The organism is Mesorhizobium sp. ORM8.1, from assembly GCF_053005525.2.
In genome coordinates this window covers 6939709-7053089 of the sequence record NZ_CM132600.1, presented here as the reverse complement: position 1 = coordinate 7053089, position 113381 = coordinate 6939709, and the positions used below count along the sequence as shown (strand labels likewise).

The window sequence follows — 113381 nt, the reverse complement described above, 5'->3', positions numbered from 1 at the left end:
GCGGCATCGGCCCCACGCATGACGACATCACCGCCGATTCCATCGCCAAGGCCTTTGGCGTGCCTTGCGAATATGACGCCAAGGCCTATGCCTTGCTGGAAGCGAGCTATGCCGGGCGCGGCATCGAATTCACCGAGGCGCGCAAGCGCATGTCGCGCATGCCGCGTGGCGCCGACCACATCGACAACCCGGTCTCCGTCGCGCCGGGTTTCCGCATCGGCAACGTCCATGTCATGGCCGGCGTGCCGTCGATCTTCCAGGCCATGCTCGACAATGTCGTGCCGACACTGAGGGCCGGCACGAAAATGCTGTCGGCGACGGTGCATTGCCCGTTCGGCGAGGGACTGATCGGCGGACCGCTGGCCGATATCCAGAAGGCGCATCCCGACACCATCATCGGCTCCTACCCCAAATATGGCGACGGCAAGTTCTGGACCGAGCTCGTCGTGCGCGCCCGCTCGCAAGAGGCGCTCGAGGCCGCGCGCAAGGATGTCGAGGCAATGGTTGCGGGCTTGGCCACGGCAAGCTGATCCGACCGCGAAGCCTTGATCGGAGCCGGAACCAAGCACGGCGTTTTGACGTTCCTGCAGCGGTGCGAGATGCGCCGGCAATTTGAGGAACGTCATGCGCTTCAAGACCATGGTTGCCATTCTGCAGAACGAACAGGACGCCGAGCGCGTGCTCGATTGCGCCCTTCCGCTAGCCGACAGGTTCGAGAGCCATCTGATCGGCATTCACGCCGAGGCGCTGCCTGTTCCCTACACCTCGGCCACCGGCTTCCCGGATACCGAGTTCCTGCAGGTCTCGGCCGAGATGAATAAGGAGCGCGCCCACAAGCTGCAGGCGTATTTCCTGAAGCGCATCGAGGAATCGGGCCTGTCCTTCGAGTGGCGAAGCCTGGAAAGCTTCTCCGGCGACAGCGCGCTGAGCGGCATATCGAGCGTGCGCGCCGCCGACCTGATCATCGCCGCGCAGCGCGATGCCGGCGGTGATCCAAGCGCCGATGTCGACACGCTGGTCTACGATGCCGGCCGGCCGGTGCTGGTGGTGCCGCATGCCGGGCCGTTGGTGACGACCTTCAGGCGGGTGCTGCTGGCCTGGAACGGCTCCAAGGAAGCGGCGCGCGCGGCTTTCGATGCCTTGCCCTTCATCATCGAGGCCGACAAAACGGACATTCTGGTCATCGATCCGCCGGAGACGCTGGACGACGCGCCGGAGGCGGCCGGCTCCGAGATCGCGGCGGCGCTGTCGCGCCATGGCGCCAATGTCAGCGTCTCGGTGCAGAAGTCCGATGGCGTCGCCATAGACGACATGATCCAGGCGCGGATCACAGAATCCGGCACCGATCTGGTTGTGCTCGGCGCCTACAGCCACTCCTGGCTGCGCCAGCTCCTGTTCGGCGGCGTCACCCGCACGGTGCTGCGCACGACAAACGTGGCGGCTTTCCTGTCGCGCTGACGCGGGTCGAGGCCGCCTCACCTGCCGTGGTCGAAGATCAGCCGGGGATGTCCGTCTGCTGTCCCTTGCCAACAGCAAGGCTTTCCGGCTAATTCCGCCTGCATTCTAGTGTTTTTGCGCGCCGACGGCGCGCGCTTGCGGAGTGCGCGAACAATGTCCCTTCCCGAAAAAGCCTTTCCCGTCTCGTGGGACCAGTTCCACCGCGACGCCCGCGCGCTTTCCTGGCGGCTGTCCGGCGCCAATAAGGGACAGTGGAAGGCAATCGTCTGCATCACCCGCGGTGGCCTGGTGCCGGCTGCCATCATCGCGCGCGAACTCGGCATCCGTGTCATCGAGACGGTGTGCGTCGCCTCCTATCATGACTACACCAGCCAGGGTCAGTTGCAGGTGCTGAAGGAAATCTCGCCGCCGCTGCTCGCCGATGACGGGTCTGGCGTGCTCATCGTCGACGACCTGACCGACACCGGCAAGACCGCAGGCATCGTGCGCGCGATGATGCCGAAGGCGCATTTCGCCACCGTCTATGCCAAGCCCAAGGGCCGGCCGCTCGTCGACACTTTCGTCACCGAGGTCAGCCAGGACACCTGGATCTATTTTCCATGGGACATGGGCTTCACCTACCAGAAGCCGATCGCTGACGACCACGCGGGTTGATCGCCGCCTTTTTCAAATAATGCAACCCAACTGCATGTCGCCGCAAAATGGGCAGCGGTTTGCGCAAACGACATGCAAAAATAAACGCCAAAAAACACGTCGCTCGAATCCGTCTGGGCGCGGTGTGCTCAGGCAATGTCTTGCCTTGAAATCAAGCAAGCCGAAAACTAGCGATTTGTCTCACTGACTTTTTTGGTGGAGTTTCCTCCGGCATGTGAATTTTTTTACTTCTAAAGCAGATAATTCGCCGTAAGATTTGTAAGGTGGCAAATGATTCTGGAGGCTGGGGCAGCTTTCTTCAATGTTGACGAGGCCGACAACGCACAACCATATCGCCGAAAGGGTCCAACGGCTCTTCGGCACGGCGCCTTGTCGCCTGCAGGTTGCCGCCTTGCCCTGGCAGGAAGGCAAAGACGGCGTCGAGATCATGCTGATCACCAGTCGCGATACCGGCCGCTGGGTCCTGCCGAAGGGCTGGCCGGAAGCCAGGGAGGCGCTTTGCGAGGCGGCAGCCCGCGAGGCCGGGGAAGAAGCCGGGTTGCGCGGCACCGTCTCGCACCGTGAAGCCGGCCGCTATTTCTACGCCAAAGTGCTTGCTTCCGGGGAGGAAGTGCCTTGCGAGGTTCTGGTCTTTCCGCTGCATGTCGATCGCGTCGCCGATCGCTGGAAAGAGAAGCGCGCGCGCACGCGCAAATGGGTGAGCTGCGCGGAAGCCATCCGCATGGTCAACGAGCCCGATCTTTGTCAGGTCATCGCCGGCTTTTGCGCCGCCCCCAAAAATTCGCCTGATCCAGAGCAGCAGGCCCTGACTGCGCTTACTATTGAGCAATTCCAGGAAAAGTGTGAGCGGTTAAGTTCGGCGACTTCGCCGCAACCATCCGCCCGGAATTGCGTCAAAACAAAGAGTTAGAGCGCTTCGCCGTTTCCGTGAATGGTGAAACGGTCTAGGCAAGACTGTCAGCTACGGCCGAAGTCGTCGGAACTAAGGCGGGTCCACCGGTCGCCCATCAACCCGCCAATGAAGATGTCGCCGGAGCGGACCGCTTCCGTGACCTCGGGGATGCGCGAGCGCACCATCGTCCCGCCGGTATAACGGAAGAAGACATTCTTGTAGCTGAAGAGTTGCGGCATGAACCGGGTCTGCGTCTGCCCGATGACGCCTGCGCAGCCCATAGTCCACGCATCCGCGATCAGGCCATCGAGCGTAGCGCCCCAGTGCGGTCCGGAGGCCTGGATCTGCAACAGGTTGGCGATGCCGCCGGCTTGACCATAGAAAGCGTAGCAACCGAGCATTTTACCGGCTTCGTCGTATGTCCCACCGAAATGCAGGGGGCCGTCGGCCCGCCTCTTGGCCGCCAGTGCGAGCAGTCGTGGCAGCTCGCCATCCTGCCAACGCGGCCGAAGCGCGTAATCAGATATGACGGTCGGCAACCGCTCGGCAAATTGATCGGCATCCATCGGCTCGCGATGGACCCGGTGCGACGACGAATGCTGTACGGGGGCTCGAACCTTTTTCTCGTAAAAGCGTCGAATGCTCTGGCGCAGGGATCGAGAGCGAAGCGAGGCAGGCCCGGCCATTTGCCGCGCAACATGCCGGCCGCCACCGCGGCCGGGCGGAAAATGCGGGTCCATCCCAGACAATGCGCCGGCAGGAGCTGGTATTTCATCGGGCGCGCGAAAGCCAGGGACACACGGTTGGCCGAATCGGTCAGTTGCAGATCGAATTCGCCTTGATGCAACGCACGCAGCAATTGCGGTCCGGCCGAGCCATGATCGACGCCGGGATCAGCCATGAGCGGACCGATGATCGCCGCATTCAATGTCGCTCCCTTGAGCTCGTAGCGGGCCTTCAAGACACCGAGGAAGCCGCCGAGACGGCCTTCAGGGGTAATCTGCACAAGGGCGTTGCTTTCACCGCCGTCGAGATAGATCTCCTTCATATACGCGGCCGTTTCGGCGATCGCGCGATCGAGGAGGTGACGGCGGCGGCGGCGAAACTTCGTCAGGAAGAGGGCCGCAACATGCTCGAGATCTTCATGGGCAAGCGGCCGAACCGAGCTGCGGTGAGAGTCCAGTACCGCCCGCGCCGCTGGCTTTTCTGGATCGGCATTTGCCGAAACAAGATGCAATGCGGGCGTGGCCATATTTCCCAAGGATCACCTATGTGCGTCGGCCATCCCCGGCTTGTTCGACGGGACAATACACGAATAGGGTTTGCGAACAATTTCCCTCAACTAACATCATGAACAAATAACCTTAAGACGCAAGATTTGGAGAGGCCGGGGCAATCCGAACCGGCGAAGGCGCGCGCTCGCGGAGTTCCCAGCCTGACGGGCTGACAGCTTTCCTGTGGGATGGAAGGCACCCGACCGAAGCCGGATGCCTTTTTCGTCAGTTGACAAGTCCCTTGGTCAGTTCGAGCGCCTGGCGCTCGAACAGCTGCCGGTAGATGCCGCCACTCAGCCGGATCAGCGCGTCATGCGAACCTTCCTCGACGATGCGGCCGCGGTCGAAGACCAGCAGCCGGTCGAGCGCCCGCACCGTCGACAGCCGGTGCGCAATGACGAGCGTCGTGCGTCCGACCATCAGCCGCTCCATCGCCTTCTGGATCAGCACCTCCGATTCCGAATCGAGGCTCGATGTCGCCTCGTCGAGGATCAGGATGCGCGCATCGGCAAGGAAGGCGCGCGCGATCGCCACGCGCTGACGCTCGCCGCCCGACAATTTCACCCGCGCTCGCCGACAAGGGTTCCGTAGCCCTTGGGCAGAGCGGCGATGAAATCATGCGCGCTTGCAAGCCTCGCCGCATGCTCGATCTCGGCCTGCGTGGCGCCGGGCCTGGCATAGGCGATGTTCTCGGCAAGCGACCGGTGGAACAGGATCGGCTCCTGCTGGACGATGGCGATCTGGCCGCGCAGCGAGGCCTGCGCCACCTGCGCGATATCCTGCCCGTCGATCAGGATCTGACCTGCATTCACATCATAGAGACGCTGGATCAGCTTGACGAAGGTCGTCTTGCCCGATCCCGAATGCCCGACCAGCCCGACGCGTTCGCCCGCCGCGATATCGACGGAGAAATCGCGATAGAGCGGCAGTCGATGGTTGCCGTAGTGGAACGTCACCTTGTCGAACGCAATGTGGCCGTCGGTGATGCGGATCGTCGCAGCGTTGGGCCGGTCCTCGATGCCGAGCGGCTCGGACTGGAAGTCGACCAGTTCCTCCATGTCGTTGATCGAACGCTGCAGGTTGCGGATATGCGTGCCGATATCACGCAGATAACCCTGCAGGACGAAGAACGCGGTCAAGACGAATGCGACGTCGCCGGCGCTCGCCTGGCCCCAGGCCCACAGCATCAGCGCAAGCCCGATCACCGCCGCCCGCATGCCAAGCAGCATCGCACCTTGCGTGGTGCCGTTGATGGTGCCGCGCACCCAGGTGCGCGCGGTGCGCAGGCGCCATTTGGCAACCACCTTGGCAAGGCGTGCTTCCTCGCGCGCCTCCGCGCCAAAGCCCTTGACCACGGCGTTGCAGCTCACCGCGTCGGCGAGCGAGCCGCCAAGCCGTGTATCCCAGCTGTTGGCCAGCCGCGCGGCGGGTGCGACATAGCCGAGCGAAAGCATCGCCGTGACGCTGATGAACAGCACCGAACCGGCAGCAACCACCGCGCCCATCAACGGCCAGAACCAGCCGAGCAGCAGCGTCGAGCCGACAAGCATGACGACCGACGGCAGCAACGCGATCAGGATGGTGTCGTTGAGCAGGTCGAGCGCCCACATGCCGCGCGTCACCTTGCGCACGGTCGATCCGGCAAAGCTGTTGGCGTGCCAGTCGGTCGAGAAGCGCTGCACGCGGTGGAAGGCATCGGCCGCGATGTCCGACATCATCTTCAGTGTCAGTTCGACGATCCACATGAAGGCGGCATTGCGCAGCACCACACCGCCCAGGGCGAGCGCCATCAGGATGGAGAATGCCGTCATTGCAGCATTCCAGGCGACAGCGTCGGCGCCGGCGCTGCTGGCGACGGCATCGACCAGCCGGCCGGAATAGAGTGGCGTCAGCACGTCGGCCAGCGTCGAAAGCAGGAAGGCGCCCATGATGAACGACAGCCGCCACGGCTGATGCCGCCAGTGGCCGAGCGTGAAGCCAAGCACGCTGCGAAAGGCGCTGGCGCGCAGATCGAGTTTGAATCGAGCCATGATGTCATCCGGGCGCAAAGGAGCCCGGTCCCGGTAAAATCGAAAATTGGAAAACCCGCATTGACGCCCAAGCGGCGCCTCGAAAACGGGAGGTTCAGTATGGTAGGCCGCGCGCCTTGAGGCGGCGACCGGCAGCGGCGAATGCCTGTTCGGCGTCTGGCGTTCCGAAGACACTTCGGAGCACCGGCGCAGACCTAGGCTTCGCGGCCTCGCATAACGATGTTGGTACCTGCCATACGTTCCTCCCAAAAGGAATCGCGGAGAAGCCCTTATAGGGACGACTCATCGCCGCGCCAAGGCAGGGCGCGAGCAAAAGCAAATCTGGTCCAACCACCGAGACGATTTTGCAACAATGGCCCGTCCGATACCGGAAAATTCCGCAGCAAAACGACCGTTACCCGCGGTCGCGGAACCGATTGGTGATCGGATAGCGGCGGTCGCGGCCGAAATTCTTCCGGGTGATCTTCACGCCGGGCGCCGCCTGCCGGCGCTTGTACTCGGCGATATAGAGCAGGTGCTCGATGCGCGTCACCGTCGCCCGCTCATGGCCGCGCGCGACGATGTCGTCGACGCTCATTTCGTGCTCCACCAGGCATTCCAGGATGTCGTCCAGCACCGGATAGGGCGGCAGCGAATCCTGGTCGGTCTGGTTCTCGCGCAGCTCCGCCGACGGCGCCTTGTCGATGATGTTCTTCGGGATCACTTCGCCGGAGGGTCCCAGCGCGCCCGGCGGCACATGCGCATTGCGCCAGCGCGACAGGCCATAGACCTGCATCTTGTAGAGGTCCTTGATCGGGTTGAAGCCGCCGTTCATGTCGCCGTAAAGCGTGGCGTAGCCGACCGACATCTCGCTCTTGTTGCCGGTGGTGACGACCATCGAGCCGAACTTGTTGGAGATCGCCATCAGGATCGTGCCGCGCGCGCGGCTCTGCAGGTTTTCCTCGGTGATGCCTTCCTTGGTACCCTCGAACAACTGGGTCAGCGCGTGCATGAAGCCTTCGACCGGTTCCGAGATCGGAACGATGTCGTAGCGGCAGCCGAGCGCGCGGGCGCAATCCTCGGCATCCTTCAGCGAATCCCTCGATGTATAGCGATAGGGCATCATCACGGTGCGCAGCCGCTCCTCGCCGAGCGCATCGACGGCAAGAGCCGCGCAGATCGCCGAGTCGATGCCGCCGGAGAGGCCGAGCACGACATTCTTGAAGCCGTTCTTGTTGACGTAGTCGCGAAGCCCAAGCATGCAGGCGCGATAGTCGGCCTCCTCCCGCTCGGGGATTTTCGACATCGGGCCTTCCGAGCAGACCCAAATGTCATCCTTTCGCTTCCAGGTGGTGACGTCGACGGCTTCCTCGAACTGGCTCATCTGGAAGGCGAGCGTCTTGTCCGCGCCGATGGCAAACGAGGCGCCGTCGAAGATCAGCTCGTCCTGGCCGCCAAGCTGGTTGGCATAGATCATCGGCAGGCCGGTTTCGATGACCTGTCGGATGACGATCTGATGGCGAACGTCCATCTTGGCGCGGTAATAGGGCGAGCCGTTCGGCACCAGGAGTATCTCGGCGCCGGTCTCTGCCAAAGTCTCGCAGACGGCGATGTCGCCCCATATGTCCTCGCAGATCGGGATGCCGATGCGCACGCCGCGGAAATTGACCGGACCCTGCAGCTCCGGTCCGGGCTGGAAGACACGCTTCTCATCGAACTCGCCATAGTTCGGCAGGTCGAGCTTGTAGCGCTCGGCGATGATCTTGCCGCCGTCGGCGAAGACGATGGAATTATGCGTGCCCGTAGGGCGCTTCAACGGCGTGCCGATGATGACGCCCGGCCCGCCATCGGCCGTATCCTTGGCGAAATCCTGCGCGGCTTTCTCGCAGGCCTTCAGGAAGGCCGGCTTCAGCACCAGGTCTTCCGGCGGATAACCGGCGAGGAAAAGCTCGGTGTAGAGCACCAGGTCGGCGCCCTGGCGCGCCGCATCCGCCCTCGCCTCGCGCGCCTTGGCAAGGTTGCCGGCGACATCGCCAACGGTCGGATTGAGCTGAGCGACAGCGATGCGCAGGATATCGGGAGCGGTCTTGGTCATGGAGTGGATGTAGCGTGGCCGAAATCGCCGGGCAATGGCGTTTGCTTATGCCAAATAGGACTGATCGGTGAAACCGATCATGTCCCTGATCGATCGAAGATCGTATCCTCATGATCGCTGAAGCCGATCATATCCTGATCGATCTCGATCCCGATCCGGCTTAGTCGCCCGCGTACGCGCTCAGCGTTTCAACAGAATGGTTCTCGCCGATCGACATCGCCAGGATGCGCGAGATGTGGCGGCGCGGCAGGCCGGTTTTTGCCGACCATTGGTTGATCTGCGCCTGGATCTTGTCGAGGTCGCGTTTCGAGGTCGGGCTTTCGGCGATGTCGAGGCCGGCATCGCGAAGCGCGGCTGCCATGTCGGCCGAAATGACGAAGGCGTCCCATTCCAGCCAGCGCAGGAAATACTGGCCGGTATTGCCGCCGAGCCGGCTGCCGTGCTTGCCGAGCCAGGCCATCGGTCCGACCTGATCGTCGGCCGGCCATTGCGCCAGGAACTTGCCGAAGCCGCCATGCTCCTTCGACACGCGCTCGACCAAGGCGGCGTTGTCGCGCACCGATTTGATCTTCTGCGGGTTGCGCACGATGCGCTTGTCGGCGGTCAGCTCGTGCCAGAAATCGTCGGGCTGGAACAAAAGCCGCTTCGGCTCGAAATGGAGGAACGCCTCTTCGAAACCCGGCCATTTCTGCTCGATGACGCGCCAGACGAAGCCGGCGGCAAAGACGCGCTCGGCCATGGTCGACAGGATGCGGTCGTCCGGGATCTTGGCCACCGCGGCATTATCGGGCATCGGCCCCAGCAGAGACGCCAGCACGGCATCTCCGCCCTTGCGCTTTGCCGCTCGGGCCCGGATTTTCTCGAAATCAAGCATTCGTGTCCTCGCCTGTTGCCATCAATCTATCACTTCCCGTTCGGCCCGGCAGCCTCTACCTCTATCCGGGCTCTGGCGAAGGAGGGACAGGATGAACAAGATCGTCGAAGACATGGCGAACCGACTGCTGAAGCGAAAGCCGGACGGTTTTGGTCCGCTCGAAAGCCGCGTGCTGCAGTCGACGCTTGAACGCACCACCATCACGCGCGACACCAACAAGGCCGTCGCGTTTCATCAGACCTATGGCGACCGCGTCGCCGACACGATCGCCAGGATCGGCGGCTCGTGGTCCTTCATCCTCGGCTTCCTCGCCTTTCTCGCCGTTTGGACCGCGGGCAACGCCTGGCTGCTGACGCGTGATGCCTTCGACCCCTACCCCTTCATCTTCCTGAACCTGATCTTGTCGATGATTGCCGCAATCCAAGCGCCGGTGATCATGATGTCGCAGAACCGCCAGACCGAGCGCGACCGCATCGACGCCGCCCATGACTACGAGGTCAATCTGAAGGCGGAGATCGAAATCATGGCGCTGCACGAGAAACTCGACGAATTGCGCCACAGCGAGATCATCGGCATGCGCGACGAGATCCTGCGCATGGCCGAGCAGCTCAGGCGGATCGACGAGAAGCTGTCGGCGCGGCCGGCAACCCAATGAGCGAGATCGTCCACCATCTCATCGAGCAGTACGGACTGATCGCCGTCTTCCTCGGCTGCGTCGCCGAGGGGGAAAGTGCTGCAATCCTCGGCGGCTTCTTCGCGCATCAGCATGTCTTCGTGCTCTGGCATACTTTCCTGGCCGCTTTCCTCGGCGCCTTCGCCGGCGACACCGGCTTCTTCACCCTCGGCCGCAGCTTTGCCGACCATCCCTATGTGAGAAGGCTGCGCCGGCGGCCGGGCTTCAGCCGCGCCTATCGCCTGCTCAACACCCACCCCAACATTTTCGTGCTGACCAACCGCTACATCTACGGCATGCGCCTCGTCGGCGGCATCGCCGCCGGCCTGTCGGCCGTATCCGTGCCGCGCTTCGTCATCCTCAACGCCATCTCTTCGGCGGCCTGGGCTGTCCTGTTCAGCGGCATCGGCTATGTCTTCGGGCTGGGCGCCGAACACTTGGTGGGTCAGGCCTTTGCCCGGCATGAGCGGTTGCTCATCGCGCTTGCCGTCGGCATCGTTGTCGCCATTGTCGCCTGGCTGGTTGGTCATCACGTTGCAGGGCGCGAACGCGCCAAGGAAGAGACGGGCTCGTGACGCCGGAGCGACCCCGTCGGATCAAATTCGACTTTTTGTCGGATCAGATCGGCGCGCCGAGAAGGCGCTCGATGATGGCGATGCCCCAGACGCCGCCGGCGATCACGATCGAGATCAGGACCGCCAGCGAGCCGCAGTCCTTGGCGAGCTGGATATCGATGTGGAACTCGCGCGAAATCGCGTCGCAGGCTGCCTCGATGCCGGTGTTGAGCACTTCGACCATGATCAGCAGCAGGACAGCGCCGACCAGCAAGGCGTAGCTGCGCCAGGACACTGATATGAACCAGCCGGCCGGCAGCGCAAGTGCCAGCAGCAGCAACTCCTGCTGGAACGCTTTTTCATGCGCGGCGAGCTTGCGGAACGCCCGCACCGAATTGACGAAAGCATCGATCAGCCGCTGCATGCCAAGCCCCTTTGCGAGTCACCGGCAGGGGATATCGCAATGGCGGGATCAAGGGAATAAGGCAGCCGCCCCAAAATTCAGTCGCCTGCGACCTTTATCGATGATGTCGACAACTCGAACTGCGGCAACCCGTCGTCGATCGAGTAATAGTCTCCCTTGTCGCCGACGAAGATGTGACTCTCGCCGGAGAGGCCGCTCGGTTTCTCGAACGAGCCGGCCATGATCGAGATCGTGTCCAATTCATTGTGCTTCCAGAACAGCAGCGAGCCGCAAATGCGGCAGAAGCCGCGTTTGGCCACGTCGGAGGCGCCGTACCAGGCGAGCGCATCGGCCCCTTCTATCTCGATATCGGCATCCTTGGAGGCGGTTGCGGCAACGAAATGGCCGGTTTGCCGCCGGCATTGCGAGCAGTGGCAATAGACCACGCCGCGCAGCGGGCCTCGTGTACGGAAGCGCACTGCTCCGCACAGGCATGATCCACTGTGGCTGTCGTCCATCCCGGCCTCCTTCGACGCTTTTAGCAATTGTGGCTGCCGGGAAGAATTCCATTTTTGCGCCCGCAAGGTACGGGCAAATGCGACATCGAGGGGGCGTCTTTCGAAAACCGTCGCGTACACCGCGCTGCAGCCTGGGGTAGCGGAAACAGTGAGGAAATGCAGGCCGTTAAGGAAACTTTAGCGCTACTGCATTTATGTTTCGAACAAGCGAAGGTGGTGATTGGGGAGCCGCCTTTGCATGGTGCGATTCAGGGCAATCCCCGCATGAGCGACATCCGGCGATCGCAGGGTCGGCGCGAAGGGATTGTATTCTGAACATGCAGCCGGCCCCCATCCCCACCGACAGGAACACCGATATCGTCAGTTCGGTCGTGGCCACGATGCGCCAGCTCGGCGTGCTCGGCCTGCCGCGCAACTACGAAATCTTTTACGAAGCGCTGACCGGCAGCAACCGGGAACTCAGCCTTGCCGTCGTGTCGCTGAGCAACCGGCCGACACAGGACGAGCTTGACCGCATCGGCCGCACCTTCTTTCCGCAACACCATGGCCCGGCCATCGTCGAGCTTGCTCGTGACGCAATCGCCAGGGAGTTGGAGGATGTCGCGGCACTGCTGCGCAGCGAGCGCACACATGTCGAAAAATACGGCCGCATTCTCGACGAAACATCCAGCGGCTTGAACAATCGCAGCCTGCTTTCGCAGGAATTGCTGCACAAGATCGCCTCCGCCATGTCGGCCGCGACCCATTCGACGCTGGATCATAACCGCCAGGTTGCCAGCACGCTCAGCGAAAAGACCGCCGAGCTCGAAAGCGTCAAGTCGAAGCTCGAGGAATACAAGCGGCTTGCCGATACCGATCCGCTGACGCAGCTGTGGAACCGCCGCGCCTTCGACAAGGAAATCACCCGCATCTACAACAGCAATCGCGGCATCCTGTTCAACGCCTTGATCCTTGCCGATATCGACCACTTCAAGGACATCAACGATCGCTACGGCCATCCGGTTGGCGACAAGATCCTGCAGATCATCGCCGAGATCTTCCAGACCAACGTGCGCTCCGACATGTTCGTCGCGCGCACCGGCGGCGAGGAATTCGCGCTGATCATCGAAGGCGCCAGCGAGGACGCCACCTACGAGATCGCCGAGCGCATCCGCGCGCTGATCGAACAGACACCGTTCACCAGCAGCCAGACCGGCACTAACTATGGCACCGTGACCGTGTCCTTGGGCATCTGCATGGCTTCGGAAGCCGAAAACCCCGAGGATCTGTACAGCAAGGCCGACCGGGCGCTGTATCGCGCCAAGGTCGGTGGCCGCAACCGGGTGGCGAGGCACTCGGCGATGGCCAACCGCCCCAGCAAGGGCTGGCTGCTCTACAAGAAAGACTGAAATCCGGCTCAGCCCTTTCCAAATGAATTTTTGTGGCCTATATTTTCCACAGAAATGAAAGGGTGCGCTTATGCAACGTCCAGTCGCGGCCGCGGCGGCGGCCGAAAATGCCGTCATCACCAAGGCCACGCTGCGCGCGGCCGACCTGCTCGACATCACCGCCAGGACACTCGCTCTGGTCATCGGCGTTTCGGAAGCAACGGTCTCGCGCATGCGCAAGCAGGAATTCCAGCTTGAACGCGGCACCAAGCCGTTCGAGCTTGCGGTGCTGTTCGTGCGCCTGTTCCGCTCGCTCGACGCCATCGTCGGCGGCGACGAGAGTGTCGCGCGGGCATGGCTGAAGAACCCCAATACGGTGTTCGACGGCTCCCCGCTCGAAAAGATCCTGACCATTGCCGGACTTGTCGATGTCATTGCCTATCTGGACTCCCGACGCGCTCTCGTCTGAGGCTGTAAGGCTCGAAGGCAAGTACTGGCGCATGGTCGAGGCGCAGCATCGCGTGTCGACGCTGAAGCTCGTCGACACGCTCGACGAGCAGGCGCTGCTGGAGGACCTTGTCGAAGACACCAAGCCTCAGATCCCAATGGAATGCCGCCACCTCCATTATCTGCTGGCGACGCCGTTTCGCTACGGTTCGGTCTATCCGTATGGTTCGCGTTTCCGTCGCGCCGGCAAGACCAGAGGTGTTTATTACGCCGCCGAGACCGTGCTGACCGCGGTGGCGGAAATGGCCTTCTACCGCCTGCTGTTCTTCGCCGAATCGCCCCAGACGCAATGGCCGAACGACGCCGCCGAATACACCGCCTTCGCCGCGGCCATCAAATGCGAGACGGCCGTCGACCTGACGCGCCCGCCGCTCGATCGCGATGAACAGGCCTGGACGCATCCGACCGACTACAACGCCTGCCAGGCAATCGCCGACGTGGCGCGCGACGCCGGGATGCAGGCGATCCGCTACCGATCGGTGCGCGATCCCAAGGGCGCCAACATCGCGCTTTTGACATGCCAGGGCTTCGCCAAGGCAAAGCCGATCGAGCCGCAGACATGGCGCATCCGCATCGGCTCGTTCGGCATCCAGGCGATCTGCGAATTCCCCGACAAGCGGCTCGAATTCCCGCGCGCCGCCTTTGCCGATCCGAGGCTGGCCGACATGCGCTGGGAGCGCGGCCACTGAGGTCGGCTTAAGCCAGTATGTTCACCGCCCGCGCGGCAACCAGCGCGATCGTCAGCAGCGAGATCATCGCTTCGGCCATCATCAAAAGCTTCGGCGCGCTGCGTGAGCGGCAAAGTGTCGGTCGGCGAGAACGCCGTCGCATTGGTGAAGGCCAGGAAGACATAGTCGACGAAGCCGGGCAGCCAGTCACCGGTCTCGCGGTCGGGCAATGTCATCTGCGGAAACAGGAAATCCGCCTGCGCTCGCTTGACCAGGCCGCAGGTCGGCGGGCCGCCCCGATCCGTGCTCCAGAACCACAGCGCAAAGACAATCACGTTGGTGACCCAGATGTTGAGCGCATCGACGAGCAGCGTCGTGCCGGCGCCGGCATGGCCTTCGAGCAGTGCCCGCACCAGGAAAACCAGCGCCCCGCAATTCATGACGCTGATAACGCCGGTCATCACCAGCGCGGCGCGGCGGATATAGAGGCGGAATTGGCCGATCGTGTACCAATGCTCGTGACCGACGGCCTTTTGCGTCGCCATCTGCGTCCAGGCCGTGGCAATCGACAGCGGCACGAGCAGCGCCGCCTCGATCGTCGGGGCCAGCCAGCGCGGGCCGAAGGACAGATTGTTGATGACCAGAAGCTGCAGGCAGATGATGACGAGAACCGCGGCGCGGGCCGACCAGAAGTCGAGCCCGCGATGATGAATGACGGCATGCTGGTGACGCATTATCGTTCCTTCACTGAGAAGTGGCCGTGGAGGGGCGTTGTTTCCCCGGATCGTCAGACATAGGCGAAACCGGCCGCGATGATGCCCATGGCGCCCAATGCCAATGACGCCACCCAGGGCCAGCGCTTGCCGCGGGTAATGATCGACAGCGTCGCGACCGCGATGGAAATGTGCAGCAGTGTGACGCCGAATGTCAGCACGTGGTGCCGATGTTCGCGAACTTCGCTGTCGCGCAGCTTTTCATCGACCTGCTTTTCGAAGTCGGTCGCCTTGGCTTGTATTTCTTCGCCATCGGCTTCGTTGCGCTTCGCGTTGGCCCGGAACTGCTCTGCGGCCGGCCCACCCATGGCGGCCGCGATCTCATAGCTGTTCTTCTTTATGCTCTTGGCTTGGAAGAAACTCCACTGGTCACTCGCCTTGTTCTGCAGATAGGCGGCCTCGCTCTTATCGTTGATCGACTCGGCGGTTTCGAGCGACTCGAAGCTGCCGACGGTAGCGGCCAATACGGCCAGCACCGCTATGGTCACCGAGACCGTGGTCAGAAAGGGATTGCCCTCATGCGCGGCATGTTCGGCATGCTCGGCATGCTCAAGATGCTCTTGTGTCGCGTCTTCCATTGACGTCTCCGCCGGTATACTTGCCGGACAAGATAATCGGGCAGCGACACCTTCATCGTAATCTTGGTCTTGCGATGGTCGCGAAAACATACATTTTCGTAAGGTTTGCTATCGGGGCTATTCGAAAATCCGATCGATGTGATTTAAGCGCGCAGTCAAGCGGTTCAATAAGGCGCGCATGTCAGAAACGAGCGAGATCCGCAAGCTTTTGGCCGACGGCCAATCCGGCAAAGGGTGCAGGCGGGGGATTCATGCGCTGGGACGACCTTTTGCGCCGGCCGTCTCATTTCCTGGCGCTCCTCTGCCTTGCCCAGATTTTCTGCTGGACCATCTCGCCGGCGATCACCGATGTCGGGCCGCCAGCCGATGTCGTCGAAGGGTTCATGTGGGGCCGTGAGTGGGTCCTTTTGACCTACAAGCACCCGCAACTTCCCTGTTGGCTGCTGGAGATCAGTCACCTTCTGACCGGGTCATTCCGCTGGCCGCAATATCTGATGTCGCAGCTGACCGTTTCGGCGACCTTCGTCCTGGTTTACCTGCTGGCACGCGATATCATGGGGCCAACCCGTGCCCTGGCTGCCGTCTTGCTGATGCCGTCGATTTACTTTTTCGGCTGGCCGACGCCGCAATTCAACCATGACTACGCGCAGATGCCGTTCTGGGCGGGCATCTGCCTGCTGCTGTGGCGCGCTGCCCGTGACGGAAAGCCGGTCTGGTGGCTTGCCCTCGGCCTTGTCTCCGGCGTGGGTCTCTATGCCAAGCTTTCCACTGGTCTGCTGCTGACGTTCGGCGCCTTGTGGCTTTTGTACGATCACCGCGCACGAAGCCGGCTTGCCACGCCCTGGCCTTGGCTGGGGCTGGCGGTTTTCCTCGCGCTCGCCGCGCCGCTGGCCATTGCCCTTTATCGCATCGATTTCCTCCCGCTGACCTACGCCGCGCGTCGCGACGACTGGGTGCTGACCCACCGCGCGCGCCTTTACTACATCGGGGTTCAGCTTGCTGGCCTTTCGGGCCTCTCCGCCGTTCTTGGCCTTTCTGGCCTTTTGCGCCGCCAAGCCGGGTCCGAGCCGATGCCGTCGCCGGAGCAGCCTGCTCCCGAGCCACGCGCGGTGATCTATCTTTTGTGGATGGGCCTAGGGCCGGCGCTGTTGGTGATGGCTGCTTCGCTGTTTACCGGCGCGGGCGAGTCTTGGGGCGCGCCCATGTACAATCTCGTCGGTGCCATCGCCATCGCGCTGCTGGGCCAGCGGCTCGGGCCGACAGAGCTTCGCCGGTTGGCGATCCTCGCATTGGTCTGCATCGTCGGCGTCTCGGGCACCTACGCGACTGGGCGCTGGGCAGGCTGCAAGGTGCTTGGCCGTCTACAGCCGGTCTGCTGGCCCGCGCGGTCTATCGCGGAAGCCGCCGAAACCGCATGGCACGAAACCGTTCCCGGTCGCCTTGGCATCGTCGGCGGCGATGACGGCGTGGCGATGCTGGCCGGACTCAGCGCCGAGGACAAGCCTTCAATCTTCACCGGACTCGACAAACGGCTTGCGCCCTGGATCACAAAGCAGCGCCTGCGGGAACAAGGCATGCTGTTGGTTTGGCGGCGCGACTGGCCCGTTTCTGCGCACCTCCAAGCCTGGATTGCCGGCTTGCCGGTCAAGACCGTGGCCTTCGACTGGTCGTTCAACGCGGCCCCGATCGCGTTGAACTTTGCGGTCGTCCCACCAGGGAAAAGCAATTTCCCGGACGATCCGCCCGGACCACCAAATCCGGACTGACGGGAGTTCCATCGCCTTGTGAGAGCGAACGGAAGCGCCGGGGCTTTCTCTGACGCCTCACTCGTCAGCCGACCGATGGATCACGCGTTCGCGGCCTGCTTGTGCGGGACCGGGTGGCTCTTCTTCAACAGATCAGAGACCAGGAAGGCAAGCTCGATCGCCTGGTCGGCGTTGAGGCGCGGATCGCAATGGGTGTGATAGCGGTCCTGCAAATCCTCGGCCGTGATGGCGCGGGCGCCGCCGGTGCACTCGGTGACGTTCTTGCCGGTCATCTCGACATGGATGCCGCCAGGATGCGTGCCCTCGGCGCGATGCACCTCGAAGAAGGTCTGCACTTCCTTCAGGATGCGGTCGAACGGACGCGTCTTGTAGCCGGCGGCCTCGATCGTGTTGCCGTGCATCGGATCGGACGACCACACGACGCTGCGGCCTTCCTTCTTCACCGCCCGCACCAGCTTCGGCAGGTGCTCGGCAACCTTGTCGGAGCCGAAACGCGCGATCAGCGTCAATCGGCCCGGCTCGTTCTCGGGATTGAGCAGGTCGATCAGCTCGAGCAGCCCGTCCGGCGTCAGCGACGGTCCGCATTTCAGGCCCAGAGGGTTCTTGATGCCGCGGCAATATTCGACATGCGCATGGTCGGGCTGGCGGGTGCGGTCGCCGATCCAGATCATGTGGCCAGAGGTCGCGTACCAGTCGCCGGAGGTGGAGTCGACGCGGGTCAGCGCCTCCTCATAGCCGAGCAGCAGCGCCTCATGGCTGGTGTAGAAATCGGTCTCGCGCAGCGCGAAATTGGTTTCGGACGTAATGCCGACCGCGCGCATGAAATCCATCGTCTCGGTAATGCGGTTGGCGAGCGCACCGTATTTCTCGCCCTGCGGGCTGTCGGCAACGAAGCCGAGCATCCAGCGATGCACGTTCTCCAAGCTGGCATAGCCGCCCTGCGCGAAGGCGCGCAGCAGGTTCAGCGTCGCCGCCGACTGGCGATAGGCCATTTCCTGGCGCGCCGGATCGGGGATGCGCGACTTGGCGTCGAATTCGATGCCGTTGATGATGTCGCCGCGATAGCTTGGCAGCGTCACGCCGCTCTTGGTCTCGTTGTCGGACGAACGCGGCTTGGCGAACTGGCCGGCGACGCGGCCGACCTTCACCACCGGCTGCGCGCCGGCGAAGGTCAGCACCACCGACATCTGCAGGAAGACACGGAAGAAGTCGCGGATGTTGTCGGCGCCATGCTCGGCAAAGCTTTCGGCGCAATCGCCGCCCTGCAGCAGGAAGGCCTCGCCGGCCGCGACCGCCGCCAGCTGCTTCTTCAGCTTGCGCGCCTCACCGGCAAAAACCAGCGGCGGAAAGGTGGCAAGCTGGGCTTCCGTTGCCTTCAGCACCGCAAGGTCCGGATAGGCCGGAACCTGCTTGATCGGCATCGATCTCCACGAATTCGGCGACCATTTCGTCATCGCTGCACCCAACGCCCTTTCGGAGCAATCCCAGGAAAAATGTGAACGGTTTCCGTCCGGAACTGCATCAAACAAACAAGCGGGCGGCCTCGCCCACTACCCTCTATCAGGGTCGCGGCTCCTTACACGAAGCCGACTGCCTATTCTAGCCGGGTTTTTCAGCAGTGGCGAATGGTCTGCGCCCAAGGTATGTCGAGATTCAGGTCAGGCCGAGTCGAGAACGGTGGATTCCGAGAACCGGAGCGGAGCATACTTTTCGTACGCGAGCACCGGAAGCGCAGGAAGCCCCCGTTCGCAGGCCGGCATCACCTGAATATCGGCATACCTTAAGCTGCCTTATCGACCAGTCGCGCCAATTGCGTCATCACGACAGCCGAGCCCGCAAGGCGTTTTTCCGCATTCGGCCAGTCGCGCATGAAGACGACGCTGTGGTCGGCCCTGATCTTGGCCAGCGAGCCTTGCTCGCCGATGTATTTGACCAACCCGACCGGATTGGGGAACTCGCGCTTGCGGAAGTGAATGACGACGCCCTTGGGGCCGGCGTCGAGCTTCTCGACATTGGCCTTGCGGCAGAGGGCCTTGATGAAGACGATCTTCAACAGATGCGTGACTTCTTCCGGCAGTGGGCCGAAGCGGTCGATCATCTCAGCGCCGAAGGCGTCGATCTCCTCGGTGTTTTCCAGATCGCCAAGGCGCCGGTAAAGCGCCAGCCGGAGCTGCAAATCCGGCACATAGCTTTCCGGGATCATCACCGCCGTGCCGACCGCGATCTGCGGCGACCAGCCGCCATCCTGGACCTCGCCCGAATCCTTCACTTCGGCCACGGCCTCCTCCAGCATCTGCTGGTAAAGTTCGAAGCCGACCTCCTTGATATGGCCGGACTGTTCCTCGCCGAGCAGATTGCCGGCGCCCCTTATGTCGAGGTCGTGGCTGGCCAGCTGGAAGCCGGCGCCCAGCGTGTCCAGCGATTGCAGCACCTTCAGCCGGCGCTCGGCAGTGTCGGTCAGCTTGCGGTTTGCCGGCAGCGTGAACAGCGCATAGGCGCGCACCTTGGAGCGGCCGACGCGGCCGCGCAGCTGATAGAGCTGCGACAGGCCGAACATGTCGGCACGATGGATGATCAGCGTGTTGGCGGTTGGGATGTCGAGCCCGGATTCGACGATGGTGGTCGACAACAGCACGTCGTACTGGCCGTCATAGAAGGCGTTCATGATGTCGTCGAGTTCGCCGGGCGGCATTTGGCCGTGGGCCACCGCGACTTTCAGTTCCGGCACGGATTCCCTCAGAAAATCGTGGATTTCGGCGAGATCGCTGATGCGCGGCACGACATAGAAGGAATGGCCGCCGCGATAGCGCTCTCTGAGCAGCGTTTCGCGAATGACCAGCGAATCGAAGGGCGAGATGAAAGTGCGCACCGCCATGCGGTCGACCGGCGGCGTGGCGATCAGCGACAGTTCACGCACGCCGGTCAACGCCAACTGCAGCGTGCGTGGGATCGGCGTTGCCGACAGCGTCAGCACATGGACGTCGGTCTTGAGGTCCTTCAGCCGTTCCTTGTGCTTGACGCCGAAGTGCTGCTCCTCATCGATGATCAACAAGCCGAGATTCTTGAACGAAATCGCGGAACCGAGCAGCGCATGGGTGCCGATGACGATGTCGACCTGGCCCTCGGCGATGCCTTTCTTGGTTTCCGCCAGTTCCTTGGCGCCGACCAGCCGCGAGGCCTGGGCAACGCGGATCGGCAGGCCTGAGAAGCGCTGCGAGAAAGTCTTGAAATGCTGGCGCGACAACAAGGTTGTCGGCACGACGACCGCGACCTGGAATCCTTCCATGGCGGCGATGAAGGCGGCGCGCAGCGCCACTTCCGTCTTGCCGAAGCCGACATCGCCGCAGACCAGCCGGTCCATCGGCTTGCCGGCGCCGAGATCGTCCATGACGGAATCGATCGCCGTCTGCTGGTCGTCGGTTTCCTCGTAAGGGAAACGCGCGGAAAACTCGCCATAAAGGCCCTCGGCGGGGATCATGGCGGGCGCGGAGCGCATCTGCCGCTCGGCGGCGATGCGGATCAACTGCCCGGCCATGTCGAGCAGGCGTTTCTTCAGCCGCGCCTTGCGCGACTGCCAAGCGCCGCCGCCGAGCTTGTCCAGCGTCGCCTCGGCCGAATCCGAACCGTAGCGCGACAAAAGCTCGATATTTTCCACCGGCAGGAACAGCCGGTCGTCGCCTGCATAATGAATTTCGAGGCAGTCATGCGGCGCGCCCACGGCCTCGATGGTGCGCAGGCCGATGAAACGGCCAATGCCATGATCGGCATGCACGACGATGTCGCCGGCCGACAACGACGAGGCCTCGGCGATGAAATCCGAAGCCTTCTTCTTGCGCTTCGAGCGCCGGATCAGCCGGTCGCCGAGAATATCCTGCTCGGCGACGACAACCATGTCGTCGGTCTCGAAGCCGGATTCCAGCGGCAACACGGCAAGACCCGCCTGCCCCGGTTCCAGTTTTTCGACCTCGGTGAGCGTCGCCACCGGCTTCAGATTGCCGAGATGGTGTTCAGCAAGGATCTGGCCGAGCCGGTCGAGCGAACCTTCCGTCCAGCCGGCGACGACAACGCGACGACGCGCCGCGCGTTCATCCGCAATGTGCTTTACGACCACGTCGAAGACATTGATATTGGGGTCGGCGCGCTCTTCGGCGAAACTGCGGCCTTGCCGCGAGCCGGCGTGAAAAACTTTCTTGGCCCCGACATCGGGCGCGTCGAAGACGGTGAAATCGATATCTTCGCGCGGTCCGAGCGAGGCTTTCAGATTATCAGGCGACAGATAGAGCAGGTCCGGCGCCACGGGCTTATACGGCACCGCGTCCTTCAGCGCGCTGTCGGCCAGTTTGCGGCGCGCCTCGTAGTGATCGAGGATCAGCGTGTGACGCTCGGCCAGCGCCTCATGCGCCAGATGATCGAAAACGACAGGCGCGTCCGGCAGATAGTCGAACACCGTCTCCAGCCGTTCGTAGAAGAACGGCAGCCAATGCTCCATGCCGGCAAAACGCCGGCCTTCGCTGACCGCCGCATAGAGCGCGTCGTCGCGCGACGGCGCGCCGAACGCTTCGATGTAGGAGCGGCGGAAACGGCTGATCGTCTCCGGCGTCAGCGCCACCTCGCTCATCGCCTGCAGCGACATCGATTTCCGCTGCCCGGTGGTGCGCTGGGTCGCGGCGTCGAAGACGCGGATCGATTCCAGCGTGTCGCCGAAGAAATCAAGACGCAGTGCCTCGCTCCAGCCCGGCGCGAACAGGTCGAGAATGCCGCCGCGCACCGCGAATTCACCGAGGCCGCGCACTGTCGGCACGCGTTCGAAGCCGGAGATTTCAAGCCGCGCGATCAGCGCGTTCATATCGATCTGGTTGCCGGGCCTGGCATGAAAGGTCTGCGCTTCGATGAGCTCGGCCGGCGGAATGCGCTGCAGCAGCGCATTGGCGGTGGTCAGGACCACGGCGCGATGCGGCTTCTTGGCCAGCGCGATCATGGCCGAAAGCGCGTCGAGCCGGCGCGCCGCGGCGTCGGCGCCGGGCGAGACGCGGTCGTAGGGCAGGCAATCCCAAGCCGGCAGTTCCAGCACCGGCAGGCCGGGCGCGGCGAAGGCCAAGGCCTCGATGATCGCCGGCAGCCGCTGGCCGTCGCGCGCAACGAACAGCACCGGCTTGTCCGGCGCGATCTCCAGCGCTGTCTGCACCAGCGCGAAGGCTTCGTAGCCATCGGCGACGCCGTCGACGATGAACTGGCCGGCGCGGCCCTTCGGCAGGCCGATAGAGGGGATAAGGCTCATGGATATGCTTGTTTTCAAAATGTCATGGTCCGGCGCGACGCCAGGATCTTTTGCAGCACCGCGCAATCGATATCGGGCGGAACCGAGCGCTCGCCGGTGACCATCGGGAAAAATTCGGTGTCGGGAATTTCGAGGAGCATCTCATATTGGTCGATTTCGTCCCCGGTCAAGGCGGCGATCTCGGCATCGGCGAAGGTGCCAAGGATGAGATCCATCTCACGCATGCCGCGGTGCCAGGAGCGGAACAAGAGCTTGCGGCGTCGGGCATCGAGCCCCTCGCTTGATCGCTGTGTTCCGGTCATGGCGCCGCATCCCTGTTCGAAGCGGCGATATAGCGTGGATAGAGGGCGGTGTCAGCCTTTGCGCTGCCGCCGTCGCGACATAAGCTGACACAATGCGTCCTTCCATCCTCGATCCATTGTTCGTGCCCATCACATCGCTTGCCGGCGTTGGCCCGAAAGTCGGCACGCTGATCGAGAAGGTCGTGCCGGCGGATCTCGGTGACCGCCCGGCCCGCGCGGCCGACCTTCTGTTCGTGCTGCCCAACACGGTGATCGACCGCCGCAACCGGCCAGGCATCGCGCTCGCGCCAGCGGGCGCAATCGTCACGCTCGAGCTGCGCATCGACCGCCACCAGCCGCCGCCGCGCGGCAACCGGTCGGTGCCTTACCGCGTCTACGCCCATGACGACACCGGTGAGATCGGCCTGACCTTCTTCCATGCCCATGCCCCCTATCTCGAAAAGGCGATGCCGGTGGGCGAGCATGTCATCGTCTCGGGCCGCATGGAGTGGTTCAACGGCCGCCCGAGCATGGTCCATCCCGATCATATCGCTCTGGCCAGCGAGGCCGATAGCCTGCCTTTGGTCGAGCCGGTCTATCCGCTGACCGCCGGACTGTCGACCAAGATGCTGCGCCGCGCCATCGGCCAGGCGCTTGGCCGCTTGCCGGAACTGCCGGAATGGCAGGACGACGCCTTCATGCGCCGGCACACATTTGCGCCGTTCGGCGATGCACTGGCCCGGGTCCATCATCCGGCCGACCCGATTGACGTCGCCGTCGAGGGCCCGGCCTGGCGCCGCCTTGCCTATGACGAGTTGCTGGCCGGCCAGGTGTCGCTCGCTTTGGTGCGGGCGAAAGTGCGCCGCCTGTCGGGCCGGCCGCTCACCGGCGATGGCCGCATCGTCGAGAAGCTGCGCGACGCCCTGCCCTACAGGCTGACGCCGAGCCAGGAGTTCGCGCTCGGCGAGATCAACGCCGATCTTGCCGACCCCGAACGCATGCTACGGCTGCTGCAAGGCGATGTCGGCTCCGGCAAGACCGTGGTGGCGCTGCTTGCCATGGCGCGCGCTGTCGAGGCCGGCGGCCAGGCGGCGCTGATGGCGCCGACCGAAATCCTGGCGCGTCAGCATCTGGCGACGATCACGCCGCTGGCACAAAAGGTCGGACTTCGGATTGCCATCCTGACCGGCCGCGAAAAAGGCCGCGAGCGGGCCGACACGCTTGCCGGCCTTGCCAGCGGTGCAATCGACATTGTCGTCGGCACCCATGCGCTGTTCCAGGAAAGTGTTGCGTTCCACGACCTCGTCTTCGCGGTCGTCGACGAACAGCATCGCTTCGGCGTCCACCAGCGGCTCGCCATCACCGCCAAGGGCGACGCGCCCGACATGCTGGTGATGACGGCGACCCCCATCCCGCGCACGCTGGTGCTCACCGCTTTCGGCGACATGGATGTCTCCAAGCTTACCGAGAAGCCAGCCGGCCGCCAGCCGATCCGCACCGTCACACTGCCGCTGGAGCGGTTGGACGAACTGGTCGGGCGCATGCTCGATGCCGTCGCCGATGGCCAGAAAATCTACTGGATTTGCCCGCTGGTCGAGGAATCCGAAGAGATCAAGCTGATGTCGGCGGAGGACCGTTTCGCCTCGCTGAAGCCGCTGTTCGGCGACCGGATCGGCCTCGTGCACGGCCGCATGAAGGGCGCGGAGAAAGACGAGGCAATGCGCGCCTTCAAGGAGGGCGAGACGCGCATCCTGATCGCCACCACCGTCATCGAGGTCGGTGTCGACGTACCGGACGCCACCATCATGGTCATCGAGCATGCCGAACGCTTCGGCCTTGCCCAGTTGCACCAGTTGCGCGGCCGGATCGGTCGCGGCGACAAGCCATCCTCCTGCGTGCTGCTCTACAAGGACCCGCTCGGCGAGACAGCAAAGCGTCGGCTGTCGGTGATGCGCGAGACGGAGGATGGCTTCCGCATCGCCGAGGAAGATCTGAAATTGCGCGGCGAAGGCGAGTTGCTCGGCACCAGGCAGTCCGGCACGCCCGGCTTCCAGGTCGCGCGCCTGGAATTCCATGCCGACCTGCTCGAAGCCGCGCGCGACGACGCCAGGCTGATCCTGTCGCGCGATCCGGAGCTGCAATCCGAGCGCGGCGAAGCGCTGCGGCTCCTGCTCTACCTGTTCGGGCGCGACGAGGCGGTGCGGCTGCTAAGAGCCGGCTGAGCAGCGCCGACCGCCGGATTGGCGAGCGCGCCTTCGATAGGCTCGCCGTTCAGCGTCACCAGCTTGGTCTTGACCTCCGGCGCCACCAGGCCGGCCGACACGATCAGCTTGGCGCCGTCCTCGATCGACATGTCGAGCGGCACGATCTCGGATCTCGGCACATACATCAGGAAACCGGTGGTCGGGTTCGGTGTGCACGGCATGAACACCGCGATCAGCGGATCGCCGCCCTGATCGAGCTTCTGGTTGATCTCGGTTTCCTTCTCGCTGGCGACGAAGACCAGCGACCAGACGCCTTTGCGCGGATATTCGACCAGCCCGACCTGGCGGAACATGTCGCCCTTGTTGGACAGCACCGTCTCGAAGATCTGCTTCAGCGAGCCGTAAATGCCGCGCACCAGCGGCATGCGGCCAAGCAGGCGCTCGCCGAAATTGACGATGGCGCGGCCGACGATGTTGGCCGTCAGGAAGCCGATCAGCGTGATCAGCACCAGCGCCACGATCAACCCGAACCCCGGTACCGGGAACGGCAGATAGGTATCGGGGTTGTAACGGGCCGGAATATAGGGCTTTACCCAGGAATCGACCCAGCCGATCAACGACCAGGCGATATAGGCGGTGATCGCCAGCGGCGCGCAGACGACGAAGCCGGTCAGGAAATAGTTTCTGAGCCGGGTCATGCCGGAGGTCTTCGGGGCGTCGGACATGGCTCACCGCGGCGGAGGTTGCGCCGCAACATTAGTGAACCGCACGACGCTTTGGAACTGCGAAGTTTTTAAAAGAGCGCGGCTATGCGGCTGCGTCCAAAGGCACGATCTTCTCGAGCTCCGCTGCAATTTTCCGTGCCTCGGTCTCAAGTTCATAGGCCTTTTGGAAATTCATCCAGAACTCGGCGGTGGTGTTGAAGAACCTGGCGAGGCGAAGAGCTGTGTCCGGAGTGAGGCCAACCTCTTCCTTTACGATACGCTCAATCCGGGTGCGCGGAAGATTGAGTTTCTTCGCAACCGCCCCGGCGCTCATGTTCAGCGGGACGAGATATTCCTCCCGCAGGAACTCCCCGGGGTGGATCGGGCGCGCGAACTTGGGCATGGCTCAGTATCCTCAAAGGGGTCAGGGCAAGTGCTCTTCCTTACGACATGTATCATGCTATGATACAAGGCCAGCTGCAAGACCAGGGCTCTCCGCGTTCCAAACGGAAGCTGCTTGCGCTTGGAATTAGCCGAAACATCCTTCCCTTCGTCATCCACGGGCGGAGCAGGAGCGTAGCTCCTGCGCAGACCCGAGGATCCATTCCGTGACGCCAGCCGAAAAATGCAACCCATCAGAATGGTCGTTCGATCATCCATCCCTTATCCTTCGTGCATGACGGGCTATGTCTATATGACTGCGAGCAAGAAGCGCGGCACCATCTACATTGGCGTCACAAACGATCTCGCCCGTCGGATGCCGGATCACAGGTCCAGCGGAGGCTCGCGCTTTACCGGACGCTACGGCGTGCAACGCCTGGTCTGGTACGAAAAGTATTTCGACATCCGCGATGCCATCCAGCGCGAGAAGTCGCTGAAACGCTGGCCGCGCAAATGGAAGATCGAACTTGATCGAGAAGACGAATCCGGAGTGGTTCGAGCTTTTTCGGGGACCGGCTGGTAGCGCCTAATTCTGCACTGCTTTGACCTGCCCAAACGTCACGGAATGGATCCTCGGGTCTGCGCAGGAGCTTTGCTCCTGCTCCGCCCGTGGATGACGAAAGAAGGGCCATCGGCAGCTGAACTTCGAGTTACAGTGCGCGAGGCAAGCAGTGACCCGCTACTCCACCGTCACAGACTTCGCCAGATTGCGCGGCTGGTCGACGTCGGTGCCCATGAACACGGCGGTGAAATAGGCCAGCATCTGGATCGGCAGCGCGTAGATGATGGGCGAAATGATCTCCGGCACTTCGGGGAGGATGATCGTTTCCATCGTCTTGACGCTGGCCTGGGCCGCGCCCTTGGCGTCGGTGATCAGGATGATCTTGCCGCCGCGCGCCGCCACTTCCTGCATGTTCGACACGGTCTTTTCGAAGATGCGGTCATGCGGCGCGATGACGATCACCGGCATGTTCTCGTCGATCAGCGCGATCGGCCCGTGCTTCAGCTCGCCCGCGGCATAGCCCTCGGCGTGGATATAGGAGATTTCCTTGAGCTTCAGCGCCCCTTCCATCGCCAGCGGGAAGTTGGTGTCGCGGCCGAGATAGAGCACGTCCTTGTAGCGCGACAGCTCGCGCGCGATGCGCTCGATCTGCTCGTCGAGCTTCAGCACCTGGGTGGCGAAGCGCGGCGCTTCGGAAAGCTCGCGCACCAGCTGCTTTTCCTGCTCGCGCGAGAGCGCGCCGCGCGCGACGCCCGCCCGCACCGCAAGTGCCGCCAGCACCGACAGCTGGCACGTAAAAGCCTTGGTCGAGGCGACGCCGATCTCAGGCCCGGCCAGCGTCGGCAGCACGACGTCGGATTCGCGCGCCATGGTCGATTCACGCACATTGACGACGGCGCCGATCTTCATGCCGGCCTTGCGGCAATAACGCAGCGAGGCCAGCGTATCGGCGGTCTCGCCCGACTGCGAGATGAAGAAGGCGGCGTCATTGGCCGACAGCGGCATCTCGCGGTAGCGGAATTCCGAGGCGACATCGATGTCGACGGGCAGCCGCGCATAGCGCTCGAACCAGTATTTTGAGATCAGCCCGGCGAGATAGGCCGTGCCGCAGGCCGAGAGCGCCAACCGGCCGATCTTGGCGAAGTCGAAGGGCAGATCGAGCGGCTTCGACGCGCCCGAGACGAAATCGACATAATGCGCCAGCGTGTGCGAGATCACTTCGGGCTGTTCATGGATTTCCTTTTCCATGAAATGCCGGCGGTTGCCCTTGTCGACCATGAAGCTTGTCGACAGCGACTGCTGGCGCTTGCGGGCGACCTTGTTGCCGTCGATGTCGTAGATCGTCACGCTGTTGCGGCGCACCACAGCCCAGTCGCCGTCTTCGAGATAGGTGATCGAGTTGGTGAAAGGCGCCAGCGCGATCGCGTCGGAACCCAGGAACATCTCGCCTTCGCCATGTCCAACCGCCAGCGGCGGACCGTTGCGGGCGCCGACGATCAGGTCCTCGTCGCCCTGGAACATGATCGCCAGCGCGAACGCGCCCGACAGGCGCTTCAGCGCCGCATGCGCGGCCTCGACCGGCTTCAGCCCCTTGGCGAGCTCGCGCGCCACCAGATGCGCCACGACCTCGGTGTCGGTCTGCGACGAGAAAGAATAGCCATCGCGGGTGAGCTCATCGCGCAACTCGGCGAAATTCTCGATGATGCCGTTGTGGACGATGGCGACGCCGTTGGAAAAATGCGGATGCGCGTTGGTCTCGTTCGGTACGCCATGCGTCGCCCAGCGCGTATGGCCGATGCCGATCGTGCCGTCGAGCGGCTCTTCCTTCAGCCGGCGTTCGAGATTGATCAGCTTGCCTTCGGCGCGGCGGCGGCCAAGCTCGCCCTTCTCGACGGTGGCGACGCCGGCCGAGTCGTAGCCGCGGTATTCAAGCCGCTTCAGCGCATCGACGATGAGCGGCGCGACTTGGCTTTGGCCGACGATTCCAACGATACCGCACATGCAGACAGCCCCCGATTGCCCATGGAAAACCCGGCGTTATCTAGGGATTGCCGGCCTGCCGCGAAAGTCACTTTGCGTTTCGTTCCGTGTCAGCTGGAACGGTTTTAACACATGCAATATGCCAAGCCGCTCTTGTAATCCAGTTACGTGAACCGCTCGGCTTTTCAGGGCCTCGGTTCTGACTCGTTTATATTTGCTCGAGCTGCTTTCCGCGAACAAGATTATTCCGCGGCTTTCTTCCTTGCCGCCGCGGCCGAGGCAAAGCGCTCGCGCAATTCCTTGCCCTTGCCTGGGATCGTCTTCTGGCGGGCGCGGCCGAAGGCCAGCGCGTCGTCCGGCACGCTTTCGGTGATCACGCTGCCCGAGGCGATGTAGCCGCCCTTGCCGATGGTGACGGGCGCCACCAGTGAGGAGTTCGAGCCGACAAAGGCGCCCTCGCCGATGTCGGTGAAGAATTTCGAATAGCCGTCATAGTTGCAGGTAATGGTGCCGGCGCCGATATTGGCCCCGGCCCCGACGCGCGCGTCGCCGATATAGGTCAGGTGGTTGACCTTGGCGCCTTCCTCGATCGTCGCCTGCTTAACCTCGCAGAAATTGCCGACCTTGGCCTTCTGCTTGAGATCCGCGCCCGGTCGCAGCCGCGCGAACGGCCCGACATCGCAGTTCGCGGCAATCGTCGCGCCCTCGATATGGCTGAAGGCATGGATCTTGGCGCCCGAGGCGATCTTCACGCCCGGCCCGAACCAGACATTCGGCTCGACGATCGTATCGGCGCCGATCTCGGTGTCATACGAAAAATAGACGGTTTCGGGCGCGATCAGCGTCACGCCGGCAAGCATGGCCTCGCGCCGCCGGCGGCCTTGCCAGATGGCTTCCGCCTCGGCGAGCTCGGCCCGGTTGTTGATGCCGAGCGCGCTTTCGAAGCTCGCCTCGGTCGCCACCACATCGAGCCCTTCCGCGCCGGCGATCTCGACGATGTCGGTGAGATAGTATTCGCCCTTGGCGTTCTTGTTGCCGACCTTGTCGAGCAGCCGCAGCGCATGCTTGCCCGCCACCGCCATCATCCCGGCATTGCAGAAGCCGATCTTTTTCTCCGCATCGGAGCAATCCTTCTCCTCGCGGATGGCGATGAGCTTGCCGCCCTTTTCGATCAGCCGGCCATAGCCGTTGGGGCTCGGCGGACGAAAGCCGATGACCGCGACGGCGGCACCCTCGGCGAGCTTCTGCCGCGCCGCCGCCAGCGCGCCGGCATCGATCAGCGGCGTGTCGCCGAACATGACGAGAACATCGTCGTAACCCTTGAAATCGCTTCGCGCGCGGCAAGTACCGCGTGCCCGGTCCCGAGCCGCTTCTCCTGCACGAACATCTCGACTTTGGGCGCGAATTTCTGCGCCGCCTTGCGCATCTCCTCCGCGCCATGGCCGATCACCAGCGCCACCCCCGTCGCGCCCGCCGCCTCGGCCGCCTTCACCACATGCGCCACCATCGGCAGGCCGGCAATGGCATGCAGCACCTTCGGCATCGCGCTTTTCATGCGCGTTCCCTCGCCGGCGGCAAGGATGACGGACAGGCAGGATCTATGGCTCATGGAGGGTCAACCGTATGGGAAGGGTTCGGATTCGCAGCATATCTAGCATCGGTGCCATACTGTACCAATGCGTTTAAATTCCGGTGGGAAGCAGAGCAGCTGACTTTCAATCAGAGCGCCCCAGACCTGATCGAGCCAAGATCAATCAAGCACGGGAGGAAGAAATGAACCCTTGGCCGCAAATACCTGATGATGTGGTAGCGTGGTTTCGCGGTGTATTTGCTAACGCCAACAAGCAGGTGTGCGAGCGGCTGGTCAACCTTCCTAACGTGCGCGAGACTTCACTGGATGACGGCCTAATAGAGGCTCTAATTCCGGATAGCGCACCGACCTTGCTGCCTTCCGGTGCAATCGTGCGTATGGATACACACAATATCGGCGGACTGCGTCGTCTTGGCGGTCCTGGGGAGGAATGGGACCGCCCATTCCGGCGCAGATGGGAGACGGCAGACATTGCCGTCCTCGTGTTCGTCTATCGCGGGGACAAGTTGATGGCAAAGAAGATTGGCCTTTTGCAATCAAAGCGCCTCTATCCAGACAACAATGATGTCGACGACGAAGACGAGATTGCGTTTCTGCAAGGCATGAACGCCTTCTTAGGTCGTAATGGTCCGCAAGCAGCGGACGTACTGAACCGGGATTTTGAATTCAATGACACATGCATTTATGGTGCGATCGGTGCTGGGAATCGGCAGATTCAACTCATCGACGACCTGAATCGAGATTTTGGCAAGGTAGTCTACTACCTGCTCTACAATCCTCACCAAATGCCATGTTCGGTCAGCTATCCCCTGAGCGAGCGTATTCGCGTGAACAAGCCAACGATTGGTTGCCGCGTAGTCGATACCGACCACGTGCACAGGGTGCTACGAGAATTCGCCGAAGGGGTATCACCAACTTACGCAGCACTTAAGCTGGCGACAAAAGGCAGCGATTGGCCGTTAGAGACTTGGGCCGCGGATATGCTGCTCACATGCAAGGTAGGTGAGCAGTTCGATGACGATCGAGACGACAGGGTAAGTTATTTTCTTCGGCGTAGATCAGGTCCAATCGGCGCGGCTTTGGCAGCATCGATTACGCTACCAGAATCTGGATGATCGAATCGGTGTTAATACCAATCCAAGCTTGACTTTGGTTACCCCAACCGCCCGAGCACGGGGAAAGTCTCCAGCAGCCAATACGACACGCTCTGCACGCCGCCGGTCAGGAAGAACACGCCGGCGACCACCAGCAGCGCGCCGATCGCCTTTTCGACGCGGCCGAGATGGACGCGGAACCTGCCGAGGAAGCGCATGAAGGCGCCCGAAAACAGCGCCGCGATCAGGAACGGAATGCCAAGCCCGAGCGAATAGGCTGCAAGCAGCAATGCACCCTCGCCGACCGTCTCGCGACCCCCGGCCAAAGTCAGGATCGGCCCCAGCACCGGGCCGATGCAGGGCGTCCAGCCGAAGGCGAAGGCCAGTCCCATGACATAGGCGGCGATCATGCTTGCCGGCTTGCCCTGCGACTGGAAGCGCGCCTCGCGCGACAGCAGCGGAATGCGCAATATGCCGAGGAAATTCAGGCCCATCAGGATGATCAGCACGCCGGCGGCCATCGCCAGCGGCTCCTGCCAGACGCGCAGCAGGCGGCCGATGGTCGAGGCGCCGGCGCCGAGCGCAACGAAGACGGTGGAGAAGCCGAGCACGAAAGCCAGAGACGCATAGAGCAGCGCGCCGCGCGCGCCTTGCTTTGCCGTCACACTTTCATTGCCGCGGAAATCGTCGACCGAAACGCCGGCCATGTAGCAGAGATAAGGCGGCACCAGCGGCAACACGCAGGGCGACAGGAACGAAATGGCCCCGGCCCCGACCGCGCTGACATAGCCAATGTCCAATGCCATTCCAGAACTCCAAATCCGCTGCGCCGATATAGCGACGCAAAACCATGTTCGCCAATCACCATCGTGTGGCATTTGGCTACAGGTACGGCCCGTCCAGGCGAATTGTTACGGGCGGCGGCATCGTCAGTTGACCAGGCGGGAAGAAGCTCCCCTCGCCGAGCGTTCTCAGAGCGAAGCCGCGATTTCTGCGCGCTTCACCCAGGGAGGTTCTCATGAAAACGATCACTGTCGGGCTCGCGGCACTTCTGTTCAGTTCCGCCGCATCCTTCGCCGCCGAGGCCTGGAAGGAAGCCGAAGTCGGTGGCGCCAAGATCTATACCGACGCCAAGGGCATGACGCTTTACACCTTCGACAAGGACGAAAAGGGCAAATCCAACTGCTACGACAAATGCGCTGCCAACTGGCCGCCGCTGAAGGCCGAGGCCGGCTCCAAGGCCGACCACGAATGGAGCGTCGTCGACCGCACCGACGGCACCAAGATGTGGGCCTATGACGGCAAGCCGGTCTACACCTTCATCAAGGACAAGAAGGCCGGCGACATGACCGGCGAAGGCGTCGCTGGCGCCTGGCACGTCGTCAAGGCCGACTGAGACCTGCCCTCGCCTCCGCCATACAGGAGCGTGGCTGCCGGGTCCTTCGATCTGGCAGCCACGGTCTTTACCGGACTCAAAGCCAGCAGTGTTTGCGATCTGACACGGCCGGGCGACCAGGTTGCCCGCCGCCCCCGGGACCGGACCCGCTTCCCCAAAAATGTGATGTTTGCCATACACTCTTAGAGTGTATTGCCGCCAAGGGCTCGGCAATTTGGCTGCTTCCCCTTGACCGATCGCAAAAGCGCGGCCATGTGAGCGACGAAAAGAGTGGGATTTCGTCGTGTCGCGGAGTTCTTCCGCCGCCTCCAATGATTAAGAGACCTCATGGACGTCGTCGTCGTCGAATCGCCGGCCAAGGCGAAGACAATCAACAAATATCTTGGCAAGAACTATAAGGTCCTGGCCTCGTTCGGCCATGTCCGCGATTTGCCGGCCAAGGATGGCTCGGTGCGTCCGGACGAGGACTTCGCCATGTCCTGGTCGGTCGACACCGCGTCCGGCAAGCGTCTCGCCGACATCGCCAAGGCGGTCAAGGACGCCGACGGCCTGATCCTCGCCACCGACCCGGATCGCGAAGGCGAAGCGATTTCCTGGCATGTGCTCGAAGTCTTGAAGCAGAAGCGCGCGCTTAAGGACAAGCCAGTCAGCCGCGTCGTCTTCAACGCCATCACCAAGGCCTCGGTGCTGGAAGCGATGGCCAATCCGCGCCAGATCGACGCGCCGCTTGTCGATGCCTATCTCGCCCGCCGCGCGCTCGACTACCTCGTCGGCTTCACGCTGTCGCCGGTGCTGTGGCGCAAGCTGCCGGGCGCCCGTTCGGCCGGCCGCGTGCAGTCGGTGGCGCTGCGCCTTGTCAGCGACCGCGAATCCGAGATCGAGCGCTTCATCCGTGAGGAATACTGGCAGATCGCCGCCATCCTCAACACGCCGCGTAGCGACAGCTTTGAAGCACGGCTGACCGCCTTTGCCGGCAAGAAGCTGCAGAAGCTCGATATCGGCAACAAGGCGCAGGCCGACGACATCAAGGCGATGCTGGAAGGCGCCGTCTTCAAGGCGCTTTCGGTCGAGGCCAAGCCGACCAAGCGCAATCCCGGTCCGCCCTTCACCACCTCGACGCTGCAGCAGGCCGCCTCGTCCGGGCTCGGCTTCTCGGCCACCCGCACCATGCAGGTGGCGCAAAAGCTCTATGAAGGCATGGATGTCGGCGGCGAAACCGCTGGTCTGATCACCTATATGCGAACCGACGGCGTGCAGATGGCGCCCGAGGCCATCGAGGCCGCGCGCAGCACCATCGTCAGCGAGTTCGGCGCGAAATATCTGCCCGAAAAGCCGCGCCAGTATACGGCCAAGGCCAAGAATGCCCAGGAAGCGCACGAAGCGATCCGCCCGACCGATTTCGCGCGCACGCCGCAATCGGTCAGGCAGTATCTCGACGCCGACCAGGCGCGCCTCTACGAGCTAATCTGGAAGCGCGCCATCGCCAGCCAGATGCAGCCGGCCGAGATCGAGCGCACCACGGTCGAGATCGAGGCGGTCAACGGCGCCCGCACCGCCGAGCTGCGCGCCATCGGCTCGGTCGTTCGCTTCGACGGCTTCATCGCCGCCTACACCGACCAGAAGGACGACGACGCGGAGGACGAGGAAAACCGCCGCCTGCCCGAGATCCGTTCCGGCGAGCAGCTTGCCCGCCAGGCAATCAACGCCACGCAGCACAGCACCGAACCGCCGCCGCGCTATTCCGAAGCTTCGCTGATCAAGAAGCTGGAAGAGCTCGGTATCGGCCGGCCGTCGACCTACACGGCGATCCTGAAGACATTGGAAGACCGCGATTACGTCACCATCGACAAGCGCCGGCTGGTGCCGCAAGCCAAGGGCCGGCTGCTCTCGGCCTTCCTCGAAAGCTTCTTCGAGCGCTACGTCGAATATGATTTCACCGCTTCGCTCGAGGAAAAGCTCGACGAGATTTCCGACGGCAAGCTCGCCTGGAAGGACGTGCTGCGCGACTTCTGGAAGGATTTTTCCGGCGCCGTCGACGACATCAAGGAGCTGCGCGTCACCGACGTGCTCGACGCGCTCAACGAGGAACTGGCGCCGCTGGTATTTCCCGCGCGCGAGGATGGCTCGAACCCGCGCATCTGCCCGAAATGCGGCACTGGCAATCTGTCGCTGAAGCTCGGCAAGTTCGGCGCCTTCGTCGGCTGCTCCAACTATCCGGAATGCTCCTTCACCCGCCAGCTCGGCGACGCCGCCAACCCCAATGGCGAGAATGGCGGCGGCGACGATGGCACCAAGGTGCTCGGCAAGGACCCCTACACGGCCGAGGAAATCACGCTGCGCTCCGGCCGTTTCGGACCTTACATACAGCGCGGCGACGGCAAGGAAGCCAAGCGCTCCAGCCTGCCCAAGGGCTGGACGCCGGAGTCGATCGACCACGAGAAGGCGCTGGCGCTGCTGTCGCTGCCGCGCGATATCGGCAAGCACCCCGAATCCGGCAAGATGATCTCCGCCGGTCTCGGGCGTTATGGTCCGTTCGTGCTGCATGACGGCACCTACGCCAATGTCGACAGCATCGAGGACGTGTTCTCGATCGGCTTGAACCGCGCCGTCACGGTGATCGCCGAGAAGCAGCAGAAGGGCAAGGGCGGCCGCAACGGCGCCACGCCGGCGGCGCTGAAGGAGCTTGGCGACCATCCCGATGGCGGCGGCAAGATCATCGTGCGCGACGGCAAATACGGCCCGTATGTCAATTACGGCAAGGTCAATGCGACGCTGCCCAAGGGCAAGGATCCGCAATCGGTGACGATGGAAGAGGCACTCGCCCTGATCGCCGAGAAGGAAGCCAAGGGCGGGAGCGGCAAGAAGCCCTTCCGCAAGGCAGCTAAAAAGGGATAGCAGAGTGGCGCGCAGGATCTCCGGAAGAACCCACGGCGATCCGCGCAACGCCGACACGAGGGCCAAGGTGGTCAAGCACGACTACCGGCCCTCGCGCGAAGAAATCCTGCGCTACATCGCCGAAAACCCCGACCGCTCCGGCAAGCGTGAGATCGCCAAGGCCTTCGCGCTGCGCGGCGAGGACCGCGTCTGGCTGAAGGATCTGTTGCGCGATCTGCAGGACGAAGGCTTGCTGACCAAGGAGCGCAAGCGGCTCGCCCGCGCCGGCGCCGTACCGCATGTCGCCGTGCTCGACATTTTCGGCCGCGACGCCGACGGCGTGCTGCTGGCGCATCCGACCGAGAACAAAGGCACCGGCGCGCCGCCGGTCGTTGCCATCCGCATCTCGCGTGGCGCCAGCGGCCCCGTGCCCGGCATCGGCGACCGCGTGCTTGCCAAAACGTTCCCGGCCGATGACCCGGCAGGCCCGGCCTATACCGGTCGGGTGATGAAGATCTTCGAGAAGCGGACCGATACCGTGCTCGGCGTCTTCCGCGTGCTCAAGGACGGTACCTTCCGCATCGAACCTGTCGAGCGGCGCCAGCCCGAACTCATCGTCGACAAGGAATTCCAGAACGGCGCCAAGAACGGCGACCTGGTCGAGGTCGAGCCGGCGCGGGCTTCGCGCTACGGCCTGCCGCGCGCCAAGGTGCTTGCCGTCCTGGGCTCGCTGACCAGCGAAAAGGCGGTCTCGATGATCGCCATCCATGCGCATGACATCCCGCATATCTTCCCAGCGGATGTCATCGCCGAGGCCGATGCGGTCAAGCCGGCGACGATGCAGCATCGCGAGGACTGGCGTGACCTGCCGCTGGTCACCATCGATCCGGCCGACGCCAAGGATCATGACGACGCCGTCTTTGCCACACCCGACACCGATGAGAAGAACCCCGGCGGCGTCATCGCCACGGTGGCGATCGCCGATGTCGCGGCCTATATCCGTTATGGCACCCCGCTCGACCGTGAAGCGCTGAAGCGCGGCAATTCGGTCTACTTCCCCGATCGGGTCGTGCCGATGCTGCCCGAACGCATCTCCAACGATCTCTGCTCGCTGCGCGAAGGCGAGGACCGGCCGGCGATTGCCGTGCGCATGACCTTCTCCTCGGAAGGCCGCAAGCTGCGCCATTCCTTCCATCGCGTCATGATGAAGTCGAAAGCCAAGCTCGCCTATCCGCAGGCGCAGGCCGCGATCGATGGCGCGCCGGACGACAAGACCAGGCCGATCCTCCACAGTGTGCTGAAGCCGCTTTGGGATGCCTATGCGGTGCTGAAGCGCGGCCGCGATGCCCGCCAGCCGCTGGAGCTCGACCTGCCGGAGCGTAAGATTCTGCTCAAACCCGACGGCACGGTCGACCGCGTCATCGTGCCCGAGCGCCTCGATGCGCATAAGCTCATCGAAGAATTCATGATCCAGGCCAATGTCGCGGCCGCCGAGACATTGGAGGCCAAGAAGGAACCGCTGGTCTATCGCGTCCACGACGCGCCTTCGCTGGCCAAGCAGGAATCACTGCGCGAATTCCTGCAGACCCTCAGCCTGTCATTGGCGCGTGGCGCGCAGATGCGGCCGAACCAGTTCAACGGTATCCTCGAGCGCGTGCGCGGCGCCGACAACGAAGCGCTGGTCAACGAAGTGGTGCTGCGCTCGCAGAGCCAGGCCGAATATTCGCCTGGCAATATCGGCCATTTCGGACTCAACCTGAAACGCTACGCGCATTTCACCTCGCCGATCCGCCGCTATGCCGACCTGATCGTGCATCGCGGCCTGGTTGCGGCGCTCGGCTTCGGCTCCGGCGGCCTGACCCAGCAGGAGGCCGACCGGCTGGAGGAGATATCCGTTTTGATCTCGGCGACGGAACGCCGCGCCATGGCGGCCGAACGCGACACGGTCGACCGATTGGTCGCCGCCTATCTCGCCGAGCGCGTCAACGACACGTTCGATGCACGTATTTCCGGTGTCACCAAGGCTGGACTCTTTGTCCAATTGCCGCAGTTCGGCGCGGATGGTTTCATCCCGGTGTCAACTTTGGGCGCCGATTACTATATCTATGACGAAACCGCCCGATCGCTATTCGGAGAGCGCACCGGCAAGGGCTATCAGCTTGCCGATCGCGTCGAGGTCCGGCTTATCGAAGTTGCGCCAATGGCGGGCGCGATGCGTTTTGAGATGTTGACCGACCCGAAGCCGCTGCCCGGCTCGAGCCGGTCGTTCCACAAGGCCAAAGGCCGCGCCCGTGCCTCGCAATCGCGCTCGGGGTCGCGCGGCAGGAGACGGTAATGCCAGAAGAACTTAGGATGGAAGAACAGGTTTTCGGCGGTGAGAACCATTCCGGCCGCGTCGCGCGCCTGCTGTGGCCGGCAATCAAGCGCGGCATGCTTGGCCGCTGCCCGCGTTGCGGCGAAGGCAAGCTGTTTCGCGCCTTCACCAAGACGGTCGAAACCTGCAGCGTCTGCGGCGAAGAAATCCACCACCATCGCGCCGACGATCTGCCCGCTTATCTGGTGATCGTCATCGTCGGCCATGTCGTGCTCGGCGCCTTCATGGGTGTCGAGGCGGTCTACACGCTCTCGAACTGGCAGCATGCGCTGATCTGGGTGCCGCTGACCATTATCCTGTCGCTCGGCCTGCTGCAGCCTGTCAAAGGCGCCGTCATCGGACTGCAATGGGCGCTCTATATGCACGGCTTCGGTGAAGAGAAGAACGAGTTCGAGTCGCATCCGGGGAGCTGGGGCATCCACCCCGGTTTGGGGCTGGTGCAAAGGCCGGAATGCGCAAGCCACTTTCGCATTCAGGAAGTTTCCGCTAGGTCGAGCGCATGAACGGAATGACCAAGGCGGATGTCGACAAGCTCGATAAAGGCTTGGCCGTGCGCAGCGGCCGGCCACTGCGTCCGCGCGACGCCGCCACGCTTATCCTGCTCGACCGCAGGGACGGCGACGTCGTCGTGCTGATGGGCAGGCGCCATGCCGGCCATGCCTTCATGCCTGGGAAATTCGTCTTCCCCGGCGGCCGCACCGATCCCGCCGACAGCCGCATCCCGATCGCCGCTCCGCTGCATGGCGAGATCGAGGCCAAGCTCGCCGCTGGCCCCGGCCGCACGAATCCCGCCCGGGCGCGCGCCATTGCGCTCTCGGCAATCCGCGAGACCTATGAGGAAGCCGGCCTGCTCATCGGCCGCAAAGGCGCTTTGGCGACGACGAAGCGCGACTGGCAGGGCTTTGTCGAGCACGGTGTGACGCCATCGCTGGATGTGTTGCGCTTCATCGCGCGCGCCATCACCCCGCCGAATCGCGTGCGCCGCTTCGACACCCGCTTCTTTGCCGCATGGCGCAGCGACGTCGCCGTGGAACTGCCGGGCGGCGGCCCGACCAACGAGTTGGAAGAACTTGTCTGGCTGCCGCTTGCCGAGGCGCGCAAGGCTGATATTCCCGACATCACCCGCATGATTCTGGAAGAGCTGGAAAATCGGCTCGCCGACGACCCTTTGCTGCGTCCAGGGGGCGCCGTGCCGTTCTTCCGGCTTGTCCGCAACCGCTTCGCCCGCGAAGTCCTTTAGAAACAGAGCATTTATCCCATGACGGTCGATACCCAACAACAGGGCGACGAACGCGTACACTGGCTGCCGATGATCGCGGCGATCTCCTCTATCAGTGTTGTCGGCATCGCCATCGGCCTTGGCATGCCGCTGCTCAGCGTCATCCTGGAAACACGAGGTCATTCGGCTTCGATGATTGGCCTCAACACCGCTGTCGCCGGTCTCGCCTCGATCGCCGGTGCGCCGCTGGCCACGCCGCTCGCCATGCGCTTTGGCGTCGCCCGGACCATGATCGCCATGATCGCCACCGGCGCGCTGGCCTTCGTCGGCTTCCATTTCGCGCCCGATTTCTGGATGTGGTTTCCGCTGCGCATCGTGCTGCATATAGCGCTGACGGTGCTGTTCATCCTGTCCGAGTTCTGGATCAGCACGTCGGCGCCGCCGCGGCGCCGCGGCCTTGTTCTCGGCATCTACGCCACCGTTCTGTCGCTTGGTTTTGCCGCGGGCCCGTGGCTGTTCGCCCATCTCGGCAGTTCCGGCTTCAGGCCGTTCGGCGTGATCATCGCTTTGGTGACGCTGGCCGCCATACCGGTGCTTGCCGCCCGCAACGAAAGCCCGACCATCGTCGCCGACAGCGAGACCAGCCATTTCCTGCGCTATATCTGGCTGGTGCCGACCGCGACCTTCGCCGTGCTGGTGTTCGGCGCCGTCGAGACCGGCGGTTTTGCGCTGTTTCCGATCTACGGCAACCGGATCGGCTATTCCGAGGCTGACGCGGCGCTCCTGCTCACCATGATCGGCCTCGGCAACGTGCTGCTGCAGATCCCGATCGGCATGATCAGCGACCGCGTCTCCGACCGGCGCTATCTGCTCTTGGCCTGCGCCACCGTCGGGTTGATCGGAACGGCTTTCATGCCTTATTTCGCCCAGAACTGGCACCTCATGGCCGCTCTTCTGTTCGTCTGGGGCGGCGTCGTCGCGGCCATGTACACGATCGGCCTCGCCCATCTCGGCTCGCAGCTCTCCGGCCACGAACTCGCCTCCGCCAATGCCGCCTTCGTGCTTTGCTACGGCGTCGGCATGGTGCTCGGCCCGCAGGCAATCGGCATCGGCATGGACGCCTTCGGCCCTTCCGGCTTCGGCTGGTCGCTGGCGCTGTTCTTCGCCGCCTATATGATCCTGGTCAGCGTCAGGTTGGTGCGCAAGATCCTCCTGTAAGGACACCGTCGCTTCAGGTGCCGACAGCACGGCTGCCGGCTTCCATATCGACTGGATCAGGCGGCGTTTCGCCGGCGGCCGGCAATTGCTCCGCCGACCCCTGACAATGGAACGCCGCGGCCGGCGAGGCTGCTGACATCACCGTGTCAGCAGCACCTCTGCTATACCCTGGCCTCCAACTGGAGCAATTCCAGGAAAAGTGTGAGCGGTTTTCCGTCCGGAATTGCGAAAAAACAAAGAGTTAGAGCAAGGAGAATTGCCATGGTCGACAGCGGGTTCGAAACCAAATCCCTGAGGATGGAATTGCTTTTGCTCGTCAGCTTCCAGGCGCCGGCCGCCGATGTCGAGCGCATCATGCAGGCGGTGGTGGCGATCACGCCGCTGCGCATGGGCAAGTACGACAGCAACGCCTACCAGTCGGCACAAGGCATCGAGCGCTACCGGCCGCTCGAAGGCGCGGCTGCGGGCGCCGAAACGGAGTTGCGCCGGCGGCCGGGTACGGTCGAGGTGTCGTTCGAACTCCCCGACGACCAGCCGCTCGCCGCCCGTGTCGTCGAAGCGATATTCCAGGCCCATTCCTACCAGGAGCCGGTGATCCGCATCCAGCCGCTGCTGGCCAGCCGCTCCAAGGGTCTCGACGACCGCGCCAACCCCAACCGCTGGTGGAACACCACAGGCGACTGGAAAAAGGCAAATGTGCTGATCATCGAGAACGCATGACGCGGCGAAAGCCTGCCATGCCGCAATGGGTAAGGAGGCGCCTGGGCTTGACTTTCCAGGCGCGTTCTTTATGTGTCGCGCCAAGTTTCCCGCGTCCGGGTGTTTTCCCCGTGCACCAGCGGCCAAAACTCCACGAACATTAACGGACGAAAATCATGGCCAAAGCCGCAAACATCAAGATCAAGCTTCTGTCGACCGCCGACACCGGGTTCTTCTACGTGACGAGCAAGAACAGCCGCACCAAGACCGACAAGCTGTCGTTCCGCAAGTACGACCCGGTCGCCAAGAAGCACGTTGAGTTCAAGGAAACCAAGATCAAGTAATCTGGTCATTCCGAGATATCAAAGCGCCGCCCTCCGGGGCGGCGTTTTTTTGTTTGCGGACAGGCCTGCGCCAATAAAGGCGCCAAGCGCCCTACTGGGCGCAAGGTTCCGATGGCAGCTTTTTCAAAAAGGGGCCGGTCGGCGTTTGGCAGCGGTACGAGGAGGCCACTATGTGCCAGCGCCGGCCGGCCGACCCCACGGACCCAGGAGATGCGGCGGACCTGAGCATCATGGGGTATTTTTAGGATCGGGCCGGCTTAGTCTACCCTCGTGCCGGCCTCGTCTTCGGTCTATGCGCCGCAGATTTGCGCAAGAACTTAGGAAAATCAACCATTTCTTAACCACCGCTCGCGAATCGCTTCGATTAAGGTAAATTCGCAAAGCTTTCGAGGCGGGCGCGGGATCGCCGTTTGTCGTCAGGCAGCCTTGGCGACAACCCGGTTGCGGCCGCCGCTTTTTGCCTCGTAAAGCGCAAGGTCGGCCCGCTTCATAAGCGCCGCCACGGTATCGGTCCCTTTCAGCACCGAGGACACCCCGACGCTGACCGTGACCTCGATCATCTTGCCATCGTTTCCGATCGCGAACGGCGCCTGCGCGATTTCCGCGCGGATGCGCTCGGCCACCTTTTCGGCGACCGCGCCATCGGTATCCGGCATCACCACGACGAACTCCTCGCCGCCGAAGCGGCAGGCGAGATCGATACCGCGCACATTCTTGCGCAGCCGCTTGGCGAATTCGCGCAGCACGTCATCGCCGCCGTCATGGCCATGCGCATCGTTGATCGACTTGAAACGGTCGAGATCGGTGATCATCACCGACAGCGGCCGCCGCCGCGCCACGGCGCGGTCGAACAATGTCTGCAGGTGGCTGTCGAGGTAGCGGCGGTTGTGCAGGCCGGTCAGTCCGTCGATGACGGCCATCTCGATGGTTTGCGCAACACTGGCGCGCAACTGGTCGTTGTAGCGCTTGCGGCGCACCTGCGTGCGCAGCCGCGCCGTCAGTTCGTGCTGGTCGATCGGCCGAATAAGATAGTCGTTGATGCCGAGTTCCAGCCCACGCAGGATCCGGCCTTCCTCGCCTTCTTCGGCAAGCAGCATGATCGGCAGGAAACGCGTGCGATCGAGCGAACGCAGCTGCGAACAGAGCCTCAGCGCATCGAAGTTGCTGAAAGCCGTCGAGACCAGCACGCATTCATATTGTGTCTCGGCTGCCTGGAAGAAACCGGCATTCGGGTCTGTCGCGACGTCGATATCCGCGCTGTTGCGCAGCATCTTCTGGATGCGCTCCACCGAGGATTTGCGCTCGTCGATCAAGAGCACCCGTGGCCTGACATCGTCGGTCGCGAAATCGCGGCTCAGGAGCTCCTCGATGCCGATGTTGCGGGTGGTCGAGGCGCGCAGCCTGAGCTCATCGGTCAGCGACTTCAGCCTGACCAGGCTCTTCACCCGCGTCATCAGTTGCAGATCGTTGACCGGCTTGGTGAGAAAATCGTCGGCGCCGGCCTCAAGGCCGCGCACGCGATCCGAGACCTGGTCGAGCGCGGTGATCATGACCACGGGGATATGCGAGGTGGCCGGGTCGCTCTTCAGGCGCCGGCAGACCTCGAACCCGTCCATGTCGGGCATCATCACGTCGAGCAGGACGACGTCGACCTTGCCGTTCTCGCAGGTTTCGACGGCATCGAGGCCATTGTTGGCCGTCAGCACCTCGAAATACTCGGCCAACAGCCGAACCTCCAGCAGCCGCACATTGGCGGGGATATCGTCGACGACGAGGATCCGCGCGGTCATTTCAGCAGGCTCCAGTTCGGTAAGAGGTATGCATCAGGCATCGCCCAGGTAGGATTTGATCGTCTCGATAAAGCGCGGCACCGAGATCGGCTTGGAAATATAGGCTTCGCAACCACCCTGGCGAATGCGCTCCTCATCCCCCTTCATGGCGAAAGCGGTGACGGCGATGACCGGAATGGTGTGCAATTCATCGTCTTCCTTCAGCCATTTGGTGACCTCCAGGCCGGACACCTCCGGCAGCTGGATGTCCATCAGGATGAGATCAGGCCGGTGCTGGCGCGCCAGGTCGAGCGCCTCCAGGCCATTGCGCGTGCGAACCGTGTCGTAACCGCTGGCTTCGATGAGGTCCCGAAAGAGCTTCATGTTGAGCTCATTGTCCTCGACGATCATGACCTTCTTAGCCATCAACTTCCCATCCCGACCACCTTCGACGCGAAGACAATCGTCATGCGCCCTTTCCCGGACCGCATCCAACCCGTCTCCACCCTACGTCAATATGATTGACGAAACGGAAACCGGAGGGTGGAAAAGCTGTTCCATTTCCACCTTCGGACGTTGCACCAATGCATGTCGCCCAGAAGTGTTCAGCGGTTCTCGGGCAACGCATGCATCAAAACAAAGAGCTAAAGCGTGTCGCCTGAATCCGTTTCAGCGCGACGCGCTTTAGCGAGCGGAGACTTGCCGCAAGCGGCACTTGCCGTTACTGCGGAGAGAGACTCAAAAAATCCACCATCCAAAGGTAATGATGGCGAACGCAGCGTCAATGCGCGAAGAAGCGGAAACCATTGCGGTCAGGGCCTTGGGCTTCGTCGCGGCCGACCCCGAACTTCTGCCGCGCTTCCTGGCGATCACCGGCATAGAGGCGACTTCGATCCGCCAGGCGGCGGCCGAGCCGGGCTTTCTCGCCGGCGTGCTGCAATTCATCCTGGCCCACGAGCCGACGCTTTTGCGATTTGCCGAGGAAACCGGCACGCCGCCTGCAGCGGTCGGCAAAGCCTTGCGGGCGCTGCCGCTCGGCAATGACGATCATGAGCGTTCGACATGAGTGACGATCCCGAGACGGCGCGCCAGATCGAGGAGCTGGCGGCCGACGACCGTCCGCTTTTGGTGCTCGATGTCGACGATGTGGTGCTCGAATTCATCCGCCCCTTCCCGCATTTCCTGAAGTCGCGCGGCTTCGGCCTGACGCTGGCTTCTTTCCGCCTCACCGGCAATATCGCCGAAACGGCAACCGGCCGGCTGATCGAACAGCCGGAAGTGACAGCACTTCTGGGCGATTTCTTCGATGCCCAGGCCGACTGGCAGACCATCACCGAAGGTGCAGCGGAAACGCTGGCGGCGCTCGGCGGGCAGGCCGAGATCATCCTTTTGACCGCCATGCCGCACAGGCATCGCGCGGCGCGCCGGGCCCATCTCGACGCGCTCGGCCTTACCTATCCGCTGCTGACGACGGAAATGGCCAAAGGCCCGGCCATCGCCAAACTGCGTGGCGGCAAGGGACGGGCGATCGTCTTCATCGACGACCAGCCCGCCAATCTGGTGTCGGCGCGCGGGTCCGTCGCCGACGCGCACTTGTTCCACCTGATGGCCGACAACTCGCTGCGCGCCTTCCTGCCGCCGACGCCCGAAGGCGTCATCTCGGTCGATGACTGGCGGGAAGCTGCACCGAAAATCGCGGCAGCGCTTGGGCTTCAGAGCTAGAGCGGTTCGCCGTTTCACGGAACCGGCTGGCCGCTCTATGTCATCGTTTTAAAATAACTTTTAGGGCTGCAGCTTCGCTCCGGCACCGCCGCTGTCGCCATCGTTCGAGCCGTCTCCGCCGGTTGAGTCGTCGGTTCCGTTCGAGCCGTCGTCACCGTTCGAACCTTGGCCAGCGCTGTCATCCTGTCCGGCACCGCCATCTTGGCCGGCATTGTCATCCTGGACCGCATCGGGACCTTTCAGCATCGCGCCATTCACCTTGACCGAGCCGTCGGCCTTCGTATCGATCACCCATTCCAGGCGGCCGTCCGGCAGCGTCTTGCCAAAACCTTTGACAGCGAGCGCAAAAGGAAACGCCTGCGCCATCTGCTGGTCGCTCTTCGCAGCCTCTTTCAGGGCGTCAACGATCTTGTCATAGCCGGCGACGTCGACGGTCACGGTCGCATCGGGTTTCTCGCCGCCCGGGAACGTCATCTCGCCTTCCATGGCGACTTCGATATCGCCGTTCTTCACCGTCGAATGACCGAGCACGACCTTCGGCTTCTTGGCCAGGAATTCAGCAACCAGCCCATTGCCGAATTCGTCCGTCAGCGGCGGATTCTTGTTCAGATCAAAGGCCTCGATCGCCTTCTTCGCCATGCTATCGAGATCGATATCGGCGCCACCGAAATTCAGGTCGATGTCCGTCGGCAGCAGCGGAACAGTCCAGGCGGGCAGCATCTGCTGCGGGACCGTCAGGCCCGACGCTTTGATAGCGTAGTCGACCTTGCCGCTCTGGGAGACGCCGTCCATGCCGAAAGCGGTGCTGAGCTGGGTCGCGCCGAACTTGCCGACCGGGCTCTCCACCGCAAAATCCTTGAAGCGGTACGTACCGTCGATTCTTTCCCAGACTGGCAGTGCGGCAAGCAGAAGCGATTTGAATTCGGCCTGGTTCGCCTTGACCTTTTCATCGCTTTCATTGGCGACGGCGAAGGCAAGCAGGTCGAGCAGCGGCTTGGTCTTGAACCCCTTGCCCGTGGCGTCCACCGAGAGTTCCGGCGACGTTATGGAGGCCGGAAAGCTCAACCCGTTTTCGGGATCGTTGACCTTGATCGTCTCGGCAAAGCTCAAGACCTTTTGCGCCACCGTGAAATCGATGCCGCCGTTGGCAGCTTTGGTCGCCATGATTGTCGCGGTGCCGGCGCCGGCGGAGACATCCGCCTCCTGCTTGGCTTCCCGGGTCTTCATCGTCATGCCATCCATCGAGCCGGTGCCGCTGACGAAAGCCGCAAGGGCCGGATCATAGACGCCGGAGAACTTGTTGTTCGACACCGACAGGTCAATGTGCTGCGGACCCTGAGGGCCGGTGAAGTCAAGCGATCCTGCCAGGGACGTGTTCGCCGAAACGTCCCACTGCCCGTCTTTGCGCGGCTTGGTCAGCATGGAGTAAGGCGGGACGTCGAACTTGAAGGACTGATCTTTTGCTAGCAAGGCCGCGATCGGCTTGAAATCGAAGGCCAGTTTGTAGGCATCGCCATCGACCGAGACCTTCAGGAACCCGAGATCGAAGATCTGCTTGCCGAAATAGCGCGCCAGATTGTCGGAGAGCTGCTTGGCGCCCTGGCTGTCGACGGTCTGGGCGAGAGCGGGCGCGCTGAGCGCGAGCACAAAAACCAGTGGCAATACACGCTTCACGTCGGTTCTCCGTTGGTCTGGGGACATCGTGCTTGTGTTAGTGAAATAGCATCATAGCCGCAAGACGAGGACACTACGCCAAAAGACAGCCTGGCTAAAGCACCAGTCGCATCAGCGGCCGCCCGGGTTTGCGCTCCACGAGCCGTTCAAAGCCGGCCTTCTCGAACACGCGCGACGAGCCGACGAACAGGCCGATCGAGCGCGAATCGCGTGACAGGTCGATCGGGCAGGCTTCGAGCAGCCTTGCGCCATGGTCGCGCGCAAAGGCAATGCCGCCCTCGACCAGCCGATGGCTGACGCCCCTGCCCCGCGCCTTGACCCGGATGAAGAAGCAGGAAATTGCCCAGACCTTCGGGTCGTCCACATCGGCCGGGTCGACCGGCGCCGAACCCCTGCCCGGATTGTTCCACTCAGGCACGTCGGCGCGCGGACCGATCTGCATCCAGCCGACCGCCTTGCCGTCCTCGAAAGCCAGAAGCCCCGGCGGCGGACCGGCTTCGATGCGCGCCTTGATGTGATCCTTGTTGCGCTCCTTGTCGCTGGCGCGGCGCTCCGCGGGTGTGAGCCGGAAATGCGTGCACCAACAGCCATAACAGGCCCCCTGCTTGCCGAAGAGGTCTTCGAAATCGGCCCAACGCTGCGGGGTAAGCGGTGCTATGGTCGTGCTCATGCGTTCATCCCCAGGCCAAGCTTGTTGCCGGCGCTGCGCCGTCGTACCATTGCGTTTGTTCTCTTTATGTTCGCAGCGATGGCGGCTCCTGTCAATAATCCCGAACACGGTTTTTGCCGTGACTGCCTGGCCTTCCAGCGCAGCGAAACGCGGCGCTGCGAGCGCTGCGGCAGCCCGCGCCTTGTCCGTCACCTGGAACTCTACAGCCTGCATATCGCCCATATCGACTGCGACGCCTTCTATGCGGCGATCGAAAAGCGCGACAATCCGGCGCTGAAGGACAGGCCGGTGATCATCGGCGGCGGCCGGCGCGGCGTCGTCTCCACCGCCTGCTACATCGCCCGCATCCAGGGCGTTCGCTCGGCCATGCCGATGTTCAAGGCGCTCGAGCTCTGTCCTGAAGCCATGGTGATCCCGCCTAACATGGAAAAATATGTCGGCGTCGGGCGCGAGGTCCGCGCGTTGATGCAAGCGCTGACGCCGCAGGTCGAGCCGTTGTCGATCGACGAGGCGTTCCTCGATCTCGCCGGCACCGAGAAGCTGCACGGCATGCCGCCGGCGCTCGTGCTGGCGCGTTTCGCGCAGACGGTGGAAAAAGAACTCGGCATCACCGTTTCGGCCGGTCTCTCCTACTGCAAGTTCCTGGCCAAGATCGCCTCGGACTTCCGCAAGCCGCGCGGCTTTTCCGTCATCGGCGAAGCGGAGGCGCCAACCTTCCTGGCAGAGCACCCGGTGACTCTGATCTGGGGTGTCGGCAAGGCGCTGGCCGCTACGCTGGAGCGCGACGGCATCCGCATGATCGCCCAGCTGCAGCGCATGGAGCGCGGCGAGCTGATGCGCCGCTACGGCGTGATGGGCGACCGCCTCTACCGGCTCTCGCGCGGCGAGGACGATAGACCGGTCGACCCTGGCGGCGATGCCAAGAGTGTCTCGGCCGAGACCACCTTCGACACCGATATCGCCACCTTGGCGGAACTGGTGCCGGTGCTGCGCGGCCTGTCGGAAAAGGTCTCGGCACGGCTGAAGAAATCCGGCATTGCCGGGCGCACCGTGGTGCTCAAGGTCAAGACGCAGGATTTCAAGCTCCGCACCCGCAACCGCCAGCTTGGCGATCCGACCCGGCTGGCCGACCGTATTTTTCAAACCGGGCTCGACCTTTTGCGCCGCGAAACGGACGGGACGAAATTCCGCCTGCTCGGCATCGGCGTCAGCGATCTTTCCGGCGATGAAAAGGCTGACCCGCCGGACCTGGTCGATGTCCAGTCGCGCAAGCGCGCGCTTGCCGAAGGCGCCATGGACACGTTGCGCGACAAGTTCGGCCGCAAGGCGGTCGAGACCGGCTATACGTTCGGCAAGGGCCGCGACGCCAATCCACCGGAGCCGCTCGAGGAGTAAGCTCGGAGAGGTGTGTTGAGATTGACGTCAGGCCGGCATCGCCTGAAGATCAATACGCCGCTCAGCTGCGCTTGAGATCGATCCTGCTCGTCACCACCATTTTGCCGGTCGCCGGATCCATGTCGGTGACTGTCATTCGCATCTCGTCCGGACCGGTCTTTTCGACGGTCAGTTCGGCATCGCGGTCGCCATTGATGATTTTTGCCCAATGGATGTCGAGGTTGATGGCGTTGCCGTCGCGACTTCCGCTAAGGCCGGCGGGTCCGCTGCGCGAGCCGGTATAGGTGCCGGCGTATTTCGTTCCGTTGACCTTGAGGTCGGCGCGGATCTCGCGCGTCATGATCAGCATGGCGCGGCAGATGCCGTCGAGCGACAGCGAGGTCGCCGTCGCGTCCGAGGTGAAGGAGCAGGTGATGTTCATGACGGGAGAATTGGTCCTGATCCTGACTGTTCCTTTGCCGGCAAACTTCCCTTGCAGTGAGCGCAGGAAGTCTGCCTCGTCGGCATGAGCGCCCGTTGCGCCGAACAGCCAGGCGGCGGCCAGCAAAGCGGCAGTCGATTTGATCAAGACGTCCCCCTCTCGCGATCAGAAAAGCGGCGACTTCCGCAGGGAAGGCCAAAGTGTGGACTTAACGAGTGCCTGGCTGTCAGGTTCCGCCGTCGCCATAACGGTTTGGTGACCCGGCTGCCACCTGGCCCAGTCGAATGCCACCACTACAGATTGCGGCAAAAGTCCGCTCCTGCGACATAGCGCCAATGGTACCCGCTCCCTCGATCCCTAAAGCTGCATTCTGGATGGCGCTGTCAATCGCCTCGTTCCTGGGGATGTCGATCGCCGGGCGCGAGACGACCGCCGAGCTCAACGTCTTCGAAGTGATGGAACTGCGCTCGGCGATCGGCTTCTTCATCCTGCTGCCGCTGGTGATCGCGAGTGGCGGTTTTGCCGCGATGCGCACACAACGCCCCGTCGCCCACATCGCCCGCAACATCATCCACTATACCGGCCAGGCCGCCTGGCTCTACGCGCTGACGCTCATTCCGCTTGCCGTGCTGATTTCGATCGAATTCACGACGCCGATATGGACCGCGATCCTGGCGATCAGCTTCCTCGGCGAAAGGCTTTCGCGTTCCCGTCTGGCGGCGATCGTGCTCGGACTGATCGGCGTGGTCGTCATCGTACGGCCGAGCGCGGGTTCGATGGATACCGGTCATCTCGTCGTTCTGGGCGCGGCGGTCTGCTTTGCCATCGGGCTGGTGCTGGTGAAGTCCATGACCAGGACCGAGAGCGTGGTGCGCATCATCTTCTGGATGCTGATCATCCAGTCGGCGGTCGGCCTCGTCCCAGCGCTCTATGACTGGCATACCCCTCGCCCGGGCTTTGGCCGTGGATTTTCCTGATCGCCTTCACCGGCATGTCGTCGCATTTCTGCCTGGCGCGGGCGCTGGTCTACGCCGACGCCACCATCATCTCGCCGATGGATTTTCTGCGCGTGCCGTTGTCGGCGCTGGTCGGCTGGCTGCTCTATCATGAGCAGATCGACGTCTTCACCGCTGGTGGCGCTGCCCTGATCCTCGCCGGCAACCTGCTCAACCTGCAGCGCAAGACGCACGGGGCGCAGAGGCGGGAAGCGGCGGCCCCTTGAACTAAACCAGCTCGACCTCGACCACGCCCGGCACCGCGCGCATCGCCGACGCGACCTGCGGCGAGATGCGGTAGCGGTTGGGCAGCTCGATTTCCACCTCGCCCTGGCCGGCTTCCTTGATCAGGACGAAGCTCACCTGCCCTTCACCCTTCACGGTTAGCTGGCCGGCAAGCGTGTTGATCGGCGCGGCGTCGCGCACGAAGATGCGCAGCGCCTTCTGGATGCGGCTCGCTTCATCCTCCAGCGACTGCACCGTCTGGATGCGCAGATTGATGCCTTCCGGCCGGTCCTCGGCCGAAACCGTGATCACCACGGAGCGGCCGGGCTCCAGCATGTCGCGATACTGGGCTAGGCCCTCGGAGAACAGCACAGCCTCATATTGCCCCGTCGTGTCGGAAAAGGCCACGACGCCCATCCTGTTGCCGGTGCGCGTCTTACGCTCCTGCTTGGTGGTAACCGTCCCGGCCAGACGGCCGGCGGCGGCACCGCGTTTGACCGCGGCCGAGAATTCGCCCCAGTTCTGCACCCGCATCTTCTGGAGCGCTGCCTTGTATTCATCGAGCGGATGCGCCGAGAGGTAGAAGCCGACCACCTGGAACTCGCGGTGCAGCTTGTCCGCGGCGAGCCACGGATCGGTTGCCGGCAGATTGAGCGCCTGCGACTGGCTGCCAAGCGAAGCGCCGAAGATGTCGGCCTGTCCCGAGATCGCATTCTGCTGCGCCAGCGAGGCAAGGCCCATCATCCGCTCCACACCTGCCATCATCTGGGCGCGATCATGGCCGAAGCAATCGAGCGCGCCGGCCATGATCAGGCTTTCGAAGACGCGCTTGCCGACGATCTTCGGATCGACGCGCTCGCAGAAATCGGCGAGGTTCTTGAACGGCTTTTCGCCGCGCTTCTCGACAATATGCTCGACCGCCGCATCGCCGACGCCCTTCAGCGCTGCCAGCGAATAGAAGATCTTGTTTTCGCCGACCTCGAAGGCGCGGAAACTCGACATCACCGACGGCGCCACCACTTCGATGCCGAGGCGCAGCGCATCCTGGCGGAAATCGGCCAATTTGTCGGTGTTGCCCATGTCGAGCGTCATCGACGCGGCGAGGAACTCGACCGGATAATGCGCCTTGAGATAGGCGGTCTGGTAGGAGACGACTGCGTAAGCCGCGGCATGCGACTTGTTGAAGCCGTAGTCGGCGAATTTTGCCAGAAGGTCGAATATGAAGTCGGCCTGCGGCTTGCCGACGCCGCGCTCGACCGCGCCGGTGACGAAGCGCTCGCGCTGCTTGTCCATCTCGGCGCGGATCTTCTTGCCCATGGCGCGGCGCAGAAGGTCGGCCTCGCCGAGCGAATAGCCGGACAGTTCCTGCGCGATCTGCATGACCTGTTCCTGATAGACGATGACGCCTTGCGTCTCCTTCACCAGATGGTCGATCTTGGGATGGATGGAGGCCATCTCCTCCTCGCCATGCTTTCTGGCGTTGTAGGTCGGGATGTTCTCCATCGGGCCAGGACGATAGAGCGCGACCAGCGCGATGATGTCCTCTATGCAGTCGGGCCGCATGCCGATCAGCGCCTTGCGCATGCCGGCACTTTCCACCTGGAACACGCCGACCACTTCACCGCGCGACAGCATGGCGTAGGTGTCCGGATCGTCGAGCGGGATCGTCGCCAGGTCGATGTCGATGCCGCGCCGGCGGATCAGTTTCACCGCCGTCTCCAGCACGGTCAGCGTCTTCAGGCCGAGGAAGTCGAACTTCACCAGCCCGGCCTGCTCGACATATTTCATGTTGAACTGGGTGACCGGCATGTCCGAGCGTGGATCGCGGTACATCGGCACCAGCTCGGACAAAGGCCGGTCGCCGATAACGATACCGGCGGCGTGCGTCGAAGCATGGCGGTAAAGGCCTTCGAGCTTCTGCGCCATGTCGAGCAGCGTCTGGACGATCGGTTCCTTCTCGGCCTCCTCGGCAAAGCGCGGCTCGTTGGCGATGGCATCCGCCAGCTTGACCGGATTGGCCGGGTTCTGCGGCACCATTTTCGACAGCTTGTCGACCTGGCCGTAAGGCATCTGCAGCACGCGGCCGACGTCGCGCAGCACGGCGCGGGCCTGCAGCGTACCAAAGGTGATGATCTGGCCGACCTGGTCGCGGCCGTATTTCTGCTGGACGTAGCGGATGACCTCCTCGCGCCGGTCCTGGCAGAAGTCGATGTCGAAGTCGGGCATCGACACGCGGTCGGGGTTGAGGAAGCGCTCGAACAGCAGCGAGAAGCGCAGCGGATCGATGTCGGTGATCGTCGTCGAATAGGCGACCAGGGAACCGGCGCCCGAACCGCGGCCCGGCCCGACCGGTATGCCTTGCGCCTTGGCCCATTTGATGAAGTCGGCAACGATCAGGAAGTAGCCCGGGAACTTCATCTTCTCGATGATGCCGAGCTCGAATTCAAGCCGCTCGCGATATTGCTCGACCGTGTAGCCAGACGTCGGGCCATGCACTGCAAGCCGCGCATCCAGGCCTTCTCGCGCCTGACGGGCCAGTTCGGCGGCCTCGGCCTTCTCGGCCGCATCCTTGTCGGAAGCGTCGGCGCCGGTGAAGCGCGGCAGGATCGGACTGCGGTTCTTCGGATAATAAGAGCAGCGCATGGCGATCTCGACAGTGTTATCGATCGCTTCCGGCAGGTCGGAAAACAGCCGCGCCATATCAGCCTGGCTGCGCAGGAAATTATCCACGGCCAGCCGCCGGCGGTTGTCGGCGGCCACCACCGAGCCTTCGGCAATCGCGATCAGTGCATCATGCGCCTCGTAGTCGTCGCGCTTGGAGAAGAACGCCTCGTTGGTGGCGACCAGCGGCAGCTCATGCGTATAGGCAAGATCGACCGTCGATTTTTCCACCATCCGGTCGTAGCCGGCGACCCGTTCCAGCTCGACATAAAGCCGGTCGCCGAACAGACCTTTGAGGAAAAGCAGCCGTTGTTCGGCGAGATCGCGCCGATCGGCCTTCAGCGCCGCGCCAATTGGGCCGCGCGGGCCGCCGGTAAGGCAGATCAGCCCATCGCTTTTGCCTTCCAGCATGGTGCTGGTCAGATGCACCGGCTCGCCGGGCGGCGTCTCCAGGTAGATCTTGCTGATCAACCGCACCAGATTGCCGTAACCGGCTTCGCTGGCGGCGATCAGCACGACAGGCGACATGTCCGGTCCTTGCCGGCGGCGGTCGCGCTGAGCCTCGGTCGCCTCGCCGGCAAAAGCGAGATCGACCTGGCAGCCGATGATCGGTTGGATGCCGTCCTTGACCGCCTTTTGCGCAAATTCCAGCGCACCGAACAAATTATTGGTGTCGGTAACGGCGATCGCCGGCGCCTCGTCCTTGACCGCATGGCCAACGACCGCGCCAAGCTGCAGCGCGCCTTCGAGCAGCGAATAGGCCGAATGCACGCGCAGATGAATAAAAGTCCGCGCCGGCGCTTCGGGCCGGCTTGCCCTTTCATTGGCTTCCCGCTTCAGCGGATCGCGTATCGTTGCTGCGTCTGCCACCCGGTTGCGCCCTGCTGCTGTTCGAGAATCTCGGATCGAGGCTAATTTAGTCGTCCACCGCACCATCCGCCAGCGAAACGACGTCTCGTCCCCGCAAACCAATGGGCGGTTGCCGGCACTGTGAAGCGCTTCATGGCCGACGCCGCTGCCCTCCGGCACGTTGCCTCGCGTAAATTTCAAGCATTTTCATCGAGGAGACTTTCCACGGCCAATCGTTTTGTCGTCGACGTTTCCGGTCTCAAGCTCGCCAAGGGCGCTGACGCCAAGCTTGCCGGCACCATCCAGCAGGCAGTGCTGAAGGCGATCGCCGAAACCCATACCGAGCCGCAGCTCGTGCTGAAATTCCCCAAGGATTGGCTGGGCCTCGTCGCCCATATCGACCAGGCGCAGATCGCCGCCGTCGAGAAGCAGGTCGCCGGCATGATGCGCTGACTTGGCGCTCGCCGAGGAAGAGAGGCGGACCATGCCAGCCAAATCCAGCATCGCCAGCGATGGCGAGAAATCCTGCCCCAGCGCCCGCGCCGAACCCGGCAACCTCCTGATTGGCGTGGTCGGCGACGACGGCATCGTCCAGCCGCTGCCGACGCGGCTCGAGATCGATGCCGGCTTCGTCGAAGAGGCCAGCAAGTCGGGCGTGCCGGAAGCGCGCTTCCGCTTTGGCGGCCGCTGCGTCGAGGGCAAATGCAGGCAGTGGACCGGCAATTCCTGCGGCGTGATCGAAAAGGTGCTCACCGGCATGGCGGACCAGAATATAATGCCGGTCGAGCACCTGCCGCGCTGTGTCATCCGCGGCACCTGCCGCTGGTATTCGCAGCGTGGCGCCGACGCTTGTCGGGCTTGCGTCTTCGTCGTCACGGACCATAGCGCCGTCGCCGAAAACGTCTGATCCAACAAAAAGCGTCAGACAGCGGGGGCGGAGCTACGGCTCCGTTCCCGCTGCAAGCCTGTTGAGATTCAGGTCAGGCAGGCGTCACCTGAATATCGACAGGCCTTCAGGCGAATTCCATGATCACGGCGTCCACCGCCAAACTGTCGCCGGGCTTGGCGTTGAGCTTGGCGACCGTCAGGTCGCGTTCGGCGCGCAGCACATTCTCCATCTTCATCGCCTCGACCACGGCCAGCGTCTCGCCGGCCTTGACCTCCTGCCCCACGATAACCGCGATCGACACTACTAGGCCCGGCATCGGACAAAGCAGCATCTTGGACGTGTCCGGTGCCACCTTCTCCGGCATCAGCCTTTCCAGCTCCGCCGTGCGCGGCAGCATGGCGCGCGTCGTCACCGACATGCCCTTCCAGGCGATGCGCAGTCCGTTCAGCACCGGGCGGATTTGCGCCGCTATTGCCTTGCCATCGACCGTGCCGTGCCAGATCGCATCGCCGGGCCGCCAGTCGGAGGCAACCGTCAGCGGCTTGCCGCCATCGACCGACAGATCAGCCTCCATCGGAATGGAAACCATGCCGTCAACGATGGCGACCGAGAAATAATCGGAACCGATCTTCACCACCCAGTCAGGCTTGAGGTGGCCTGAATGCGGCGCCAACCGTCCGCTCAGACGGTCGAGCCGATCACGGCGCAGCAATTCGATCGCGGTCGCGATCGCGGCAAACACTGCCTTTTCCTTGCTGTCGGGTTCGATCGGCGCAAACCCGTGCGGATATTCCTCGGCGATGAAGCCGGTCGACAGCCGACCCTCGCGCCAGCGAGGATGCTGCATCAATGCGGCCAGGAACGGGATGTTGTGCTCGATGCCGTCGACGACGAAGCTGTCCAGCGCCACCGACATGGCGTCGACGACCTGCAGCCTGGTCGGCGCCCAGGTGCAGAGCTTCGCCACCATCGGATCGTAGAACATCGAGATTTCCGAACCTTCGGTGACACCGGTATCGTTGCGCACGACGATGTCGCCGAACATGCCTTCCTCCGGCGGACGGTAGCGCGTCAGCCGGCCGATCGAGGGCAGGAAGTTGCGGAAAGGATCCTCGGCGTAGAGCCGGCTCTCGACGGCCCAGCCATTGAGCTTCACGTCGCTCTGCTTGATGGCGAGCTTCTCGCCGGCGGCAACCCGGATCATCTGCTCGACCAGATCGATGCCGGTGACCAGCTCCGTCACCGGATGCTCGACCTGCAATCGCGTATTCATTTCAAGGAAATAGAAGTTCTTGTCCTTGTCGACGATGAACTCGACCGTGCCGGCGCTCTGGTAGTCGACGGCCTTGGCCAGCGCCACCGCCTGCTCGCCCATCGCCTTGCGGGTCTTGGCGTCGAGGAACGGCGACGGCGCCTCCTCGACGACCTTCTGGTTGCGGCGCTGGATCGAGCATTCACGCTCGCCGAGATAAAGGGCCGTGCCGTGCGCGTCGGCCAGTACCTGGATCTCGATATGGCGCGGATCGACGACGAATTTTTCGATGAAGACGCGATCGTCACCGAACGAGCTTTTGGCCTCCGAACGTGCCCGATCGAAGCCGTCGCGCACCTCCGCCTGGCTCCAGGCGATGCGCATGCCTTGCCGCCGCCGCCGGCCGAGGCTTTGATCATCACCGGATAGCCGATCTCGCCGGCGATCTTCTCGGCGTGGTCGGCGTCTTCGATGACGCCGAGCCAGCCGGGAACCGTCGAGACTTTCGCCGCATTGGCGAACTTCTTCGATTCGATCTTGTCGCCCATCGCCTGAATAGCCTTGGGCTTCGGGCCGATGAAGACGATGCCTTCCGCTTCGAGCGCCTGGCAGAAGGCCGCACGCTCCGACAGGAACCCGTAGCCGGGATGCACCGCCTCCGCTCCCGTCTCCTTGCAGGCGGCGATGATTTTCTCCGGCACGAGGTAGCTCTGCGCCGCGGGCGAGGGCCCGATATGTACGGCTTCGTCGGCCATCTCGACATGCACGGCATCGCGATCGGCATCGGAATAGACCGCAACGGTGGCAATCCCCATCTTGCGCGCCGTCTTGATCACGCGGCAGGCGATCTCGCCGCGATTGGCGATCAGGATTTTCGTGAACATTAAAGGCGTTCCCTGGGGTATTCTTTGTTCCTTCTTATGGGCTTCGGCACGCGGGCTCAAGCACCGTGCCATTGTGTGCGAGGTCAACCTCCGGCTTGCCCGCAGACCTGATCCCGCGGACAGCCAGTGGGACGATGAAGGAATGTGGACGAATGATTTTGCGTCATCAGAATGATTTTGCGTCATCATTGGTCGTCAAAACGGGTTGAATGAGCACGAGAATGCTGAAAGCTTGGGGCCAAAATCGCATGGGAGGAATTGCCTGATGAAAACCCGCGCCGCAGTCGCTGTCGCCGCCGGAAAGCCGCTGGAGATCATGGAGGTCGACCTCGACGGTCCGCGCGAGGGCGAGGTGCTGGTCGAGATCAAGGCGACCGGCATCTGCCACACCGATGAGTTCACGCTGTCGGGCGCCGATCCGGAAGGCCTGTTTCCGGCGATCCTCGGCCATGAGGGCGCCGGCATTGTCGTCGATGTCGGCAAGGGCGTCACCTCGGTCAAGAAGGGCGACCACGTCATCCCGCTATACACACCCGAATGCCGGCAATGCCCGTCCTGCCTGTCAAGGAAGACGAACCTGTGCACCGCCATCCGAGCCACGCAAGGCCAAGGCCTGATGCCGGACGGCTCGTCGCGCTTCTCGATCGGCAAGGACAAGATCTTTCATTATATGGGCTGCTCGACCTTCTCCAATTTTACGGTCCTGCCCGAGATTGCCGTTGCCAAGGTCAATCCGGACGCGCCCTTCGACAAGATCTGCTACATCGGCTGCGGCGTCACCACCGGCATCGGCGCCGTCATCAACACCGCCAAGGTCGAGCAAGGCGCCACCGCTGTCGTCTTCGGTCTCGGCGGCATTGGCTTGAACGTCATCCAGGGCCTGAAGCTGGCGGGCGCCGACATGATCATCGGCGTCGACCTCAACAACGACAAGAAGGCCTGGGGCGAGAAGTTCGGCATGACGCATTTCGTCAATCCGAAGGAGATCGACGGCGACATCGTTCCGCATCTGGTCAACATGACCAAGCGCGGCGCCGACCAGATCGGCGGCGCCGACTACACCTTCGACTGCACCGGCAACACCAAGGTGATGCGCCAGGCGCTGGAAGCCTCGCATCGCGGCTGGGGCAAGTCGGTCGTCATCGGCGTTGCCGGCGCCGGCCAGGAGATTTCGACCAGGCCGTTCCAGCTGGTCACCGGGCGCAGCTGGATGGGCACCGCCTTTGGCGGCGCGCGCGGCCGCACCGACGTGCCGAAAATCGTCGACTGGTACATGGAGAAAAAGATCCAGATCGACCCGATGATCACCCACACGTTGAAGTTGGAGGACATCAACAAGGGCTTCGACCTCATGCACGAGGGCAAGTCGATCCGGAGTGTGGTGGTCTATTGAAGCAAGCCACACGCCGCCGGCCAACCGGCCTGCGACCTCTGTGGTTCACAACTGGGAGGAGAAGAAAATGGCGGAGAAACTGCATCCGAAGATCGACAATGGCTTGCCGAAGGAAAGCGCTGGCTTTGCCGGCGGCACGCTGGTCTGCGCCTGCACCAGCAAGCCGGTGAAGGTGAAGGTCAAGGGCCAGATCGCCCACAACCACGCCTGCGGCTGCACGAAGTGCTGGAAGCCGGACGGTGCTGTGTTCTCGGTCGTGGCCGTCGCCGGCACGGGTGACGTCAGCGTCACCGAGAACGGCGACAAGTTGAAGGTGGTCGATCCGGCAGCGCTGATCCAGCGCCATGCCTGCACAGGCTGCGGCGTTCACATGCATGGCCCGGTCGAGCGCGACCATCCATTCAAGGGCCTGACCTTCATCCATCCCGAGCGCTTCGAGGAAGACGGCTGGTCGCCGCCGGGCTTCACCGCTTTCGTCTCGTCGATCATCGAATCCGGTGTCGATCCCAAACGCATGGACGGCATCCGCGGCCAGCTGAAATCGATCGGGCTGGAGCCTTATGACTGCCTCAACCCCGGCCTGATGGACTACATCGCCACCTGGACGGCCAAGAGGTCCGGCGCATTACCGGCCTGACAAGCGCGACATTTCATGCGAAAGGGCCGGCCAGCGCCGGCCCTTTTGTACATTTGGAGCACCGATTGCCTGCACCCATCATCTACGTCGATGCCGACGCCTGTCCGGTCAAGGCCGAGGTCGAGAAGGTCGCCGAACGCCATGGCGTCGTGGTGACCTATGTCTCCAATGGCGGCCTGCGCCCGTCGCGCGACCCGATGATCCGGAATGTCGTCGTGTCCAAGGGCGCCGATGCCGCGGATGACTGGATCGTGGAGAATGCCAGGGCCAACGACGTCGTGGTGACGGCCGACATCCCGCTCGCCGCGCGCACGGTGGCGCTCGGCGCGCATGTGCTGGGACCCACCGGCCGCCTGTTCACGCCCGAAACCATTGGCATGGCCGTGGCGATGCGTGATTTGAAGCAGCATCTGCGCGAGACCGGTGAAAGCAAGGGCTACAACGCCAGTTTCGCGCCGCAAGACCGCTCGCGTTTTCTTGGCGAGCTCGACCGCATCTTGCGGCGCGCGCTTAAATCCGCCACACCGCATTAGAAACCGAGCGCCATAAAAGGTCGGAACCGACATGGCTGCTGAAGTCCCAATGAAGAAACCCATGCAGCGTCACATGCTGTTCGCGGTGTCAGCCTGCCTGGGCATCGCAGCGCTGGCCGTCGCGTTGCTGCTGCACGCCCCGCTCGCTTATTCGATTGGCGCCAACGCGTTCTTTGCCGCCTACGTCATTCTTGTCGTCGCGCAGATGCCGAAATTCACCGGTACCTATCTGAGCAAGAACGCGCGCGCCGCGGACCAGCCGGTTCTGGTCATATTCGCGGTCACGCTCATCGTCGTAGCTGTTGCTGTCATCTCCTTGTTCCTGCTGATCAACCAGAAGGACAAAGGCCATCCTGTCGAACTTGGATCTGCGCTGCTGTCCATCCCGCTCGGCTGGTTCACAATCCATGCCATGGCTGCACTTCACTATGCCCATGTCTACTGGATGGATGGCGACGAGGTCGATGCCGGAACCAAGAAGAAAACCCCGGTCGGCGGGCTGCTGTTCCCGGGTGACAAACGGCCTGAAGGCTGGGATTTCCTCTATTTTTCGGCGGTCATCGGCATGACGGCGCAAACCGCCGACACCAACATCTCGACGACGCATATGCGCCGCGTGGTGCTCGTCCATTCGATCCTGTCGTTTTTCTTCAACACGGTGATCGTCGCCGCGGCGGTCAATCTCGCGGTCAGCCTCGGTGCTCCGTAATAAATCCGTGATCGCGTGAAACAACGCTTTGCTTGAGCGCGTATTGAGAGGAAGAACGCAAGCCGGGAGGCGGCAAGCGATGCACGGCCGGAGACGAACATGGAAGCCACTGCCAGCAGAGAGCCGTTAGCCGAGACCGACAAGCCTGCGCCAACAAACAGGCCGCTCATTTACCGGCAATCGGGCTGGACGCGCCTGACCCATTGGCTTTGGGCCTTCTCGCTGTTTTTCATGCTGCTCTCCGGCCTGCAGATCTTCAACGCGCGGCCGCAGCTCTATATCGGCAAGCAGTCGGGCTTCGAGTTCAACAACACCATCCTGCAGATCGGCGCCGAAAACACCGCCACCGGTCCGCGCGGCTTCACGGAGATCTTCGGCCATCGTTTCAACACCACGGGCGTGCTCGGCTGGTCGGGGCCGCCTGGACAGGAAACCCAGCGCGCCTTTCCGTCTTGGGCGACGATCCCGTCCTATTACGATCTCGGCACCGCCCGCGTCGTGCATTTCTTCTTCGCCTGGGTGCTCACCACGACGCTGCTGGTCTGGCTGATCGCCGGCCTCGTCAACGGCCACATCCGCCGCGATCTGGCACCGCGTCTCGACGATTTGCGCAAGCTTCCGCGCGACATCGTCGACCACGCCAGGCTGAAATTCCACCACACGCGCGAATACAACACGCTGCAGAAAATGGCCTATGGCGGCGTGCTTTTCGTGCTGCTGCCGCTGATGATCGTCACCGGCCTTGCTATGTCGCCGAGCATGGATTCGGTGCTGCCCTGGCTCAATGAAATCCTCGGCGGCAGGCAGACGGCGCGCACCATCCATTTCACCGTCATGTTGCTGCTCGTCAGCTTCTTCGTCATCCACATTGTGATGATCCTCGCCGCCGGGCCGATCAACGAACTGCGCTCGATCATCACCGGCTGGTACCGCACCGATCCTCCGGCAAAGCCCGGCGATCCGACCGAGAGGAGCCACTGACATGGCCAAGTTTGAGATTAGCCCCAATTTCCAAATCAGCAGACGGAAGTTCATGACTGCTGCCAGCCTTGGCCTGTCCGGCATCGCATTGTCGGGCTGCGATGCCTTCGACAGCGGCCTCGGCATCGGCGGCGGTTTGCGCAGCTTCCTCGAAAACGCCAACGGCCTGACCCACCGCGCGCAGCGCCTGCTTGCCGGCCGCGACGCGTTGGCGCCCGAATTCACCGAGGCCGACATCCGCCAGCCGCAACGGCCAAACGGCGTCACCGCGCCAGACGACGATACCTACAAGGGCCTGCTCGCCAACAATTTCGCCGACTGGCGGCTGCAGGTCACCGGCCTCGTCGAAAAGCCGCTGTCGCTCAGCCGCGAGCAGCTGCAGAACATGCCGAGCCGCACCCAGATCACTCGCCATGATTGCGTCGAGGGCTGGAGTTGCATCGCCAAATGGACCGGGACGCCGCTGTCGCTTCTGCTCGACCAGGCCGTGGTCAAGCCGCAGGCGCGCTATGTCATGTTCCACTGCCTCGACACGATCGAGCAGAGCCTGTCCGGCGATGTGAAATACTATGGCACCATCGACCTGATCGACGCCCGCCATCCGCAGACGATTTTGGCCTACGGTCTCAACGGCAAGCCGCTGCCGGTCGAGAACGGCGCGCCGCTGCGTGTGCGCGTCGAGCGCCAGCTCGGCTACAAGATGCCGAAATACCTCTACAAGATCGAGCTGGTCGACAGTTTCGCCACTATCGGCGGCGGCCGTGGCGGCTACTGGGAAGACAATGGCTACGACTGGTATGGCGGGATTTGATGGCCCCTCGCCTGCAGGCCGAGCCTGACCTCTCCCTGGCCGAACTGAACGCGATCGAAGAGCGGCTTAACCGGGACAACCGGCAGCGGACGGATCGCGATGACGACCGCAGCCTCGTCTATGTGCTACGCGACGCCGGGGAAGAGGTCGTCGGCATCGCCGCCGGCTATTCCTGGGCCGGGATCGCCGAACTTGAGCTGATGTGGGTCGATGAAGCCTGTCGAGGCCTTGGCCATGGCCTTGGCCTGCTGGCCGCCTTCGTGGCCGAAGCGGCCGATCGAGGCGCACGGCGCATCTGGGTTTCGACGCACGACTTCCAGGCGCCGCGCCTGTACGAGAAAGCCGGTTTCGAGCGGATGGCGGAACTTGCCGGATGGCCCGAGGGCCGTTCCAACATCATCTTCTGCAAAACGATTGCAGTTGGCGACTAAGCCACCTTGTCGAGCAGCGGCTTCAAGGCTGGATGGATTTCCGGCGAAGCGTGCTTGATCAGCGTCAGCAAGGCCCGCTCGTTGTCGCGCAATGGACGCTGGCCGTCGCCGACGCGCTCGGCCAGCCACTTGGCCTCGCTGGCGTCGATCGTCTCGGCGCGGCGGGCTAGCGCCTCGGCCGCCCTGTTCTTGGCCTCCCACTCCGCCTCGATGTCGCCGGGCGATTGGTAGGCTTCCCGAATGCCGGCGAGCCCGCCCGAAACCATGCGGCTGAAGAAACCGCCAAGCGTCGGCTCCGCTTCTTCAAGGAAGGTCTCGTGGCGCAAGGCAACTTCGCGCGTCGGCGGCTCGTAACCGGCCGAGCACATGACGTAATTGGCGATCGCCTTGACGAAAAGGTCGTTCCAGGACGGATCGTTGCCGGTCGCCGCGGTCTGGTCGTTGATCCTGAACAGGATTTCCGCCTCGGCCTTGCTGACGGCGATGTTGCCGGCGCCGCCATAGGCGTAGAGGATGCGGCGCAACAGATCGACCTCGGCCTTGGCGATGTGACCGGAAACCAGGCTGCCGCCGCGCATCAACGGCCCGTTGCCATCGATCACCGCGTGAGCGACCTGCTCCAGCGCGTAGGCCGAAAGCTTCTCCGGCGAGGACTTTGCTTCCTCCAGTACATGCACCAGAAGCTCGAGCTCCGTGCGGCTGTCGACCATGCCGTCGCGCGAGATGGTGCGGATCAGCCAGTCTGCGTTCTCTTGCGAGATATAGCCTTCGGGCTTCTCCTGATGGACGATGTAGTCGGTCACCGCCTCGACGAAGAACGGCGCCCATTCCGCGCATTTGTCGCGCGCCGTCTGGTCGAGCGCGAACAGCGCTTCGGCCTCGCCGCGGGTCACGACGCCGTCCGCGAAGACTTCGCGGCGCAGCATCGCCACATCCTCGGCCGCGATCCGATTTTTCGAGGTCAGCCCCGCCACCGGAGCGCTCATGATCAATTCGCCCATCTGTCGTCCCCGCCCGTCGCCCGTTGTCGGCGAACCCAACTTATCCCGCTGGTTGTATCAGCATTGTCTTGAGAAACCGCCAAATGGCGTGGTTAGCGAAGACTTGTCGGCGCGGCGCGTGAGGTGGGTCGATATTCAGGTCAGGCCGGCCTCACCTGAATATCGACCCAGCTTTAGATGTCGCTGGGAGGTGACAAGGTGTCGCCGACGGGCTATGGATGGCGCGTCGAGGGCTCAGGTGACTGAGTCCTACCTGTTTGCGGGAGAGAGCAGCGAAAGCTGTCGCCGAAGGGGAAATCGCCCGAAATCTCTCAGGCAAAAAGAACCGTAGACGGGAAAGACACTCTGGAAAGTCGAGATCTTCCCGCGCCGAAGGTGTAAGCGCCGCTGACAGAGTTCCGGCTGCGCGAGTCTCTCAGGCTTCAGACAGAGGGGCACGACTAGACCGCCAAATGGCGGTCGATCGCGTGCGACTCTGGAGAAGACATGACGAGCCAAGACACCCGACATTTACCCCTTGAAGATTTGCATGCCGCCGCAGGCGTACGCTTTGGCGCCTTTGCCGGCTGGTCGATGCCGCTGCAATACCCGGCCGGCGTGATGAAGGAGCATCTTCATACGCGTGAGCATGCCGGCCTGTTCGACATCTCGCATATGAAACTGTTCGTTGTCAGCGGCCCGGGCGCTGCCGACCTCCTCAACCGCGCCTGCCCGCTCGATGTCGGCGCGCTCGAGATCTCGCAGTCCAAATACACCTTCTTCCTCAACGAGGCCGCGGGCATCATCGACGACCTGATCGTGACCCGGCTCGGCGCCGACCGCTTCATGGTCGTGGCCAACGCCGGCAATGCGATCGAGGACGAAAAGCACCTCAAGGCGCTGGCCGCGGATTTCGACGCCAAGGTCGAGCCGCTCGACCGCGTCTTCCTTGCGATCCAGGGCCCCGACGCCTGGGCAGCCCTTGCCCGGGCCGGCATCGAGACCGGCACGCTGCTCTTCATGCACGGTGTCGAACCCCGGCCAAACTGGTTCATGAGCCGCTCCGGCTACACCGGCGAGGACGGTTTCGAGATCGGCCTGCCGGAGGCGGACGCGCGGGAACTGCTTGCGAAACTGCTCGAGGACGAGCGCGTGCTGTGGATCGGACTTGCCGCGCGCGACAGCTTGCGCCTCGAAGCCGGGCTCTGCCTGCACGGCCAGGACCTGACGCCGGAGATCGACCCGGCCAGCGCCGGTCTGATGTGGGCTATCCCCAAGGACGTGCGGGCGTCCGGGCATTTCATCGGTGCCGATGCTCTGCGCTCGATCCTCGAGCGGGGCGCCGCGCAGAAGCGCGTCGGCCTGAAGCCCGACGGCCGCCAGCCGGTGCGCGCGGGTGCCGCCCTGGTCGATGCCGACGGCAATCCGGCCGGCCATGTCACCTCCGGCGGTTTCGGCCCTTCGGCGGGTAACCCGGTTGCGATGGGCTACGTCAACGCTCCACTTGCCAAGCCCGGCACGAAACTCTTCGCCGACGTTCGCGGGACAAAAATCCCCGTCGAAATCGTTTCCCTGCCTTTCACCCCACACCGCTACCGCAAAGGATAAGCCCCGATGGCAAAGACCTATTTCACCGAAGACCATGAATGGCTGCGCGTCGAAGGCGGCGTCGCCACGGTCGGCATCACCGACTACGCCCAGGAGCAACTCGGCGATCTCGTCTTCGTCGAACTGCCGGAAACCGGCAAGAAGCTGACCAAGGGCGACACTGCGGTCGTCGTCGAATCCGTCAAGGCCGCGTCGGACGTCTACGCCCCTGTCGACGGCGAGATCACCGAAGCCAATGGCGCGCTGTCGGCCGACCCGTCGCTGGTCAATTCAGCGGCGACCGGCGACGGCTGGCTGTGGAAGATGAGGCTTGCCGACGAAGGCCAGCTCGCGGCCCTCATGGATGAGGCCGCCTACAAAGCCCATATCGGCTGAAATCAGGACTTGATGCCATGACCACAGCGCTTACCCCCTTCTCGGCCCGCCACATCGGCCCGGGCGTCAACGATGTCAGAGCCATGCTTGCCGTGATCGGCGTTCCGTCCGTCGAGACGCTGATCAGCCAGGCCGTGCCGCAGTCGATCCGCCTCGACCTGCCGCTGACCCTGCCGGCGCCAGCCAGCGAAGCCGAGGCACTGGCCGAACTGTCGGCGATCATGGCCAAGAACACGGTGCTGAAGAGCTTCATCGGCGCCGGCTACCACGGCGTCCTTGTGCCGCCGGTCATCCAGCGCAACCTGTTCGAGAACCCGGCCTGGTACACGGCCTACACCCCCTATCAGGCCGAGATCAGCCAGGGCCGGCTGGAAATGCTGTTCAACTTCCAGACCCTGGTCGCCGAACTCACCGGCCTGCCGGTGGCGTCCGCCTCCCTGCTCGACGAAGCGACGGCTGTCGCCGAGGCCGTCGGCATCGCGCTGCGCCATCACCGCGACAAGCGCACCAAGGTGGCGCTTGCCGGCACGCCGCATCCGCAGACGCTGGACGTGGTGCGCACCCGCGCCGAGCCGCTCGGTATCGAGATCGACGGCGAAAGCATCGACGACAACACCGCGGCCCTGCTCGTCTCCTGGCCCGACACATTCGGCGTCTATGGCGACCACAAGGCGGCGATCGACAAAGCCCGCGCCGCCGGCGCGCTGGTCGTCTTCATCGCCGACCCGCTCGCGCTGACGCTGACCGACGCGCCGGCCGCACTCGGCGCCGACATCGCTGTCGGCCCGATGCAGCGCTTCGGCGTGCCGATGGGTTTTGGCGGCCCGCACGCCGCCTATTGCGCGGTCTCCGACAAGCTGACCCGCCTGATGCCCGGCCGCCTTGTCGGCCAGTCGACCGACAGCAAGGGTCGCCCGGGCTACCGCCTGGCATTGCAGACGCGCGAGCAGCACATCCGCCGCGACAAGGCCACCTCCAACATCTGCACGGCGCAGGCGCTGCTCGCCAACATGGCGACCGCCTATGCGATCTGGCATGGTCCGGCCGGCCTGCAGGCGATCGCCGGGTGCATCCACGGGCTCGCCGACCGGCTGGCTTCCGGCCTCAAGGCGGCAGGCGTCGCCGTGCTTGGCGCGCGCCGCTTCGATACGGTCACTGTCGACGTGAAGGGCAAGGCCGCTTCGATCGCCGCCGCCGCTGAAAAGGGCGGCCGGTTGCTGCGCGTCATCGATGCCGACCGTGTCAGCATCGCTTTCGACGAAACCTCGACGGAAGCCGATCTCGAGGCCATCGCCGCCTTGTTCGATGCCAAGCCGGGCGCGGCCGATGCCGGGTCAATGCCGGGCAAGCCGCGCGGCAAGGCGTTCCTGACCCAACCGGTCTTCCACGAGAACCGCTCCGAGACCGAGATGATGCGCTTCCTGCGCCGGCTGGCCGACAAGGATCTGGCGCTCGACCGCACCATGATCCCACTCGGATCCTGCACCATGAAGCTCAACGCGGCGGCGGAAATGATGCCGGTGAGTTGGCCGAGCGTTGCCAATCTCCACCCCTTCGCGCCGGCAAGCCATTCGGCCGGCTATCGCGCCATGGTTGCCGAACTGGAGGGATGGCTGTCGGAGATCACCGGCTTCGATGCGGTCAGCCTGCAGCCCAATGCCGGCAGCCAGGGCGAGTATGCCGGCCTGCTCGCCATCCGCGCCTATCACCGCGCGCGCGGCGAAGGCCATCGCACCGTCTGCCTGATCCCGTCCTCAGCGCATGGCACCAATCCGGCAAGCGCGGCGATGGCCGGCATGAGTGTCGTCGTCGTGCGTTGCCTTGAGGACGGCAATATCGACATGGACGATATGCGGGCCAAGGCCAACGAGCATTCCAAAAATCTCGCGGCGCTGATGTTCACCTATCCGTCGACGCATGGCGTCTATGAGGAAGGCGCGCGCCATCTCTGCGCCCTCATCCACGAACATGGCGGCCAGGTCTATTTCGACGGCGCCAACCTCAACGCGCTGGTCGCCCTGGCGCGGCCGGCCGACATCGGCGCCGACGTCTGCCACATGAACCTGCACAAGACCTTTTGCATTCCGCATGGCGGCGGCGGTCCGGGCGTCGGCCCGATCGGCGTCAGGGCGCATCTCAAACCCTATCTGCCTGGACACGTCACCGAGGGCTCGGCTCATGCGGTCGCGGCAGCGCCTTTTGGCAGCGCGTCCATCCTGCCGATTACCTGGATGTATATCCGCATGATGGGCACTGCCGGCTTGAAGCAGGCGACCGAGACGGCGATCGTTTCGGCCAACTATGTGGCAACGCGCCTCGCGCCGCACTTCCCGCTCCTCTACAAGGGCAGGCATGATCGCATCGCGCATGAGTGCATTCTCGACACACGCGTGCTCAAGGAAAGCGCCGGCATCAGCGTCGACGACATCGCCAAGCGGCTGATCGACTACGGCTTCCACGCGCCGACCATGTCGTTCCCGGTTGCCGGCACGCTGATGGTCGAGCCGACCGAGTCCGAACCCAAGCGCGAGCTCGACCGCTTCTGCGAGGCGATGATCGCGATCGCCGGCGAGGCCGCGAAAGTGGCCAAGGGCGAATGGCCGCTCGAGGACAACCCGCTGGTCAATGCCCCGCACACGGCGGCCGAGGCGCTGGCCGGCGAGTGGAAGCATCCCTATTCGCGCCTCGAGGCAGCCTATCCGGCGGGTGACGCCGACAACGCGGCGAAATACTGGCCACCGGTGTCGCGCATCGACAATGTCGCCGGCGACCGCAACTTGGTCTGCTCCTGCCCGCCGCTGTCGGAATATCTCGGCGCCGCCGAGTAGGCTCAACGCATGTCGCCCCAAAGTGCGAAGCGGGAAAACGACATGCGGAAAAGCATTCAGGCAGAGCGCAAGGCCGGCCCGGTATCGGGCTGGCCCTCCTTGGCCTGTTTGACGACGCGGTTTCGTCCGCCCCGCTTGGCCGCATAAAGCGCCGCGTCGGCATCCGCCAGCACCACCTCCAGCGGTCGGCCCTCGGCCGTGCCGAAACCCATGCCGCCGCTGACCGTGCTGCGCAACGGGCCGCGCGGCGTGGAAACAACCTCGGTGCCGAAGGCAACGCCAATCCGGCTTGCCAGATCGTGCGCCTTCTCGGGCGTCATGCGCGAGATGACGAGCGCGAATTCCTCGCCACCCAATCGAAAGGCTTCGACGCCGGTCTTGCCGTATTTCCTGATCACCGACGCGAAACGGCACAGCACCTGGTCGCCGACGGCGTGGCCGAAGACGTCGTTGGTCCTCTTGAAGTGGTCGAGGTCGAACATGGCGATCGCCATGAACGGGCCGAAGCCGCGATCGCCGTAAAGCGTCTTCAAGGCGCGCCGGTTCATCAGCCCGGTCAACGGATCGGTCATCGTCTCGGCCCTGAGCTCGATTTGTGCCTGCAGATGGTGCAACGACAGCGTCAGCGCGCCCAGCACGGTCATGCAGGCAACCGACACGACCGAGTTCAGCCGCTCGGCCCAATTGTCGGGCGCTCCGCCAAGCGTCCACTGCCCGTTGACCAGAAGAACCGCGCCGCAGAGCGCGAATGATAGACCGCAGACGCCACTCAGCAACGAGACGACAAGCAGGATGCGGCGGTCGTGATCGCCCTTCATCCAGAACATCGTCCCGATCGCGGCAAGCAGCGCCGTCACCATCGCATAGGTGATGAGGAAACCGGCGCCGTCAAAGCCGAGATAGGTGACCAGCGCGCATATGGCCATCGCCGCCAGCGCCGGCACGATGGCGCGACGGTAATTGCGGATGCCGAGATACTGCATCGCCGACAGGCACATGACGAGGAACCCCAAGCCGAGCAAGGCGAGCACGATCTGGCAGAGCCAGGGGCTTGCGTCCTTCGTGTAGCGCCAGAACAGCACGACATGGGCGACGAGCACGAGGATGCCGCAGGCGACGGTCAGCACGAAGCGGGCGCGCGGCGTGGTCAACCAGATCGCAAACATCGTGACGCTGAGGCAAGTGCCCGACAGCGCCGCCGCGAGCAGAAGCGAGCTGAAATCCAACATGCGTAAAGAATAGCCTCTCGAAGAGTCTCGTCGCCCCTCAATGTAGGTTGTGGCCGCCCCGCGCAAACCGATTTCGAGTTGCGTCCGATGCTACCTCGATACAGGGTTTATAAAGCGTCGATAGGGTCAGGTGAAAAGCCCGACCCGTTGCGGGAGCCGATCAGCCTCTGTCGAGCAGCGCCAGATTGGCGTTGACCATGGTCTGGTCGGCCATGCCAGCCTTGGCTTCGAGCAGCAGTGCCCTGGCCTTTTTCTTGTTGCCGCGCAGGAGCTGCGAATAACCCATATTGTTGACGATCTGCGGCTTGCGGCCGGCGACCTTCAAAAGCTGCGCATAGGCGCGATCGGCGAAATCGAAACGTCCGAGTTCGTCATAGGATGCGGCAAGCCCCATCCAGGCCTCCGCATTGTCGGATTTGAGCTCGACCGCCTTGCGGAAATGCTGTTCGGCAAGGCCGAAATTGGCCTCGCGGAACTGCGCCTTGCCCTCCACCAGGTCATTGGCGCTGACATCCTTGGCCACCGGCTGGATCGCCGTGGTCTTGGTCGCGTCGATAGTGTTGTTGGTCGTACAGCCGGTGATCATCAAGACGGCCGCCAACGCCGCCGCTACCGTGGGAAGTTTCTGACGCATGCCCCTGCCCCATCGCCCGATTTGCCGGGTCGTTCTTCAGGGAAAACAATATAGGAGAGCGATTAAGCTTCGGTGCTAAAATGCAGCTAAATTTTAGTTGCGCGCCAAGGATGCGTTAACCAGGGCTGGCAGCGCCAGCCGTGCCTGGATTCAGGTCAGGCCGAGTCGAAAATGGCGGGTTCCGAGAACCGGAGCGGAGCGTACTTAAGTACGTGAGCACCGGAAGCGCAGGAAGCCGCCATCTGCAGGCCGGCCTCACCTGAATCCTAGTGCGCCGTCAGCTTCACGATGATCGGGATGATAGCGATCATCAGCACCACCGGCAGGATGCAGACCGTCACGGGGACCGACATTTTGGCGGGCAAGGCATGCGCCTTCTCTTCTGCCAGCGACATGCGCTTATGGCGCATTTCGTCGGAAAAGACGCGCAGCGAGCCCGACAGGCTGGTGCCGAGCTCTTTCGACTGCTGCAAGAGCGTGGCGAAGGAGCGCACCTCGTCGAGGCTTAGGCGATCGGCAAGCGCTTTCAGCGCGTCGTCGAGGCTGCGGCCGGCCCGCAATTCCAGCGACACCAGCGTCAGGTTCTGGCTGAGCGACGGATAGGTCTTGCCGAGTTCCCTGGAGACGCGGTCGATGCCGGCTTCCATGCTCATGCCGGCATCGGAGCAGACAATCATCAAATCCATGAAGTCGGGAAAGCCGTTGCGGTATTCGCGCATCTTTTCCCGCACCTTCTGCGTCAGCACCAGGCCGGGCAGGAAATAACCGCCGGCGCCCGACAGGATGACGAAGGCCCAGCGGCTGGTCATGGTCGAGTCGGCGCTCGCCCACCATTGATTGACGAGGAACGCCCCAAACGCCGTGCCGATCAGCGCGCAGAACCGGATCAGGAAGAACATGCCGACGGCGCGCGGCTCCATATAGCCGGCCTGGATGAGTTTCATGCGCAGGCGCGCGACATTTTCCGGGTCGCTTTTGGCATAAAATTCCTGTGCGCGTTTCACCGCCTGCTCGCGCACGACATTTGTGTTCTTCTTGGGCGCCGGCTCCGCCTGCTCGACGGGTTGGAACACCTCGACCTTCAGCCGGCGCTTGACGTCGCTGCGATCACCCCTGGCAAGCACCAGCGGCCAGGCCACGGCGCCACCGCCCAGCACCAAAAGCAGCAGGGCCACCGGCAGCAGCGAGGTCGGAGCGAGTGAAGCGAGGAAGCGGATAAATTCTTCCATCTCAGAACCTGAAATTCGACATCTTGAACATGATGGCATTGCCAAGCAGCAGCCACAGGACGGAACCGGTCAGCATGTACCAGGTCTTCGCTTCGCCCCAGACATCGCGGTAGAACTGCGGCATCAACACCATGATGGCGGTGAACAGAAGCACCGGCACCGCGGTCAGGATGTAGGCCGACATGCGGCCTTCCGTCGAAATGGCGCGCACCTTGCGGCGCAGCTTGCCGCGGTCGCGGATCGTCAGCGACAAACCGTCAAGGATCTCGCGCAAATTGCCGCCCGAGCTCGTCTGGATCGACACCGCGGTAACGAACAGCGGCAGGTCCTCATGGCCCACCCGGTCGAACAGATTGTTCAGCGCCGAAACCAGGTCGGAGCCGTAGGTCACCTCATCGGCGATGACGCCGAATTCGGTGCCGATCGGATCGGCCATTTCGCGCGCCACCATGGCGATCGCCACGGGCACCGGATGGCCGGCTTTCAGGCCGCGCGTGATCAGCTCCAACGCCTCCGGCAGCTGGATGCCGAACCGCTTGTGCCGGCGCTTGCGCATGAAGCGCATCGTCATGACCGGCAGCACCGGCACCAGGACGACGAACAGGACAAGACCGAACAGCAGGGACAGGCCGTACCAGACGGCGACGAGCGCCAGCGCCGCGGCCGCGCCTGAGGTCATCGTCAGGAACTTGGAGAGCGGCATGGTCATGCCGGACTGGGTGCGCAAGGCGCGGAAGCGATCGCGCGAAAACACCGAGCCGCCGTCCAGCCCGCGCTCCTTGCGCAGTTGGACCAGGACCTGCTCCTGGCTGATCTTGTTTTCCGAAAGCTTCATGCGGCGATTGATCGCCGTGCGTTTGTCGCTACGCCCGGCATAGAGCAAATAGAGACCCTCGGCGATCATGATGCCGGTGAGCGCCGCCGCGGCGTAGACGGCGTAGATCGGGCTTAATCCCTCGAACATCGGCCTAGTCCTGCGGCCGGCCGGGCTCGAAATACTTGCCCGGGAATTCGATGCCCATGTTGCGCAGGTCTTCGAGGAAGCGCGGACGGATGCCTGTCGCCTCGAAATAGCCGAGGATCTTGCCGTCCGCTTCCATGCCGGTGCGCACGAAACGGAATATCTCCTGCATCTGGATGACGTCGCCTTCCATGCCGGTCACCTCGGCGACGCTCGTCACCTTGCGCTTGCCGTCCGACAGGCGTGTCAGCTGGACGATGAGATCCAGCGCGCTGGATATCTGGCTGCGGATCGACTGCACGGTCATCGGCATGCCGGTCATGCCGAGCATTTGTTCCAGACGCGAGATGGCGTCGCGCGGCGTGTTGGCGTGGATGGTGGCCATCGAGCCTTCATGGCCGGTGTTCATCGCCTGCAGCATGTCGAAGGCTTCCTCGCCGCGGCACTCGCCGAGGATGACGCGGTCGGGGCGCATGCGCAGCGCGTTCTTGACCAGGTCGCGCTGCTTCAATTCGCCATGGCCTTCGATGTTGGCCGGGCGCGTTTCCATGCGCGCGACATGCGGCTGCTGCAGTTGCAATTCGGCCGCGTCCTCGATGGTGATCAGGCGCTCGTCCTCGGAAATGAAGGCCGACAGCGCGTTCAGCATCGTCGTCTTGCCGGTGCCGGTGCCGCCGGAGATGATCGTGGTCTTGCGCGCATGCACCGCCGCTGCCAGCACCTCGGCCATGTTCTGGGTGATGGCGCCGAATTCGACCAGCTTGTGCAGGCCGAGCTTGTTCTTGGAAAATTTGCGGATCGACACCAGCGGCCCGTCGACACCGACCGGGCGGATGGCCGCGTTGAAGCGCGAGCCGTCGAGCATGCGGGCGTCGACCATCGGTTGCGATTCATCGACGCGGCGGCCGACCGCCGCGACAATTTTGTTAACGATTCTAAGCAGATGCGCCTCATCCTTGAACGGGATGTGGACCTGCTGCAGCTTGCCGCGCTTTTCGACGAAGCAATTCTGATGACCGTTGATCAGGATGTCGTTGATCTCGGGGTCCTTGAGCAACGGCTCGAGCGGGCCGAGGCCCACCATCTCATCGACGATATCGTCGACCAGCGAGTCGAGCTCGGCGTTGTTGATCGCCATCCGCTCCTCGCGCGTCTTTTCCGAGACGAATTCGTGCACCTGGCGGCGCATCTCGTCCTTGGGCAGCCGCTCCAGCGCCACGAGGTTGATCTCCTCCAGCAGCATGCGGTGGATGCGAATGCGCGCATCGAGCACCTTGTTGGTGCTTTTCTGGTGCACGGCCTCCTTCGGCGCGACAGGCTTGCGGGTGGTCGGAATGACCACGGCGGAATGCTGGACAGGCGCCGGTTCGGGCAACCGCTGCGGATGGGCGTCACGGTTCTGCAGATTGGAAAAGCGGGTGTTCATCCTGCCTTCCTCCGCAGCAGACCCTTGCCGAGGCCGAACAACGACTTCGACTTGACCGCCGTCTGGACGGCCTCCTCGGGCAGGATGATCCGCTTCAGGTCGTTGACGACATTGGCATTGGGATCGATGTCATGCAGCGGCACGCCGCGATCGACCGCCTCGCGCACCAGCCGGTAGTTGTTGGAAATGCCGCCGACGAAATGCTCGCCGAGGATTTCCTGGACGTCGGCCTGCTTGATGCCGTTGTCGAACATCTTCTGCTCGAAGCGGTTGACGATGACGTTGGGTTTCACTTCCTTGCCGACGGTCTCATAGACCGCCTGGATGAGGCGCTGCGTATGGCGCAGGCAAGGCACCGTCATCTCGGCCACGATGTAGAGCTTGTTGGAACCGAGCAGCACCGTCTCCGTCCAGGGAAACCAGGTGCGCGGCATGTCGATAACGACGTTGTCGAAATAGGCCGCCACGAGGTCGAGCATACGCACCACGACATCGGTCTTGAACGAACGCATTTCCGATGGCCGCGTCGGCGCTGCCAGCACGCAAAGCCCGCTCGCATGCTTGGACAGCATGACGTCGAGCAGTTGCCGGTCGAGGCGCTCCGGCTGGTTTTCGATTTCCGTGATGTCGAAGCGCGGCTCGAGGTCGAGATATTCGGCGCAGGCGCCCTGCTGGAAATTGAGGTCGACCACGCAGGTCGAGGCGCCGCGCGTCACCGAATGATGCAGCTGGAAAGCGGTCTGCAGCGCCAGCGTGGTGGTGCCGACGCCGCCGGCGGCCGGCATGAAAGTGTAGATATGCGACTCAGTGTTTTCTTCGCGCCCGGGGCCTTGCAGCGCCCGGATGACGGAGCGAACGAGATCGGCGGTGGTGATCGGCTTGACCAGGAAGTCGGCGACTTGAAGTTGCACCAGAATGCGCACCGCCGCCGCGTTGAATTCCTGGGTGACGACAACCACCGGAATGCGCCCTTCGAGCCGGCGCATGACGCGCTGCAACGACTCGATCTCGTCAAGCTTGGATGCATCCATGTCGACGATGACGGTGCCGAAATCGGCTTCCAGCGCCTCGCCGCGCAACTCGTTGATGCTCTTCTCCACCGTCAGAAGCTCGATCACCTCGGAGGACGCGAAAGCCGTCCGCGTATCTTGCGAAAATGTCCTGTCGCTCGAAACCAGCAGGATCTTCTTGGTCTTGGTGCCGGATGCCATGGTGGTCGCCCAATCAATTGGTGGTCGTCGATGCGGCCGTCTGGCCGGCTTTTGCGCCGACGGCCTGGTCGGCCGCGGCAACCGGGCGCTGCGCCGGCACCTTGAGCTTGGTGTTCTGGACGCCGTACTGCCAGGGGTCGACCATCTGCATGGCTGTGTTGGCAGCCTGCGCGTTGCCGGCCGCCGGGGTTACCCCTCGGTCCGCACATAGTCGTCGCTGGTGCAGCCGCCGACGACGGACAAAACAGCAATGCAGAGGGCGATGCGCATGGCTTCAGTCCTTCGGCAGATCGAGGAAGTGACCCGACGTGGCGGCGACGGGCGGCGCCGCTGTCGGCGAACGCCACCGGGCGCTTGGGCGCTGAAGCGTCCACTTCCTCGGTGTTGTTCAGGAAATAGTCGGCAGTGCTTGGCGGGCGCGTTCCATCGGTCGGCTCGAGCATCTTCTTGGAGGGATCGACCGGTTTGACCAGGTAAGGCGTGACGATGATGACCAGGTCGGTTTCGCGCCGCTGATAGGATTTCGAGGAAAACAGCGGTCCAAGCACCGGCAGCTTGCCGAGGCCGGGAAGGCGCGACGTGGTGATGTCGTTTTGCGACTGCAGAAGGCCGGCGATCATGAAGCTCTGGCCGTTCTTCAGGTCGACCGACGTCTTGGCGCGGCGCACGATGAAGCCAGGCACCGAAATACTGCCGATATTGTAGGAGGCCGACGCATCGATCGACGACACTTCCGGCGCGATGTCGAGGCTGACCAGCCCATCCTTCAGAACCGTCGGCGTGAAATCGAGGCTGACGCCATATTTCTTGTAGCTGACGCTGATCTTGCCGTTGTCTTCCGAAACCGGGATCGGGAATTCACCGCCGGCAAGAAAACTCGCCGTTTGGCCCGAACGGGCAATCAGGTTCGGCTCTGCCAGGCGCCTGGCGAGGCCGCGTTCCTCCAGCGCCTTGATGGCGATGTCGATCGAAAGACCGTTCGACAACAGACTGCCGATGATTTCGCCATTGCCCGCGGCCGGTATGGTGCCCGGCTGCAGGGTGACCTGGCGGCCGCCCATGCCGTAGGCGAAATTGGCGCTGTATTTGGCGCCGAGGTCTTGGCCTGCCTGGCGGTTGATCTCGACGAAGCGGACGTTGAGCTGCACCTGTTGCGAGGATGAGATGTTGACCGAGTTGATCACTTCCTCGTTGCCGGAAAAGCGTGATGCGATCTTGCTTGCCTTGTCGGCGGCGACTGCGTCATCGGCTTCGCCCGACAGCACGACGCGGCCGTTGGCCGAGCCGACCTTGATCTTGGCGTCCGGCACGCTGGCGCGAATGGTGCTGGCCAACTGGTCCGTATCCAGCGTCACTTCGACGTCGATGGTGCCGACAAGCTGCTTGTTCTGGTCGAACAGCGCGATGCCGGTGGTGCCCAGATTGTTGCCCAGCACATAGAAGGATTTGTCGGTCAGCGGATTGACGTTGGCGATCTCCGGATCGCCGATGACGATCTGGTAGAAGGCGGCACTTGTCATGATCGTCTTCGGCTTGCCCTTGGCCACCTTGATGGAGGCGTTCTGGGTCGCCGAGACGTAGATGACGTCATTGCTCGCCCTGGCCGGCGCCGCCAAACCAGCCGCTACCAGCGGCATCGCCAGCGCGATCGCGCCAAGCAGGCGCCAGCCCCCGGTCGTCCGAAATACATCAAGCCCAAACATCTTGCCCCGTCCCCGCCGGTCCCCACCGGCTATTGCTGCAGTTCCCGCGAAGGAACCTTGTATTCTTCGACCTTGTCGCCGCGCGTCACGATCACCGTCTTGAACTTCGGCGCGTCATCGTCCTTCGTCACCGCGTTAACGAGCGAGGCAGCGCTCGCCTGCGCGCTTGCGGCAACCGAGCCGCCGAACGACGAAATGGTGGTGAGCCCGCTCTTGCTGGCGCTGGCATCGGCCGAGGAACGCAAGGACAGCGACAAGGTGCCGACGGTGCGCGCAAGCGCCACCTTCTGCGCCCCTTCATTCGTCACCTCGATGGTCACGGAATTGGCGATCTGTGGCGCTGTCTTGCGTTCATCGGCGCCCTGCCCGACCGAAAGCACCTTGGCGTCGGACACGACGACTTCGGAGGTGACCGTCGAGCCGGTCGCGCCTTGAGCGTTCTTGGACACTTCCTGGATGTCGCCGGCATCGCGCGTCAGCACGACATCGACCCGGTCTCCCGGGGTGATGAAGCCGCCGACGCCGGCGATCTCGTCGGTGCGGATGGTGACGGCGCGCATGCCGGGCGACAGCATGTTGGAAAGGGTGGCGCGGCCGTTCGGTCCCGACAGCTTGGTGAGCAGCACCGGTTCGTTGACCTCGATCGGCGACAGCACGACCCGGTTGCCATCCGTAAGCAGCTTGTCGATCGTGGGGAACGCGCCTTGCGGCAGCGAATCCTGCGGCCACGGAATTTCGGCGAGTTGCGCCCGTTCGAGCTCCATGCCGTAGCGCAACGGCGCGCTTGCCACCACGATGGTCTTGAATTCGACCTTAGGCTGCGGCGCCGCGACCGAAACAATCTTGAGCTCGGGCTGGGCCTTCGCCTGGCTCTTGACCCAGAAGTCCGCGGCAAAGATCGAGATCGCGCCGAAGACGGCGGCGATGCCGATCATGGTTATGGCCTTGCCTCGCACAACGAAACCCCTGACGCCCGTGGTCTTTTGTTAGTTGTCACTCACGCTAGGCATCATTGTTAAAGAATCAGGAATCCTACGGCCGTCGGATCGCCCTATTTCGGCCGGCTTGGTTATCGAATGGTTTTGGATTAAGAGACAGTTTGATCCCTGAACGGAACAGGAACCTCGTTCGCCCGCCGAAAGCGTGGCAGTATCGAGGAGTGATTCGCACCACCCAACGCCAGGCCCCGCATGGACGACAATAACGATCTTTTCGGCAACATGGAAAAGCAGCCGCAGCCGGCGCGTGCACCGTCGCGGCCGGCCGATCCGCTGGTGCAGGCCGCCAAGCGTTCGAGTACCGTCCGTGATGGCAGCGAAGGCTACAGCGCCGCCGACATCGAGGTGCTGGAAGGGCTGGAGCCGGTGCGTCGGCGCCCCGGCATGTATATCGGCGGCACCGACGACAAGGCGATGCATCACCTCTTTGCCGAGGTCATCGACAATTCGATGGACGAGGCGGTCGCCGGCCACGCCACCTTCATCGATGTCGAGCTCTCCGCCGACGGCTTCCTCACCGTCACCGACAATGGCCGCGGCATTCCGGTCGACCCGCATCCGAAATACAAGAAGCCGGCGCTCGAAGTCATCATGACGACGCTGCATTCGGGCGGCAAATTCGATTCCAAGGTCTATGAGACGTCCGGCGGCCTGCACGGCGTCGGCGTTTCGGTCGTCAACGCGCTGTCGGACCATCTCGAGGTCGAGGTCGCGCGCGGCCGCCAGCTCTACCGCCAACGGTTTTCGCGCGGCGTTCCGGTAAGCGGTCTGGAGCACCTCGGCGAGGTGCACAACCGCCGCGGCACCAGGACCCGCTTCCATCCCGACGAACAGATCTTCGGCAAGGGCTGCGCCTTCGAGCCGGCGCGCCTCTACCGCATGACGCGTTCGAAGGCCTATCTGTTCGGCGGCGTCGAGATCCGCTGGACCTGCGATCCCTCGCTGATCAAGGAAAAGGACCAGACACCGGCCAAGGCCGAGTTCCATTTCCCTGGCGGCCTGAAGGATTATCTCAAGGCATCGCTCGGCGACGACTTCCAGGTAACGCGCGAAATTTTCGCGGGGAAAAGCGAGAAGCAGGGCGGCCATGGTTCGCTCGAATGGGCCGTCACCTGGTTCGGCGGCGACGGATTCTTGAATTCCTACTGCAACACCATTCCGACGGCCGAAGGCGGCACACATGAGGCCGGCTTCCGCAATGTGCTGACGCGGGGCTTACGCGCCTATGCCGATCTCATCGGCAACAAGCGCGCCTCGGTCATCACCACCGAGGACGTGATGATCTCGGCCGCCGGCATGCTGTCGGTGTTCATCCGCGAGCCGGAATTCGTTGGCCAGACCAAGGACAGGCTGGCCACCATCGAGGCGATGCGCATCGTCGAAAACGCGCTGCGCGATCCGTTCGACCACTGGCTGGCCGACAATCCGCAGGAAGCCTCGAAGCTTCTCGAATGGGTGATCGCGCGCGCCGACGAGCGTGTGCGCCGGCGCCAGGAAAAGGAAGTCTCGCGCAAGAGCGCTGTGCGCAAGCTGCGCCTTCCGGGCAAGCTCGCCGACTGCACGCAGAATGCCGCCGCCGGCGCTGAAATCTTCATCGTCGAAGGCGACTCGGCCGGTGGCTCCGCCAAGCAGGCGCGCGACCGCGCCAGCCAGGCGGTGCTGCCGTTGCGCGGCAAGATCCTCAATGTCGCCAGCGCCGGCAACGACAAGCTCGCCGGCAACCAGCAGATCTCCGACCTGATCCAGGCGCTCGGCTGCGGCACGCGCTCGAAATACCGCGACGAGGATTTGCGCTACGACCGCGTGATCATCATGACCGACGCCGATGTCGACGGTGCGCATATCGCCTCGCTCTTGATCACCTTCTTCTACCAAGAGATGCCGAACCTGATCCGCGGCGGCCATCTCTTCATGGCCGTGCCGCCGCTTTATTCGATCAGGCAAGGCGGCAAGGTCGCCTATGCGCGCGATGACGCGCACAAGGATGAGCTCCTGCGCACCGAGTTCACCGGGCGCGGCAAGGTCGAGATCGGCCGCTTCAAGGGGTTGGGCGAGATGATGGCCGCGCAGCTCAAGGAGACCACGATGGATCCGAGGAAGCGCACGCTGCTCAGGGTCGATGTGAACGAAATCGATTCAGCCACCAAGGATGCCGTCGACGCGCTGATGGGCACCAAGCCCGAGGCACGCTTCCGCTTCATCCAGGAGCGCGCCGAATTCGCCGAGACGGACGTGCTGGATATCTGAACGCCTGCTGGTCCATAACAGCTCCGGTACGGAGAGTTGAATGTGACCTGGACACGGCTGAAAGAGCTTGTCGAAATACCGCTGAGCGGACTGATCCAGCCGACCCGTTCGGACTGGATCTTCGCCCTGCGCACGGTCTCAGCCGGACTGATCGCGCTTCTTGCGGCCTACGCCCTCAAGCTCGACCATCCGCAATGGGCGATGATGACGGTGTTCATCGTTGCCCAACCGGTTGCCGGCATGGTGCTGGCGAAGGGCTTTTACCGGCTGCTCGGCACGCTTGCCGGCGGCCTCGCGGCGGTCGGCATCACCTCCGTTTTCGGCACCAATCCCTGGCTGCTGGTCACCGCACTTGCCGTCTGGATCGGTGTCTGCACGCTCGTCTCCTCCTTGCTGCGCAATCCGGAAGCCTATGGCGCCGCTCTTGCCGGTTACACCGCGATGATCATCAGCCTGCCGGCCTTCGGCCAGCCACATGGCGTCGTCGACCTGGCCGTCGCGCGCTGCGCCGAGATCGTGCTCGGCATCGTCTGCGCCGGCGTCACCAGCCGGCTGATCCTGCCGAAGCTTGCCGCCGACGCCATCATTTCCAGGCTGAAGCGCAGCATTCTCGATCTTGCCGAATATGCATCCGGCGCCTTCTCCGGCGGCGACCCGGCAAGTCTTGCCGCGCTTCAACGCAAGCTGATCACCGATGCCCAGACGCTTGCTGAGATGCGCACTTATGCCCGGCTCGAGGCGCCGAGCTTCGCCACAAGGGCACATCCGGTGCGCCGCACGATCGGACAGCTTCTATGGGCGCTGTCGGCAGCGCGCGCCCTGCACAGCCATCGCCGGCCGAAGACCGCCGCGCTCATTCCGATGCGCAGCGAACTGAAGGCGTTCGTCGGGGAATTGGCGGCAACGCCCGGCGCGCTCGACGACACAGGCCCTTGGGTGGCCAGGCTCGACGCGATCGCCAGCAAGGCAAAGGAAATGCCGACCCTCACTGACGAGACCAGCGAGGACAAGGTCGGCGCCATCACCCGCCTCACCATAGCCGGCGACTTCGCCGAGGCGCTGAAGCAGGTCATGCGCGGGCTGGACGCGCTTCGCTCGCCTGTGTCCCTGCAATCGCGTGAACGGGGCCAGCCAGCGCTGGTCGTGCACCGCGACTATCAAGCCGCTTGGCGCAACGCTGTCCGGGCGGCGCTTGCCACGCTGCTGGTCGCGATCTTCTGGCTGACGACCAAATGGTCGGAAGCGGCAGGCACGGTCATTCTCGTTTCCGTTGTTTCCAGCCTGTTTGCATCACGCCCCGATCCCGTGCAGTCGGCCTGGGGCTTCTTTACCGGGACGCTGATTGCCTTGCCCTTTGCCTTCCTGGTCGGCCAGATCGCGCTGCCGGCGCTGCCGGGCTTTGGCTGGTTCACGCTGTTCGTCGTGCCGATCATGGTGCCGGCGGCGCTCGGCATGGCCAATCCGCGCCATGTTGGCGTCGCCACCGCCTTCGCCATCAACTTCCTCGCCTTCCTCAGCCCGCACCAGGGCATGATCTATGATCCGGGGCCGTTCTTCGCCGGGTCGGCGTCGATCCTGGTCGGCATCCTGATTGCCATCGGCGTCTTCATTATCGTGCTGCCGGCCAATCCCTGGGTCACCGTCGAGCGTATCTGCCAGGCAATGCGAGAGGACCTGGCGCGGCTTTGCCTGCATGAGCGCGTCCCGCGGCGCCTGGCCTTCGAAAGCCTGGCCTATGACCGGATCAACCAGTTGATGCCGCAGGTGCAACAGACGGGCCGCAAGGGCGATCCCATGCTGGGCGGCAGCATCGCCGCCGTCACCGTCGGGCTGGAAGTGCTGCGGCTGCGCCATGCGCAACTGAACTCCGCCGTTGCGCGCGAGACGGCGGAATCCATCGCCAATTTCCTGCGCGGCCTGGCGCGGGAATTGCTGTTCAGACGACCGGGCGAGCCGCAAACCGCGACCATTGCCGTGGCGCGGCAATACGCCGCCAACATTGCCGAGCGCAGCGACCGGCTCGAAATGCTGCAAATCGCCGCCTCGCTGCGCATCATCGCGGCGGCGATGGAAGACCATCCGGATTTCTTTGCGAAGGGTCGAGGCGAGAGCAATTCCAGGAAAAGTGTGATCGGTTAAGTCGGCGACTTCGCCGTAACCCTCCGTCCGGAATTGCGTAGAAACAAAGAGTTAGAGCGTTTCGCCGTTTCCGTGAGACGGTGAAACGCTCTAGACCTAGGTGATTTTGCGGCTCATCCGCAGCAGCCGACCTTGGTTGGTGCAGCCATGTCCTTGAAGATGACACAGTCTTGGCCCGGCCCTCCGGCACAGGCGACATTGCAGCGCGTCACAAAGCTCTCCAGTCGGCGTTCAAGCAGGCGCAGCTCGGCGAGCTTCTGGCGAACCTCGTCAAGATGTCCTTGGGCAATGTCGCGCGTTTCCACGCAATCTCGGTCGGTGCTGATCGACAGGTCCAGCAACACGCGCACCTGGTCGATACCGAACCCGAAGTCCCGGCACTGCTTAATGAACGTCAAACGCCCCAAATCGTCGTCGTCATAGGTGCGTTGACCCCCGGCAGTGCGAGGCGCGGGAGGAAGCAACCCGATCTCTTCGTAATAGCGGATGGTGGGCGTTGAGACGCCGGCAGCCCTGGCGAGCGCCCCGATGGTGAACACGCGGATGTGAAAGTTCATCGAAAAAACCTCCTTGAACCTCAAGTTACTTGAAGGAGTACGCCATTGCAAAGATAGAAACTGGAAAGGCCGTTTGATGAAGAACACGCTGAAATGGGCCGGTGCCACCGCCGCCGCCTGTGCGGTCTGCTGCACGGTCGCCGTGGTGCCGGCAGCTTTGGTCGGCACCGGCTTGGCAGCGATCGCCGGCGCGGCGTGCACATGGGGCCTTGGCCTGCTCGCTCTCGCCGTGCCGGTTGGTGGAATTTATCTCCTCTCACGTCGCAAAGCCGCGCCCACTGCCACGTTTCAGGCATTGATGATGCAAGACGAGTGCGGCTGCGGTCCGTCCTGCGCCCCGCTGGCCGAGAATGACGCTCTGTCCATCGCCTGCACACTTGGTGCGTCGGATTTCAAGGAGCGTGTCGCCAGTATTCGTGCCCTGGCTCGTCGATCACTGCATCACGCCGAGCGCACATTGCTATCCCTCAACCTTACCTACGGGCCGGAAGCGCTCGAAGAGGTCACCGATTTGATGCGGAAGGAGCAAACTTGCTGCTCATTCCTAACCTTTGACCTGAAGACAGACCGGCGCGCCGTTGTTCTCACCATCACCGCGCCACAGGAAGCAGCCGAAGCAGCCGACCTGTTGTTCGACCACTTTGCCCCTGAACTCGCTTCATCGAACCTCAAGGAGATCGCATAACATGCAGCGTCGTCACTTTCTGATCCTCTCGGCTGCCGCCGGTATTGCCGTCGTTGTCGGCCCGGCGTTGGGCCACAATGGGGACGAAACCATTCCCGGCTTCGACAATGCGCTCAAGGCTGGTGGTCCCGTCCTGATCCATGTCACAGCGCCGTGGTGCGAAGTCTGTCAGGCGCAAAAGCCAATCGTAGCATCATTGCTGGCCTCGCCAGACTTCAAGGACATGAAGAAGTTTAATGTCGACTTCGACACGCAGAAGGAGATTTTGGCTCGATACCGTGTCCAGATGCAAAGCACGATGATCGTCTACAAGGGCGGAAAGGAAGTCGACCGGCAAACTGGGCAAACCGACCCGGCGGTGATCGAAGCGCTGCTGCGCGAGGCGCTGTGACATGTTGCTCGCCCTGCTTGCCGGTGTTCTGTCGATTCTTTCGCCTTGTGTGCTGCCTTTGCTCCCAGTCGTTCTAACCGGCGCGGTGGCTGAACATCGGTTGGCACCGTTGGCGCTAGCCGCTGGTGTCGCCGTCTCCTTCACATCGATAGGCGTCTTCGTCGCCACAATCGGCTTCTCAATCGGCCTCGACATGACGGTCTTTCGTATGGCCGCAGCCCTACTGCTGATCTTGGTAGGCTCGGTGCTTCTTGTGCCGCGTTTCCAAACGCAGTTCGCGACAGTGACTGGGCCGGTTAGCAACTGGACGCAAAGCCGCTTTGGTGGGTTCTCCACCTCAGGCATGTCAGGCCAGTTCGGCGTCGGGTTGCTACTGGGTGCGGTATGGACGCCCTGCGTCGGACCGACACTCGGTGCGGCCTCGATCATGGCTGCGCGAGGCGAGAACCTCGGCACTGTCATTCTCACCATGCTGGCCTTCGGCATTGGCACGTCATTGCCACTGCTGGCTCTGGCTCTTATGTCCCGCGAAGCGCTGCTGCGCTGGCGAGGTCGGATGCTCGGTGCTTCCAGCGGCATCAAAATGGCCCTCGGCGCGCTGCTTGTCGCGGCCGGCGTCATGACGCTTTCGGGATTCGACCGCACGATACAAATCGGCCTTGAACAAGCCTTGCCGGACTGGCTGGTGGCCGTCACCACGAGCCTATGACAAGCTCGTAATACCGACATGCCCTAAGCGGCCGCGATCGCCAGTGCATGCCCGCGCGCGTTTTCGCGCAGCGCGTCGAGGTGGATCGACTTCACCAGCCCTGCCAGATCGCCCTCGGCCGATTGCCCGCCGAGTTCCTTCAGCATCAGCCAGCTGACTTCCTGCACGCCGGCGACGCGCCGCCCATTGGCGACTTCGCGCCAGACCTTGAGCGCGCGCAGGATGATGGCGTGCGTCGCCGGGGCAAGCCCGGCGCTGCGGAACAGCGCCTGCAGGGCGACATCGTGGCCTCCGGCCAGAAGCGCTGTCACCCGCTGCTCGGATTGTTGGGCAAGCGCCACCAGCGTCGAGCCGAAGAAGTCGACCTTGCCATGCGCGATGGTGCGGATGATGAAACCGGCGGTGAGATCGCCGCGCAATCTGAGATGCTCGATAAGCGCTGCATGCTCTTCCATGCGCGTTCCCTCGATCAGCGTCACCGAGGCCTTCACGCAGGCGTCGCGCATCACGCGATCGGCGCGCGCCGCGCCCATCATCGCCAGTACCAGCGGCGAGCCTTTCAGCATCTCGCCGAGCTTGACGAGCAGCATGTGGCGGCAGTCTGCCGGTAAGCGCTGATCGGCAATCAATGCCTCGCGCACCAGCGGCAGGTGGCCGTGCCGTTCGGCCATGCGGCGAAAGCTCAGTGAGGCGATCTCGGCGCCGCTGTTGGCGATCAGCATGGCGCAGGCTTCCGGCTCACCGATCTCAGCGATCGCGGCCGCCAGCGACATCGAAACGACCGGGCGATTGGCGATCAGCTTCTGCGTCGCCTTCTGGCCGCTGGCGACGCGCTCGACGAGATCGGCATCGGTAAGCAACGGCGAACGCGCCAGCACCAGTGCCGCGACTTCCGGCTGGTCGGCGGCCAAAGCGCTGATCACTTGCGGCGGCGCGTGATGGCTCATCGACAGCGCCTCGGCCAGCGCCTGACGCACCTTGGAGGACGCGTCGTCCAACAGAAGCGTAAGCGCTGCCTCGGCGGCGCAACGATCCTCGAACGGCAGGTCGGAATTGACATAGGCGCGCGCCAGCGCGCTGGCGGCCGCGGCGCGTTCGGAAACCCTCGCCGTATCGATCCATTTTAGAAAATGCGAAACAACCATGCCGACCAGCTACGCCCCTTGCCGGAATGTCCCGGCCCCAAGGGAAACGGTAGGCTGGAAATGGTTTACGAACGGTTCACCATGTTTATTAATGCATGTCGCCCAGAAGTGTGCAGCGGTTCTGGGACAACGACATGCATCAAACAAAGAGTTAAAGCGCGTCGACTGAATCCGTTTCAGCGCGACGCGCTTTAACTGGCTTGCGGGCAAAGGATGCAGCGCTTATCAACCGCTGCAAACGGAGGACATCGAACCATGGCCGGACTTTATCTCGAAGAGTTCGTCGTCGGCCATCTCTTCCGCCATACGCTGCGCAAGACCGTCACCGAAAGCGACAACATGCTGTTTTCGGTGATGACGCTGAACCCGCAGCCTTTGCACATCGATTTCGATTTCGCCTCCAGGACCGAGTGGGGCAAGCCGCTGGTCAACTCGCTGTTCACGCTCGGCCTGATGATCGGCATTTCGGTCAACGACATCACTGTCGGCACCACCGTCGCCAATCTCGGCATGAAGGAGACGGTGTTTCCGCACCCGGTCTTCCACGGCGATACGATCCGGGTCGAGACGACGGTGATTTCGGTGCGCGAGTCCAAATCGAAACCCGACCGCGGCATCGTCGAATTCGAACACCGGGCCTACAATCAAAATGACGTTCTTGTCGCCAAATGCACCAGGCAGGCGATGATGCTGAAGAGGCCGGCCTGATGCGCTCGCTGCTTTTCGTACCGGGCGATTCCGAGCGCAAGTTGGAAAAGGGCTTTGGCGCCGGCGCCGACGTGGTCATCGTCGATCTCGAGGATTCCGTCGCTCCCGCCAACAAAGTCGCCGCGCGCGCTGCCGCGGCGAGTTTCATCTCGAGCCAGAGGCAAAAGACTCCCTCCGCCGTCTATGTGCGGGTCAATGACCTTTCGACGGGCCTGACCGACGATGATCTCGCAGCGCTCGTTCCAGCAAAACCCGACGGCATCATGCTGCCCAAATCGAACCGTGGACAGGATGTCCAGCAACTGGCAGCCAGGCTCAGGGTGCGTGAGGCTGAAAACGGCTTGCCGGATGGCGGCATAAGGATCCTGCCGATCATCACCGAGACCGCGGCAGGCGTGCTGGCGGCGGCGAGCTATGCTGGCGCAAGCGCGCGGCTTGCGGGCCTGACCTGGGGCGCCGAGGACCTTTCGGCGGCAATCGGCGCGCGCTCGGCGCGCGACGAGAGTGGCCGCTACACCGACGTGTTCCGCCTAGCGCGCACCATGACCATTCTGGCTGCCAGCGCGGCGGAACTCGCCGCCATCGACACCGTGTTTCCGGAGTTCCGCGACATGGTCGCTTTCGAGGCCGAATGCCGCGAGGCGGAGCGCGACGGTTTTACGGGCAAGATGGCGATCCATCCGGCGCAAGTGCCGGTCATCAACGCAGCCTTCACGCCATCGGCAGAGGCGGTCGAGCGGTCTCGCGCAGTCGTCGAAGCCTTCGCGGCGGCCGGAAATCCCGGCGTCGTCGGCATCGACGGCAAGATGTATGACCGGCCGCATTTGCGGCTTGCCGAACGGCTTTTGGCGCGCGTTAAGGCAATTCCAGGAAAAGTGTGAAGCGGTTCGCCGTTCCGCGAGACGGTAAAACGCTCTGGCGGCCGGGGTTTCTGCGTGAAGCCACTCGCTACCAGACCATCGGCACCAGCTTGTAGCGCACGCGCGCCGCGTACTCGTCATATCCCCGCAGGCCGGTTCGCAGCGCTTGCTCCTCGATAAAGGTGCGGATGGCCAACAGCACCAGGAAAAAAAGCACCGATGCCAACCCCCACCAGGAGCCGAGCAGAAGCGCTGTGCCGGCGAAGAAAAGGATGGCGCCGCTATACATCGGATGGCGCACATAGCTGTACGGGCCTGTGGTGATCACCGTCTGGCCACGCTCGCCCTGGATCTTCACCACTGGCGCCGCGAAGCTGTTCTCCATCATCGTCAGATAACAGATCCATATGCTGATCAGCAGCACCAACGCGCCGATCACTTGCACCCAAGGCGGCGCGGCGGACCAGCCATAGCGAAAGTCGAGCCCCATCAAGGCCAGCCATGCGAAGATGCCGATGAGCAGTATCGAAAGCAGCACCTTGTCAGCCGCCGTCTGATCCTTTTGGATCGGCGGGCTGAGCCGCTCATTCATCAGGCCGGGGTCTCGCCGGGCGAGCGCGACGCCCAGCGTCAGGCTGAGAGCGACCATCAGCACCAGATAGACCCAGGCCCCCTGCCAGTGCAGCGTGCCGGCGGACACGAACAGCAGCGCGCCCATGACGCCGAACCATACGAATGTCTGGACAATCAATCGCAAGATCATGACCGACCTTCCATGATGTTTCGCCTGTCGTAGATCTGGTCGAATCCGACCAATGGTCTATTATACCGACCGATGGTCTATAACTCAAGACATGCCCTATGCTCTGGACGCGAACGGCCGTCGCATGCACAAGGTTTCGCCATGCCCCGCATCATCAAGCATCCGGAACTCAGACGCGAAGAACTGCTGGACCAGGCTCAGGCCCTGTTCCTGACGCATGGCTACGACAGAGCGAGCCTCAACGACGTCATCGCCGCCGCCGGCATTTCGAAAGGCGCCTTCTATCACTACTTCCCTCCAAGGAGGCGCTGCTGGAGGCATTGGCAGAACGTTTCGCCAGACGGGCGCTCGCCGGCGTCCAGAAAATCGTCGACGATCCCGACCTCGATCCGCTGGGCCGCTTGAATGCCCTGCTGGCGCAATCGCGGCAGGCCAAGATCGAGACCGCGCCGCAGGCATGGGCGCTTTTCGAAACGTTGTTCCGGCCGGAGAACCTCGTGCTTTTCCACCGCATCAACCTGGCGGCCAGCAAGTCCTTCTCACCGGTGCTGGTGGAGATCATCAGGCAGGGCGTCAAGGACGGCGCCTTCCGCACTTTCGATCCCGAAGGCGTCGCCGACATCGTCATGCAGTTCGGCCTGGCGACGCATGGCGTCACCGCCAAGGCGCTTGCCGGCGGCAGCGATGCCGACATGGAGGTCGCCATCGAAATCCTGGAGAAGCGTGTGCGACTTTATGAGATCGCGCTCGACCGCATCCTTAGCCTTCCCGACGGCAGCATCAGGATCGGCGAGCCGGGCTTCGTGCGCGCCGTCATGACTGCGCGTCGCGGCGATCCTGGCAACGACCGCGGCACCCAAGGCGCCTAGGATGTGACTATCCGGCCCACGGCCCGGCATAGTCCGCATAAAGCTTCGCCGGATCGGGTCGCGGCCTCTCTGGAGCCGGTCCTTGATAGGAACCGATATGGACGAAGCCGACGACGCGTTCCTGCGGCGACAGCCCAAGGATCGCCCTGCCCTCCGGCACGTCCGAATACCAGTTGGAGATCATGTTGGTGCCATAGCCCAGCGCATTGGCGGCGATCATCAGGTTCATGGCCGCCATGCCGCCCGAGAGAAACATCTCCCACTGCGGGATCTTGGGGTTCTCCCTCGGCACCGACACCACGCCGATCACCAGCGGCGCGCGCGAAAAACGCGCCAGTTCCTGGTTGCGGCGGTTGTCGGGCAGCGGCCCCTCGCGCTGTTCGGCGAGCGCCGCCAGCTTCCTGCCGATCTCGACGCGCGCTTCGCCGCGATAAAGGATGAAGCGCCAGGGTTCGAGCCGGCCATGGTCGGGGACGCGCGAGGCCGCCGCGATCATGGTCGCGATGTCGGCCTCGCCCGGCGCCGGTTCTTTGAGGTCCGGGATCGGCGCGGAGTTGCGGGTCAGCAGGAAGTCGATGATCGGCGACGCCATGGCGTGGTCTCCTGAAAGGCATTCGATTTTTGAGCTGAAGCGCGCCATTGCGAGATCGGGCGGCTCGGGCGGTGGCGTTTTGCGCCGGATAAGAAGCCGCTGTGGAAATCATCCGGCCCAGGCCTTGAAATTGCCACCGCCATGGGCTTCAACGCAAGGCATGTTTGAGGGGAGCCTGCGCCTTTTCGTGATCGCGCTCGTCGCTGCGTTGTTCGCGGTGCCGGTTTCCTTCGCGCTGGCCCAGAATGCCAACGATACCGGCGACATCAAACTTCCAGGCATTTCGAGCTACGCGACGCCCAAGAGCGGGACGCCGCTGGCGCTCGGCAATGGCGGCGCCATCACGCTTTCAGCCCAGTTGACCGACAAGGGCACCGACATCACCCGCGGCATTGTCTGGCGGGTGTTCAGGCCCGAGCCCACCAGCGACGGCAAGCTGCCGATGGTTGCCTCCGCGCATGGCGGCACGGCGGTGTTCCAGCTCGACCCCGGCAGCTACCTGGTCCACGCCTCCTATGGCCGGGCCGGTGCCACCAAGCGCATCACGGTCGGTAAGGAAGCCAGGCGCGAGAATCTCGTTCTCGACGCCGGCGGCCTGAAGCTCGACGCAGTGACGTCGGGCGGCGCCCCCATCCAGTCGAAGAAACTGCGCTTTTCGATCTATGAAGGCGAGGCAGCGGCCAATGGCGAGCGCGCGCTGATCGCGCCCGAAGTTGCGCCGAACACGGTGGTGCGATTGAACGCCGGCACCTACCACGTCGTTTCAAACTATGGCGCGGTCAACGCCGTGATCCGTTCCGACATCCGCGTCGAGGCCGGCAAGCTCACGGAAGCGACCGTCGAGCACCGCGCCGCTGAGATGACGATGAAGCTGGTGCGCGAGCCTGGTGGCGAAGCGATTGCCGACACCTCCTGGTCGCTGCTCAACGAATCCGGCGATCCGATCAAGGAAGCGGTCGGCGCCTTCGCCTCCATGGTGCTGGCCGAGGGCCAATACACTATCATCGCCAAGAACCGCGACCGCATCTATCAGAAGGATTTCACGGTCGTTGCCGGCCAGAACCAGGAAATCGAGGTTGTCGCCAATGAGTCCTCGGCCATCGACCCCGAGGAAGGCGCCGACTGAGTCGGCTGTAAGCTTTCAGGCGGCTTTGCGCATCCGCTTTGGCAGAAACGGCACGCGTCCACGCTCCGCCGCCGGGCTCGCCAGGTCGAAGACCGCGCGATAGAGGCGGTCGAGCAGCGCCTTGCGATCGCGCAACGGTTCGAGCTCGTTCCATCTCAGCACGTCGCCGACGCGCACCTCGATCACCTTGCCCGACAGCCGGGCGAACTCGCGGATCAGCAAGGAAAGGCGCAACGTCAGCGAGGCCTTGCCGATGAATTTGGCCACGCGGTTGTCGCGCTCGGCCATGTTCATCGGGCCACTGACGAGGTGGAAGAGACGGCCGTTCTGGCCGGAAAAATGCATCGGGATGACCGAGGCCTTGGCCTCCTGCACCAGCTTGGCCGGAAACATCTTCCACGGCAGGTCGATGGCACGGCCGAAAACCTTGGGCGCCGTGGCGACGCCGCCAGCGGGGAAGATCACGATGGTGACGCCTTCCTTCAACAGGCGCACAGCCTCATGGCGCACCGCCATATTGTTCTTCAGCGCCTCCTTGGTCTCGGAAAAGTCGATCGGCAGCGAATAAGGCTCCATTTCCCGGATTCTCAGGAGATCCTTGTGGATCATGACCCGGAACGGCCGGCCGAGCTGCTCGACTAGCGAGAGCACCGCGATGCCGTCGCCGATGCCGAAGGGGTGGTTGGCGACGATGACCAGCGGGGTATCCGGCAGCGCTGCCGGCGGCCACTGGACGGCGTTGCGGACTTTCACGTCGATCAGCTCCAGCATGCGGCTGAACACGCGGTCGCCGGTCGGCACCACCTGCCGGCGCCAGTAGTCATAGAGCACGGCAAAGCGGTCGCGGCCCGACAGGCCCTCGACGGAATGGATGAACCAGCGCGTCAGCACCGGCTGATGCGGGCTGGCGTAGGAAAGCTCGGGGAACCGACGTTCCCGCAATTTCAACTTGAGCATGGCGGCTCGTTACAGGTTTGGCGTGACAGGCATATGAAAATGGCGGTGGGTCGCTCCACCGCCATTCCAGTGAAGTGTCGAAGGTCAGGCTGCGTGGCGCTTGCGGTCCGGCGAGACCGCCTCGTCGGTGAGCAACTTCACCGCATCGGCGAGCTTCAGCGATTCCTGGTCGCGGGAACCCAGCCGGCGGATGTTGACCGTCTCCTCTTCCGCCTCGCGCTTGCCGCAGACGAGGATGACCGGAACCTTGGCCAGGCTGTGCTCGCGCACCTTGTAGTTGATCTTCTCGTTGCGCAGGTCGAGCTCGGCGGTCAGTCCGGCCGCCTTCAACTGCTTGGCGACCTTCACGGCATAGTCGTCGGCATCCGAAGTGATCGTCGCCACCACCACCTGCACCGGCGCGAACCAAAGCGGGAAATGGCCGGAATAATTCTCGATCAGGATGCCAAGGAAACGCTCCATCGAGCCGCAGATCGCGCGATGCACCATCACCGGCTGCTTCTTTTCCAGATCCGAGCCGATGTAGAAGGCGCCGAAACGTTCCGGCAGGTTGAAGTCGACCTGCGTGGTGCCGCACTGCCATTCGCGGCCGATGGCGTCCTTCAGCACATATTCGAACTTCGGGCCGTAGAAAGCGCCCTCGCCCGGATTGATCGAGGTCTTGATGCGGTTGCCCGAGCGCGTACGGATCGTGTCCAGCACGTTGTTCATGATGGCTTCCGCATGATCCCAGGCTTCGTCGGTGCCGACGCGCTTGTCCGGCCGCGTCGACAGCTTCACGCTGACCTCGTCGAAGCCGAAATCGGCATAGGTCGACAGGATCAGGTCGTTGATGCGCAGGCATTCGGCGGCGAGTTGCTCCTCGGTGCAGAAGATATGCGCATCGTCCTGCGTGAAGCCGCGCACGCGCATCAGACCGTGCAGCGCGCCCGACGGCTCGTAGCGATGCACATTGCCGAACTCCGCAAGCTTTACGGGCAGTTCGCGATAAGACTTCAACCCATGCTTGAAGATCTGCACGTGTCCAGGGCAATTCATCGGCTTCAAGGCGAAGATGCGGTCGTCGTCAGTGTCGTCGCCGGCGACCGTCACCTTGAACATGGCATCGCGATACCAGCCCCAGTGTCCGGAGGTCTCCCACAGGCTCTTGTCGAGCACCTGCGGCGCGTTGACCTCCTGATAGCCGTGCTCGTCGAGGCGGCGGCGCATGTAGTTGACCAGGTTCTGGAACATCTTCCAGCCCTTGGCGTGCCAGAAGACGACGCCCGGCCCCTCCTCCTGGAAATGGAACAGGTCCATCTCGCGGCCAAGCTTGCGATGGTCGCGCTTTTCGGCCTCTTCCAGCAGCGTTTCGTAAGCTTCGAGCTGCGCCTGGTCGGCAAAGGCGGTGCCGTAGATGCGCGTCAGCATCGGATTGTTGCTGTCGCCGCGCCAATAGGCACCAGCCACCTTCATCAGCTTGAAGGCGTTGCCGATCTGCCCGGTCGAGGCCATGTGCGGGCCGCGGCACAGATCGAACCAGTCGCCCTGGGAATAGATCTTGAGATCCTGATCCTCGGGAATGGCGTCAATCAGCTCGAGCTTGTAGCGCTCGCCCTTGTCGGCAAACACTTTCTTGGCCTTCTCGCGCGACCAGACTTCCTTGGTGAACGGCTTGTTGCGCGCAATGATCTCGCGCATCTTCTTCTCGATCACCGGAAAATCCTCCGGCGTGAACGGCGCGTTGCGGGCGAAGTCGTAATAGAATCCGTTCTCGATGACCGGTCCGATGGTCACCTGCGTTCCCGGCCACAATTCCTGCACGGCCTCGGCCAGCACATGCGCCGTATCATGGCGGATGAGCTCCAGCGCGCGCGGATCCTCGCGGGTGATGATCTCGACCTTGCCGGACTTGCCGAGCGGATCGGAAAGATCGCGAACTGTGCCATCGAGGCTGTAGGCCACCGCCTTCTTGGCCAGCGACTTCGAGATCGATTCGGCGAGGCCAGCGCCAGTCATCGCGGCGTCGTAGTCGCGGACGGAGCCATCGGGAAATGTCAGGGAAACGGAATTCGGCATCAGAGTTCTCCTATCCAGTCCCGCAAACGAGCGCGGGTGGTCGTGGGTGAGCCGGAGGCGCCAATCGGGCCGACGACAACAGTGGGCGGGTTTTAGAGGCAGCACGGTAAGAGGTAAAGAGCGCTCGTTGGCGCAGCCGTCAGGAAATGGCGCGACAGTTGTCGCAGTGGGTCGCGAAGGCTTGCGAAAATCCGTGACATAAACTCGAATTGTCTTCATGGAAGACGCAAAACCCAGCCGAACCGCCCTGGGCGTCGCGCGCATGCGAGCCCTCAACCAGCTCTCGCCGCAGGCGCCGCTGTTTCGCGACCCATATGCGGGTGCGATTCTGGGCGATGCCGCACCGACGGCACAGAACCTCGAGCAGGAAGACGAGCGTGGCAGGCGCATGCGCCTGTTCGTGGCCGCGCGTGCCCGTCTCGCCGAGGATTGGCTGGCTGCGGCGGTACGCCGGGGCGTCCGGCAAGTGGTGGTGCTCGGCGCCGGCCTCGACACTTTCTCGCTGCGCAATCCGTACCCGGATGTTGCCGTGTTCGAAGTCGACCATCCGGCAACGCAGGCCTGGAAACGCAAATGCCTCGCCGACGCTGGTCTTGCCGAACCGCCGGCCACCACCTTCGTGCCGGTCAATTTCGAGCGGCAGCGCCTGCTGGACGAACTGGCATTAGCTGGTTTGAGGCCGACCGAGGCCAGTTTCTTCATGTGGCTGGGCGTCGTGCCCTACCTGACGCAGGAAGCGATCTTCGGCACCCTGTCCTGGATTGCCGGCATGCCCGGTTCGGAGGTCGTCTTCGACTATAGTGAGCCGGTCGAGAACCGCGATGCGGCGGGACAGGCTGCCCTCTCCTTCCATGCAGCACGCGTCGCCGCTGTCGGCGAGCCCTGGATCAGTTTCTTCACGCCAGGCGAGCTGGCAAAGTCACTGACCGAACTCGGCTTCGACGAGATCGAGGATTTCGAGAGCAGCAATATCGCCGCGCGCTTCGGCGGAAGCCCTAGCGGCAGCCGGAGCAATTCCGGCGGGCACGTCCTGCGCGCCCGCCGGAGCATTTGAGCAGCTTCACTTTACCAGTTGCGGCAGATCCTTGAGGAAAGCCGCCCGCGTCGCCAGCCCCTTCGGGGTATCGCCGCGTTTGGCATCGACGACCAGCCGGGCAAAGACGATGTGGCGGCCGCCCTTCTCGCCCCAGCCGACGAACCAGCCGAGCGAGCGCTTGCTGTTGCTTAGGCTCGTGCTGCCGGTCTTGCCTTGCACGCTCCAGTCACCCGCCTGGAACGTCGGGATGATTGCCTTGGCCATCTCATGCGACTTGGCCGAGACCGGCATTTTGCCGGCAAGCATCCGGCGCAGGAAAGCCGTCTGCTCGACAGGCGAGATCGCGAGCGAGGAATTGATCCAGGATTGCGTCAGCCCATTGTCCTTGCCGGCATCGCCCGAGACATCCATGTTGCCATAGCCAAACTTCGATACATAGCCGGCAAAGTTTTTCGCACCGAGCCGGCGCGTAATCTCACGCGAATACCAGACGATCGAGTCGCGTTCCCAGATCGTCGGGTCGACGGTCTTATGGTCGCGCTTCACGGCATTGAACTCGGGCTTGTAGTCCCAGCTCGGCGTGTGCGCATCGCTCAATATGCCGGAATCGTAGCCGATCAGCGCCAACGGCACCTTGAAGGTCGAAGCCGGGCTGACGCGCTGGTCGCAGACGCCATCCTGGTAAAGCGTGGCGCCGCTGTCCGCATCCTGGATCAGCGTGCAGTGGATATCCTTGAGCGGCGCCGATTGTGCCCTGACCGGCAGGCCCAGCATCCACGCCAGAACGAACAGCACAACGGCAATAATGAAGGGATAGCGGTCCATCTGGCGCATCGAAGCTCACTCCTGCAAGACATTACGGGGGCGGCATAGCGAGGCGTCTTGTCTCGATTTTGTCTCAAATTCGCAGTGTTTGTGCAGGCTGCCGTTAACCCTACCGGATCGTAAAATTCGACCCTCCGCGGCCGTGCAGGAAGTCAGATTTCGGCTTCGCCGCGCTTCCTGCCGATCTGCCAGTAGCGCCAGGGCATGAACCAGGCATAGCGCGGGCCGAGCGTTTCCGGCACGCGGTCTATGCCATGGGTTCCAAACGGTCCGCAGCGCGAAACCCGAAACAGCGCCATCCAGCCGCCGGCCCACAGGCCGTGGCGGGCGATTGCCTCATGCGCATATTCGGAGCAGGTCGGCAGATGCCGGCAGCTGTTGCCGACAAAGCCGGACAGCGTCAGCTGGTAAAGGCGCACCAGCGACGTGCCGATTACGCGCCCAGGCGTCTTGCGCCATGGCCCCGGCCAGTTGCGCCCGCGGTTGATCGGTCGCGCGCCATGCGCATGTCCGTGGTGGTCGGCCACCCAGTTTGCTCCGCAGCCTGTTTCGCTGCGCGATAGATGTGGGCTTCGCGCCTGAAACGCAATGCTTTCAAGGCCTGAAACGACGGATCGGCTGTCTATCCATCCAGGACGCGTGATGCGAGGCTGGATCCCTGCGCTCCGGATGGCAGCCGTGCAACGCCTGGCCCTGCCACTGGAATGTCGCGATCCGCAAAGTGTCGTTCAAAATGGCCAGGAACTGGTTCATGGCAGTACTCCTTTGAGGCCGATTAGACTGCCGCTGGCCTTTGTCCTCAAACGAGTATAATTTCCGCGTCGGATAACTTGAGGTTATGCGAAAATGAAGCGTGGCCGCCTGCCGCTGACGGCGCTGCGAAGTTTCGAGATGGCCGGCCGGCACCTGAGCTTCAGCCGGGCGGCGGAGGAACTTTATGTCTCGCAGGCCGCCATCAGCCGGCAGATCCGTGAGCTCGAGGCCTTTCTGCGCCAGCCGCTGTTTCACCGCCTGCATCGGCGCGTGGAGCTGACGGACGCCGGCCGCCGCTTGCTCGATCAACTGGTCAGGAGCTTCGACGACATCGACCGGTTGCTTTCCGAGCTGGTGGCCACTCCGGCGCAATCCGTGGTCCGCGTCAGCGTCGAGCCGTCGCTTGCCTCGGTATGGCTGGTGCCACGGCTTAACCGCTTCAGCCGGTTGCGGCCCGATATCGACGTATCCGTTGAGGTCGATCCAAGGCCTATCGAGTTCCGCAGCGGTCAGCCCGAACTTGCCTTGCGCTTCAGCGCGCACGCCACCTCATGGCCGCGCAGCGAGGCCGAAATGCTCGCCTCGACGGTCGATTCGCCTGTGCTATCACCGGCTTTGCTGGCATCGGGTCCCGCCCTGAGAAAGCCGGCCGACCTGGCCCACTACACGCTGCTGCATGAGGAAAACCGCCAGGGCTGGGCGCGCTGGTTCGAAGCCGCCGGCGTGCCGCCCGACACCATTCCAGCGCGGGGCCCGATGCTGGCGGATGTTTCGCTGTCGAAACAGGCGGCTCTGCTTGGCCACGGCGTGGCGCTGGGCGACTTCCTGCAGATCGGCGATGAGATTGCATCCGGCGCGCTGATCAAGCCGTTCGACATCGACGTCGCATCCGGCGCCTACTGGCTGGTAGCCCGAAGTTTGAAGGACCTTCCGGAACCGGCCAAGGCGTTTGCAGACTGGGTGAGAAGCGAATTCGCCGAAAGCAGGCGGGCGCTGGACGCGAAGGCCTGAGCTGCTTGCTTGCCCGGGTTAACTTGGCTTCTGGCGATACTTTTCCAGAAGTTTTGCCGAGATCCTGCGCATCGACGCCCAAGGGCTTATCCGGCGGATATCCTGTGCCGGGTTGAGCGTGAGAATCCTGAATTCAAGCCGCTTGCTCGGCGCGCTTCTTTTCGATCTGGCCGATCGCGTCGACCACGGCGTCGAAGGTCAGCATCGTCGAGGCATGGCGCGCCTTATAGTCGCGCACCGGCTCAAGATATTTCAAATCGGCGAAGCGGCCGTCCGGTGGCGAGCCGTTCTCCTTGAGCATCTTCAGCATGGTTTCGCGCACGGCACGCAACTCGTCCGCATGTGCGCCTATGACATGTTGGGCCATGATCGACGACGAGGCCTGGCCGAGCGCGCAGGCTTTGACGTCATGGGCGAAATCGGTCACCACGTCGCCGTCCATCCTGAGGTCGACGGTGACGGTCGACCCGCACAATTTGGAATGCGCCCTCGCGGTCGCATCGGGCTGATCGAGGCGGCCGATGCGGGCGATGTTTCCGGCAAAACCGAGAATTTTCGTATTGTAGACGTCGTCGATCATATTTTTCCAGTCCGTCGCCGCCGAGCGAACAGGCTTTGCCGCTTCCGCGTCTTCCTTTCGCTTCGGTTCAACATATATAATGTCGGCAGCCGGGCATCGACAAGGCAACCATAAGCCATTGTCCATGCTCATCTGTTCACGCCACTTACGGGCTGGAAACGGGGCGAGTTTCTAACACCCGAAAGGTCGTGGTCCGTTCAACTCGTTCCTCCGCCGAGGGGAACTACGGGAGACGCCTTTATGGATGCCGTCATCAAGAAAATCATGCCCCCGTCCGACTATCTGGACAAGCCGGTCACCGACCGGCCGAGCGAGGCCGAGGTCGAGGCCGCCGTGCGCGTCCTGCTGCGCTGGACCGGCGACAACCCTGACCGCGAGGGCCTGATCGACACGCCCAAGCGCGTCACCAAAGCCTACCGCGAAATGTTCAACGGCTATGACATGTGCCCCGCCGACGAACTCGGCCGCACCTTCGAGGAAGTCGCCGGCTATGACGATCTCGTCATCGTCAAGGATATCCAGTTCCATTCGCATTGCGAGCACCACATGGTGCCGATCATCGGCAAGGCGCATGTCGGCTACCTGCCGGATGGCAAGGTCGTCGGCCTGTCGAAGATCGCCCGTGTCGTCGACATCTTCGCCCACCGCCTGCAGACGCAAGAAGCGATGACGGCGCAGATCGCCGGCGTCATCCAGGACGTGCTCAATCCGCGCGGCGTCGCCGTCATGCTCGAGGCCGAGCATATGTGCATGGCCATGCGCGGCATCCGCAAGCAGGGCTCGACCACGCTGACCTCGACCTTCACCGGCGTCTTCAAGGATACGCCTGAGGAACAGGTGCGCTTCGTCACCATGGTTCGCGCGGGCGGCTGATTTGCCGGCCAGCGGACCATGATCCCGAAAAATGGAGAAGGGTTTTCGGATAAGATCATGGTCCAAAACAAAGAACCACCGGCAATCGAATTTCCAAAAGCTCCATCGGACAAGAAAGCGCTGGAGGAAGGCACTATCCTTTCTCCGCGCTTTGACGCGTTTGGCCTCGTCACCGTCGTCGTCACCGATGCCGGCGACGGCATGCTTTTGATGGTCGCGCATATGAATGCCGAGGCGCTGGCGCTCACGCTCGAAACGGGCATTGCCCATTACTGGTCGCGCTCGCGCAACGCGCTGTGGAAGAAGGGCGAGACCTCGGGCAATTTCCAGCACGTCGTCGAGATGCGCACGGATTGTGACCAGGACGCGCTGTGGCTTCGCGTGAAAGTGTTGGGCCACGACGCAACCTGCCACACCGGACGGCGTTCATGTTTTTATCGGACGGTGGGGCTGAACGACGACAAGGCGACGCTTGCCGACGACGGCAGCGGGCCACTGTTCGATGCGGATGAAACATATCGGAAGCCTGTGTGAACCATTCCATGTTCACAAACCACTCATATTCATCATTCTCAAACGTCCTTGCTGTAGAAGGACCGTGGGACAAGGGAGATTGTGATGCTCGAATGGGCGTCATTGCGCAGCAGACCTGACGTTCGGGAGGCCAACGGCCCCGCATCGTCCGGCGGCGCGTCCGATCCGCAGCCTGGCAAGAAAACGGGTATCTCGCTGGCGCTCGGTGGCGGCTGCGCCCGCGGCTGGGCCCATATCGGCGTGTTGCGCGCGCTCGATGAAGCCGGCATCGAAGTCTCGATGATCGCCGGAACCTCGATCGGCGCGCTGGTCGGCGGCTGCTATCTGGCCGGCAAGCTCGACGAGCTGGAGGAGTTCGCCAGGAGCCTGACCAAGCGGCGCATCTTCGGCCTGCTCGACCTCAATCTGCGCGGCAGCGGCCTGTTCGGCGGCATGAAGCTCGATGCCCGGCTGCGTGAGCACATGGTCGGCATCCGCTTCGAGGACCTGCCCAAGCCCTTCGTCGCGGTTTGCGCTGAAATCCGCACCGGTCATGAAATCTGGCTGTCGAGCGGCTCCCTCATCACCGCCATGCGCGCCTCCTATGCGCTGCCTGGCGTTTTCGAGCCGGTGAATTGCAACGGCCGGATGCTGGTCGACGGCGCGCTGGTCAACCCGGTGCCGGTTTCGGTCTGCCGCGCCTACGAGCAGCCGCTCGTCGTCGCGGTCAATCTCCACTACGACCTGTTCGGCCGCGCCGCGGTGATCAAGCACAGCGCCGGCGAACTGATGATCGAGAAGGACGCACCGCCCCCGGCCAGGCCAATGTCGAGCACCAGGCGCACCAGACGCGCCTCGGCATCACCGGCGTCATGGTCGAGGCCTTCAACATCATCCAGGACCGGATTTCGCGCGCCAGGCTCGCTGGTGACCCACCCGATATGTCGCTGCAGCCAAAGCTCAGCCACATCGGGCTCACCGAATTCCACCGCGCCGACGAGGCGATCAGCCTCGGCTATCAGGCGACGATGTCGCAGATCGGCGAGTTGACCCGGTTGCAGTCCGTCCTGGCTTGATCCTCGAAAATCCCGGTCTCAGGCCAGCGCCGCATCGCTGATGCGGAATTGTACCGTGCGATTGCCGTTCCAATAATTGCCCGACAGCGAACCTGCGATATGTACGGTCCTGCCCCGGTTCTTGAACAGGAACTCGCCCAGTTCCGTATCCACGGCGCGGAACGCCATAGCCTGGAGCTTGCCGCCGCTTTGCGACTGCAGGTCGACGCGGATGTGATTGGTGCCGACCGCGCGTGCGTCAGTGAGCCTGTGCCGTGGCAGCACGAAGACCGGCGCGATATGTCCGGCGCCGAAGGGACCGGCTTTCTCCAGGGCATCGAGCAGTGCCAGCGTGGCGCCTTCGGCGGCTAAGGCGCCGTCGACCGCCAGGCTCTCCTGGCTCTGCAGCCGGAACACGTCGGCCGCGGCGCGCTCCTCGAAAAAGGCGCGCAATTCACCGAGCTTGGCGCGTTCGACCGTGATGCCGGCAGCCATGGCATGACCGCCGCCTTTGACGATCAGCCCGGCCCCGGCCGCTTCACGCACCAGCCGACCAAGATCGAAGCCGGTCACTGACCGTCCCGAACCGGTGCCGATGCCTGTCGAATTGAAGGCAATGGCAAAGGCCGGCCGGCGCGCATGGTCCTTCAGCCGCGAAGCGATCAACCCGACAATGCCTGGATGCCAGCTGTTGCTGGCGGTAACGATGACAGCCGGACCATTGCCGCCGGCCAGCTCGGCGTCGGCCTCGGCGCGCGCCTGCGCCAGCATCTCCTGCTCCATCTGCTGCCGTTCCTGGTTGAGCCGGTCGAGCGTCTCGGCGATGCCTGCCGCCTCGACCGGATCGTCGGTAGCCAGAAGCCGGCTGCCAAGCGCGGCATCGCCGATACGGCCGCCGGCGTTGATGCGCGGGCCGATCAGGAAGGAAAGATGGAAAGTGTTGATCGGTTCGCCGATGCGCGAGACGCGCGCCAATGCCGCCAGACCCTCGTTCTTCTGCTGGCGCAGCACCTGCAGTCCCTTGACGACGAAGGCGCGATTGATGCCGGTAAGCGGCACCACATCGCACACCGTCGCCAGCGCCACCAGATCGAGCAGCGAAAGCAGATCGATCGGCGCAACATCCGGCAGGCGTTCGCGCAGCACCTTTGCCGTCTGCACCAGGCACAGGAACACGACGCCGGCGGCGCAAAGATGCCCCTGCCCCGACAGATCGTCTTCACGATTCGGATTGACCACCGCTTGCGCCGCCGGCAGCGCGCCGCCGACCTGGTGGTGGTCGAGCACCACGACATCGGCGCCCGCCTCCCTGGCGGCATCGATGGAAGCCGCGCTGTTGGTGCCGCAGTCGACGGTGACGATCAGCCTGGCGCCGCGCGCGATGAGCTCGCGCATGGCTTCCGGATTGGGGCCATAGCCTTCGAAGATACGGTCCGGAATGTAGATCTCGGACGGCACGGAAAAGTGCGTGAGAAAGCGCTTGAGCAGCGCCGACGAGGCGGCGCCGTCGACGTCATAGTCGCCGAAGATCGCCACTTTCTCGTGGCCGACGATCGCGTCGGCCAGCCTTGCCGCGGCTTTCTCCATGTCGGTCAATGACGCCGGGTTCGGCAGAAGCTCGCGGATGGTCGGATCGAGAAAGCGCTCGGCCTGTTCGGCGCTCACGCCGCGCCCTGCAAGCACCCGCGCCACGATATCCGGCACGCCATGGCCTTGCGCGATGGCCAAGGCGGCCATGTCCTGCCGCTCGGTCAGCCGGTGTTCCCAGGAAACACCGGTTGCCGACCGACGGACATCGAGGAAGAGGCGCTTTTCGCCGGTCAAGAAAAACTACACTTTCCGCTTTTCAGCCTGGCGGCGCAGCCATTCGTCGGCCGCATCGCCCATGGTCTTTTCCGTACCATCCTTGAGCCAGGCCATGAAAGAGCGGTCGAACCTGAATGCGGCGCCGCATTCGCGCGTCAGGAAGCGGCGCACATTCTGGGTGTTGCGATAGTTCTTCGTGATCACGGTGGCTCGCGAGATCGGATCCGCGTGCCAGTCGAACGCCTTCATCGTCAGATCCCTGCCACCAGCATCGATGACAGGGATGGCTAACAACTGCAATCCGGCGCTGCAAGCAGCTTCAAGCAATTCCAGGAAAAGTGTGAAACGGTTTTCCGTCCGGAATTGCGTCAAAACAAAGAATGGAGCGGTTCGCCGTTTCCGCGAAACGGTGAATCGCTCTAGAACTTATCCAGATCCTGGTGCCTGGCCTTGATCTCGCGCACCGTGCGTGAAGACGAGCGCAGCACAATGGTGTGGGTGGTGATGAAGGTGCGGCCGAACTTCACGCCATCGAGCAGATTGCCGTCGGTGACGCCGGTCGCCGCGAACAGCACGTCGCCGCGCGCCATGTCCTGCGCGCGATAGACGCGCTTCGGATCGGAAATGCCCATCTTCCGCGCCCGGTCGATCTTCTGCGGCGTATCGAGGATCAGTCGGCCCTGCATCTGTCCGCCGGTGCAGCGCAGCGCTGCCGCGGCAAGCACGCCTTCCGGCGCGCCGCCGGTGCCGAGATAGATGTCGATGCCGGTCTCGTCCGGATCAGTGGTGTGGATAACGCCCGCGACATCGCCGTCGCCGATCAGCCGGATCGCAGCGCCCGTGGCGCGAACCGCGTCGATCAGCTTGGCATGGCGCGGCCGATCGAGGATGCAGGCGGTGATGTCGGAAACCGCCACGCCCTTGCCCTTGGCCAGACTGGCAAGGTTTTCGGCCGGCGACGCGTCGATGTCGATCAGGTCTTCCGGGTACCCAGGGCCGATGGCGATCTTGTCCATATAGACGTCAGGCGCGAACAACAGGCTGCCCTTCTCGGCAATGGCAATGACGGCAAGCGCGTTGGGCAGGTTCTTGGCGCAGATCGTCGTGCCTTCGAGCGGATCGAGCGCGATGTCGACCGCCGGGCCTTTGCCGGTGCCGACCTCCTCGCCGATATAGAGCATCGGCGCCTCGTCGCGCTCGCCCTCGCCGATCACCACCGTGCCCTTGATGGCAAGCCGGTTGAGCTCCTGGCGCATGGCATCGACCGCGACCTGGTCAGCTTCCTTCTCGTCGCCGCGTCCGCGCAGCCTGGCAGCCGCGACCGCGGCCCGCTCGGTGACGCGCACCACTTCCATGGTCAGGATCCGGTCGAGGCCGGCAGCGATGTTCTGGGCAATGTTCATCAGTCAGTATTCCTCGCTGACACAAGAGCGGTTCAGGTCTGAACCGCTCTATTTTTAGCTTCGAGCAATTCCCAGACACTTTCTGGGAATTGCTTCCGCCTCCCGCCAGAGGCGCGCCAGTTCTGGCAAAGCTCCATGACAACGGCAAGACCGGCTGCGTCACTTTTTGAAAGGGCAGCAAAATCAATCGATTAAAGGTGAAATATGACTCGCGCTATTCTGCCCGCTCGATGCGGATCACCTGCGGCTTGTCGGTCAGGTGGCCGTCCTTGGTGATGCCCTCGACGGCTTTGCGCACCGCGGCTTCCGTCGTCTCATGGGTGACGAGGATCACCGTCTTCTGCGCCTGGATTTCCAGTCCGGTCGCCTGCTGGACGATCGATTCCAGCGAGATGTCGTTGTCGGCCATGCGCTTGGCGATCGCGGCGAAGACACCAATGCGGTCATGCACGGTGAGGCGGATAAAGTAGCCGCCGGCGTGGCTGCGCATCTGCGCTTTCTTGTAAGGCTTCAATTCCTTCGCAGGCCAGCCGAACACCGGCCCATGCTGGAAGCCAGGCCGGCTCTTGGCGATGTCGGCGATGTCGCCGATCACCGCCGATGCGGTGGCGTTGCCGCCGGCGCCCGGTCCGGAAAGCAGAAGCTCGCCCAGAATGTCGGTTTCAATCGCCACCGCGTTGGTGACGCCATGCACCTGCGCGATGACCGACGCCGTCGGCACCATGGTCGGGTGCACGCGCTGCTCGATGCCGCTCTCGGTGCGTTGGGCAACGCCAAGCAGCTTGATGCGGTAACCGAGCTCGGCGGCCGCGCGGATATCGGCCTGGGTGATGTTGGAGATGCCTTCCATATAGATGTCGTTGGCGGCGATCCTGGTGCCGAAGGCAAGGCTGGTCAGGATCGACAGCTTATGCGCCGTGTCGTGGCCCTCGATGTCGAAGGTCGGGTCGGCTTCGGCGTAGCCCAGCCGCTGCGCGTCCTTCAGGCAAGCGTCGAAGGAAATGCCTTCGGCCTCCATGCGGGTCAGGATGTAGTTGCAGGTGCCGTTGAGGATGCCGAAAACGCGCGTCACCGCATTGCCGGCCATCGCTTCGCGCATCGTCTTGATGACCGGAATGCCGCCGGCCACCGCCGCTTCGTAGTTGAGCAGCACGCCTTTCTTCTCGGCGATCTCGGCCAGCGCCACGCCGTGCTTGGCAAGCAGCGCCTTGTTGGCTGTGACGACATGGCGGCCGGCTTCGAGCGCTGCCTTCACGGACTGCCGCGCCGGCCCCTCGTCGCCGCCGATCAATTCGATGAAGACGTCGATATCGGCGGTCTGCGCCATCTTGACCGGATCGTCGAACCATTTGGCGGCGCCCAGATCGACACCGCGGTCGCGCTTCGGGTCGCGGGCGGAAACGGCCGTCACGACGATGTCGCGCCCGCACTGGCGGGTAAGCTCGGCCGCCTTGTCGCGCAGCACGCGCGCCACCGAGGCGCCGACAGTGCCGAGGCCGGCAATTCCAACACGCAATGCTTCAGCCATGTCCGGCGACGCCCCTCAAAAAATTGGTCTGTGTGGATGTGCGGCGAATTAGAGCATGATGCCGAAAAGTGTGAAGCGGTTTTCGGACGGCATCATGCTCTATCCTTTAGATTTTAGGGCCGGATGATTTCAGGCCGAACGGCCTGCAATCATCCGGCTCTAGCGATGAGCGGCTAAAGGCACCACGTTGTTCGGCTGCTTGGCGGTGGTCGCCAGGAATTTCTTGATGTTGCGCGCCGCCTGGCGGATGCGGTGCTCGTTCTCGACCAGCGCAATGCGCACATGATCGTCGCCATGCTCGCCAAAGCCGACGCCGGGCGCTACCGCGACATCGGCATGCTCGATGAGCAGCTTGGAGAATTCGAGCGAGCCGAGATGGCGGAACTGCTCCGGGATAGGCGCCCAGGCAAACATCGAGGCGGCAGGCGCCGGAATAGTCCAACCGGCGCGGCTGAAGGAATCCACCATCACGTCGCGGCGCTTCAGATAGACCTCGCGTACTTCGGCGATGTCGGCGCCGTCGCCGTTGAGCGCATGCGCGGCCGCCACCTGGATGGGCGTGAAGGCGCCGTAGTCGAGATACGACTTCACCCGCGTCAGCGCCGCGATCAGCCGTTCGTTGCCGACGGCAAAACCCATGCGCCATCCAGGCATCGAGAAGGTCTTCGACATCGACGTGAATTCGACGCAGACATCGATGGCGCCCGGCACCTGCAGCACCGAAGGCGGCGGATTGCCGTCGAAGTAGATCTCCGAATAGGCAAGGTCGGACAGGATGATGATGTCGTTCTTCTTGGCGAAGGCGACGACGTCCTTGTAGAAATCGAGCGAGGCGACCAACGCCGTCGGGTTCGACGGATAATTGAGGATCAGCGCCAGCGGCTTCGGGATCGAGTGTCGAACACCGCGTTCGAGCGCTGGAATGAAGCCGTCATCGGGCTCGACCTGCAACGACCGGATGACGCCGCCCGACATGATGAAACCGAAGGCGTGGATCGGATAGGTCGGGTTCGGACACAGGATGACATCGCCGGGCGCGGTGATCGCCTGCGCCATGTTGGCGAAGCCTTCCTTCGAGCCGAGCGTGGCGACCACTTGCGTGTCGGGGTTGAGCTTCACGCCGAAGCGGCGCTGGTAATAGGCGGCCTGGGCGCGGCGCAGGCCCGGAATGCCGCGCGAGGAGGAATAGCGATGCGTGCGCGGATCGCGCACCACTTCGCACAATTTGTCGACGATGGCTTTTGGGGTGGGCAGGTCCGGATTGCCCATGCCAAGGTCGATGATGTCGGCGCCGCGCGAGCGGGCACTGGCCTTCAGCCGGTTGACCTGCTCGAAGACATAGGGCGGAAGCCGGCGGACCTTGTGAAATTCTTCCATTTCAGTTCCAGACCTTCAACGTTTCGGCGCGCGATATAGACCTAATTGCAGTTAGGGTCGAGGGCAGGGTCGCATTTGCCTTCGATCTGCTTCAGCGTGTCGGAGCCGTGCGTCTTGGCCAAAGTGTTGAGCGCGGTCGCATTGGACGGCGCTTTGACTTTGCCGCCCTTGGCCAGTTGCGTCTGTTCCTCCGCCTTGAGCTGGGCGAGCTTGGCCGCGGTCTCTTCCTTGGTGAACTGCTTGTTGGCCACCTTTGGCGGAACGTTGAGATTGGGGTAGGCCCCGGTGTCTTGCGGGCCTTGTGTCAGGCCCACCGGCGTCGTGCTGCCCTGACTGGTGCTCGTGCAGCCACCCGCGGGTAAAAGCGTGCCGGCCAGCGCCGCGATCAGTGCCACGCGGCAAATCGAACCGGGCCTGAGAAAAAAAGTCCCGCCAACATTAATCGTCATATTGTTTTCCTGGCTGCCGGGTTAGAGCGAATTGGACCCGGTCAGATGTCCCATGGTACTATGTCAAGAAAACGCTCCGGGAGGAACCCCGCGAACCATGTCCAAACCTGACGATTCGGACAAAGCGGAAAATGGCGGACCTTCGGCCATTGAGCAATATCTGGTGAAGGATCCCGAGCGCTTCGCCTTGAACATGGCGCGCATGATCGAACAGGCCGGCAAGGCGGCCTCCGCGTGGTCCGAGCCGCGCGAGAAGGGCGAGGTGCGCGATCACGTCGCCGAGCCCGTCGTCGACATGGTCAAGACCTTCTCCAAGCTCTCGGAATACTGGCTGGGCGACCCGCAGCGCGCGCTGGAAGCGCAGACGCGCCTCTTCGCCGGCTATATGACTGTCTGGGCCAATGCCATCCAGAAGGTCAATTCGAACACCGAAGCCCCCGACGACGCGGTCAAGCCCGAGCGCGGCGACAAACGCTTCCAGGACCCGGAGTGGGGCCGCAACGCCTTCTTCGATTTCCTGAAACAGGCCTATCTCGTCACCTCGCGCTGGGCGGGCGAGCTTGTCGAGCATGCCGAAGGGCTGGACGAGCACACCCGCCACAAGGCGAGCTTCTACGTCAAGCAGGTGTCGAACGCGATCGCGCCATCGAATTTCATCCTGACCAATCCGGAACTGTTCCGCGAGACCGTCGCCTCGAACGGCGAAAACCTGGTGCGCGGCATGAAGATGCTGGCCGAGGACATCGCCGCCGGCCGCGGTGACCTGAAGGTGCGCCAGGCCGATTACTCACCCTTCGAAATCGGCAGGAACATCGCGATGACGCCCGGCAAGGTCATCGGCCGCAGCGATGTCGCCGAGATCATCCAGTACGATCCGGTGACCGAAACGGTGCTGAAGCGGCCGCTGCTGATCTGCCCGCCATGGATCAACAAATTCTATATCCTCGACCTCAACCCGCAGAAATCCTTCATCCGCTGGGCGATCGAGCAGGGCCACACCGTCTTCGTCATCTCCTGGATCAATCCCGACGAGCGCCACGGCGCCAAGGGCTGGGAGGCCTATATCCGCGAAGGCCTGCAATATGGCCTCGACATGGTCGAGAAGGCGACCGGCGAGAAGGACGTCAACGCCATCGGCTATTGCGTCGGCGGCACGCTGCTAGGCGCCGCGCTGGCGCTTCTGGCGCAGGAGGGCGACCACCGCATCAAATCGGCGACCTTCTTCACCACCCAGGTCGATTTCACTTATGCCGGCGACCTGAAAGTCTTCGTCGACGAGGACCAGGTTGCCGCGGTCGAGCGCTCGATGAGCGAAAAGGGCTATCTCGACGGCACCAAGATGGCGACAGCCTTCAACATGCTGCGTTCGGGCGACCTGATCTGGCCTTATGTCATCAACAATTACATGCGCGGCAAGGAGCCCCTGCCCTTCGACCTGCTTTACTGGAACGCGGATTCGACCCGCATGGCAGCGGCCAACCATTCCTTCTACCTGCGCAACTGCTATCTCGAAAACAATCTCTCGCGCGGCGTGATGGAATTGGCCGGTCGCACCGTATCGCTGGCCGACATCACGATCCCCGTCTACAACCTGGCCACGAAAGAAGACCACATAGCGCCGGCGCTGTCGGTGTTCATGGGCTCGCAATTTTTCGGCGGCGATGTCGAGTATGTGATGGCCGGTTCCGGCCACATCGCCGGCGTCGTCAATCCGCCGGCGGCGAAGAAATACCAGTATTGGACCGGCGCCAAACCGGTTGGCGATTTCAACACCTGGCTTGCCGCGGCGCATGAGCATCAAGGCTCGTGGTGGACGCACTGGCAGCACTGGATCGAGAGCCAGGACAACATGCATGTGCCGGCCCGCAAACCCGGCAAGCGTATGAAAACCTTGGGCGATGCGCCGGGCACCTATGTCAAGGTGCGAGTGTAACGGGCTGTAATGTCTGGTGAGTTGACGACCCGCCAAAACAGGGCGAAATGGTGGCGTCAATCGTTCGGCGGCCTCAAATCATCGTCCGACGCGGAATAATTCCGAGGCTTGCAGATTCGACACAGGTCCCGTTTCCGGTTGGGAACAGGAGGATTATCGCAGCGCGAGTTGCACAACAGCGCGGCGATAACGAACCGACCGGATACCGAGGGGGAATTCGTTTTGAGATCAGCAGGTTGGCGTCTTGCACGAAGGGAGACTCGCAGCATAGCGGCGGCGCTTTTCTCCGTGCTCCTGGCCTCCTGTACCTCGACGGGAGACCCGACCATGGCGGTCGTCTCGCCGGCCTACAATTCAACCGCCAGCAACATGACTGCATCCTCCGGCGCCAAGCCCGGAGCCACGGTCGATTCGTCGCTTCAGGCGGCCTCCGCTCCCGCAGCGGCGACCGCGACCGTGATCAGCGAAGGCGATACGCCCTTGCCCGAGAAGGTCGCTTATCTGCCCGAGGGACGGCCCGACGCCACCTTCCCCGTCGCCATTCCGGCCGGCGCCCAGGCCATTGCCGGCAGCACGCCGCAGCCGCTCACCCAGCAGGCGCAAACCGCGAATGAAACGCAGGCCGTGGCGCAGCAGGTCGCAGCCGGCGATGCTGCCGCGGCCGTCTCGAAAGCGCAGGCTCAGGCAGCACCTGTGTTGAACAACGGCGTCTATGTAACGGCGGCTGAGCCGCCGCAGCCGCAGCTTGCCGCGCCGAAGAAGAGCCTGTTTGCCTCGCTGTTCAGCACCACGCCGGCTTCCGCCGCACCAGCGCCGCTGGTCAACAATTCCCGTTCGGGCAACCAGCCCACCGTGCAGGCCAAGGCCGCCGCGCCGGCTCCCGCCAAGCCGATCGTCGAGCTGGCCTCGGCAACCCCGGCCGCAAAGCCGGTGCAGCTCGCCTCGCTCGGCGACGACGGTAGTGGCCACATCACCGGCGCCGACGCCCTGCCCGGCGTGCGACAGACGGCGCTGTTCGAGATCAAGCGCAAATCCGGCATCGACGATGAGAGCGACGTCGACCTCAACGAGGACGAAGGCTCCGGCGGCTCCTATCAGGTGGCTTCGGCCGCCGGCATGGCGCGGCTCGCGCCCAATGGCCTTTTGAGGCAGAACGAAAGCGTCGATGTTGCCTGCCTAAAACCGTCGCTGGTGCGCGTGCTGAAGACGATCGAGGGCCATTTCGGCCGCAAGATGGTCGTCACCTCCGGCTACCGCGACCCATCGCGCAACCGCCGCGCCAACGGCGCCAAGAACTCGCTGCACATGTACTGCGCCGCCGCCGACATCCAGGTGCCCGGCGTCTCCAAATGGGATCTGGCGAACTACGTCCGCACGATGCCCGGACGCGGCGGCGTCGGTACCTACTGCCACACCGAATCCGTCCATGTCGACGTCGGCCCTGAGCGCGACTGGAACTGGCGCTGCCGCCGGCGCAGCGGCGGTGGTGACGGCGACGGCTGAACCCTCCCCGTATCTGCCATTTGGCTGACCCCGAAAAAAGTTGTCGCATATGACGGCAGATGGGTTGCCGGTTGCCAACAACGCAATTATAAGCCGCTTCGTCTGAGCGCGCCCATCGTCTAGCGGTTAGGACACCGCCCTTTCACGGCGGTAACAGGGGTTCGATTCCCCTTGGGCGTACCAGCTAAATCAAGCACTTAGCCGAATACCCGCGCCGATTTGTGAAAATCTATGAAATATACGGGCCTGAGCGCGGCTAGAATCATAGGCTCCAAACGTGCGCAAAACCGCTGTTAACACTACCTTGAGTGCGACCACTTATCATTCAATAGCTCGAATGGTGGGCCATCGCGATGAAGGTAATAGGCGGCGATTGGAAGAACGGCAGCGCTGTGTCGTATAGCCGTGGCGTGCTGAAAATTCAGAAATCCGCATTCTCTGTTGAAGCCATGTTGCTCAAGGAGATTGAACGCACGGCTCTCATCACCGAAGAGAACAGAGCAAACTTCGGGAAGACCATGGGATGGGGCCTGATCGTGTCCCGGGGAGTGGTGTAGCTGACGGCATTGGTCGCCGTGCTCTCCGGCATGGGCCGGGCTGATCAGCGCGCCACGGCTGGCAAGCTGATCAGGGGATCATCGCTCATCTGGCTGATCGTTTCCAGAGTCATATATCTGGCCCGCTGCACTGCCCATTCATCGTTCTGTTCGAGCAGGATTGCGCCGACCAGACGCACGATCGCATCGTCGTTCGGGAAGATTCCGACGACCTCGGTGCGCCGCTTGATCTCGCCGTTGAGACGCTCGATCGGATTGGTCGAGTGCAGCTTGGCGCGGTGTTCTTTCGGGAAGGTCATGTAGGCCAGCACGTCGGGCTCGGCGTCGTCCATGATTGTCGCCAACTTCGGCACCTTCGGCCGGATCTGGTCGGCGACGGCGCGCCATTGCACGCTTGCGGCCTCGGGCGTTTCCTGGGCGAAGGCGGTGGCGATGAAAGCGGAGACGACCCTGCGGCCGCTCTTGCCGGCATGGGCCAGCACGTTCCTCATGAAGTGGACGCGGCAGCGCTGCCATGTCGCGCACAGCACCTTGGTGACGGCCGCCTTGATGCCTTCATGGGCATCGGAGACGACGAGCTTGACGCCGCGCAGGCCGCGGCGGGTCAGCTTGCGCAGGAACTCCGTCCAGATCGGCTCGGCCTCCGAGGTGCCAATCTCCATGCCCAGCACCTCGCGCCGGCCGTCCGCGTTGACGCCGACGGCAATGATGACGGCGACCGAGACGATGCGGCCGCCGCGGCGCACCTTCAGGTAGGTGGCGTCGATCCACAGATAGGGCCAGTCGCCCTCGATGGGTCTTTCAAGGAACGCTTTGACCTTGCCGTCGATCTCCTCGCACAGCCGCGAGACCTGGCTCTTCGAAATGCCGCTCATCCCCATGGCCTTGACCAGGTCGTCAACCGAGCGGGTCGAGATACCCTGGACGTAGGCCTCCTGGATGACGGCGGTCAGCGCCTTCTCGGCCATGCGGCGCGGTTCGAGGAAACCGGGGAAATAGCTGCCCTTCCTGAGCTTCGGGATGCGCAGCTCGACGGTGCCGGCGCGCGTCTCCCAGTCGCGCTCGCGATAGCCGTTGCGCTGGGCCGTGCGCAACGGGTTCTTCTCGCCATAGGCGGCGCCGGTGGCGGCCCCAACCTCCATTTCCATCAGCCGCTCGGCGGCAAAGCCGATCATCTCGCGCAGGAGATCGGCATCCGGGGTCTTCTCCACGAGCGTGCGCAGGTTCATCATGTCGTCGGTCATCGGTGGTCCTTCCGAATTGGGTTGGCGTCAACAACCAAACCCTACCGGAAAGCGCCGATGACCACCGCAAGCCGCTCGCTCGCTACAGCGCGACTAACGGCGCACTCGCGAGCGGCTTCACTACCGCCGAGCTACACCACCTGTGGGGACACGACCTGGGGCCTTGCCGGTGCTTTAGTCCTAGGGCCAGTCGGTGCCATTTTAGGCGGCATGGCGGCGCGGGGAAAGGAACAGGCGCTAGCGGTTCTGTTCAAAGACGGCCGAAAGCTACTGCTATCTGGCACTGCAAAGGAACTAATGGAAATTTCAGCAGCGGGGTTTCAATTCCCAGGTGACGTGACCTCTGTGCAAGCTAAATCAGGCGAGCCGGCACCGGAGGCTGATGCTCCTCCGGTATCGCAAGCTTGGGAAAACAAGATCGAAATGTATCGAAGCACGACGCCGCCCGCCGCTCCTCCGTCACCGACAGTCACAGCACGCCCGCACAGCGGCGGACAGCCGACATTCGGCAAACGGCCGAACCCATCATCTAGCTAAAATCAGAGCTTTTTAAAATCCGTCCTTGACCTTCTTCACCGCCTGAATGGCGTTCCTGATCTCGTCAACGCGATGCTTGGGGAAGATCGCGCCAACAGCAAACATCAATTCATCGAAAGCTCGACTATTGATCCCAATGGCTTTCTGAATGACCTTCTTTCGCGTGACGAGATCGCCCGCCAATTTCTCGGCCATCTGATTATGGAGCATGTTGCGCTGATCGTCGCTGAGGCCAGCGAGATAAGCGGGACCGCCGAGAACAGCGGCCATCGTTTCCTTGTCGCCGGCTTCAATGGCCTTCAAAGCAAGCGAGAGGGCATCGCCGTTTTTCATCGCCTTAAAATGTGAGCGGATTTCATTCGAACGCAGGCCTTCGGCAATTTCGAGCCGTGAGCGAATATCGTTATCGAGCCCTTCAATCGTTCTTTCCGCCTGGATGCGCGCTGACTTGAGGCGTTCAGCTTCACTCTCCAGCCGCCTATAGGCGCGGTCATGCAAATCCAGGAAATGGGCATGCTCCGTCATTGACGGGTCTTGAACTCGCGCTGCCCGTTGCAGTGCGTCGAAACTTGTCCGGACACTGTCATGCGCGCCCGACAATTGCACCACAACGGCATCCGCCTTCGCGGCATCCGTCTGGAATTCCGGCGCTAGATATTGCTTACCTTTGAGCGCGTCACCGCCAACGGTTGCGACAACGCCAAGGTCAATGAGCGGATCGCGGTGTTCGGGAGTGAGATACGGCGCCGGCATTCTTCCGGGAGTAGGCATTGGAAATTCCTTTCAGATGTTCATCTTGAGACGAATATTTGCCGGCCAAACCAAGCCGGCATCATTCAGAACGCGGCGCAGCGCATTAGTCGCGGCGGTGAATTCGACAATGTTGTAGGGCTCGCCATTGACCATCTGGGCTTCAACGTCTTCGCACCAAATCGCCAAAAGCGCGGCTCGTCTCGCGAGCATGACTCGCGCTTCGCTCACGCGACCCTCTCGGGTTAATTCGACCGTGAGTTGCGCCAGGATTTCCTTATAGCGCCGGGCTCCGGTGGACCGGCCGTCAATGCCAGGAAGAAGCGCGTTCCCATTGCCCACACGACTGCGGCCTTGGGGCATCGCGAACGACAGGGCGTTTCGTTTCATGGTCTACCCGGTATCTATCGACGGGAAAGACGTTGCGAAAACTTAGAACGAAAGCAACAAGAATTATTCCAGCCAAACGTGCCTAGTCAAATATAGACAAAATAATT

At 63.1% G+C, this 113381-nt stretch carries 98 protein-coding genes, 1 tRNA gene, 10 pseudogenes and 1 riboswitch (1 of these 110 running past the window's edge); of the genes and pseudogenes, 57 read left to right on the top strand and 52 right to left on the bottom strand.

The annotated features are described in order from the left end of the window. The 4 genes and pseudogenes from ACVDG8_RS35110 to ACVDG8_RS35095 all read left to right on the top strand — a co-directional run. A protein-coding gene (locus tag ACVDG8_RS35110) for a competence/damage-inducible protein A (protein ID WP_447252572.1) crosses the window boundary here: on the top strand, nt 1–530 show its 3' portion. The gene continues 211 nt to the left of window position 1, outside the view; the window shows 530 of its 741 coding nt (coding positions 212–741); the start codon falls outside the window, past its left edge; its stop codon occupies nt 528–530. 94 nt (nt 531–624) lie between these two features. Further along, nucleotides 625–1458 (top strand): universal stress protein, encoded by an 834-nt coding sequence (locus ACVDG8_RS35105; RefSeq protein ID WP_447252571.1) that lies wholly within the window; start codon nt 625–627, stop codon nt 1456–1458. A 153-nt stretch (nt 1459–1611) separates the two neighbouring features. Next, on the top strand, nt 1612–2112 hold the full coding sequence (gpt, locus tag ACVDG8_RS35100; RefSeq protein ID WP_447252570.1) for a xanthine phosphoribosyltransferase: 501 nt from the start codon (nt 1612–1614) through the stop codon (nt 2110–2112). A 301-nt stretch (nt 2113–2413) separates the two neighbouring features. Next, a pseudogene (locus ACVDG8_RS35095) lies at nt 2414–2887 on the top strand (NUDIX hydrolase); the annotation flags it as partial. A gap of 182 nt (nt 2888–3069) precedes the next feature. Here ACVDG8_RS35095 and ACVDG8_RS35090 read toward each other — a convergent pair. Then, nucleotides 3070–3744, bottom strand: coding sequence for a hypothetical protein (locus ACVDG8_RS35090; protein WP_455707439.1), 675 nt, complete (start codon nt 3742–3744; stop codon nt 3070–3072). Between the two features lie 80 nt (nt 3745–3824). On the opposite strand from ACVDG8_RS35090, the gene ACVDG8_RS35085 reads away from it, so the two are divergent. Then, entirely contained in the window at nt 3825–4358 is a 534-nt protein-coding gene (locus ACVDG8_RS35085) for a hypothetical protein (protein ID WP_455707438.1), read from the top strand. A 145-nt stretch (nt 4359–4503) separates the two neighbouring features. Here the strand turns inward: ACVDG8_RS35085 and ACVDG8_RS35080 are convergent. The 3 genes and pseudogenes from ACVDG8_RS35080 to ACVDG8_RS35070 form a co-directional block, all read right to left on the bottom strand. Next, nucleotides 4504–6308: pseudogene (locus ACVDG8_RS35080) on the bottom strand (ABC transporter ATP-binding protein). A 394-nt stretch (nt 6309–6702) separates the two neighbouring features. Beyond that, nucleotides 6703–8382, bottom strand: a complete 1680-nt coding sequence (locus tag ACVDG8_RS35075; RefSeq protein WP_447252567.1) for an NAD+ synthase — start codon at nt 8380–8382, stop codon at nt 6703–6705. Nucleotides 8383–8542: 160 nt separating this feature from the next. Beyond that, nucleotides 8543–9256 (bottom strand): DNA-3-methyladenine glycosylase I, encoded by a 714-nt coding sequence (locus tag ACVDG8_RS35070; protein ID WP_447252566.1) that lies wholly within the window; start codon nt 9254–9256, stop codon nt 8543–8545. Between the two features lie 91 nt (nt 9257–9347). Between ACVDG8_RS35070 and ACVDG8_RS35065 the strand changes: the two genes are divergently transcribed. Together ACVDG8_RS35065 and ACVDG8_RS35060 are read left to right on the top strand one after the other, a co-directional pair. Continuing rightward, nucleotides 9348–9911 carry a DUF1003 domain-containing protein gene (locus ACVDG8_RS35065; protein WP_447252565.1) on the top strand — a complete coding sequence of 188 codons (564 nt, stop codon included), beginning with the start codon at nt 9348–9350 and terminating at the stop codon, nt 9909–9911. Then, nucleotides 9908–10504 (top strand): DedA family protein, encoded by a 597-nt coding sequence (locus ACVDG8_RS35060; protein WP_447252564.1) that lies wholly within the window; start codon nt 9908–9910, stop codon nt 10502–10504. The genes ACVDG8_RS35065 and ACVDG8_RS35060 overlap by 4 nt, the downstream gene beginning before the upstream one ends. Nucleotides 10505–10547: 43 nt before the next feature. On the opposite strand, the gene ACVDG8_RS35055 is transcribed toward ACVDG8_RS35060, so the two are convergent. Together ACVDG8_RS35055 and ACVDG8_RS35050 are read right to left on the bottom strand one after the other, a co-directional pair. Next, the gene (locus ACVDG8_RS35055; protein ID WP_447252563.1) at nt 10548–10907 is read right to left on the bottom strand and encodes a diacylglycerol kinase; all 360 of its coding nucleotides are present in this window, start codon (nt 10905–10907) and stop codon (nt 10548–10550) included. A 77-nt stretch (nt 10908–10984) separates the two neighbouring features. Then, nucleotides 10985–11404, bottom strand: a complete 420-nt coding sequence (locus tag ACVDG8_RS35050) for a GFA family protein (protein ID WP_447252562.1) — start codon at nt 11402–11404, stop codon at nt 10985–10987. A 317-nt stretch (nt 11405–11721) separates the two neighbouring features. On the opposite strand from ACVDG8_RS35050, the gene ACVDG8_RS35045 reads away from it, so the two are divergent. The 3 genes from ACVDG8_RS35045 to ACVDG8_RS35035 all read left to right on the top strand — a co-directional run bounded on the left by ACVDG8_RS35045 (nt 11722) and on the right by ACVDG8_RS35035 (nt 13967). After that, entirely contained in the window at nt 11722–12792 is a 1071-nt protein-coding gene (locus ACVDG8_RS35045) for a diguanylate cyclase domain-containing protein (RefSeq protein WP_447252561.1), read from the top strand. A 70-nt stretch (nt 12793–12862) separates the two neighbouring features. Further along, nucleotides 12863–13240 (top strand): antitoxin Xre/MbcA/ParS toxin-binding domain-containing protein, encoded by a 378-nt coding sequence (locus ACVDG8_RS35040; protein ID WP_371010905.1) that lies wholly within the window; start codon nt 12863–12865, stop codon nt 13238–13240. Then, the gene (locus tag ACVDG8_RS35035) at nt 13200–13967 is read left to right on the top strand and encodes an RES family NAD+ phosphorylase (RefSeq protein WP_447252560.1); all 768 of its coding nucleotides are present in this window, start codon (nt 13200–13202) and stop codon (nt 13965–13967) included. Before ACVDG8_RS35040 ends, ACVDG8_RS35035 begins: the two co-directional genes overlap by 41 nt. A gap of 7 nt (nt 13968–13974) precedes the next feature. On the opposite strand, the pseudogene ACVDG8_RS35030 reads toward ACVDG8_RS35035, so the two are convergent. Continuing rightward, nucleotides 13975–14680 (bottom strand): annotated as a pseudogene (locus ACVDG8_RS35030) (hypothetical protein). A 53-nt stretch (nt 14681–14733) separates the two neighbouring features. Beyond that, on the bottom strand, nt 14734–15297 hold the full coding sequence (locus tag ACVDG8_RS35025; RefSeq protein WP_447252558.1) for a DUF4337 domain-containing protein: 564 nt from the start codon (nt 15295–15297) through the stop codon (nt 14734–14736). Nucleotides 15298–15704: 407 nt separating this feature from the next. On the opposite strand from ACVDG8_RS35025, the gene ACVDG8_RS35020 reads away from it, so the two are divergent. Next, nucleotides 15705–17063 (top strand): glycosyltransferase family 39 protein, encoded by a 1359-nt coding sequence (locus ACVDG8_RS35020; protein ID WP_447252557.1) that lies wholly within the window; start codon nt 15705–15707, stop codon nt 17061–17063. A gap of 80 nt (nt 17064–17143) precedes the next feature. Here ACVDG8_RS35020 and ACVDG8_RS35015 read toward each other — a convergent pair whose 3' ends face one another. The 3 genes from ACVDG8_RS35015 to ACVDG8_RS35005 all read right to left on the bottom strand — a co-directional run bounded on the left by ACVDG8_RS35015 (nt 17144) and on the right by ACVDG8_RS35005 (nt 22643). Then, on the bottom strand, nt 17144–18517 hold the full coding sequence (locus tag ACVDG8_RS35015; protein WP_447252556.1) for a class II 3-deoxy-7-phosphoheptulonate synthase: 1374 nt from the start codon (nt 18515–18517) through the stop codon (nt 17144–17146). A 326-nt stretch (nt 18518–18843) separates the two neighbouring features. After that, nucleotides 18844–22341: a transcription-repair coupling factor gene (gene mfd, locus ACVDG8_RS35010; RefSeq protein WP_447252555.1), complete on the bottom strand. Its 3498-nt coding sequence runs from the start codon at nt 22339–22341 to the stop codon at nt 18844–18846. A gap of 14 nt (nt 22342–22355) precedes the next feature. Continuing rightward, the gene (locus ACVDG8_RS35005) at nt 22356–22643 is read right to left on the bottom strand and encodes a succinate dehydrogenase assembly factor 2 (protein ID WP_447252554.1); all 288 of its coding nucleotides are present in this window, start codon (nt 22641–22643) and stop codon (nt 22356–22358) included. Between the two features lie 92 nt (nt 22644–22735). On the opposite strand from ACVDG8_RS35005, the gene recG reads away from it, so the two are divergent. After that, nucleotides 22736–24844 carry an ATP-dependent DNA helicase RecG gene (recG, locus tag ACVDG8_RS35000; RefSeq protein ID WP_447252553.1) on the top strand — a complete coding sequence of 703 codons (2109 nt, stop codon included), beginning with the start codon at nt 22736–22738 and terminating at the stop codon, nt 24842–24844. Here recG and ACVDG8_RS34995 read toward each other — a convergent pair. Both ACVDG8_RS34995 and ACVDG8_RS34990 read right to left on the bottom strand, forming a co-directional pair. Next, nucleotides 24796–25551 carry a DUF502 domain-containing protein gene (locus tag ACVDG8_RS34995; protein WP_447252552.1) on the bottom strand — a complete coding sequence of 252 codons (756 nt, stop codon included), beginning with the start codon at nt 25549–25551 and terminating at the stop codon, nt 24796–24798. The two genes, recG and ACVDG8_RS34995, sit on opposite strands and share 49 nt — an antisense overlap. Before the next feature lie 82 nt (nt 25552–25633). After that, nucleotides 25634–25933, bottom strand: coding sequence for a HigA family addiction module antitoxin (locus tag ACVDG8_RS34990; protein WP_447252551.1), 300 nt, complete (start codon nt 25931–25933; stop codon nt 25634–25636). Between the two features lie 273 nt (nt 25934–26206). On the opposite strand from ACVDG8_RS34990, the pseudogene ACVDG8_RS34985 reads away from it, so the two are divergent. Continuing rightward, a pseudogene (locus tag ACVDG8_RS34985) lies at nt 26207–26501 on the top strand (GIY-YIG nuclease family protein). Nucleotides 26502–26650: 149 nt separating this feature from the next. Here ACVDG8_RS34985 and glmS read toward each other — a convergent pair. Both glmS and glmU read right to left on the bottom strand, forming a co-directional pair. Then, nucleotides 26651–28474, bottom strand: coding sequence for a glutamine--fructose-6-phosphate transaminase (isomerizing) (gene glmS / locus ACVDG8_RS34980; RefSeq protein ID WP_447252550.1), 1824 nt, complete (start codon nt 28472–28474; stop codon nt 26651–26653). A 221-nt stretch (nt 28475–28695) separates the two neighbouring features. Continuing rightward, nucleotides 28696–30062, bottom strand: a pseudogene (glmU, locus tag ACVDG8_RS34975) (bifunctional UDP-N-acetylglucosamine diphosphorylase/glucosamine-1-phosphate N-acetyltransferase GlmU). Between the two features lie 164 nt (nt 30063–30226). Here glmU and ACVDG8_RS34970 point away from each other — a divergent pair. Next, nucleotides 30227–31159, top strand: a complete 933-nt coding sequence (locus tag ACVDG8_RS34970) for a hypothetical protein (protein ID WP_447252548.1) — start codon at nt 30227–30229, stop codon at nt 31157–31159. 38 nt (nt 31160–31197) lie between these two features. On the opposite strand, the gene ACVDG8_RS34965 is transcribed toward ACVDG8_RS34970, so the two are convergent. Beyond that, nucleotides 31198–31944 carry a cytochrome c biogenesis CcdA family protein gene (locus ACVDG8_RS34965; protein WP_447252547.1) on the bottom strand — a complete coding sequence of 249 codons (747 nt, stop codon included), beginning with the start codon at nt 31942–31944 and terminating at the stop codon, nt 31198–31200. Between the two features lie 212 nt (nt 31945–32156). Between ACVDG8_RS34965 and ACVDG8_RS34960 the strand changes: the two genes are divergently transcribed. The 8 genes and pseudogenes from ACVDG8_RS34960 to rpmG all read left to right on the top strand — a co-directional run bounded on the left by ACVDG8_RS34960 (nt 32157) and on the right by rpmG (nt 41262). Beyond that, the gene (locus ACVDG8_RS34960) at nt 32157–32534 is read left to right on the top strand and encodes a COG4315 family predicted lipoprotein (RefSeq protein WP_447252546.1); all 378 of its coding nucleotides are present in this window, start codon (nt 32157–32159) and stop codon (nt 32532–32534) included. A 327-nt stretch (nt 32535–32861) separates the two neighbouring features. After that, nucleotides 32862–35429 carry a type I DNA topoisomerase gene (gene topA, locus ACVDG8_RS34955; protein ID WP_447252545.1) on the top strand — a complete coding sequence of 856 codons (2568 nt, stop codon included), beginning with the start codon at nt 32862–32864 and terminating at the stop codon, nt 35427–35429. Between the two features lie 4 nt (nt 35430–35433). Continuing rightward, entirely contained in the window at nt 35434–37743 is a 2310-nt protein-coding gene (gene rnr, locus ACVDG8_RS34950; RefSeq protein ID WP_447252544.1) for a ribonuclease R, read from the top strand. Next, nucleotides 37743–38192 (top strand): annotated as a pseudogene (locus ACVDG8_RS34945) (DUF983 domain-containing protein); the annotation flags it as partial. The gene rnr and the pseudogene ACVDG8_RS34945, both read left to right, overlap by 1 nt. Before the next feature lie 89 nt (nt 38193–38281). Beyond that, nucleotides 38282–39022: an NUDIX hydrolase gene (locus ACVDG8_RS34940; RefSeq protein ID WP_447252542.1), complete on the top strand. Its 741-nt coding sequence runs from the start codon at nt 38282–38284 to the stop codon at nt 39020–39022. Nucleotides 39023–39040: 18 nt separating this feature from the next. After that, complete coding sequence (locus tag ACVDG8_RS34935) at nt 39041–40219, top strand: MFS transporter (protein WP_447252541.1); 1179 nt, start codon at nt 39041–39043, stop codon at nt 40217–40219. A gap of 261 nt (nt 40220–40480) precedes the next feature. Further along, nucleotides 40481–40939 (top strand): hypothetical protein, encoded by a 459-nt coding sequence (locus ACVDG8_RS34930; RefSeq protein ID WP_447252540.1) that lies wholly within the window; start codon nt 40481–40483, stop codon nt 40937–40939. A gap of 155 nt (nt 40940–41094) precedes the next feature. Next, nucleotides 41095–41262, top strand: coding sequence for a 50S ribosomal protein L33 (gene rpmG / locus ACVDG8_RS34925; protein ID WP_006201775.1), 168 nt, complete (start codon nt 41095–41097; stop codon nt 41260–41262). Nucleotides 41263–41678: 416 nt separating this feature from the next. Here the strand turns inward: rpmG and ACVDG8_RS34920 are convergent, their stop codons facing one another. Together ACVDG8_RS34920 and ACVDG8_RS34915 are read right to left on the bottom strand one after the other, a co-directional pair. Beyond that, nucleotides 41679–43052: a PleD family two-component system response regulator gene (locus tag ACVDG8_RS34920; protein WP_447252539.1), complete on the bottom strand. Its 1374-nt coding sequence runs from the start codon at nt 43050–43052 to the stop codon at nt 41679–41681. 33 nt (nt 43053–43085) lie between these two features. Continuing rightward, on the bottom strand, nt 43086–43457 hold the full coding sequence (locus ACVDG8_RS34915) for a response regulator (RefSeq protein ID WP_140815658.1): 372 nt from the start codon (nt 43455–43457) through the stop codon (nt 43086–43088). Nucleotides 43458–43797: 340 nt separating this feature from the next. Here ACVDG8_RS34915 and ACVDG8_RS34910 point away from each other — a divergent pair, with 340 nt between their 5' ends. Continuing rightward, the gene (locus tag ACVDG8_RS34910) at nt 43798–44097 is read left to right on the top strand and encodes a DUF3572 domain-containing protein (RefSeq protein ID WP_447257175.1); all 300 of its coding nucleotides are present in this window, start codon (nt 43798–43800) and stop codon (nt 44095–44097) included. Beyond that, nucleotides 44094–44753: a hypothetical protein gene (locus ACVDG8_RS34905; RefSeq protein ID WP_447252538.1), complete on the top strand. Its 660-nt coding sequence runs from the start codon at nt 44094–44096 to the stop codon at nt 44751–44753. Before ACVDG8_RS34910 ends, ACVDG8_RS34905 begins: the two co-directional genes overlap by 4 nt. 60 nt (nt 44754–44813) lie before the next feature. On the opposite strand, the gene ACVDG8_RS34900 is transcribed toward ACVDG8_RS34905, so the two are convergent. Beyond that, the gene (locus ACVDG8_RS34900) at nt 44814–46427 is read right to left on the bottom strand and encodes a hypothetical protein (RefSeq protein WP_447252537.1); all 1614 of its coding nucleotides are present in this window, start codon (nt 46425–46427) and stop codon (nt 44814–44816) included. Nucleotides 46428–46521: 94 nt separating this feature from the next. Continuing rightward, nucleotides 46522–47097: an N-acetyltransferase family protein gene (locus ACVDG8_RS34895; RefSeq protein ID WP_447252536.1), complete on the bottom strand. Its 576-nt coding sequence runs from the start codon at nt 47095–47097 to the stop codon at nt 46522–46524. A 66-nt stretch (nt 47098–47163) separates the two neighbouring features. Between ACVDG8_RS34895 and ACVDG8_RS34890 the strand changes: the two genes are divergently transcribed. Further along, nucleotides 47164–48492, top strand: coding sequence for a DNA polymerase IV (locus tag ACVDG8_RS34890; RefSeq protein ID WP_447252535.1), 1329 nt, complete (start codon nt 47164–47166; stop codon nt 48490–48492). Between the two features lie 61 nt (nt 48493–48553). Here ACVDG8_RS34890 and ACVDG8_RS34885 read toward each other — a convergent pair whose 3' ends face one another. Then, entirely contained in the window at nt 48554–49060 is a 507-nt protein-coding gene (locus ACVDG8_RS34885; RefSeq protein ID WP_447252534.1) for a hypothetical protein, read from the bottom strand. Between the two features lie 188 nt (nt 49061–49248). Between ACVDG8_RS34885 and ACVDG8_RS34880 the strand changes: the two are divergent. Then, a pseudogene (locus ACVDG8_RS34880) lies at nt 49249–50135 on the top strand (DMT family transporter). Between the two features lies 1 nt (nt 50136). On the opposite strand, the gene dnaE reads toward ACVDG8_RS34880, so the two are convergent. Continuing rightward, nucleotides 50137–53634: a DNA polymerase III subunit alpha gene (gene dnaE, locus ACVDG8_RS34875; RefSeq protein ID WP_447257174.1), complete on the bottom strand. Its 3498-nt coding sequence runs from the start codon at nt 53632–53634 to the stop codon at nt 50137–50139. A 162-nt stretch (nt 53635–53796) separates the two neighbouring features. On the opposite strand from dnaE, the gene ACVDG8_RS34870 reads away from it, so the two are divergent. Together ACVDG8_RS34870 and ACVDG8_RS34865 are read left to right on the top strand one after the other, a co-directional pair. Further along, on the top strand, nt 53797–54096 hold the full coding sequence (locus ACVDG8_RS34870) for a hypothetical protein (protein ID WP_447252532.1): 300 nt from the start codon (nt 53797–53799) through the stop codon (nt 54094–54096). Between the two features lie 31 nt (nt 54097–54127). Further along, nucleotides 54128–54550 (top strand): hypothetical protein, encoded by a 423-nt coding sequence (locus ACVDG8_RS34865; RefSeq protein WP_447252531.1) that lies wholly within the window; start codon nt 54128–54130, stop codon nt 54548–54550. Between the two features lie 106 nt (nt 54551–54656). Here the strand turns inward: ACVDG8_RS34865 and ACVDG8_RS34860 are convergent. Further along, a pseudogene (locus tag ACVDG8_RS34860) lies at nt 54657–56668 on the bottom strand (acetyl-CoA carboxylase biotin carboxylase subunit). A 265-nt stretch (nt 56669–56933) separates the two neighbouring features. Between ACVDG8_RS34860 and ACVDG8_RS34855 the strand changes: the two are divergent. The 7 genes from ACVDG8_RS34855 to ACVDG8_RS34825 all read left to right on the top strand — a co-directional run bounded on the left by ACVDG8_RS34855 (nt 56934) and on the right by ACVDG8_RS34825 (nt 62163). After that, entirely contained in the window at nt 56934–58061 is a 1128-nt protein-coding gene (locus ACVDG8_RS34855; RefSeq protein WP_447252529.1) for an S-(hydroxymethyl)glutathione dehydrogenase/class III alcohol dehydrogenase, read from the top strand. A gap of 67 nt (nt 58062–58128) precedes the next feature. Continuing rightward, nucleotides 58129–58698, top strand: a complete 570-nt coding sequence (gfa, locus tag ACVDG8_RS34850; protein ID WP_447252528.1) for an S-(hydroxymethyl)glutathione synthase — start codon at nt 58129–58131, stop codon at nt 58696–58698. Nucleotides 58699–58763: 65 nt separating this feature from the next. Continuing rightward, the gene (locus ACVDG8_RS34845; protein WP_447252527.1) at nt 58764–59231 is read left to right on the top strand and encodes a YaiI/YqxD family protein; all 468 of its coding nucleotides are present in this window, start codon (nt 58764–58766) and stop codon (nt 59229–59231) included. Between the two features lie 31 nt (nt 59232–59262). Beyond that, nucleotides 59263–59940 carry a DUF1345 domain-containing protein gene (locus ACVDG8_RS34840; RefSeq protein WP_455707437.1) on the top strand — a complete coding sequence of 226 codons (678 nt, stop codon included), beginning with the start codon at nt 59263–59265 and terminating at the stop codon, nt 59938–59940. Between the two features lie 99 nt (nt 59941–60039). Further along, the gene (locus ACVDG8_RS34835; RefSeq protein ID WP_447252525.1) at nt 60040–60921 is read left to right on the top strand and encodes a cytochrome b/b6 domain-containing protein; all 882 of its coding nucleotides are present in this window, start codon (nt 60040–60042) and stop codon (nt 60919–60921) included. A gap of 1 nt (nt 60922) precedes the next feature. Then, nucleotides 60923–61732: a molybdopterin-binding protein gene (locus ACVDG8_RS34830; RefSeq protein ID WP_447252524.1), complete on the top strand. Its 810-nt coding sequence runs from the start codon at nt 60923–60925 to the stop codon at nt 61730–61732. After that, on the top strand, nt 61732–62163 hold the full coding sequence (locus ACVDG8_RS34825) for a GNAT family N-acetyltransferase (RefSeq protein WP_447252523.1): 432 nt from the start codon (nt 61732–61734) through the stop codon (nt 62161–62163). The genes ACVDG8_RS34830 and ACVDG8_RS34825 overlap by 1 nt, the downstream gene beginning before the upstream one ends. On the opposite strand, the gene ACVDG8_RS34820 is transcribed toward ACVDG8_RS34825, so the two are convergent. Continuing rightward, nucleotides 62160–63164 carry a hypothetical protein gene (locus tag ACVDG8_RS34820; RefSeq protein WP_447252522.1) on the bottom strand — a complete coding sequence of 335 codons (1005 nt, stop codon included), beginning with the start codon at nt 63162–63164 and terminating at the stop codon, nt 62160–62162. The two genes, ACVDG8_RS34825 and ACVDG8_RS34820, sit on opposite strands and share 4 nt — an antisense overlap. 250 nt (nt 63165–63414) lie before the next feature. Next, nucleotides 63415–63502: riboswitch (glycine riboswitch) on the top strand. A gap of 148 nt (nt 63503–63650) precedes the next feature. On the opposite strand from ACVDG8_RS34820, the gene gcvT reads away from it, so the two are divergent. Genes gcvT through gcvP form a run of 3 tightly spaced genes read left to right on the top strand, consistent with a single transcriptional unit; the run spans nt 63651 to nt 67954 of the window. Continuing rightward, on the top strand, nt 63651–64751 hold the full coding sequence (gene gcvT / locus ACVDG8_RS34815; RefSeq protein ID WP_455707436.1) for a glycine cleavage system aminomethyltransferase GcvT: 1101 nt from the start codon (nt 63651–63653) through the stop codon (nt 64749–64751). 6 nt (nt 64752–64757) lie between these two features. Continuing rightward, on the top strand, nt 64758–65126 hold the full coding sequence (gene gcvH / locus ACVDG8_RS34810; protein WP_447252520.1) for a glycine cleavage system protein GcvH: 369 nt from the start codon (nt 64758–64760) through the stop codon (nt 65124–65126). 17 nt (nt 65127–65143) lie between these two features. Then, nucleotides 65144–67954, top strand: a complete 2811-nt coding sequence (gene gcvP / locus ACVDG8_RS34805; RefSeq protein ID WP_447252519.1) for an aminomethyl-transferring glycine dehydrogenase — start codon at nt 65144–65146, stop codon at nt 67952–67954. 56 nt (nt 67955–68010) lie between these two features. On the opposite strand, the gene ACVDG8_RS34800 is transcribed toward gcvP, so the two are convergent. From ACVDG8_RS34800 to cpaB, 9 genes and pseudogenes are all read right to left on the bottom strand, one after another. Then, entirely contained in the window at nt 68011–69183 is a 1173-nt protein-coding gene (locus ACVDG8_RS34800) for a diguanylate cyclase (protein ID WP_447252518.1), read from the bottom strand. A gap of 160 nt (nt 69184–69343) precedes the next feature. Next, nucleotides 69344–69817, bottom strand: coding sequence for a tetratricopeptide repeat protein (locus ACVDG8_RS34795; protein ID WP_447252517.1), 474 nt, complete (start codon nt 69815–69817; stop codon nt 69344–69346). A 266-nt stretch (nt 69818–70083) separates the two neighbouring features. Further along, nucleotides 70084–71046 (bottom strand): type II secretion system F family protein, encoded by a 963-nt coding sequence (locus ACVDG8_RS34790; protein ID WP_447252516.1) that lies wholly within the window; start codon nt 71044–71046, stop codon nt 70084–70086. A gap of 1 nt (nt 71047) precedes the next feature. After that, on the bottom strand, nt 71048–72010 hold the full coding sequence (locus ACVDG8_RS34785) for a type II secretion system F family protein (protein WP_455707435.1): 963 nt from the start codon (nt 72008–72010) through the stop codon (nt 71048–71050). Nucleotides 72011–72014: 4 nt separating this feature from the next. Next, nucleotides 72015–73433: a CpaF family protein gene (locus tag ACVDG8_RS34780; RefSeq protein WP_447252514.1), complete on the bottom strand. Its 1419-nt coding sequence runs from the start codon at nt 73431–73433 to the stop codon at nt 72015–72017. After that, nucleotides 73430–74644: an AAA family ATPase gene (locus ACVDG8_RS34775; protein WP_447252513.1), complete on the bottom strand. Its 1215-nt coding sequence runs from the start codon at nt 74642–74644 to the stop codon at nt 73430–73432. The genes ACVDG8_RS34780 and ACVDG8_RS34775 overlap by 4 nt, the downstream gene beginning before the upstream one ends. A 13-nt stretch (nt 74645–74657) precedes the next feature. Beyond that, complete coding sequence (locus tag ACVDG8_RS34770; RefSeq protein ID WP_455707434.1) at nt 74658–74795, bottom strand: hypothetical protein; 138 nt, start codon at nt 74793–74795, stop codon at nt 74658–74660. 123 nt (nt 74796–74918) lie between these two features. Beyond that, a pseudogene (locus tag ACVDG8_RS34765) lies at nt 74919–76347 on the bottom strand (type II and III secretion system protein family protein). A 29-nt stretch (nt 76348–76376) separates the two neighbouring features. Beyond that, nucleotides 76377–77282 (bottom strand): Flp pilus assembly protein CpaB, encoded by a 906-nt coding sequence (cpaB, locus tag ACVDG8_RS34760; protein ID WP_447252510.1) that lies wholly within the window; start codon nt 77280–77282, stop codon nt 76377–76379. 255 nt (nt 77283–77537) lie between these two features. Between cpaB and parE the strand changes: the two genes are divergently transcribed. Both parE and ACVDG8_RS34750 read left to right on the top strand, forming a co-directional pair. Continuing rightward, the gene (parE, locus tag ACVDG8_RS34755) at nt 77538–79592 is read left to right on the top strand and encodes a DNA topoisomerase IV subunit B (protein ID WP_447252509.1); all 2055 of its coding nucleotides are present in this window, start codon (nt 77538–77540) and stop codon (nt 79590–79592) included. A 42-nt stretch (nt 79593–79634) separates the two neighbouring features. Beyond that, nucleotides 79635–81731, top strand: a complete 2097-nt coding sequence (locus tag ACVDG8_RS34750; RefSeq protein ID WP_447252508.1) for an FUSC family protein — start codon at nt 79635–79637, stop codon at nt 81729–81731. A gap of 113 nt (nt 81732–81844) precedes the next feature. On the opposite strand, the gene ACVDG8_RS34745 is transcribed toward ACVDG8_RS34750, so the two are convergent. Next, nucleotides 81845–82288, bottom strand: a complete 444-nt coding sequence (locus ACVDG8_RS34745) for a MerR family transcriptional regulator (RefSeq protein ID WP_447252507.1) — start codon at nt 82286–82288, stop codon at nt 81845–81847. Between the two features lie 76 nt (nt 82289–82364). Here ACVDG8_RS34745 and ACVDG8_RS34740 point away from each other — a divergent pair, with 76 nt between their 5' ends. The 3 genes from ACVDG8_RS34740 to ACVDG8_RS34730 are packed head-to-tail and all read left to right on the top strand — an operon-like array spanning nt 82365 to nt 84073. Next, a complete protein-coding gene (locus ACVDG8_RS34740) occupies nt 82365–82973 on the top strand; it encodes a hypothetical protein (protein WP_447252506.1) in 609 nt (202 codons plus the stop codon). A 1-nt stretch (nt 82974) separates the two neighbouring features. Further along, entirely contained in the window at nt 82975–83364 is a 390-nt protein-coding gene (locus ACVDG8_RS34735) for a thioredoxin domain-containing protein (protein WP_447252505.1), read from the top strand. Nucleotide 83365: 1 nt separating this feature from the next. Next, a complete protein-coding gene (locus tag ACVDG8_RS34730) occupies nt 83366–84073 on the top strand; it encodes a cytochrome c biogenesis CcdA family protein (RefSeq protein ID WP_447252504.1) in 708 nt (235 codons plus the stop codon). A gap of 23 nt (nt 84074–84096) precedes the next feature. Here the strand turns inward: ACVDG8_RS34730 and ACVDG8_RS34725 are convergent, their stop codons facing one another. Continuing rightward, the gene (locus ACVDG8_RS34725) at nt 84097–85218 is read right to left on the bottom strand and encodes a DUF2336 domain-containing protein (protein WP_447252503.1); all 1122 of its coding nucleotides are present in this window, start codon (nt 85216–85218) and stop codon (nt 84097–84099) included. A gap of 255 nt (nt 85219–85473) precedes the next feature. Between ACVDG8_RS34725 and ACVDG8_RS34720 the strand changes: the two genes are divergently transcribed. Continuing rightward, nucleotides 85474–85926, top strand: coding sequence for a MaoC family dehydratase (locus tag ACVDG8_RS34720; protein ID WP_447252502.1), 453 nt, complete (start codon nt 85474–85476; stop codon nt 85924–85926). After that, nucleotides 85926–86807, top strand: a complete 882-nt coding sequence (locus ACVDG8_RS34715; protein ID WP_447252501.1) for an HpcH/HpaI aldolase/citrate lyase family protein — start codon at nt 85926–85928, stop codon at nt 86805–86807. Before ACVDG8_RS34720 ends, ACVDG8_RS34715 begins: the two co-directional genes overlap by 1 nt. Nucleotides 86808–86874: 67 nt before the next feature. On the opposite strand, the gene ACVDG8_RS34710 is transcribed toward ACVDG8_RS34715, so the two are convergent. Next, complete coding sequence (locus tag ACVDG8_RS34710; protein WP_447252500.1) at nt 86875–87549, bottom strand: methyltransferase family protein; 675 nt, start codon at nt 87547–87549, stop codon at nt 86875–86877. Between the two features lie 72 nt (nt 87550–87621). Between ACVDG8_RS34710 and ACVDG8_RS34705 the strand changes: the two genes are divergently transcribed. Then, entirely contained in the window at nt 87622–87954 is a 333-nt protein-coding gene (locus ACVDG8_RS34705; protein ID WP_455707433.1) for a TetR/AcrR family transcriptional regulator, read from the top strand. Then, nucleotides 87870–88418 (top strand): TetR/AcrR family transcriptional regulator, encoded by a 549-nt coding sequence (locus ACVDG8_RS34700; protein ID WP_455707432.1) that lies wholly within the window; start codon nt 87870–87872, stop codon nt 88416–88418. The genes ACVDG8_RS34705 and ACVDG8_RS34700 overlap by 85 nt, the downstream gene beginning before the upstream one ends. Nucleotides 88419–88425: 7 nt before the next feature. On the opposite strand, the gene ACVDG8_RS34695 is transcribed toward ACVDG8_RS34700, so the two are convergent. Then, a complete protein-coding gene (locus ACVDG8_RS34695; RefSeq protein ID WP_447252498.1) occupies nt 88426–89010 on the bottom strand; it encodes a nitroreductase family protein in 585 nt (194 codons plus the stop codon). Between the two features lie 160 nt (nt 89011–89170). Here ACVDG8_RS34695 and ACVDG8_RS34690 point away from each other — a divergent pair, with 160 nt between their 5' ends. Then, nucleotides 89171–90136: a hypothetical protein gene (locus tag ACVDG8_RS34690; RefSeq protein ID WP_447252497.1), complete on the top strand. Its 966-nt coding sequence runs from the start codon at nt 89171–89173 to the stop codon at nt 90134–90136. Between the two features lie 15 nt (nt 90137–90151). Here ACVDG8_RS34690 and ACVDG8_RS34685 read toward each other — a convergent pair whose 3' ends face one another. Next, nucleotides 90152–91093 carry a lysophospholipid acyltransferase family protein gene (locus ACVDG8_RS34685; RefSeq protein WP_455707431.1) on the bottom strand — a complete coding sequence of 314 codons (942 nt, stop codon included), beginning with the start codon at nt 91091–91093 and terminating at the stop codon, nt 90152–90154. Nucleotides 91094–91177: 84 nt separating this feature from the next. Then, nucleotides 91178–93151 carry a threonine--tRNA ligase gene (gene thrS / locus ACVDG8_RS34680; RefSeq protein WP_455707430.1) on the bottom strand — a complete coding sequence of 658 codons (1974 nt, stop codon included), beginning with the start codon at nt 93149–93151 and terminating at the stop codon, nt 91178–91180. A gap of 217 nt (nt 93152–93368) precedes the next feature. On the opposite strand from thrS, the gene ACVDG8_RS34675 reads away from it, so the two are divergent. Further along, on the top strand, nt 93369–94205 hold the full coding sequence (locus tag ACVDG8_RS34675) for an SAM-dependent methyltransferase (protein WP_447252495.1): 837 nt from the start codon (nt 93369–93371) through the stop codon (nt 94203–94205). Nucleotides 94206–94211: 6 nt separating this feature from the next. Here the strand turns inward: ACVDG8_RS34675 and blaOXA are convergent, their stop codons facing one another. The 3 genes from blaOXA to ACVDG8_RS34660 all read right to left on the bottom strand — a co-directional run bounded on the left by blaOXA (nt 94212) and on the right by ACVDG8_RS34660 (nt 95765). After that, nucleotides 94212–95021 carry a class D beta-lactamase gene (gene blaOXA / locus ACVDG8_RS34670; RefSeq protein ID WP_447252494.1) on the bottom strand — a complete coding sequence of 270 codons (810 nt, stop codon included), beginning with the start codon at nt 95019–95021 and terminating at the stop codon, nt 94212–94214. A gap of 143 nt (nt 95022–95164) precedes the next feature. Further along, entirely contained in the window at nt 95165–95539 is a 375-nt protein-coding gene (gene yidD, locus ACVDG8_RS34665; RefSeq protein ID WP_447252493.1) for a membrane protein insertion efficiency factor YidD, read from the bottom strand. Between the two features lie 67 nt (nt 95540–95606). Then, nucleotides 95607–95765, bottom strand: a complete 159-nt coding sequence (locus ACVDG8_RS34660) for a hypothetical protein (RefSeq protein WP_455707429.1) — start codon at nt 95763–95765, stop codon at nt 95607–95609. Between the two features lie 93 nt (nt 95766–95858). Between ACVDG8_RS34660 and ACVDG8_RS34655 the strand changes: the two genes are divergently transcribed. Next, nucleotides 95859–96776, top strand: a complete 918-nt coding sequence (locus ACVDG8_RS34655) for a LysR substrate-binding domain-containing protein (protein ID WP_447252492.1) — start codon at nt 95859–95861, stop codon at nt 96774–96776. A 133-nt stretch (nt 96777–96909) separates the two neighbouring features. Here the strand turns inward: ACVDG8_RS34655 and ACVDG8_RS34650 are convergent, their stop codons facing one another. After that, a complete protein-coding gene (locus ACVDG8_RS34650) occupies nt 96910–97356 on the bottom strand; it encodes an iron-sulfur cluster assembly scaffold protein (RefSeq protein WP_447252491.1) in 447 nt (148 codons plus the stop codon). A 240-nt stretch (nt 97357–97596) separates the two neighbouring features. On the opposite strand from ACVDG8_RS34650, the gene folE reads away from it, so the two are divergent. The 3 genes and pseudogenes from folE (at nt 97597) to ACVDG8_RS34635 (ending at nt 99818) form a co-directional block, all read left to right on the top strand. Next, nucleotides 97597–98229: a GTP cyclohydrolase I FolE gene (gene folE, locus ACVDG8_RS34645; protein ID WP_447252490.1), complete on the top strand. Its 633-nt coding sequence runs from the start codon at nt 97597–97599 to the stop codon at nt 98227–98229. A 57-nt stretch (nt 98230–98286) separates the two neighbouring features. Then, nucleotides 98287–98763, top strand: coding sequence for a phosphoribosyl-AMP cyclohydrolase (gene hisI / locus ACVDG8_RS34640; protein WP_447252489.1), 477 nt, complete (start codon nt 98287–98289; stop codon nt 98761–98763). An 84-nt stretch (nt 98764–98847) separates the two neighbouring features. Continuing rightward, nucleotides 98848–99818 (top strand): annotated as a pseudogene (locus ACVDG8_RS34635) (patatin family protein). An 18-nt stretch (nt 99819–99836) separates the two neighbouring features. Here ACVDG8_RS34635 and recJ read toward each other — a convergent pair. The 6 genes from recJ to ACVDG8_RS34605 form a co-directional block, all read right to left on the bottom strand. Further along, nucleotides 99837–101621, bottom strand: coding sequence for a single-stranded-DNA-specific exonuclease RecJ (gene recJ / locus ACVDG8_RS34630; protein WP_447252487.1), 1785 nt, complete (start codon nt 101619–101621; stop codon nt 99837–99839). A gap of 6 nt (nt 101622–101627) precedes the next feature. Beyond that, complete coding sequence (locus tag ACVDG8_RS34625) at nt 101628–101975, bottom strand: DUF6434 domain-containing protein (protein WP_447252486.1); 348 nt, start codon at nt 101973–101975, stop codon at nt 101628–101630. A gap of 47 nt (nt 101976–102022) precedes the next feature. After that, entirely contained in the window at nt 102023–103006 is a 984-nt protein-coding gene (glpX, locus tag ACVDG8_RS34620) for a class II fructose-bisphosphatase (RefSeq protein WP_447252485.1), read from the bottom strand. 214 nt (nt 103007–103220) lie between these two features. Then, nucleotides 103221–104534, bottom strand: coding sequence for a homoserine dehydrogenase (locus ACVDG8_RS34615; protein ID WP_447252484.1), 1314 nt, complete (start codon nt 104532–104534; stop codon nt 103221–103223). A 159-nt stretch (nt 104535–104693) separates the two neighbouring features. Beyond that, a complete protein-coding gene (locus ACVDG8_RS34610; RefSeq protein ID WP_447252483.1) occupies nt 104694–105911 on the bottom strand; it encodes an LL-diaminopimelate aminotransferase in 1218 nt (405 codons plus the stop codon). 41 nt (nt 105912–105952) lie between these two features. Continuing rightward, nucleotides 105953–106360, bottom strand: coding sequence for a hypothetical protein (locus ACVDG8_RS34605; RefSeq protein WP_455707428.1), 408 nt, complete (start codon nt 106358–106360; stop codon nt 105953–105955). A gap of 97 nt (nt 106361–106457) precedes the next feature. Here ACVDG8_RS34605 and phaC point away from each other — a divergent pair, with 97 nt between their 5' ends. The 4 genes from phaC (at nt 106458) to ACVDG8_RS34585 (ending at nt 110353) form a co-directional block, all read left to right on the top strand. Further along, nucleotides 106458–108293, top strand: a complete 1836-nt coding sequence (gene phaC, locus ACVDG8_RS34600) for a class I poly(R)-hydroxyalkanoic acid synthase (RefSeq protein ID WP_447252481.1) — start codon at nt 106458–106460, stop codon at nt 108291–108293. Between the two features lie 327 nt (nt 108294–108620). Further along, entirely contained in the window at nt 108621–109796 is a 1176-nt protein-coding gene (locus ACVDG8_RS34595) for a YcbK family protein (RefSeq protein ID WP_447252480.1), read from the top strand. 108 nt (nt 109797–109904) lie between these two features. Next, nucleotides 109905–109979 (top strand) — tRNA-Glu (locus ACVDG8_RS34590). 170 nt (nt 109980–110149) lie between these two features. Further along, the gene (locus tag ACVDG8_RS34585; RefSeq protein ID WP_447252479.1) at nt 110150–110353 is read left to right on the top strand and encodes a hypothetical protein; all 204 of its coding nucleotides are present in this window, start codon (nt 110150–110152) and stop codon (nt 110351–110353) included. A 44-nt stretch (nt 110354–110397) separates the two neighbouring features. Here the strand turns inward: ACVDG8_RS34585 and ACVDG8_RS34580 are convergent, their stop codons facing one another. From ACVDG8_RS34580 to ACVDG8_RS34570, 3 genes are all read right to left on the bottom strand, one after another. Beyond that, complete coding sequence (locus ACVDG8_RS34580) at nt 110398–111597, bottom strand: IS256 family transposase (protein ID WP_023780675.1); 1200 nt, start codon at nt 111595–111597, stop codon at nt 110398–110400. A gap of 549 nt (nt 111598–112146) precedes the next feature. Beyond that, nucleotides 112147–112905, bottom strand: a complete 759-nt coding sequence (locus tag ACVDG8_RS34575) for a hypothetical protein (protein ID WP_447252478.1) — start codon at nt 112903–112905, stop codon at nt 112147–112149. A gap of 12 nt (nt 112906–112917) precedes the next feature. Continuing rightward, a complete protein-coding gene (locus ACVDG8_RS34570; RefSeq protein ID WP_447252477.1) occupies nt 112918–113274 on the bottom strand; it encodes a hypothetical protein in 357 nt (118 codons plus the stop codon). Between the last annotated feature and the right edge of the window lie 107 nt (nt 113275–113381).

Coding starts and splice junctions, on each gene's coding strand:
- mfd (WP_447252555.1), bottom strand. CDS start 22,341: ATGAGCCTTATCCCCTCTATCGGCCTGCCGAAGGGCCGCGCCGGCCAG.
- ACVDG8_RS34650 (WP_447252491.1), bottom strand. CDS start 97,356: ATGATCGACGACGTCTACAATACGAAAATTCTCGGTTTTGCCGGAAAC.
- ACVDG8_RS34685 (WP_455707431.1), bottom strand. CDS start 91,093: ATGCTCAAGTTGAAATTGCGGGAACGTCGGTTCCCCGAGCTTTCCTAC.
- blaOXA (WP_447252494.1), bottom strand. CDS start 95,021: ATGCGCCAGATGGACCGCTATCCCTTCATTATTGCCGTTGTGCTGTTC.
- gpt (WP_447252570.1), top strand. CDS start 1,612: ATGTCCCTTCCCGAAAAAGCCTTTCCCGTCTCGTGGGACCAGTTCCAC.
- ACVDG8_RS34800 (WP_447252518.1), bottom strand. CDS start 69,183: ATGTTGGATTTCAGCTCGCTTCTGCTCGCGGCGGCGCTGTCGGGCACT.
- ACVDG8_RS34795 (WP_447252517.1), bottom strand. CDS start 69,817: ATGCGTCAGAAACTTCCCACGGTAGCGGCGGCGTTGGCGGCCGTCTTG.
- thrS (WP_455707430.1), bottom strand. CDS start 93,151: ATGCCGAATTCCGTTTCCCTGACATTTCCCGATGGCTCCGTCCGCGAC.
- ACVDG8_RS34895 (WP_447252536.1), bottom strand. CDS start 47,097: ATGAGCACGACCATAGCACCGCTTACCCCGCAGCGTTGGGCCGATTTC.
- ACVDG8_RS34990 (WP_447252551.1), bottom strand. CDS start 25,933: ATGCCCAAGTTCGCGCGCCCGATCCACCCCGGGGAGTTCCTGCGGGAG.
- ACVDG8_RS34870 (WP_447252532.1), top strand. CDS start 53,797: ATGGCCGACGCCGCTGCCCTCCGGCACGTTGCCTCGCGTAAATTTCAA.
- ACVDG8_RS34570 (WP_447252477.1), bottom strand. CDS start 113,274: ATGAAACGAAACGCCCTGTCGTTCGCGATGCCCCAAGGCCGCAGTCGT.
- ACVDG8_RS34775 (WP_447252513.1), bottom strand. CDS start 74,644: ATGGCATCCGGCACCAAGACCAAGAAGATCCTGCTGGTTTCGAGCGAC.
- ACVDG8_RS34720 (WP_447252502.1), top strand. CDS start 85,474: ATGGCCGGACTTTATCTCGAAGAGTTCGTCGTCGGCCATCTCTTCCGC.
- ACVDG8_RS34595 (WP_447252480.1), top strand. CDS start 108,621: ATGGCGGTCGTCTCGCCGGCCTACAATTCAACCGCCAGCAACATGACT.
- ACVDG8_RS34575 (WP_447252478.1), bottom strand. CDS start 112,905: ATGCCTACTCCCGGAAGAATGCCGGCGCCGTATCTCACTCCCGAACAC.
- parE (WP_447252509.1), top strand. CDS start 77,538: ATGGACGACAATAACGATCTTTTCGGCAACATGGAAAAGCAGCCGCAG.
- ACVDG8_RS34970 (WP_447252548.1), top strand. CDS start 30,227: ATGAACCCTTGGCCGCAAATACCTGATGATGTGGTAGCGTGGTTTCGC.
- ACVDG8_RS34865 (WP_447252531.1), top strand. CDS start 54,128: ATGCCAGCCAAATCCAGCATCGCCAGCGATGGCGAGAAATCCTGCCCC.
- gfa (WP_447252528.1), top strand. CDS start 58,129: ATGGCGGAGAAACTGCATCCGAAGATCGACAATGGCTTGCCGAAGGAA.
- ACVDG8_RS34655 (WP_447252492.1), top strand. CDS start 95,859: ATGAAGCGTGGCCGCCTGCCGCTGACGGCGCTGCGAAGTTTCGAGATG.
- cpaB (WP_447252510.1), bottom strand. CDS start 77,282: ATGATCGGCATCGCCGCCGTCTTCGGCGCGATCTCGATCTTTGCCGCG.
- ACVDG8_RS34730 (WP_447252504.1), top strand. CDS start 83,366: ATGTTGCTCGCCCTGCTTGCCGGTGTTCTGTCGATTCTTTCGCCTTGT.
- ACVDG8_RS34915 (WP_140815658.1), bottom strand. CDS start 43,457: ATGGCTAAGAAGGTCATGATCGTCGAGGACAATGAGCTCAACATGAAG.
- ACVDG8_RS34610 (WP_447252483.1), bottom strand. CDS start 105,911: ATGGAAGAATTTCACAAGGTCCGCCGGCTTCCGCCCTATGTCTTCGAG.
- ACVDG8_RS34830 (WP_447252524.1), top strand. CDS start 60,923: ATGGCCAAGTTTGAGATTAGCCCCAATTTCCAAATCAGCAGACGGAAG.
- ACVDG8_RS34820 (WP_447252522.1), bottom strand. CDS start 63,164: ATGGGCGAATTGATCATGAGCGCTCCGGTGGCGGGGCTGACCTCGAAA.
- ACVDG8_RS34835 (WP_447252525.1), top strand. CDS start 60,040: ATGGAAGCCACTGCCAGCAGAGAGCCGTTAGCCGAGACCGACAAGCCT.
- ACVDG8_RS35015 (WP_447252556.1), bottom strand. CDS start 18,517: ATGACGAAATGGTCGCCGAATTCGTGGAGATCGATGCCGATCAAGCAG.
- ACVDG8_RS34930 (WP_447252540.1), top strand. CDS start 40,481: ATGGTCGACAGCGGGTTCGAAACCAAATCCCTGAGGATGGAATTGCTT.
- ACVDG8_RS34965 (WP_447252547.1), bottom strand. CDS start 31,944: ATGGCATTGGACATTGGCTATGTCAGCGCGGTCGGGGCCGGGGCCATT.
- ACVDG8_RS35005 (WP_447252554.1), bottom strand. CDS start 22,643: ATGACCGGAACACAGCGATCAAGCGAGGGGCTCGATGCCCGACGCCGC.
- ACVDG8_RS34910 (WP_447257175.1), top strand. CDS start 43,798: ATGGCGAACGCAGCGTCAATGCGCGAAGAAGCGGAAACCATTGCGGTC.
- ACVDG8_RS34660 (WP_455707429.1), bottom strand. CDS start 95,765: ATGAACCAGTTCCTGGCCATTTTGAACGACACTTTGCGGATCGCGACA.
- ACVDG8_RS35090 (WP_455707439.1), bottom strand. CDS start 3,744: ATGGACCCGCATTTTCCGCCCGGCCGCGGTGGCGGCCGGCATGTTGCG.
- ACVDG8_RS34580 (WP_023780675.1), bottom strand. CDS start 111,597: ATGACCGACGACATGATGAACCTGCGCACGCTCGTGGAGAAGACCCCG.
- ACVDG8_RS35025 (WP_447252558.1), bottom strand. CDS start 15,297: ATGGAAGACGCGACACAAGAGCATCTTGAGCATGCCGAGCATGCCGAA.
- glmS (WP_447252550.1), bottom strand. CDS start 28,474: ATGTGCGGTATCGTTGGAATCGTCGGCCAAAGCCAAGTCGCGCCGCTC.
- gcvP (WP_447252519.1), top strand. CDS start 65,144: ATGACCACAGCGCTTACCCCCTTCTCGGCCCGCCACATCGGCCCGGGC.
- ACVDG8_RS34745 (WP_447252507.1), bottom strand. CDS start 82,288: ATGAACTTTCACATCCGCGTGTTCACCATCGGGGCGCTCGCCAGGGCT.
- ACVDG8_RS34890 (WP_447252535.1), top strand. CDS start 47,164: ATGTTCGCAGCGATGGCGGCTCCTGTCAATAATCCCGAACACGGTTTT.
- ACVDG8_RS34940 (WP_447252542.1), top strand. CDS start 38,282: ATGAACGGAATGACCAAGGCGGATGTCGACAAGCTCGATAAAGGCTTG.
- ACVDG8_RS34905 (WP_447252538.1), top strand. CDS start 44,094: ATGAGTGACGATCCCGAGACGGCGCGCCAGATCGAGGAGCTGGCGGCC.
- phaC (WP_447252481.1), top strand. CDS start 106,458: ATGTCCAAACCTGACGATTCGGACAAAGCGGAAAATGGCGGACCTTCG.
- recG (WP_447252553.1), top strand. CDS start 22,736: ATGCGTCCTTCCATCCTCGATCCATTGTTCGTGCCCATCACATCGCTT.
- ACVDG8_RS34605 (WP_455707428.1), bottom strand. CDS start 106,360: ATGACGATTAATGTTGGCGGGACTTTTTTTCTCAGGCCCGGTTCGATT.
- ACVDG8_RS35060 (WP_447252564.1), top strand. CDS start 9,908: ATGAGCGAGATCGTCCACCATCTCATCGAGCAGTACGGACTGATCGCC.
- ACVDG8_RS34770 (WP_455707434.1), bottom strand. CDS start 74,795: ATGCAGATGGTCGACCCCTGGCAGTACGGCGTCCAGAACACCAAGCTC.
- ACVDG8_RS34690 (WP_447252497.1), top strand. CDS start 89,171: ATGTTTGAGGGGAGCCTGCGCCTTTTCGTGATCGCGCTCGTCGCTGCG.
- ACVDG8_RS35035 (WP_447252560.1), top strand. CDS start 13,200: ATGTCATTGCCTATCTGGACTCCCGACGCGCTCTCGTCTGAGGCTGTA.
- ACVDG8_RS34615 (WP_447252484.1), bottom strand. CDS start 104,534: ATGGCTGAAGCATTGCGTGTTGGAATTGCCGGCCTCGGCACTGTCGGC.
- ACVDG8_RS35040 (WP_371010905.1), top strand. CDS start 12,863: ATGCAACGTCCAGTCGCGGCCGCGGCGGCGGCCGAAAATGCCGTCATC.
- ACVDG8_RS34855 (WP_447252529.1), top strand. CDS start 56,934: ATGAAAACCCGCGCCGCAGTCGCTGTCGCCGCCGGAAAGCCGCTGGAG.
- ACVDG8_RS34740 (WP_447252506.1), top strand. CDS start 82,365: ATGAAGAACACGCTGAAATGGGCCGGTGCCACCGCCGCCGCCTGTGCG.
- ACVDG8_RS34715 (WP_447252501.1), top strand. CDS start 85,926: ATGCGCTCGCTGCTTTTCGTACCGGGCGATTCCGAGCGCAAGTTGGAA.
- ACVDG8_RS35070 (WP_447252566.1), bottom strand. CDS start 9,256: ATGCTTGATTTCGAGAAAATCCGGGCCCGAGCGGCAAAGCGCAAGGGC.
- ACVDG8_RS34960 (WP_447252546.1), top strand. CDS start 32,157: ATGAAAACGATCACTGTCGGGCTCGCGGCACTTCTGTTCAGTTCCGCC.
- ACVDG8_RS34780 (WP_447252514.1), bottom strand. CDS start 73,433: ATGAACACCCGCTTTTCCAATCTGCAGAACCGTGACGCCCATCCGCAG.
- gcvH (WP_447252520.1), top strand. CDS start 64,758: ATGGCAAAGACCTATTTCACCGAAGACCATGAATGGCTGCGCGTCGAA.
- ACVDG8_RS34710 (WP_447252500.1), bottom strand. CDS start 87,549: ATGATCTTGCGATTGATTGTCCAGACATTCGTATGGTTCGGCGTCATG.
- ACVDG8_RS34790 (WP_447252516.1), bottom strand. CDS start 71,046: ATGGAAGAATTTATCCGCTTCCTCGCTTCACTCGCTCCGACCTCGCTG.
- hisI (WP_447252489.1), top strand. CDS start 98,287: ATGGTCCAAAACAAAGAACCACCGGCAATCGAATTTCCAAAAGCTCCA.
- ACVDG8_RS34705 (WP_455707433.1), top strand. CDS start 87,622: ATGGTCTATAACTCAAGACATGCCCTATGCTCTGGACGCGAACGGCCG.
- ACVDG8_RS35105 (WP_447252571.1), top strand. CDS start 625: ATGCGCTTCAAGACCATGGTTGCCATTCTGCAGAACGAACAGGACGCC.
- ACVDG8_RS35045 (WP_447252561.1), top strand. CDS start 11,722: ATGCAGCCGGCCCCCATCCCCACCGACAGGAACACCGATATCGTCAGT.
- folE (WP_447252490.1), top strand. CDS start 97,597: ATGGATGCCGTCATCAAGAAAATCATGCCCCCGTCCGACTATCTGGAC.
- ACVDG8_RS34735 (WP_447252505.1), top strand. CDS start 82,975: ATGCAGCGTCGTCACTTTCTGATCCTCTCGGCTGCCGCCGGTATTGCC.
- topA (WP_447252545.1), top strand. CDS start 32,862: ATGGACGTCGTCGTCGTCGAATCGCCGGCCAAGGCGAAGACAATCAAC.
- ACVDG8_RS35050 (WP_447252562.1), bottom strand. CDS start 11,404: ATGGACGACAGCCACAGTGGATCATGCCTGTGCGGAGCAGTGCGCTTC.
- ACVDG8_RS35055 (WP_447252563.1), bottom strand. CDS start 10,907: ATGCAGCGGCTGATCGATGCTTTCGTCAATTCGGTGCGGGCGTTCCGC.
- ACVDG8_RS34785 (WP_455707435.1), bottom strand. CDS start 72,010: ATGTTCGAGGGATTAAGCCCGATCTACGCCGTCTACGCCGCGGCGGCG.
- ACVDG8_RS35075 (WP_447252567.1), bottom strand. CDS start 8,382: ATGACCAAGACCGCTCCCGATATCCTGCGCATCGCTGTCGCTCAGCTC.
- ACVDG8_RS34695 (WP_447252498.1), bottom strand. CDS start 89,010: ATGGCGTCGCCGATCATCGACTTCCTGCTGACCCGCAACTCCGCGCCG.
- ACVDG8_RS34725 (WP_447252503.1), bottom strand. CDS start 85,218: ATGGTTGTTTCGCATTTTCTAAAATGGATCGATACGGCGAGGGTTTCC.
- ACVDG8_RS35065 (WP_447252565.1), top strand. CDS start 9,348: ATGAACAAGATCGTCGAAGACATGGCGAACCGACTGCTGAAGCGAAAG.
- glpX (WP_447252485.1), bottom strand. CDS start 103,006: ATGAACATTGCCCAGAACATCGCTGCCGGCCTCGACCGGATCCTGACC.
- ACVDG8_RS34995 (WP_447252552.1), bottom strand. CDS start 25,551: ATGTCCGACGCCCCGAAGACCTCCGGCATGACCCGGCTCAGAAACTAT.
- ACVDG8_RS34840 (WP_455707437.1), top strand. CDS start 59,263: ATGGCTGCTGAAGTCCCAATGAAGAAACCCATGCAGCGTCACATGCTG.
- ACVDG8_RS34675 (WP_447252495.1), top strand. CDS start 93,369: ATGGAAGACGCAAAACCCAGCCGAACCGCCCTGGGCGTCGCGCGCATG.
- ACVDG8_RS34935 (WP_447252541.1), top strand. CDS start 39,041: ATGACGGTCGATACCCAACAACAGGGCGACGAACGCGTACACTGGCTG.
- ACVDG8_RS34920 (WP_447252539.1), bottom strand. CDS start 43,052: ATGACCGCGCGGATCCTCGTCGTCGACGATATCCCCGCCAATGTGCGG.
- gcvT (WP_455707436.1), top strand. CDS start 63,651: ATGACGAGCCAAGACACCCGACATTTACCCCTTGAAGATTTGCATGCC.
- rpmG (WP_006201775.1), top strand. CDS start 41,095: ATGGCCAAAGCCGCAAACATCAAGATCAAGCTTCTGTCGACCGCCGAC.
- ACVDG8_RS34825 (WP_447252523.1), top strand. CDS start 61,732: ATGGCCCCTCGCCTGCAGGCCGAGCCTGACCTCTCCCTGGCCGAACTG.
- ACVDG8_RS34585 (WP_447252479.1), top strand. CDS start 110,150: ATGAAGGTAATAGGCGGCGATTGGAAGAACGGCAGCGCTGTGTCGTAT.